General features: G+C 64.9%; 79 protein-coding genes and 1 tRNA gene. 53 read left to right on the forward strand and 27 right to left on the reverse strand.

Features of this window, described 5'->3' with window-relative positions; translation table 11 throughout:
• The coding region (locus LH475_RS10810; RefSeq protein ID WP_297413958.1) for an HNH endonuclease signature motif containing protein at positions 1 to 248 on the forward strand (248 nt) is incomplete at its 5' end.
• 51 nt (positions 249 to 299) lie between these two features.
• Here the strand turns inward: LH475_RS10810 and hutI are convergent.
• The 6 genes from hutI to LH475_RS10840 all read right to left on the reverse strand — a co-directional run bounded on the left by hutI (position 300) and on the right by LH475_RS10840 (position 6,152).
• Positions 300 to 1,481 (reverse strand): imidazolonepropionase, encoded by a 1,182-nt coding sequence (gene hutI / locus LH475_RS10815; protein ID WP_297413960.1) that lies wholly within the window; start codon positions 1,479 to 1,481, stop codon positions 300 to 302.
• Positions 1,478 to 2,881, reverse strand: a complete 1,404-nt coding sequence (locus LH475_RS10820) for a formimidoylglutamate deiminase (RefSeq protein WP_297413962.1) — start codon at positions 2,879 to 2,881, stop codon at positions 1,478 to 1,480. The genes hutI and LH475_RS10820 overlap by 4 nt, the downstream gene beginning before the upstream one ends.
• Positions 2,811 to 4,481: a urocanate hydratase gene (gene hutU, locus LH475_RS10825; RefSeq protein WP_297413964.1), complete on the reverse strand. Its 1,671-nt coding sequence runs from the start codon at positions 4,479 to 4,481 to the stop codon at positions 2,811 to 2,813. Before hutU ends, LH475_RS10820 begins: the two co-directional genes overlap by 71 nt.
• 24 nt (positions 4,482 to 4,505) lie before the next feature.
• A complete protein-coding gene (locus LH475_RS10830; RefSeq protein ID WP_196845102.1) occupies positions 4,506 to 5,156 on the reverse strand; it encodes an IclR family transcriptional regulator in 651 nt (216 codons plus the stop codon).
• A gap of 281 nt (positions 5,157 to 5,437) precedes the next feature.
• Entirely contained in the window at positions 5,438 to 5,905 is a 468-nt protein-coding gene (locus LH475_RS10835; RefSeq protein ID WP_196845103.1) for a hypothetical protein, read from the reverse strand.
• 115 nt (positions 5,906 to 6,020) lie between these two features.
• The gene (locus LH475_RS10840; protein WP_297413968.1) at positions 6,021 to 6,152 is read right to left on the reverse strand and encodes a hypothetical protein; all 132 of its coding nucleotides are present in this window, start codon (positions 6,150 to 6,152) and stop codon (positions 6,021 to 6,023) included.
• A gap of 131 nt (positions 6,153 to 6,283) precedes the next feature.
• Between LH475_RS10840 and LH475_RS10845 the strand changes: the two genes are divergently transcribed.
• The 4 genes from LH475_RS10845 to LH475_RS10860 all read left to right on the forward strand — a co-directional run bounded on the left by LH475_RS10845 (position 6,284) and on the right by LH475_RS10860 (position 11,995).
• Complete coding sequence (locus tag LH475_RS10845; RefSeq protein ID WP_297413993.1) at positions 6,284 to 8,836, forward strand: Ig-like domain-containing protein; 2,553 nt, start codon at positions 6,284 to 6,286, stop codon at positions 8,834 to 8,836.
• Positions 8,837 to 8,845: 9 nt separating this feature from the next.
• Entirely contained in the window at positions 8,846 to 10,018 is a 1,173-nt protein-coding gene (locus LH475_RS10850; RefSeq protein ID WP_297413995.1) for a threonine synthase, read from the forward strand.
• A 28-nt stretch (positions 10,019 to 10,046) separates the two neighbouring features.
• On the forward strand, positions 10,047 to 10,214 hold the full coding sequence (locus LH475_RS10855) for a hypothetical protein (protein WP_196845105.1): 168 nt from the start codon (positions 10,047 to 10,049) through the stop codon (positions 10,212 to 10,214).
• A gap of 149 nt (positions 10,215 to 10,363) precedes the next feature.
• Complete coding sequence (locus LH475_RS10860) at positions 10,364 to 11,995, forward strand: isocitrate lyase (RefSeq protein ID WP_297413996.1); 1,632 nt, start codon at positions 10,364 to 10,366, stop codon at positions 11,993 to 11,995.
• A gap of 246 nt (positions 11,996 to 12,241) precedes the next feature.
• Here the strand turns inward: LH475_RS10860 and LH475_RS10865 are convergent, their stop codons facing one another.
• A complete protein-coding gene (locus tag LH475_RS10865) occupies positions 12,242 to 13,264 on the reverse strand; it encodes an NYN domain-containing protein (RefSeq protein ID WP_196845107.1) in 1,023 nt (340 codons plus the stop codon).
• A gap of 156 nt (positions 13,265 to 13,420) precedes the next feature.
• Here LH475_RS10865 and LH475_RS10870 point away from each other — a divergent pair, with 156 nt between their 5' ends.
• From LH475_RS10870 to LH475_RS10880, 3 genes are all read left to right on the forward strand, one after another.
• A complete protein-coding gene (locus LH475_RS10870; protein WP_297413999.1) occupies positions 13,421 to 13,819 on the forward strand; it encodes a PPOX class F420-dependent oxidoreductase in 399 nt (132 codons plus the stop codon).
• Positions 13,820 to 14,185: 366 nt separating this feature from the next.
• Entirely contained in the window at positions 14,186 to 15,472 is a 1,287-nt protein-coding gene (locus tag LH475_RS10875; RefSeq protein WP_297414001.1) for an alpha/beta hydrolase-fold protein, read from the forward strand.
• 246 nt (positions 15,473 to 15,718) lie between these two features.
• Positions 15,719 to 17,551: a 5'-nucleotidase C-terminal domain-containing protein gene (locus LH475_RS10880; protein WP_297414003.1), complete on the forward strand. Its 1,833-nt coding sequence runs from the start codon at positions 15,719 to 15,721 to the stop codon at positions 17,549 to 17,551.
• Positions 17,552 to 17,891: 340 nt separating this feature from the next.
• Here LH475_RS10880 and LH475_RS10885 read toward each other — a convergent pair whose 3' ends face one another.
• The 5 genes from LH475_RS10885 to LH475_RS10905 all read right to left on the reverse strand — a co-directional run bounded on the left by LH475_RS10885 (position 17,892) and on the right by LH475_RS10905 (position 24,840).
• Positions 17,892 to 18,500 (reverse strand): hypothetical protein, encoded by a 609-nt coding sequence (locus LH475_RS10885; RefSeq protein WP_196845108.1) that lies wholly within the window; start codon positions 18,498 to 18,500, stop codon positions 17,892 to 17,894.
• Positions 18,487 to 19,053 (reverse strand): sigma-70 family RNA polymerase sigma factor, encoded by a 567-nt coding sequence (locus tag LH475_RS10890; RefSeq protein WP_297414006.1) that lies wholly within the window; start codon positions 19,051 to 19,053, stop codon positions 18,487 to 18,489. Before LH475_RS10890 ends, LH475_RS10885 begins: the two co-directional genes overlap by 14 nt.
• Before the next feature lie 764 nt (positions 19,054 to 19,817).
• On the reverse strand, positions 19,818 to 21,446 hold the full coding sequence (locus LH475_RS10895) for a GMC family oxidoreductase N-terminal domain-containing protein (protein ID WP_196845111.1): 1,629 nt from the start codon (positions 21,444 to 21,446) through the stop codon (positions 19,818 to 19,820).
• Complete coding sequence (locus LH475_RS10900; RefSeq protein ID WP_196845112.1) at positions 21,443 to 23,029, reverse strand: AMP-binding protein; 1,587 nt, start codon at positions 23,027 to 23,029, stop codon at positions 21,443 to 21,445. The genes LH475_RS10895 and LH475_RS10900 overlap by 4 nt, the downstream gene beginning before the upstream one ends.
• A gap of 59 nt (positions 23,030 to 23,088) precedes the next feature.
• The gene (locus LH475_RS10905; protein WP_196845113.1) at positions 23,089 to 24,840 is read right to left on the reverse strand and encodes an aldehyde dehydrogenase family protein; all 1,752 of its coding nucleotides are present in this window, start codon (positions 24,838 to 24,840) and stop codon (positions 23,089 to 23,091) included.
• Positions 24,841 to 25,008: 168 nt separating this feature from the next.
• Between LH475_RS10905 and LH475_RS10910 the strand changes: the two genes are divergently transcribed.
• The gene (locus LH475_RS10910) at positions 25,009 to 26,259 is read left to right on the forward strand and encodes a helix-turn-helix domain-containing protein (protein WP_196845114.1); all 1,251 of its coding nucleotides are present in this window, start codon (positions 25,009 to 25,011) and stop codon (positions 26,257 to 26,259) included.
• Between the two features lie 110 nt (positions 26,260 to 26,369).
• Here the strand turns inward: LH475_RS10910 and LH475_RS10915 are convergent.
• A tRNA-Arg gene (locus tag LH475_RS10915) sits at positions 26,370 to 26,441 on the reverse strand.
• Positions 26,442 to 26,499: 58 nt separating this feature from the next.
• Positions 26,500 to 27,171 carry an iron ABC transporter ATP-binding protein gene (locus LH475_RS10920; RefSeq protein WP_297414009.1) on the reverse strand — a complete coding sequence of 224 codons (672 nt, stop codon included), beginning with the start codon at positions 27,169 to 27,171 and terminating at the stop codon, positions 26,500 to 26,502.
• A gap of 42 nt (positions 27,172 to 27,213) precedes the next feature.
• Here LH475_RS10920 and argS point away from each other — a divergent pair, with 42 nt between their 5' ends.
• The 8 genes from argS to prfA all read left to right on the forward strand — a co-directional run bounded on the left by argS (position 27,214) and on the right by prfA (position 38,423).
• Positions 27,214 to 28,890 (forward strand): arginine--tRNA ligase, encoded by a 1,677-nt coding sequence (argS, locus tag LH475_RS10925; protein ID WP_297414011.1) that lies wholly within the window; start codon positions 27,214 to 27,216, stop codon positions 28,888 to 28,890.
• 2 nt (positions 28,891 to 28,892) lie between these two features.
• Positions 28,893 to 29,654, forward strand: a complete 762-nt coding sequence (locus tag LH475_RS10930) for a DUF2993 domain-containing protein (protein ID WP_196845117.1) — start codon at positions 28,893 to 28,895, stop codon at positions 29,652 to 29,654.
• 130 nt (positions 29,655 to 29,784) lie between these two features.
• Complete coding sequence (gene lysA, locus LH475_RS10935; RefSeq protein WP_297414013.1) at positions 29,785 to 31,218, forward strand: diaminopimelate decarboxylase; 1,434 nt, start codon at positions 29,785 to 29,787, stop codon at positions 31,216 to 31,218.
• Positions 31,215 to 32,552, forward strand: coding sequence for a homoserine dehydrogenase (locus LH475_RS10940; protein WP_297414014.1), 1,338 nt, complete (start codon positions 31,215 to 31,217; stop codon positions 32,550 to 32,552). Before lysA ends, LH475_RS10940 begins: the two co-directional genes overlap by 4 nt.
• Positions 32,552 to 33,679 (forward strand): threonine synthase, encoded by a 1,128-nt coding sequence (gene thrC, locus LH475_RS10945; protein ID WP_196845119.1) that lies wholly within the window; start codon positions 32,552 to 32,554, stop codon positions 33,677 to 33,679. Before LH475_RS10940 ends, thrC begins: the two co-directional genes overlap by 1 nt.
• The gene (thrB, locus tag LH475_RS10950; protein ID WP_196845120.1) at positions 33,676 to 34,623 is read left to right on the forward strand and encodes a homoserine kinase; all 948 of its coding nucleotides are present in this window, start codon (positions 33,676 to 33,678) and stop codon (positions 34,621 to 34,623) included. Before thrC ends, thrB begins: the two co-directional genes overlap by 4 nt.
• 273 nt (positions 34,624 to 34,896) lie before the next feature.
• The gene (gene rho, locus LH475_RS10955; RefSeq protein WP_196845121.1) at positions 34,897 to 37,344 is read left to right on the forward strand and encodes a transcription termination factor Rho; all 2,448 of its coding nucleotides are present in this window, start codon (positions 34,897 to 34,899) and stop codon (positions 37,342 to 37,344) included.
• Positions 37,344 to 38,423 (forward strand): peptide chain release factor 1, encoded by a 1,080-nt coding sequence (gene prfA / locus LH475_RS10960; RefSeq protein ID WP_196845122.1) that lies wholly within the window; start codon positions 37,344 to 37,346, stop codon positions 38,421 to 38,423. Before rho ends, prfA begins: the two co-directional genes overlap by 1 nt.
• A 13-nt stretch (positions 38,424 to 38,436) precedes the next feature.
• Here prfA and epsC read toward each other — a convergent pair whose 3' ends face one another.
• Together epsC and cysK are read right to left on the reverse strand one after the other, a co-directional pair.
• A complete protein-coding gene (epsC, locus tag LH475_RS10965) occupies positions 38,437 to 39,057 on the reverse strand; it encodes a serine O-acetyltransferase EpsC (RefSeq protein ID WP_327012198.1) in 621 nt (206 codons plus the stop codon).
• A 3-nt stretch (positions 39,058 to 39,060) separates the two neighbouring features.
• Complete coding sequence (gene cysK / locus LH475_RS10970; protein WP_196845124.1) at positions 39,061 to 39,996, reverse strand: cysteine synthase A; 936 nt, start codon at positions 39,994 to 39,996, stop codon at positions 39,061 to 39,063.
• A gap of 118 nt (positions 39,997 to 40,114) precedes the next feature.
• Here cysK and prmC point away from each other — a divergent pair, with 118 nt between their 5' ends.
• The 14 genes from prmC (at position 40,115) to LH475_RS11040 (ending at position 52,627) form a co-directional block, all read left to right on the forward strand.
• Positions 40,115 to 40,966 carry a peptide chain release factor N(5)-glutamine methyltransferase gene (gene prmC, locus LH475_RS10975; protein ID WP_297414065.1) on the forward strand — a complete coding sequence of 284 codons (852 nt, stop codon included), beginning with the start codon at positions 40,115 to 40,117 and terminating at the stop codon, positions 40,964 to 40,966.
• A 49-nt stretch (positions 40,967 to 41,015) separates the two neighbouring features.
• Entirely contained in the window at positions 41,016 to 41,828 is an 813-nt protein-coding gene (locus LH475_RS10980) for an L-threonylcarbamoyladenylate synthase (RefSeq protein ID WP_297414020.1), read from the forward strand.
• 3 nt (positions 41,829 to 41,831) lie between these two features.
• The gene (locus tag LH475_RS10985; protein ID WP_196845127.1) at positions 41,832 to 43,115 is read left to right on the forward strand and encodes an MraY family glycosyltransferase; all 1,284 of its coding nucleotides are present in this window, start codon (positions 41,832 to 41,834) and stop codon (positions 43,113 to 43,115) included.
• On the forward strand, positions 43,112 to 43,582 hold the full coding sequence (locus LH475_RS10990) for a hypothetical protein (RefSeq protein ID WP_196845128.1): 471 nt from the start codon (positions 43,112 to 43,114) through the stop codon (positions 43,580 to 43,582). The genes LH475_RS10985 and LH475_RS10990 overlap by 4 nt, the downstream gene beginning before the upstream one ends.
• A gap of 195 nt (positions 43,583 to 43,777) precedes the next feature.
• A complete protein-coding gene (gene atpB, locus LH475_RS10995) occupies positions 43,778 to 44,566 on the forward strand; it encodes a F0F1 ATP synthase subunit A (RefSeq protein WP_297414023.1) in 789 nt (262 codons plus the stop codon).
• A 53-nt stretch (positions 44,567 to 44,619) separates the two neighbouring features.
• Positions 44,620 to 44,856 carry an ATP synthase F0 subunit C gene (gene atpE, locus LH475_RS11000; protein ID WP_079728361.1) on the forward strand — a complete coding sequence of 79 codons (237 nt, stop codon included), beginning with the start codon at positions 44,620 to 44,622 and terminating at the stop codon, positions 44,854 to 44,856.
• A 29-nt stretch (positions 44,857 to 44,885) separates the two neighbouring features.
• A complete protein-coding gene (locus tag LH475_RS11005; RefSeq protein WP_196845151.1) occupies positions 44,886 to 45,464 on the forward strand; it encodes a F0F1 ATP synthase subunit B in 579 nt (192 codons plus the stop codon).
• A gap of 3 nt (positions 45,465 to 45,467) precedes the next feature.
• Positions 45,468 to 46,265, forward strand: coding sequence for a F0F1 ATP synthase subunit delta (locus tag LH475_RS11010; RefSeq protein WP_297414028.1), 798 nt, complete (start codon positions 45,468 to 45,470; stop codon positions 46,263 to 46,265).
• A gap of 102 nt (positions 46,266 to 46,367) precedes the next feature.
• Entirely contained in the window at positions 46,368 to 48,005 is a 1,638-nt protein-coding gene (gene atpA / locus LH475_RS11015; protein ID WP_196845152.1) for a F0F1 ATP synthase subunit alpha, read from the forward strand.
• A gap of 64 nt (positions 48,006 to 48,069) precedes the next feature.
• On the forward strand, positions 48,070 to 48,972 hold the full coding sequence (locus LH475_RS11020; protein ID WP_196845131.1) for a F0F1 ATP synthase subunit gamma: 903 nt from the start codon (positions 48,070 to 48,072) through the stop codon (positions 48,970 to 48,972).
• A gap of 33 nt (positions 48,973 to 49,005) precedes the next feature.
• On the forward strand, positions 49,006 to 50,469 hold the full coding sequence (gene atpD / locus LH475_RS11025) for a F0F1 ATP synthase subunit beta (RefSeq protein WP_196845132.1): 1,464 nt from the start codon (positions 49,006 to 49,008) through the stop codon (positions 50,467 to 50,469).
• A gap of 2 nt (positions 50,470 to 50,471) precedes the next feature.
• Positions 50,472 to 50,741 carry a F0F1 ATP synthase subunit epsilon gene (locus LH475_RS11030; protein WP_196845133.1) on the forward strand — a complete coding sequence of 90 codons (270 nt, stop codon included), beginning with the start codon at positions 50,472 to 50,474 and terminating at the stop codon, positions 50,739 to 50,741.
• A gap of 12 nt (positions 50,742 to 50,753) precedes the next feature.
• Entirely contained in the window at positions 50,754 to 51,578 is an 825-nt protein-coding gene (locus LH475_RS11035; protein ID WP_297414032.1) for a peroxide stress protein YaaA, read from the forward strand.
• A 44-nt stretch (positions 51,579 to 51,622) separates the two neighbouring features.
• The gene (locus LH475_RS11040; RefSeq protein ID WP_196845153.1) at positions 51,623 to 52,627 is read left to right on the forward strand and encodes a malate dehydrogenase; all 1,005 of its coding nucleotides are present in this window, start codon (positions 51,623 to 51,625) and stop codon (positions 52,625 to 52,627) included.
• 9 nt (positions 52,628 to 52,636) lie between these two features.
• Here LH475_RS11040 and LH475_RS11045 read toward each other — a convergent pair whose 3' ends face one another.
• A complete protein-coding gene (locus LH475_RS11045; RefSeq protein WP_196845135.1) occupies positions 52,637 to 53,164 on the reverse strand; it encodes a methylated-DNA--[protein]-cysteine S-methyltransferase in 528 nt (175 codons plus the stop codon).
• Positions 53,165 to 53,277: 113 nt separating this feature from the next.
• Here LH475_RS11045 and LH475_RS11050 point away from each other — a divergent pair, with 113 nt between their 5' ends.
• The 4 genes from LH475_RS11050 to LH475_RS11065 all read left to right on the forward strand — a co-directional run bounded on the left by LH475_RS11050 (position 53,278) and on the right by LH475_RS11065 (position 59,455).
• Positions 53,278 to 54,240: an aldo/keto reductase gene (locus tag LH475_RS11050; protein ID WP_196845136.1), complete on the forward strand. Its 963-nt coding sequence runs from the start codon at positions 53,278 to 53,280 to the stop codon at positions 54,238 to 54,240.
• A 157-nt stretch (positions 54,241 to 54,397) separates the two neighbouring features.
• A complete protein-coding gene (locus LH475_RS11055; RefSeq protein WP_196845137.1) occupies positions 54,398 to 56,131 on the forward strand; it encodes an ABC transporter ATP-binding protein in 1,734 nt (577 codons plus the stop codon).
• On the forward strand, positions 56,128 to 58,092 hold the full coding sequence (locus LH475_RS11060; protein WP_196845138.1) for an ABC transporter ATP-binding protein: 1,965 nt from the start codon (positions 56,128 to 56,130) through the stop codon (positions 58,090 to 58,092). The genes LH475_RS11055 and LH475_RS11060 overlap by 4 nt, the downstream gene beginning before the upstream one ends.
• A 94-nt stretch (positions 58,093 to 58,186) precedes the next feature.
• Positions 58,187 to 59,455 carry a DUF4192 domain-containing protein gene (locus tag LH475_RS11065; RefSeq protein WP_297414035.1) on the forward strand — a complete coding sequence of 423 codons (1,269 nt, stop codon included), beginning with the start codon at positions 58,187 to 58,189 and terminating at the stop codon, positions 59,453 to 59,455.
• 36 nt (positions 59,456 to 59,491) lie between these two features.
• On the opposite strand, the gene LH475_RS11070 is transcribed toward LH475_RS11065, so the two are convergent.
• Complete coding sequence (locus LH475_RS11070) at positions 59,492 to 60,922, reverse strand: aspartate aminotransferase family protein (protein ID WP_196845140.1); 1,431 nt, start codon at positions 60,920 to 60,922, stop codon at positions 59,492 to 59,494.
• Positions 60,923 to 60,927: 5 nt separating this feature from the next.
• On the reverse strand, positions 60,928 to 61,410 hold the full coding sequence (locus LH475_RS11075) for an Lrp/AsnC family transcriptional regulator (RefSeq protein WP_196845141.1): 483 nt from the start codon (positions 61,408 to 61,410) through the stop codon (positions 60,928 to 60,930).
• A 123-nt stretch (positions 61,411 to 61,533) separates the two neighbouring features.
• On the opposite strand from LH475_RS11075, the gene LH475_RS11080 reads away from it, so the two are divergent.
• The 5 genes from LH475_RS11080 (at position 61,534) to LH475_RS11100 (ending at position 68,012) form a co-directional block, all read left to right on the forward strand.
• Positions 61,534 to 62,970 (forward strand): gamma-aminobutyraldehyde dehydrogenase, encoded by a 1,437-nt coding sequence (locus LH475_RS11080; RefSeq protein WP_196845142.1) that lies wholly within the window; start codon positions 61,534 to 61,536, stop codon positions 62,968 to 62,970.
• Positions 62,971 to 63,075: 105 nt separating this feature from the next.
• Positions 63,076 to 63,879, forward strand: coding sequence for a protein phosphatase 2C domain-containing protein (locus LH475_RS11085; RefSeq protein ID WP_327012194.1), 804 nt, complete (start codon positions 63,076 to 63,078; stop codon positions 63,877 to 63,879).
• Between the two features lie 44 nt (positions 63,880 to 63,923).
• On the forward strand, positions 63,924 to 64,277 hold the full coding sequence (locus LH475_RS11090; RefSeq protein ID WP_196845143.1) for a zinc ribbon domain-containing protein YjdM: 354 nt from the start codon (positions 63,924 to 63,926) through the stop codon (positions 64,275 to 64,277).
• Between the two features lie 12 nt (positions 64,278 to 64,289).
• Complete coding sequence (locus tag LH475_RS11095; RefSeq protein ID WP_297414045.1) at positions 64,290 to 64,895, forward strand: FHA domain-containing protein; 606 nt, start codon at positions 64,290 to 64,292, stop codon at positions 64,893 to 64,895.
• Between the two features lie 108 nt (positions 64,896 to 65,003).
• On the forward strand, positions 65,004 to 68,012 hold the full coding sequence (locus LH475_RS11100; RefSeq protein ID WP_297414047.1) for an FtsK/SpoIIIE domain-containing protein: 3,009 nt from the start codon (positions 65,004 to 65,006) through the stop codon (positions 68,010 to 68,012).
• 19 nt (positions 68,013 to 68,031) lie between these two features.
• On the opposite strand, the gene ald is transcribed toward LH475_RS11100, so the two are convergent.
• Entirely contained in the window at positions 68,032 to 69,147 is a 1,116-nt protein-coding gene (gene ald, locus LH475_RS11105) for an alanine dehydrogenase (protein WP_196845541.1), read from the reverse strand.
• Between the two features lie 233 nt (positions 69,148 to 69,380).
• On the opposite strand from ald, the gene LH475_RS11110 reads away from it, so the two are divergent.
• The 4 genes from LH475_RS11110 to LH475_RS11125 are packed head-to-tail and all read left to right on the forward strand — an operon-like array spanning position 69,381 to position 73,520.
• Positions 69,381 to 70,598, forward strand: a complete 1,218-nt coding sequence (locus LH475_RS11110; protein WP_327012193.1) for a spermidine/putrescine ABC transporter substrate-binding protein — start codon at positions 69,381 to 69,383, stop codon at positions 70,596 to 70,598.
• Positions 70,598 to 71,797 carry an ABC transporter ATP-binding protein gene (locus LH475_RS11115; RefSeq protein ID WP_196845542.1) on the forward strand — a complete coding sequence of 400 codons (1,200 nt, stop codon included), beginning with the start codon at positions 70,598 to 70,600 and terminating at the stop codon, positions 71,795 to 71,797. Before LH475_RS11110 ends, LH475_RS11115 begins: the two co-directional genes overlap by 1 nt.
• A gap of 2 nt (positions 71,798 to 71,799) precedes the next feature.
• A complete protein-coding gene (locus LH475_RS11120) occupies positions 71,800 to 72,717 on the forward strand; it encodes an ABC transporter permease (RefSeq protein ID WP_196845543.1) in 918 nt (305 codons plus the stop codon).
• Positions 72,714 to 73,520, forward strand: a complete 807-nt coding sequence (locus LH475_RS11125; protein WP_297414051.1) for an ABC transporter permease — start codon at positions 72,714 to 72,716, stop codon at positions 73,518 to 73,520. The genes LH475_RS11120 and LH475_RS11125 overlap by 4 nt, the downstream gene beginning before the upstream one ends.
• Before the next feature lies 1 nt (position 73,521).
• Here LH475_RS11125 and LH475_RS11130 read toward each other — a convergent pair whose 3' ends face one another.
• Both LH475_RS11130 and gabT read right to left on the reverse strand, forming a co-directional pair.
• Positions 73,522 to 74,514, reverse strand: coding sequence for an asparaginase (locus LH475_RS11130; protein ID WP_196845544.1), 993 nt, complete (start codon positions 74,512 to 74,514; stop codon positions 73,522 to 73,524).
• Positions 74,515 to 74,518: 4 nt separating this feature from the next.
• The gene (gabT, locus tag LH475_RS11135; RefSeq protein ID WP_196845545.1) at positions 74,519 to 75,892 is read right to left on the reverse strand and encodes a 4-aminobutyrate--2-oxoglutarate transaminase; all 1,374 of its coding nucleotides are present in this window, start codon (positions 75,890 to 75,892) and stop codon (positions 74,519 to 74,521) included.
• Between the two features lie 138 nt (positions 75,893 to 76,030).
• Here gabT and LH475_RS11140 point away from each other — a divergent pair, with 138 nt between their 5' ends.
• The 3 genes from LH475_RS11140 (at position 76,031) to LH475_RS11150 (ending at position 78,083) form a co-directional block, all read left to right on the forward strand.
• On the forward strand, positions 76,031 to 76,513 hold the full coding sequence (locus tag LH475_RS11140) for an OsmC family protein (protein ID WP_196845546.1): 483 nt from the start codon (positions 76,031 to 76,033) through the stop codon (positions 76,511 to 76,513).
• 134 nt (positions 76,514 to 76,647) lie between these two features.
• Positions 76,648 to 77,007, forward strand: a complete 360-nt coding sequence (locus LH475_RS11145; RefSeq protein WP_196845547.1) for a PadR family transcriptional regulator — start codon at positions 76,648 to 76,650, stop codon at positions 77,005 to 77,007.
• Positions 77,004 to 78,083 (forward strand): hypothetical protein, encoded by a 1,080-nt coding sequence (locus LH475_RS11150; protein WP_297414055.1) that lies wholly within the window; start codon positions 77,004 to 77,006, stop codon positions 78,081 to 78,083. The genes LH475_RS11145 and LH475_RS11150 overlap by 4 nt, the downstream gene beginning before the upstream one ends.
• Before the next feature lie 98 nt (positions 78,084 to 78,181).
• On the opposite strand, the gene LH475_RS11155 is transcribed toward LH475_RS11150, so the two are convergent.
• Together LH475_RS11155 and LH475_RS11160 are read right to left on the reverse strand one after the other, a co-directional pair.
• Positions 78,182 to 79,528 carry an aminotransferase class III-fold pyridoxal phosphate-dependent enzyme gene (locus LH475_RS11155; RefSeq protein WP_196845549.1) on the reverse strand — a complete coding sequence of 449 codons (1,347 nt, stop codon included), beginning with the start codon at positions 79,526 to 79,528 and terminating at the stop codon, positions 78,182 to 78,184.
• A 54-nt stretch (positions 79,529 to 79,582) separates the two neighbouring features.
• Entirely contained in the window at positions 79,583 to 80,266 is a 684-nt protein-coding gene (locus LH475_RS11160; RefSeq protein WP_196845560.1) for a lysophospholipid acyltransferase family protein, read from the reverse strand.
• A 215-nt stretch (positions 80,267 to 80,481) separates the two neighbouring features.
• Here LH475_RS11160 and dxr point away from each other — a divergent pair, with 215 nt between their 5' ends.
• The gene (gene dxr, locus LH475_RS11165; protein WP_196845550.1) at positions 80,482 to 81,564 is read left to right on the forward strand and encodes a 1-deoxy-D-xylulose-5-phosphate reductoisomerase; all 1,083 of its coding nucleotides are present in this window, start codon (positions 80,482 to 80,484) and stop codon (positions 81,562 to 81,564) included.
• 6 nt (positions 81,565 to 81,570) lie between these two features.
• On the opposite strand, the gene LH475_RS11170 is transcribed toward dxr, so the two are convergent.
• Together LH475_RS11170 and LH475_RS11175 are read right to left on the reverse strand one after the other, a co-directional pair.
• Positions 81,571 to 82,053: a hypothetical protein gene (locus LH475_RS11170; RefSeq protein ID WP_196845551.1), complete on the reverse strand. Its 483-nt coding sequence runs from the start codon at positions 82,051 to 82,053 to the stop codon at positions 81,571 to 81,573.
• An 8-nt stretch (positions 82,054 to 82,061) separates the two neighbouring features.
• Positions 82,062 to 83,282 carry a serine/threonine-protein kinase gene (locus LH475_RS11175; protein ID WP_297414058.1) on the reverse strand — a complete coding sequence of 407 codons (1,221 nt, stop codon included), beginning with the start codon at positions 83,280 to 83,282 and terminating at the stop codon, positions 82,062 to 82,064.
• A 110-nt stretch (positions 83,283 to 83,392) separates the two neighbouring features.
• On the opposite strand from LH475_RS11175, the gene LH475_RS11180 reads away from it, so the two are divergent.
• From LH475_RS11180 to LH475_RS11190, 3 genes are all read left to right on the forward strand, one after another.
• Positions 83,393 to 84,772 carry a site-2 protease family protein gene (locus tag LH475_RS11180; protein WP_196845553.1) on the forward strand — a complete coding sequence of 460 codons (1,380 nt, stop codon included), beginning with the start codon at positions 83,393 to 83,395 and terminating at the stop codon, positions 84,770 to 84,772.
• Positions 84,773 to 85,059: 287 nt separating this feature from the next.
• On the forward strand, positions 85,060 to 86,382 hold the full coding sequence (locus LH475_RS11185; RefSeq protein WP_297414061.1) for a sensor histidine kinase: 1,323 nt from the start codon (positions 85,060 to 85,062) through the stop codon (positions 86,380 to 86,382).
• A complete protein-coding gene (locus LH475_RS11190; protein WP_196845555.1) occupies positions 86,379 to 87,035 on the forward strand; it encodes a response regulator transcription factor in 657 nt (218 codons plus the stop codon). The genes LH475_RS11185 and LH475_RS11190 overlap by 4 nt, the downstream gene beginning before the upstream one ends.
• A gap of 690 nt (positions 87,036 to 87,725) precedes the next feature.
• Here the strand turns inward: LH475_RS11190 and LH475_RS11195 are convergent.
• Complete coding sequence (locus LH475_RS11195) at positions 87,726 to 88,910, reverse strand: acetyl-CoA C-acetyltransferase (RefSeq protein ID WP_297414063.1); 1,185 nt, start codon at positions 88,908 to 88,910, stop codon at positions 87,726 to 87,728.
• A gap of 344 nt (positions 88,911 to 89,254) precedes the next feature.
• On the opposite strand from LH475_RS11195, the gene LH475_RS14585 reads away from it, so the two are divergent.
• Both LH475_RS14585 and ispG read left to right on the forward strand, forming a co-directional pair.
• Positions 89,255 to 91,351 (forward strand): alpha/beta hydrolase, encoded by a 2,097-nt coding sequence (locus LH475_RS14585; RefSeq protein WP_366145598.1) that lies wholly within the window; start codon positions 89,255 to 89,257, stop codon positions 91,349 to 91,351.
• Between the two features lie 70 nt (positions 91,352 to 91,421).
• Positions 91,422 to 92,576 carry a flavodoxin-dependent (E)-4-hydroxy-3-methylbut-2-enyl-diphosphate synthase gene (ispG, locus tag LH475_RS11210; RefSeq protein ID WP_196845557.1) on the forward strand — a complete coding sequence of 385 codons (1,155 nt, stop codon included), beginning with the start codon at positions 91,422 to 91,424 and terminating at the stop codon, positions 92,574 to 92,576.
• Positions 92,577 to 92,810 lie beyond the last annotated feature (234 nt).

Below are 92,810 nucleotides of genomic sequence, written 5' to 3' on the forward strand. Positions count from 1 at the left end.
CCGCCCGCTGGTGCGAAATCCACCACATCATCCCCTGGCAAAACAATGGGCCGACCAACATCGACAACGGCACCCTGCTCTGCTGGTACCACCACCACACCATCAACAGCAACGGCTGGAAAATCCGCACAACCAACGGCCGACCCCAACTCCTCGGCCCCCTCCTCTGGGACCCCACCCAAACCTGGCGACCCGCCCACAGCCACCGCGCGAATACGCCCAGCCCAAAACCCCACTGGCGCACCTAGGCCAAAGTTGCCTGGAGTGGGTGGGATCGAACGCAGGGGTGCATCATCCGCTTACGGCATGGGCGCGACGCGCACACCCTGTCGCCAGACGGCGCCGGTCAGCGGAACCCCGACTCGGTAGGCCAAGTGCGAAATCGACGGAGCGTTCAGAACCTGCAAGTCGGCGCGGCCGCCGACAAACAGGGAGCCGATGGCATCCGTTCCCCGGTCGCGGCCGAGCGACCGGGCCGCACCGCGCGTGGCGGCCCAGACGGCCTCGCCGACGGTCAGGCCCATTTGCAACACGGCGGTGGCCACACAGTATGGCATCGAGGTCGTGTACGAGGTGCCCGGATTGCAATTGGTCGCCAGGGCGATGGTCACACCGGCGTCGAGCAGCCGTCGGGCGGGAGGAAACGGTTGTCGGGTCGACAGATCGCAGGCCGGCAGCAGAGTGACGACCGTCGCCCCGGCGGCCAGCGCGTCGATGTCGGCCGGTTCCAGATAATTGCAGTGGTCAACACTGAGGGCGCCGAGCTCGGCGGCCAGCCGCACGCCACCGCTGAAACCGAGCTGATTACCGTGCACGCGCAACCCCAGGCCGGCGGCACGGCCGGCCAACAGCACCTCACGGGTTTCCTCCACGTCGAACGCGCCCCGCTCACAGAACGCGTCGATGAACTGCACATACGGCAGCACGGCCTGCAGCATCGGCCCGGTGACGAGGTCGAGGTAAGTGCGACGACCCATGCCGGCGGGCACAATGTGGGCACCAAGAAAGGTCACGACATCGGCGACACTCGCGGCAGCGCGTGCCGAACGTGCTTCGCTCGCCACGTCGAGACCGTACCCGGTCCTCGTTTCGAGAAAAGTGGTGCCCTGCCCTTCCGCCTCGTGGCGCAGCCGCTGAGCCGTGGCCACGAGCTGGTCTTCGGTGGCGGCGCGGGTGGCGGCGACGGTCGTGTTGATGCCGCCGGCGGCGTAGGCCTGGCCAGCCATGCGGGCTTCGAACTCCGCTGAACGGTCCCCGCCGAACACGAGATGGGTGTGCGTGTCAACCCAGCCGGGCAGAACCGCGCGCCCGTCGACATCCGTTCGATGATCGGCCGCGGGTGCCCGGGCGGCCGGGCCGATCCACAGAATGCGGCCGTCGCCGACCACAAGGGCTGCGTCGTGCAGCCGCTCGCGAGGCGACGTAGATTCGACCTGCGTGGTCAGTTCGCCGATGCCCGTGATCAGTTCGGTGCTATTCATGCGCCGAGCCTAGCCAGAGCCTCTGTCATCAGCGCCGCCGGGTGGGCGCCGCCGGCCAGATCACCGCACTCGGCCACGAGGCGTCCGCCGACGATAACGCGCAGCACGTCAGCTGCCGTCGCGGTCAACGGCAGCTGCCCGGGAACCGACCCGGCCGTGCGCACGCCCGTCGTGCTGATCTCGACGAGATCACAGGGGTCGCCGGGCTGCAGCCGATGTCGTCCGAGCCCGAGGGCGGCGTAGCCAGCAACAGTGGCGGCGCCCAGCAACGCGGCGGGGGCGAAACGTCCGCGCTTCAAGGACGCGAGCCGTTCACCCATTTCGAGACCGCGCATCTCCAGAAAAGGGTCGATGACCGCGTTCTGATCGGAGCCGAGAGCGATCGACGAGCCCGCCGCGGCCAGCGCGAGTGCCGGGCCGATGCCGTCGCCGAGGTCCGCCTCGGTGGTCGGACACATCACGACGCTCACTCCGGCGTCACCGAGCAGTTTTCGGTCATCGTCGCTCAGGTGCGTCGCGTGCACCACACTCAGCCGCGGTGCAAGAGCGCCCAGCGAATCGAGCAGGCCGGCCGGTGTCAGACCGTAAGCCGCCAGACAATCTGCGTTCTCCTGCGGCTGCTCCGACAGGTGAATGTGCAGGGGAATCTCCGGCGGCAGTCCGTCGAGCACCTCGCGCATCGCGTCGGGTGTCACAGCCCGAACCGAGTGCAGGGCCGCGCCGAGCGTCACGAGATCCTCGCCGGCGAGCTGCGAGCGCAGTGACTGCCACCGGGCCAGCCAACCGGCAGCACTCGAGTCGCCGAACGCGCGCTGCTCGGGCGCGAGCTCCCGCCCAATGCCGCCCTGCAAATACACCGTATCGAGCAGTACCAAACGGATGCCGACAGTTCGTGCCGCCGCGGCGAGAGCCAGTTCCATGGCATGCACAGGCTCATACGGCTCGCCATCACTGCGGTGGTGCAGGTAGTGGAACTCGCCGACGGCGGTGTAGCCGCTCACGAGCATTTCGGCGAATACCGCCGTCGCCAGTGACTGGTATGTCGAAGGGTCGAGCCGCGCGGCGACCCGGAACATGCGCTCGCGCCAGAGCCAGAAATCGCCGCCCTCCCCGTGCGTCTGGCCGCGCAACGCCCGGTGAAAAGCGTGCGAGTGCGCATTGCCAAAGCCCGGCATAACCGTTCCCAAACGGATGTCGGCGGCCTCGCACGCAGTTCGGGGCTGAACCCGCGCGATGTTCCCCGCCGCGTCCACCTCAAGCCGCACCCCCGCGACGGCGATCCCGTCAATCAGCAGTGATTCGCACCAGAACCCGGACGCCGCCGCCACCTCAGTCTTCCCACATGGGCACGCGCAGGCCGCGCTCGCGGGCCACCTCTTCGGCCCGCTCGTAGCCCGCATCGACGTGCCGCATGACTCCGGTGCCGGGGTCGTTGGTGAGCACGCGTTCGATCTTCTCGGCGGCCAACGCGGTGCCATCGGCGACGATGACCTGCCCGGCGTGGATGCTGCGGCCGATTCCAACGCCGCCGCCGTGGTGAATCGACACCCAGGTTGCGCCCGAGGCAGTATTCAGTAGGGCGTTCAGCAGTGGCCAGTCGGCGATGGCGTCGGAGCCGTCCAACATGTCCTCGGTCTCGCGGTAGGGCGAGGCGACCGAGCCGGAGTCGAGGTGGTCGCGGCCGATCACGATCGGCGCGCTGAGCTCGCCGGAGGCGACCATCTCGTTGAACTTGAGGCCGGCCAGATGACGTTCCTTGTAGCCCAGCCAGCAGATGCGGGCCGGTAGCCCTTCGAAGTGCACTTTCTCTTCGGCTTTGGTGATCCAGCGGTGCAACTGGGTGTCGTTTGGAAACAGCTCCAGTATGGCCTTGTCGGTGGCCAAAATGTCGGCCGGGTCACCAGAGAGGGCCACCCAACGGAACGGGCCTTTACCCTCGGCGAACAACGGGCGAATATAGGCCGGCACGAACCCGGGAAACTCGAAGGCTCGCTCGTAACCGCCGAGCTTCGCCTCGGCGCGAATGGAGTTGCCGTAGTCGAAAACCTCGGCTCCGGCATCCTGAAACTCGACCATGGCCTGCACCTGCTTGGCCATCGCGGCCCGAGCGCGCACGGTGAACTCTTCGGGGTTCTCGGCCGCGTAGGCGTGCCACTGCTCGATGGTGACGCCCTCCGGCAGATAGGAGAGCGGGTCGTGGGCGCTGGTCTGGTCGGTGACGATATCGATCGGCACCTCGCGAGCCAGCAACTCGCCGAACACGGTCGCGGCATTGCCGACCAGGCCCACCGACAGGGCCCGACGTTCGGTCTTCGCTGCGAGTACCCGGGCGATCGCATCGTCGATGTCGTGCGTCATCTCATCGAGATACCCGTGATCGACTCGGCGCTGCAGCCGTGCCGGGTCGACGTCGACGATGAGCACGACGCCGTCATTCATGGTCACGGCGAGCGGCTGTGCGCCGCCCATGCCTCCGGCGCCGCCGGTCAACGTCAGGGTGCCGGCGAGGGTGCCGTTGAACTTCTTGGTGGCGACGGCGCCGAAGGTTTCGTAGGTGCCCTGCAGAATGCCCTGGGTGCCGATATAGATCCATGATCCGGCGGTCATCTGCCCATACATGGTCAGTCCGAGATGCTCGAGGCGGCGAAACTCGGGCCAGGTGGCCCAGTCACCGACGAGGTTGGAGTTGGCGATGAGTACCCGCGGCGCCCACTCATGGGTGCGAAAGACGCCGACCGGTTTGCCCGATTGTACGAGGAGCGTTTCGTCTTTCTCCAGCGTTTCGAGGGTGCGCACGATCGCGTCGTAGCACTCCCAGTTGCGGGCGGCCTTGCCGGTGCCGCCGTAGACGACAAGATCGTCGGGTCGCTCGGCGACCTCGGGGTCGAGGTTGTTCATGAGCATGCGCAGCGGTCCCTCGGTCTGCCAGCTCTTCGCGGTCAGTTCGGTGCCGCGGGCGGCGCGAACGGGGCGTGCGGTGTGGGTCGCGGTGGTCGTCATGCGTATTCTCCTTCGAATGCGTTTCTAAACGGATGCTTCGTCGCGATACAGCGCGCGGCCTTCAGCGAGCAGAACCTGCGCCATCTGCTCGATGCTGTTCGGTGTGACTCGGTAGCTCGGAACGACCACGCTCAGGGCGCCGACCACGCGGTCTCCCACCCGGACCGGCACGGCGATGGCTGTGACGTCGTGCTCGACACCGTCGCTGACGACGCAGTATCCGCTCGCGTCGGTTGCGCCGTCGAGCACCCGGCCCGATGCACTGGACTCGGCGGGAAACCGGCGCCCGACCCAGTTGGCGTGCCGCACGGAATGGGTGCCTTCGACGATGGCAATATAGAGCCCTTGCCGACCGGGGGCCGGAACGCTCAGGTACGCGGATTCTCCGGTCTGCTCGACCACCCGGTTCATGGCTTCCTGGCACACGGCAACGAGCGATTCGTGGCTGAGTGCGAGCACGCCGAGCTGCACGATGGCCACCCCCGGCCGATATGCTCCCGCGCCGTCTCGACGCACGAACGACGTGGATTCGAGCGTGCGCAACAGCCGAAGGGCGGTGCTCGGTGACAGGTCGGTGGATTTGGCCGCGTCGCCGAGGGTGACAAAGCCGCGCTCGCAGACCACTCTGAGCAGGGTCAGGGCGCGCTCGGCCGTGCGGGTGGTGCTGTCGGCCATCCGCTCACCTCTTATCGTGCACCCAGTAAAACACTGATTTCACTAGATGGCAATGGATTCGCCCATCCGTACTGTTGAGTGCAGCTCCGCGCTCCGAATGATGCGAGTAGCAGACCGTGGCGGGCGAAGATCTCGTCCGTCTGCTGGGCGTGGCGCTGCCCTCCTGTTTCGGTGAGCAAGCATCCGCTGGGAGAGAGCCGCTGGGACGCGGCCGGGGCTATTCGTCGTTGAACGTCGAGGCCGCCGCCGCCATGCCGCCTGATGTGGTGCGCGCAGGTGCCCTAGGACTCGGCTGAGATACGGTGCCTCGCCGGGCGGCTTTGCCGCTCCGCGTAGTGCACCATGACCGCCGCCACGACGCCGGCCGCCACGCCGAAGAACGCGCCGAAGGTGATGGTCACGCCGGCATACAGGCCGTCGTCCAACATCGACAGCACGATGCCGATGACGCCTGATAAGAGCACCACACCGCCCATCGCGCCGACTGCGGCGAGGATCGTTCGCGCGCGCGACGATTTAGTGAGGTGTCGATCAAAACCGGCCACGGCGGCGAGGCCACCGAGCAGCGCGGTGACCGCTATGACCAGGCCAATCACGCCGTAGTTCGCCATCGAGCGTACAACAAACCAGAACCGAAATTCGGTTTCTCCGCTGCCGCCGTTGGTCATCACAACGGCCACGGCCGAAGCGAGGAGAAACCCCACGATCGGTGCGAACACCGCGATGCGCCAGTACCGCCGAATTACCATAGGTCAACCCTACGTGGCATCCACCCTCAGTCCGTGTCGGGGTCGCTTACGGCCACCCAGCCGATCGGCACGACCGCCCCGTTGTGCAGCCGACTCTTGATGTGCACGACACCATTCACCGCACCGCGGCGCGTTTGCCGATCACCGAACCGGGAAACAGCGCCACACCGGTCGCGATGAAGGTATTCGCTCCTCTGGTCGATCCGTTCACGCGGGCATGCCGTCCGATCGTGACAGAGCTGCCCACGAGAGACGGATTCCCCGAGCGATCATGGTTTGAGGATATTCATCGACGCTGATTCCAACTGCCCTTGTCGGTCTCGGCGAACCGCACTACCTTGATGTCTACATCGTGGCCCGCACCGAAAGGACACGAAGATGAATTTTGTTCGTGCTCCGCAGCCGTCCCGCACTATTGGTCGCACCCTCGCCGCGCTCGCGTTGGGCGCCATGATCGCCACGTCGTTTTCGCTGCTGCCGACCAACGTTGCCGACGCATCCACGACGAGCGTCGTGCAAACCGCCCCGGACCTCGCCATGATCTGCGCCCGGCTCAAGGTCACGCTCGCCAAGACGGCGGTGTGCAGCCACGGACCTGACCCCGTGGGCGCGTTCGGCGGTGCGGCCAAGCTGAATCAGACATCCGCTGCCGTGGAACAGGGCGTGGGCGCCGCACCGGCCTTGGAACTGACCGCACTGTGCGGCGTCGGCGGCGTCAGCGGTAAACGGATCGAGGTGATCTACGGGGTTCCGCAGGATCGCGCCAACCGGTACGCCAGCACCGTTGTCCCGCTGCGCGACACGATGCGGCAGGTCAACAACAATCTTGAGGCAGCGGATGCCGCCACCAGCCAGAATTACCGCTTTCTGTGCGAAAACGGCGCGGATGTCACCGTGCGCAACGTGACCCTGCTTCCGGTCGGCGCCGATGCCACCTTCACCTTTGATGACTATGTCGCCAGTCTGCAGAACCAGGTCACCTACGGTCTCGGGCCGGTCGACTACATCAGTAATGACCGTCTCTACATTGCCTATATCGATCAGGTGCAGGATTCCTATCCCTTCGGTGGCCAGGGTGAGCTGTCGATCGACGACCAACCGGATCCGGGTCTCAATGCCAATAATGACTCCCGCCCGCGCTACTCGATGTCGGCCTATCTGGACATGTCCGTGATCGCCCACGAGGTTGGGCACAACATCGGGGCGGTGCAATACACCGCGCCGCACTCGACCCAAGGTGGCCACTGCTACGACGATGCCGACCTCATGTGTTACCACGACGGAGGTCCGTACTTCGCCATGGGGGGCACGATGACCTTCACCTGCCCGGGCATTGACTGGGCCATCGACTGCCACGACGACGACTACTACTATCCGGGCGCCGCACCAGCGTCGAACTATCTGGCCACGCACTGGAATACCTCGAACAGCGGCTTCCTGACGCCCGTCGTGTCGACCGCCAAACCCGCCGCGCCGACCGCCGTCACGGCGATCGCGGGTGATGCCCGAGTATTCGTCTCGTGGGCTGGGCCCGCCGCAGGAACTCCGGTGGCAGACACCTACGTGGCGACGGTGAGCGTCGGCGGCACGGTCATGGCGTCGTCCACCGTCGACGGCGCGCTGCGCACCACCACGATTGACTCCCTGGCCAACGGAACCACCTATGTCGTCGCGGTCACGGCGGTCAACACCGCGGGGTCGAGCCCGGCAGCGAGCCCGGCAAACATCGTGACCCCGAGAGCTGCGACAATTCGCGAAACCTTCACCTCCTCGGCCGCGAACTTCACCGAAATCCGCGGCGGCACCTGGGCGGTGGCCTCTGGCCGGTATTCGCTCACCGCCCCGTCGACGGCGGCCCTGCCGAACGCCAACCTCGCCCTCCAGAAGACAGCCATGTCGGGGGACTTCTCTGTCATGGCCACCGGGGCGACCATTGCCACGTCGTCGCCCTGGAACGATTTCTCGATCGTCTTCGACTACCAAGACGCCTCCAACTACTACTTCGCGAACTTCAGCGAGGGTCAGGATGCTGTGAGCAACGGATTGTTCCGCGTTTCGAACGGCACCGCCTCACAGATCGCCGACATCGCCAGGACGATTGTGGCCGGCACCTACTACTCCATTCGCATCGAACGGCAGGGCTCGGTTATTCGCGTCTTTCGCGGGACCGCCCTTGTCGCCCAAGCCACCGACTCGACTCTCAACTTTGGCCGGGTCGGTTTTGGCAGTAAGAACGACGCGGCCAAGTTCGACGACCTCGTCGTCACTGGAACCGCCTCGGGCATCGATACGACCGCCCCCACGATCACGGCGAAGTCACCGGTGAGCCTCGCCACCCGGGTCACACAGACCGCCAACGCGACGGCAACGTTCAGTGAAGCCGTGCAGGGCGTGTCGACCGCCACGATGCGGCTGAAGAACCCGGCCGGCAGCGTTCTATCGGCCGCAGTCGCCTACGACACGACGACGCGGGTGGCAACACTGAACCCCGGTGCGAGCCTCGCGGCCGACACGAAATACAGCGTGAGCCTCACCGGGGGAGCCGCGGGTGTTCGCGATGCGGCGGGCAATCCGCTCGTGTCGACGGGGTGGAGCTTCACCACCGGACCGGCGCCCACCATCACCACCCGCGCCCCCGCGAGCGGGGTAACGGGCGCCAGTCGCACCGCGAGTGTCTCTGTCACCTTCAGTGAGGCGATGGCGGGGGTGGCGGCATCCACTTTCGGTCTGAAGAACACGGCAACCGGCGCCGCGATCGCCGCCGTCGTCTCGCGCAACGGCACCACCGATCAATGGATTCTGAACCCGGGCGGCACGCTCGCCGCGACCACCACCTTCACCGTCACCGTCACCGGCGGCACCACGGCCGTGCGTGACCTTGCCGGTAACCCCGTCGCAACGAGCACCTGGAAGTTCACCACCGGCAGCTAGTCTGAAACGATGAGTGATCTGCCCGATCTCGTCTGCTTCGAGTGCGACGCAATCTACCCGGTCGAGAGCCTGGTCTGGCGGTGCACCTGCGGCGGCGTTCTCGACGTCGCCGAGTTCGCTTTTAACGTGGATGCCGCGGCTCTGCCCGAGCGCACCCCGTCACTCTGGCGCTATGCCGAGGCGCTGCCGATCGAAGTCGACCCGACAATCACACTGGGGGAGGGACTGTCGCCGCTCGTACCGTCCCGCGCGCTCGCCCATGTACAGCTCAAACTCGACTTTCTGCTGCCGACGCTCTCGTTCAAAGACCGCGGAGCCGTGGTGCTCGCGACCCTCGCCAAACGGCTGGGCGTCACAAACGCCATGGTCGACAGCAGCGGAAATGCCGGAACGGCGATGGCCGCCTACTTCGGGCGGGCCGGCATCGGCTGCACGGTGTACGTTCCCGAATCCACGTCGCCCGGCAAGCTCGCGCAGATGCGCGCGCACCGTGCCACGGTTGAACTGGTGCCCGGCTCGCGAGCGGATACCTCCGCAGCGGCCCTTCAGGCGGCGGGGCAGGACGGCGTGCTGTACGCGAGCCACGTCTACCACCCGTACTTTCTGCACGGTGTGAAAACCTACGGCTACGAGATCTGGGAGCAGCGCGGGCGCTCGCTGCCAGAGACCGTCGTCGTTCCGGTCGGCAACGGCACGATGGTGCTCGGCTGTTACCTCGCCTTCAGCGAGCTGGTTGCCGCTGGGCTTGCTGAGCGGATGCCGCGAATCATCGCGGTGCAGGCTTCTGCTTGTTCACCGCTTGAACAGGCAATGGCGCTGGGACTCGACGCCCCTCTGGCCGTTGACGGCGGTGCCACGATCGCGGAGGGCATCGCCATTGCGGCGCCTTCCCGGGGAAAACAGATAGTACGGGCCGTGCGCGCCACCGGCGGCACCATCGTCTCCGTTACCGACCAACAGACCGCGGCCGCATGCCAGGAACTTGCCAACGAAGGACTCTTCGTGGAGCCGACCTCGGCGGTGTGTTTCGCCGCTGTGCGTGCCGCCGTCGACCAGGGCTTCGATGACGCCAGCCCCACCTGGGCGGTCGCCGCGAGCCTGCTCACGGCCCGATCGGTTGTCGTGCCCCTGTGCGGCGCCGGCCTGAAATCGCCCGGTGACACGAGCCGCATGCACGCATGAGTTTTCTGTGGCTCACCAAACTGGCCGGATGCTCGCCACCGACAATGCACTCACCTGCCCCGCGTGCGGCAGCGAGATGATCACGGACGGCGTCGATACCGCCGACGGCCTGGAATTCTGCCATCGGTGCCCGAAGTGCCGGCTGGTCATCGTGTGTCCGGCCGAAGGCCGGAATCGACCTATCTGCAGCGAATAACTTTCTAAAAACAGAAGAATCTATATTCTTCTGCACAGCTTCCCGGAGAAGACCGGTTGTTCTTGCGTCAATCTTGATTCAGCAGCCGATAGCGGCCCGTTGAGTCAGTAGTCCCGGCTCAGCCCACCACACACGTCGAAGGAAAGAACATGACTGTCTACCAGAAAGACATCGAGGCCATCGAAGCTCTCAAGCAGCAGGTTGGAAGCAGCTGGGACGCCATCAACCCCGAGTCCGTCGCGCGCATGCGTGCGCAGAACCGGTTCAAGACCGGCCTCGAGATCGCGCAGTACACCGCGGACATCATGCGTAAGGACATGGGGGAGTACGACGCTGATTCCTCCGTTTACACCCAGTCGCTGGGCGTCTGGCACGGTTTCATCGGCCAGCAGAAGATGATCTCGATCAAGAAGCACCTGAAGACGACCAACAAGCGCTACCTCTACCTCTCGGGTTGGATGGTTGCTGCACTTCGCAGCGCGTTCGGTCCGCTCCCCGACCAGTCCATGCACGAGAAGACGGCCGTCCCCGCACTGGTCGAGGAGCTGTACACCTTCCTTCGCCAGGCTGACGCCCGCGAACTCGACCTGCTGTTCACGGGCCTCGACAACGCACGCACCGTCGGCGACGACTTGACGGTCGCCGCGATCCAGACGCAGATCGACAACTTCGAGACCCACATTGTGCCGATCATCGCCGACATCGACGCTGGATTCGGTAACCCCGAGGCGACGTACCTGCTCGCCAAGAAAATGATCGAGGCCGGTGCCTGCGCCATCCAGATCGAGAACCAGGTCTCGGACGAGAAGCAGTGTGGTCACCAGGACGGCAAGGTCACGGTTCCTCACGAGGACTTCATCGCCAAGATCAACGCCGTTCGCTACGCTTTTCTCGAACTCGGCATTGAGAACGGCATCATCGTCTCGCGCACCGACTCGCTCGGTGCCGGCCTCACGCAGAAGCTCGCCGTGACCAACGAGCCCGGCGACCTGGGCGACCAGTACAACTCGTTCCTCGACGTTGATGAGATCACCGAGGCCGACCTCGGCAACGGCGATGTCGTCATCAAGCGGGACGGCAAGCTGCTGCGCCCGAAGCGCCTGGCCAGCAACCTGTTCCAGTTCCGTGCCGGAACCGGTGAGGCTCGCTGCGTGCTCGACAGCATCACGTCGCTGCAGAACGGTGCCGACCTGCTCTGGATCGAGACCGAGAAGCCGCATATCGGCCAGATCGCCGCGATGATGAACGAAGTTCGCAAAGAGATCCCGAACGCCAAGCTGGTCTACAACAACAGCCCGTCGTTCAACTGGACCCTCAACTTCCGTCAGCAGGCGTACGACGCACTCCTCGCCGAGGGCAGGGACGTGTCGGCTTACGACCGCGCCAAGCTCATGAGCGTCGACTATGACGAGACCGAACTGGCCCTGAACGCCGACGAGAAGATCCGCACCTTCCAGCGCGACAGCTCGGCCGAGGCCGGCATATTCCACCACCTCATCACCCTGCCGACGTACCACACGGCCGCACTCTCGACCGATGACCTGGCCAAGGGCTACTTCGCCGACCAGGGCATGCTCGCCTACGTCAAGGGCGTGCAGCGTCGCGAAATTCGTGAGGGAATTGCCACGGTCAAGCACCAGAACATGTCTGGATCTGACCTCGGTGACAACCACAAGGAGTACTTCGCCGGCGACGCCGCGCTCAAGGCTGGCGGCGTGAACAACACGAGCAACCAGTTCGACGAGCCGGCTCTCAGTAGCCACTCACAGCCAAGCCACTGACAGCCACGCCACTGACAGCCACGCCACTGACTCCAACGGAATGAGTTACAAAGAAGCCCCGGTCAACTGACCGGGGCTTCTTCGTTGATGTGCCGGCGACGCCGGAACCTGATCTTTGGCCGTGTTCTTCGAAGTAGCCGCGCCGGAGAGGAGATCCCGCCGTGACGCGTCGTGCCAATGCCGGATCGTCGGCGGGCGCGGGTCAGCTCCGGCCCAATTCTTCTGGTTCGGCATCCGTCCATGGCCTCAGCGTCGGCCGTCGGACTCCAGGCGCAGCCGAATCAGCCGGTGCGGGCCATCCTCTTGAAGCTCGGCCAGGTCGCTGCGCGAGGCGAGAAAGTCGGTGAAGGAGCGGTAGCCGAGCGGCTTCTCATTGAAGGCCGGGTCCATCCTGCGCATCTGGTTCTTGACCGTGCCCGTGTTGAGCCACTCGTCGGCGTCGCCCTTCGCGTGACCGATCTGCAGTGCGCGCACGAGGAGCTCGGTGGCGACCGTCTGCGGATCGGTGTCGTCAGCTGGTTCCGACTCGTCGAACTGCGAGTCCTCGGTGTGGGAGAACATCGGGTTCGTTGTGGGCTTGCGGGCGGTGCTGGGCGCTACCGTGACCTCGACATCAGCGGGTTCGACAGCCCTCTTGCCCGATCTGCGTCTCTCGGCTGGCGCGGGGGCCGGGGAGGCGGCTGCGGTGACCGTGCCGATTCCGGGGAGCGAGTCGTAATCTTCGAATTCGTCGCAGGCCGCTGCGAGCGACGTGCTCGTCGACCCGGCGACGCCGATGCCGACGACAAACCGGCCGAGTCGTTTGGACTTCTGGGCGAGGGCGATGTAGTCGGAGTCGCCAGCGACGATGATCACGTGGGTGAGGTCGGGCAGGCGAAAGAGATCTTCGACCACGTCGACGGCGAGACGGATGTCGGCACCGTTCTTCGTTCCCCGCGTCGTGGCGGTGAACAGCTGGGTGAGGTCAACCGCGCGAGACATGAGCTGACGTTGGTAGTTCGCGTTCACGGGGACTGACCAGTCGGCGTAGGCCCGGTTGACGACCAGGGCTCCGAAAGATGCGGCGAAATCGATGATGGCGTTGAAGTCGACGGTCGCGGCGGCCAGTCTCGCGGCGATCTCGGGGTCGGCATCCGGGCTCGTTTTGTCAAAATCGCGGATGCCGTCGCGCTGAAAAGCATTTCGCCCGTGCAGCTGCTGGTAGCGCGAGATGACGATGTTATCGAAGTCAATGTAGAGGCCAACGCGTGCATCGTTCGGTTCGGTCATGTGAGCTCCTTAGCCGACAGCGGAAGACTCAGTTGCGATCCGATACCCCTAGTCTGAGGCCAGCAACGCGGCGAGAGCAACTCGCGTGCCGAGAGCGCCCGCGAGCTGGCGAGAGCACCGGTGGACGTGAACGAAAGAGACCAACATACTTGCATCGTGACTCTCGATTCAGCACTGGACGCGTTAGGAGACGAGCGCTTCGTCTCACTCACGACTTTTCGCAAGTCAGGTGAAGGGGTATCGACCCCGGTTTGGATCGCCCGCGATGGTGATGCACTCGTCGTGACGACCCCGGAGGGCACAGGCAAGGTGAAGAGACTGCGCAATAGCGCTCGTGTCGAGCTTCGCCCCTGTGACCGGATGGGCAAGGTGAAAGAGGATGTGGCATCCGTCGCTGCACGGGCAGAGATCGTCACCGTGGCCGGCGTCACGGAACGCCTGAACGTCATCTTTCTCGGTAAGTACAAGCTTGAATATCGAATCATCATGCTGATCGAGCGTCTGGCCAAAAAAGGCAGGCGGGATCGCGTGATGCTCCGGATCACGTCGGCTTGACCAGGCTGATTCCCCCCATACATGAATGCCGAGACCCGGAACGCTGTCATTGTGTCGCTGTCGGGCGCTCCACATCTCGAAGGTGACGGGCATCGTGGCTGACTGGGGAGACAGAATGAGTGCGCACGATGTTGTTTCGGTCTGAGCCGGCCTTGCTGGGTGAGCGCTTCCCGCTCCCGACGTCGTCTGCTCCCGACCGTTGGGTCCGCTTCGGGACATGCGCAGAACTGGTGTCAGCGCCGAACACCTCGAATCGCTATACCGGGGGTCGCAGACTTCAGACCGGACGTCGTCAGCTGAGCAATCGTCGATGGGGCTAAGCTCTCATTCGACCAGTTAGGCGGGACACCCATTAACGATCTCGGTATGGCCGTGCTGCGCATCGACATCGTCAATGCCCCCCTGCTCTACATCGTTCTCGGACTTGCGACCATCGATCTCGGTTACCTGTTATCGCGGCCACCGACCAAGCGATGGATCGTGACGGTGCTGATCGCGGTAGTCGCCGGTCTCGGTGTCGCCGCGGCGGCGTGGTTCGTGGTGGTGACGGCTGTCGACCTGTTCGGTATGTCGCCCGGGCTGGTCTCCTTCTTGTGGCTTGTAGCAACGTGCGTGGCGATCGCTGTTGCCATCGCGAATCTCCTGCGGTCGCGCGTGCGCCGAAAGATCGCTGCCTCGGCATCCGTAGTGTTATTCCTCGTGGCGGGAACGCTGGCGATCAATGCGAGCTTCGGACTGAACCACACTGTCGGCTCGCTGTTCGGCGTCACAACGGAATCGGCGATCGCGCTCCCCTCTGCTGCAGGGTCGGGCGCAGGCGGCGCGCTATACCGAAGCTGGGTAGCTCCGGCCGACCAGCCCGCGAAAGGCACGACCGGGAGCCAGATCATTCCAAACACGGTATCGGGATTTACGTCGAGGCCGGCCGGAATCTATCTGCCGCCCGCAGCGCTGGTTGCGAAACCGCCAGCGTTGCCGCTGGTGATCCTTCTCATGGGGCAACCGGGAAACCCCGATCCGTCGTTCATCGCCGCGACGCTGGACCGCGATGCTGCCGCTCACGCCGGTCTGGCCCCAATCGTCATCGTCGCCGACCAACTCGGCGACCCTTCCGGTGACCCCCTGTGCCTGGACACTCCAAACTATGGCAACGCCGAGACCTTTATCACCACGGATGTCGTCAATTGGGCACGGGCGAACCTCAACATCATCAACGACCCACGCTACTGGACCATCGCCGGCTATTCCAATGGCGGACAGTGCGCCATTTCACTGGCCGCCAAGCACCCGGACCTGTTCTCGAACGTCGTAGACATCTCCGGTGAGGAGTTCGCTGGATCGGAGATCCAAGCGGCGACACTCGCCGATGTCTTCCACGGTGACCAGGCCGCGTATGACGCGGTGAAGCCCATCAACCTGCTGGCCGCCAAGAGATTTCCCAACACTGTCGCGGTGTTCACTGTCGGGTCGGACGATGTGGGTTTCATCCCGGGTCAGAAACGCATGGCGGATGCGGCAGCGGCCGCGGGCATGACCGTCACGTATTGGGAATCACCTAACGGGGGGCATGTTCTACCCGCTCTTACGGATGGGCTCGACGAGGCATTCGTCATCATGTATCCGCGGCTCGGGCTGGCGCCGCCAGCCGGTTGATTCGGACCTGGATAGCGTGCCCTCGACAACGTCGCTGAGCGCACTGCGCGCTGGAGTATGCAGCAGGGATCACTTCCCTGAGGAGATTGCACACGCGGACTGAATATTGCTCACCCGCTCACCACGCGACTCTGACGAGGCCCTGGACTGATTGACAGGCCATCTCGGACGGGTCTACCGTTATTGTTGGGGGTTGATCACTTGCCTCACGACGCCTCCATCCAGCGGCGCACCTAGGGAGTGAATTTGCCAATTCAACTGACTCGACGCACCGTGCTGGGTAGTTTCGCGGCGGTGAGCGTTCTGACCGCAGCCGGCATGACGCCGGCCCAGGCCGCAGAGCGTGGGGGGCGACATCGCCCAGGAGACTCGGTCTCGCTGACAATCATGGGCACGACCGACCTGCACGGCTGCGTCTTCAATTGGAACTACTTCCAGAACGCGCAATACGACGACTCCGGGAGGAACGACATCGGCCTGGCCAAGGTGGCCACGCTCGTCGAGGCGGTCCGTCTGCAGCGCGGGCGCGAGAACACGCTGATGATCGACGCCGGCGACACGATTCAGGGAACTCCACTGGCCTACTATTTTGCGCGCATCGCGCCGATCACCGGCGGTCACCTGCACCCGATGGCCGCGGCCATGAACTACATCGGCTACGACGCCGCAGCCCTCGGCAACCACGAGTTCAACTACGGCATCCCGCTGCTTCGAACCTTCGCCGATCAGCTCGACTTTCCGCTGCTCGGCGCGAACGCGCTGGACGCAGCGACCGGACTGCCTGCCTTCGCGCCGTACGTCATCAAGACGATCAAACCGGCCGGTGAGAAACCGATCAAGGTGGGCATCCTCGGCCTGACCAATCCCGGGATCGCTATCTGGGACAAGGCGAACGTCGAGGGTCAGCTGACGTTTCCCGGCCTGGTCGAGCAGGCCGGGGTCTGGGTGCCCCGCATGCGTGCCGCGGGGGCGGATGTCGTCGTCGTGGCCGCGCACTCCGGCGCCACGAACTCGTCGTCCTATGGCGACGCCCTCCCGTATCCCGAGAACGCGGCAACCCTGGTGGCCGAGCAGGTTCCCGGGATCGATGCGATCCTGGTCGGTCATGCCCACCAGGAAATCCCGGAGCGACGAGTCGTCAACTCACAGACCGGTCGCACCGTGATTCTGACCGAACCGCTCCGTTGGGGTATGCGTTTGTCTCTGATCGAGCTGTCGTTGGTCAAGCGCAACGGCCGATGGGCGGTCGAGAGCGTCGGATCCAGCGTGCTCAACAGCAACACCGTTCCCGAGGATCCTCAGGTAATCGACCTGCTCGGCGCCGACCACGACACGGTCATCGGTTACGTCAACTCAGTCATCGGCAGCTGCACCGAGGCGATGTCCTGCGCCACCGCGCGCTACGAGGACAGCGCGGCACTGGACTTCATCAACCTCGTGCAGGGTCAGGCGGTGCGCGCGGCGATTGCCGGGACACCACAGGCCGGCCTGCCGATCCTGTCAATCGCGGCCCCGTTCAATCGGGAGGCCGCGATCCCCGCCGGCGAGGTGACCGTTCGCGACGTCGCCGGGCTGTATATCTTCGACAACACCCTTCTCGGCATCACCCTCACCGGCGCAGAGGTCAAGGCCTACCTCGAGAAGTCTGCCCGGTACTTCACACAGGTCACCGGCACCGGGCCCTTCACGGCGGACCAGCTCACCAACGCGGTCACCGCCGTTGCGCCGACGGGCACGCCGGACTACAACTACGACGTGATGGGGGGACTCGACGCACCGCTCAGCTACAAGATCGACGTCGCCAGGGATCCCGGTTCAAGGATCATCGACCTCAACTACAACGGTGACCCAATCGACCCCACGGCGCAGTTCGTCGTCGCCATCAACAACTACAGGCAGTCCGGCGGCGGCGCTTTCCCCGGGGTCACGGCCGCGCCTGTGGTCCACAATGCCCAGCAGGAGATCCGCCAGCTCATCATCGACTGGGTCACCCGGGCCAAGGCGGTGGAGCCACCGTCGTTCGCACGCGTCGATTGGACACTCGTCTCAGGCGGTGCGCCGGTGCAGATCAGCGGTTAATGCCGGGGGAGCGGTCCGGGCTCTCCCGGGCGAGTCGCGGATGTGCGTCGGTCACGCCAGTTCGAGTCGGAGAGCGGCACCTCGATCACCCGGGACACGCCGTCGGTGGAGCCCCGTCCGGCGATGACCCGGTACGCCGCGGTCTTGACGTGCCGCGGTCTTGACGTCCGCGGTGATCGCCTCGAACTCGGCCTCGGAGAACTTCGCGCGCCCAGGCGTGACGGGAGAAATGTCATCTGCCGCCGATTCCTGTCGAGGAATCGCCAGCGACGGCGTTTCGCACGCTATGGATGGGACGATTCGATCCGCTGTTCCCGTCGGCCGCTCTCGCGGGCGTGGATCAGCCGGGAAATGCTGTGTCGTAGACGGCGCGGAGCTCGGCGCTGTCGGCCCCGGTGACGCCGCAGCCGGTAATCGTTCCGTCGAGTGCGCCGACGAGGTAGCTCTGGCCGACCGCGAAGGGCACGCCCGAGAAGTCGGAGGTCATCGCGTCGACCTGCGTCACCTCGACGCGGTCGGCGACGTCGCCGGTGAAGCGTTCCGTGACCTCCAGCACAACGGTGTCCCCCTGGATCTGCAGCACCGTCGCGGCGAACGCCTGCTCCTGCGCGGCGACGGTCGCCGGCTCGAGCGCGAGGCAGCTGCCGCTCGCGAGGCCTCCGCCCAGGGGCGGCTGCAGCGCCTCGACGGTGGGTTTCGGTCCGCCGAGGGTGAGGGGCACGACGATTGCGGCGGCGATGGCGAGGCCGACGGCGACGCCAACCACCGGCATCCACCGCCGGAAGAAGGGTCGCGGCGCCTCGGGGGTGACGGTCCCGGTGCTGGGGGTCTGGTCGGTCATGATCTGCTCCATTCTGTGGTCGAGCCACGTCGGCGAGGCAGGGGGCAGAGTGCGGGCCGGATCGGCGGCGCGCAGCTGATCTTGCAGCGCACGGTCATCGTCGTGCATTGGTGCTCCCTTCGTCATGGGATACATGTCCGGTCGGGCTATCAGATTTCAGTAGCTCCTGCTTGAGGCGCGCTTTCGCACGGTGCAGTCGGATCGCCGCGGCGTTCGCGCTGATACCGAGCACGAGGGCAATCTGCGGGCTCGTCAGCTCGTCCCACGCCCACAGGCACAGGATCTCGGCGTCGTGGCGACGCAGGCCGCCGAGGGCGGTGGTCACGCGGGCGTCGGCGGTGGTGCCGTCGACGGTGGATGCTGCGGTGCTGTCGTCCGCAGCGACCGGCGGTGGGTCGATGGCGATGATACGGCCGATGAGACGGGTGCGGCGACGCTCGGCCCGCCGTGCGTTGCTGAGGCACTGCCGAGCGACGACGATCGCCCAGGGGAGGGCGTCGTCGGGCACATCGTCGAGGCGGCGCCAGCACACCAGCAGGGTGTCGCCGAGCACGTCGTCGGCCGTCGCGGCGTCGGTGCGGCGGTGCAGGTAGCGGCGCACGGGGTCGGCGACGAGCACGACGAGGTTGCGCATCCGCTTCTCGCGCTCGGTGTCTGTCACAACTCTCATACTGAGGCATGTCCGGCACGGGCGCGGGGATTTCATGGCGCGGCGCGGCGGGGTGGTGTGGAGGCGTGGTCGAAGAGGTGGGTCCCGCCGGTTTTCTCAGGGACAGTTCTCGGGGGTGTGCAGGTCGAAGAGCGTGGCTCTGCGGACGAGTTAGGTCTTGTTCAGTTCCGCAACCGCCGCAAGCTGGGCGTGATGGATGCATATTCCGATCTGGGCATGCATCCTCGCGGCCACCGTGGGATTCTGCCCGGCTACGACCGCCTTTCGCTGACCTGCTTCCGCAACGCAGGCAAAGTTCTGGCGATACAGGGAGATTCCGAGAAGTTCGACTCGGTGTGCCGGCCCCAAAGCCAGGCCTCGAAGGATCGCTTTCGCCCTCGCCTTTTTGGAGCGCAAAAGATCTGCGCTCCGCGCGAATGGTCATGGCGCTTCGATCGAGCGGCCGCGACTTCGCGAGAGCCAGCGCAGCCTCAGTGCATTCTGAACCGCCACCTTTCGGGGTGAACGCCAAAACCCCACCCTGAAGCCGTTCGGCGCACTCCGTGACGAGGAGCTCATTCACCGCATCAAGCAGCACATCATCGGTCGGGAACAGGGCGCGGAATGCGTGCGGATGAAGCCCAATCTGCTCGCAGACACCGCTGATCAGCCGCTGGTTCACTCCACCACCGGTCGCGAGGGAGACTCTCGCCGCGACCGTGACCCTGCGCCTGGTGAATGAGCGCTACAGCGCGATCCTCGTCGCCGTACTCATATTAATGAACCGAAGCCGCTTCCTCTGCGATCGGCACCGATGCGCGCAGAAGATCAGCCGCCTTCTCGCCGATGATGATGGATGGAGCGTTCGTGTGCCCCCGGATGATCTCAGGCATGATAGACGCGTCGGCGATGCGAAGTCCCTGCACTCCGCGTACACGCAACTCCGGGTCGACCACCGATCCAGTATCCGATCCCATGCGAGCGGTGCTCGTCGGGTGGTAGAGGGTCTGCGAGAACTCATCGATAACCCTTGCATCTCGCTCGGCTGGCGCCTGTGCATCTGACCCGGCGGGTTGAATGAACTTGCCATCGCCCCGCGTGGACGCGAAGGCCGTGGCGGCAAGGATGCGCTCACACACGCCGAGGCCCGCGAGCAGTGTCGCGCGATCTTCCCCTTCCGGGTCTCCGAGATAGTTCGGATCGATCAGGGGCTTCGCGAGCGGATCGGCGGACGCGAGTCGCACGGTTCCGAGGCTCTTTGGCTGCAGCAGGATAGCGCCGACGCTGACGCCGTGCCTTGGGGCGGCCACAAGCCCCTCACCGATGTACGGCACGGCGGCGAAGAGCACCTCAATGTCAGGGAAGGCGAGGGACGGGTCGGTCTTGACGAACCCGTACGCCTCCGCAATGTTGGAGGTGAGCATACCGCGCTGCTGCGAGACGAAGTCGTTGAGCTGGTCTTCGGTCTCGGCGCCGAAGAGGGTGTCATCGTCGGTGTCGACAGCGAGTGCCGCGAACAGGTGATCGCGCATATTCGAACCGACCTCCGGTGCATCAACGAGAACGGTGATTCCGAGGGAGCAAAGGTGCGACGCATCGCCGATGCCCGACAGCATGAGAAGCTGCGGTGTGTTCACCGCCCCGCCGCTCAGCACGATCTCGCGGCGCGCGGAGACTGAGGTCGGGGTGCCCTCGCTGAGGTACTCGACACCGACCGCGCGGGTTCCCTCGAAGAGTACGCGAGTGACGTGGGCCCCGGTGCGAACAACCAGGTTGGAGCGCTCGGCTGCCGGCGCGAGGTAGGCGGCCGACGTGTTGTGGCGCATGCCGCCACGCTGGCTCACCATCGTCTGGCTGACCCCCTCAGGGTGTGCCGAATTCGGGGCGACGAGTGGCATGCCGGCCTCGACGGCAGCCTCGAGGAAGGTTGCGGTGTGCGACCGCGGACTGCGTTGGTGCGAAATCGAATTCGCTCCGTTCGTGCCCTGGTTGGGATCCGTGTTGCCCTCGACCGCCTCCGCCTTGAGGAAATACGGTAGGAGCGCCTCGTACGACCAGTCGGCACCGGCGAGCCTCGCCCAGTTGTCGTAATCGGCGGCGAATCCGCGCACCCACATCATGGCGTTGAGGGAGGATGAGCCGCCGAGCACCTTGCCACGTGGCCAGTAGACCGACCGCCCCTCGAGCTCGCCCTGCGGCTCGGTCTGGTAGTTCCAGTCGGCGTCGGACTTGAATAGCTTTGGGAATGCCGCCGGGATAGCGATCTCCTGCTTATCGTCGACACCGCCGGCTTCGAGCAACAAAACGGAGATGCTCGCATCTTCGGTGAGCCGAGCGGCGACAGCTGCTCCGGCCGATCCTGCGCCGACGACGACGTAGTCGAATTCTTCAGTGCTGCTACTCATACCAGCGCTCCTTTTGATCGCAGATCCTTGCGCAGGATCTTGCCCGACGCCGACTTCGGGATGAAGTCGATCATTTCCACCTGTCGAACCTTCTTATGCGGGGCCACTCGCTCGGCGACCCAAATCATGACGTCCTCCACCGTGATCGTTGCCTTCGGCTGCAGCCTCAGGAATGCTTTGGGCACCTCTTCACCATTGGCGTCGATCACGCCGATGACAGCGGCGTCGGCGATCTGGGGATGGCCCAGCAGCAACGCCTCGAGTTCCGCGGGTGCCACCTGGTACCCCTTGTACTTGATGAGCTCCTTCAGCCGGTCGACGACAGTCACGACCCCCTCGGCACTCACCGTCGCGATGTCGCCGGTGTGAAGGAATCCGTCGGCGTCGAGAGTCGCCCGGGTTGCCTCATCGTTGCCGAGGTAGCCCACCATGATGTTCGGGCCACGACACAGCAGTTCGCCGGGCTCACTCACACCCACCGTCGGGATCTCTATGTCGCCTCCGGTGAGCGGGTCGACGATGCGGCACTGCATGTTCGGCACCGTGAGACCGACCGAGTTCAGGGGGATGTCGGTTCGACCTCGAGGCATGGCGTGCGACACAGGGCTCATCTCGGTCATTCCGTAGCCCTGAAGAACCTCGCAGTTCAGTCGCTCGGCAACATCGCCACCGACGATGCCGTCCAGGGGCGCCGCCCCAGAGAACACCGTGCGAAGGCTCGACAGGTCAAATTCGGAGACCAGCGGATGCTTCGCCAGCGCGACCGCGATGGGAGGGGCGATGAAGACGTACGTGATGCGCTCGGACTGGATGAGGCCCAGGAAATCGGCCAGATCGAATCTCGCCATGGTCACCAGGGTCGTCCGTTGCGCGAGGGATATGTTGAGCAACACCGTCATGCCGTAGATGTGGAAGAACGGGAGCACAGCCAGAACGCGATCATCGGCCATCACCCCGACGAGGGGTGCCGACTGCGCGACATTCGCCACGAGGTTGCGGTGGGTGAGCATGACGCCCTTTGCTTTGCCCGTCGTTCCCGAACTGTAGGGCAGCACCGCCAAGTGCGTCGCCGGATCGAAACTGACATCGGGCGCGGGATGAGTCTCGCCGACCAGGTCGGCGAGACCCGTGCTCCCGTCGACCTCTCCGAGGCTGATGATGCTGTCAGCTGCCACACCGGCCAGTTTCCCGGCTTCCGCAGAGATGGGGAACAGGGTATCCGCTGCGATGATGGCCACCGCTTTCGAGTCGGTAAGCTGCGTCGCCATCTCGCCTGCCGTGGACAGCGCGTTGACCGTAGTCGCCGTCGCGCCAGCGCGAAGAATCCCGTGGAACGCCACGGCGAAAGCGGGTCGGTTCGGGGAATGCAACGCCACGACGCTGCCCACACCGATGCCACGAGCGGCGAGTGCTCCCGCTACGGCTTCGACCTGGCGCACCAGCGCGCCGTAGGTGGTGGTCTCACCGGTCGCCCCATCGGTGAGGGCGACGCGGTCGGCGGATGCGCGGTCGAGCGATCCGAAGAGGTAGTCAAATACGCTTAGATCTGGGATTTCGACGTCGGAAAAGGGACTGCTGAACACGGCGGCTCGCCTTCTTGCTCTGGATCATTGGTGGGAGAGCGTGCGGGATGACCTGGTGGTTAGGCCCGGAACGCCGCGAGGAAGATTGCGGGCATCTTCAGCCATGACGGCTTGGCCGCAAACCCGGCGAGACGACGTCCCGTAGTCGCGGCGGAACGCGCCTGCACGAACCATGGCGGCTTCGGGAAAAGAGTGAATTCTCCGTGCGCGAACGATCGCGGGAACGGCCGGAACGGGCCGCGGACGATCGTACGCTCGGGCCGATCGATGAGCAGGGCGTTGTGAACAGTTCCGATGCCGCTTTGCACATTGTCGATGGTGGCGCCGGGGAATGCACCCCACGATGCGGTTGCGGTGAGAAATCCGAGGCCGGTCCACGCGTTGATGGCGATCGTGCCGTAGCGCAGGCGTGCAATGGCGTCGAGGAACCCGGTCCCGAGCTGCCGGATGACCTTCGGTTCGACAATGAGGTTGGCGCCCAAGGTACCGACGAACTCGTCATTGGCGAGAGTGACAGCAGCGTCGAGGAAGGTCTGGCCTGTGCCAGGAACTTCGACAACACCCAGCACCGGGGAGAAATATTCCGTGGTGAGCACATTCGATGGGTCGTCTTCGGCTTGGACATCGATCAGCAGGCGGCAGCCGTCTTTACCCATGCGCTCGGCAGCCGGGTAGGCGGCTGATGCGGCGCTCATTCGACCATCGCTACCGGGATACCAGGCTGGGCGTTGAGCGGCCGCCGCAAATGCCCGTCGGAGTTCGGCGAGGAACGCTTTTTTCTGGGGCCAGTTGCTGCTGACCACAACCACCTGGCCGGCAATGCAGTTGTAACCACCATTGTGCAGGCGCTGGGTGACGACGTGCTCGGCCTGGTAGCGCAGATCACGCTTTGTCCATGCGCTCGGCACGATGATGATGGGCGACACTCCGCCGAGTTCGCTGGTGATGGGCTTCGCGAGCAACGGGCTGCCTGCTGCCTTGCGGCGCGCTGCATCCTCGCCCGTCCCCCAGACGATGGCATCGTGAGTTGCCGCACTCCCGGTGATGTGCACGTGAGCAATGCCATCGTGCTGCGTGAGATACGCCCCAACGTCTGCAGCGCCCTGTACGATGCGAAGCACCCCGAAGTCGATCAAGGGGGCGAGAGCCTTGTCGAAAACAGATTTCATTCCGGCCATGACCGGATTGAGCTTCAGCAGCACCGACCGGTTGTTTGCGACAATCTCGTAGATCACGTCGAGCGGCGGGATCGACGTGATGTTGCCGGCACCGAGAACGAGTCCCACTCCGCCCGACATCGTTGGCGTGAGCTCACCAAGTCCGGCGCTGGACCGCACCTCCCCGGCAGAGCGGCCCGGAGCCATCCAGACCTCAGCGCTGAATCCGTGCAGCAGCAACCACTCATGCCCGTTGGTAGGAAGCACCGGGATGGTGACGCGACCGCCGGGCGCCGTTCCGAACCGGCGTGTGGCGAGAGGGCTCGTCCCCGCAGCGAGTGCTGCGACGGAATGGGTGAGGGTACCTGCGCCCGAAAGGCACGCATAGGGGCCGGCGATCCATTCTTCCCCGACGAGCGGGGATGAAGGATCCAGTCCCTTGATAGCAGCGGCCGTCTCCGCCCATTCCTGGGCGGCCCCGGTCATTGCCGCGTGCACAGACCCAAGCAATCCGGCACGTTCGGAAAGTAAAGTCCTTGCCCAAAGCTTGGCACCCGAGGCCAACTCAATGATGGCCGCATCGAGAGCATCGCGCTGTTGCTGGTCGAGGGCCGGAATGGCCCGTGTCCTCGACGTCGGATCGGTGATGGTCATCAATCTCCCTTGATTGTTACCTGACAGCGCCTCGAATCCAGGGTTGCCGTGACCGCCCAGTCTGGACTCCGCTGTCGGCGATAGCGATAGGCCGCCGCCGCGACTTCGGCCGCCGGCGTTGTGCGGCTGCACAACCATTCGGCATAACCACCGGATTACACTGGGTGCATGAAAAGCAATGAAGCGCCGCAGAGTCTGCCGAGCCCGGATGCGATGGTGGAGGGCGCGCGGGAGATCTTCTCGGACATGATCGACTCGGTCGGCGAGTTGTCTGACAGCGTTGTTGCCCAGATTATCAACGGCGAGCACGATTACGCCGAGAGCGCCCTGGCCGCAGGTGTGCTCGAAGGTATTGTGCACGACAACCTTGAGGCGATCCTGCAATGCCTGCTCGGCATCAATGACTCGCTCGCCGCCCCACGGCACGCGGGCCGCGTGAAAGCCGAGCACGGTATCCCCATGGCGAGCCTGCTGCACGCATACCGGCTTGCCGGTCTGCACCTGTGGGACGCGATGATGGCGAAGGCGACGACACCCGAACACGCAACCGCGCTGCTCACCGCATCATCCGGAGTGTGGGGCATCATCGACCGGTACTCGAGCGCCGCCGCGGAGACGTACCGAGAGGTCGTCGACGAACGGGAGCGCAAAGACCAGCAGAGCAAGAACGTCATGCTGCTCACGATTCTGGAAGGCGAGTTCTCGGGCGACCCCGGTCGAGCGGTCCGCGCTCTTGGTCTTCCACACCAGGCAACCTTCGTCGTTCTTGCCGTCGAGATGCGGCACTCGGACGATGATCCGATTCCCGCTATCACCGACCGACTGCGAGGTATGGGCGTGAGCTCGGCATGGGCCCCATGGAAAGGTGAGTACCTGGGCCTGCTCGGAAGCGGGGCGGGTACGCACCCGTCCGCCGCAGCGCACGCACTTGCCGAATCCGTGAGTTCACGAATCGGGGTGAGCCTGCCGCTTGAATCTCTTCAGCACGCGCCTGCCGCGGTTCGGCAAGCGCTTCTCGCCATGCGCTGCATCGCCCCCGCCGCAGTGGGAGTGCATCTCTACGGCGCAGCCCCAATCGACACCATGCTCGTGTCTCAACCCGCATACGCTGCCGAACTCCGCGACGGCGTTCTCGGCGGACTGGCCGACCTTGAACCGGATGATGCCCGCGTGCTGCTCGACACGCTCGAAGGCTGGTTCGCCACCGACGGCTCGACCGCCGAGTGTGGCAAGCAACTTCATTGCCACCGAAATACAGTCCTGCACCGCTTGGGTCGGATAACCGAAATGACCGGCCGCTCCGTAGCGAAACCCGGCCAGGCCGCCGAACTCTTCATCGCACTTCGAGCGGTGCGACTGGCCGGCTTATGGGCAACCCCCGTGCGTGCGCCCCTGCGGGCAGCTCCGAGGAGCGCCTGAGGACGGCGACATTGGGTAGTCCCGAGAATACGGTTTAGTTCAGGTACGGTTTAGTTCAGGTGCCCTTAGATGGTTCCGCTTGTCCGAACTGGCGTGTCACGTGACAAGTGTGCCCCCAGGCAGATTCGAACTGCCGCCCCTGCCTCCGGAGGGCAGTGCTCTATCCCCTGAGCTATGGGGGCCAGGGTGTTTCAAGGTTAGCATCCTGGCCCGGCCGTCACGACCCACCGGCGGCATTCGCTACCCGAGGTGAGTGAGTACCGCCGACATGAGGCCTTCCGCGGCACCGGGCTCGTTGTAGAACGCCGGCGAACTCATGGTGACCCAGTACGTGCCGGTGAAGACCTGGGCCTGACCGCTGCCACCGGCGTAGGTGAAGAAACCGTCGACGGTCGGCGGGGTGCCGTAGGTCGGAACGGCTTGGCTGTCGGCATCCGCCTTCTGCTTGAGCGTGGTCATCAACACGTCGTTGGGTGCCACGACCGAGACCTCAATGAGTTCACCGCTCGACTGGTTCGACCAGCCGCAGGTCAGCCCGTTGTAGGTCTGTGCGGTCTCGGCCAGACCGCCGGCAGCTGGCGAGTAGTCGGGCGCGGTGCCGTAGTTCGGGTTGAAGTTGTAGACATCCTGCAGCGTGAGCAGCTGGTCACAGGTCTGCGCGATCGGCGCGCCGGTCGCTTCCGGCGTCGGCGACGGCGAGGGTGCAGCACTCTCGCTCGGGTCAGCGGATGCCCCGCTCGTCGCCGCTGCGGAATCCGACGGCGTTGGGGTGTCGCCACCACTGCACCCGGTCAACAGGAGGGCGAACAACGCGCCACCGGCGAGCACCAGGCCGGCTTGTCGGCGCGTGGTACGCGCGGCGGTACGCGCGGCGGTACGAACAAAAGAGGGGTAGACGCGTGTATCAGTCACGCGTTGACCTTACCAACAGGAGGGGGCCGGTACGATTGAGCAGTGACTCCTGCCGAACTCTCCCAGTCCCTTTTCGACCTCATCCGGGGCGTCAGCGAACGCCGACGCGAGGTTGACACGGTCGGGGTAGACCTCGGACTCACCCTCGCCGACGTCGCCGTCGAACGCCCGCGAAACCGCGACCACGGCGACTGGGCCTCGAGTATTGCGCTGAAGATCGCCAAACCCCTCGGTGCCAACCCGCGTGACATCGCGGCCGAACTGGCTGCTGGTCTCGAAGAGTTGACGGATGTCGCATCCGTTGAAATCGCCGGCCCCGGCTTCATCAATATTCGCCTCGAGGCGGCGGCGGCGGGCGCACTGGCCAAGACCATCGTCGACCAGGGCACAGTCTACGGCACCGGCCACCTGTATGACGGCCTCAACATTAACCTTGAATTCGTCTCGGCCAACCCCACCGGCCCGATTCACATGGGCGGCGTGCGCTGGGCCGCGGTCGGCGACAGCCTGGCCCGGGTGCTGCAGGCCGAGGGCGCCGATGTGACCCGCGAGTACTACTTCAACGACCACGGTTCGCAGATTGATCGTTTTGCCCGCAGCGTGCTCGCCAGCTACCTCGGTGACCCCACCCCCGAAGACGGTTACGGCGGAGGCTACATCGGCGATATCGCCGCCAACGTTCTCGCGACGTACGATGGCGACGTCGCCGCCCTCACGCGCGAGGAACAGCAAGAGGTGTTCCGTTCCATCGGCGTTGATCTCATGTTCACCGAGATCAAAGACAAGCTGCACGGCTTCGGCGTCGACTTCGACGTGTACTTTCACGAAGATTCCCTGCACGAATCCGGCGCCGTCGACCGCGCCATCGAGCGACTGCGCGAACAGGGCCACATCTTCGAAGCGGATGGCGCCATCTGGCTACGCACGACCACATTCGGTGATGATCGCGACCGGGTCATCATTCGCTCAAATGGTGAACCCGCTTACATCTCGGGCGACCTCGGTTACTACCTCGACAAGCGCGAGCGCGGATTCGACCAGTGCCTGATCATGCTCGGCGCCGACCACCATGGTTACGTCGGCCGCATGATGGCGATGGTTTCAGCCTTCGGCGATGAGCCCGGCGTGAACCTGCAGATTCTGATCGGCCAGATGGTCAACCTGCTCAAAGACGGCGAACCGGTGCGCATGTCCAAGCGGGCCGGCACCATTGTCACCCTCGATGACCTCGTCGACGCGGTCGGCGTCGACGCCGGCCGCTACGCCCTGGTGCGCTCGAACAGTGATTCGCAGCTCGACATCGACCTCGACCTGCTCGGCAAACGCACCAACGACAACCCCGTCTTCTACGTGCAGTACGCCCACGCCCGCACCTGCTCGGTTGCCCGCAACGCCGCCGCGAGCGGTGTCGAACGCACGGTCTTCGCCCCGGAATTGCTCGTGCACGACAGCGAATCCGCGCTCCTCGGCGTGCTGCAGGAGTTTCCCCGTGTCGTCGCCCAGGCTGCTGAACTACGCGAGCCGCACCGCGTGGCCCGCTACATCGAAGAGGTCGCCGGCTACTACCACCGCTGGTACGACAACTGTCGCGTCATTCCGCTCGGCGAGGAACCGGTCACCGACCTGCATCGCACCCGCCTGTGGCTCAACGACGCGACCGGCCAGGTGATCCGCAACGGCCTCGGCCTGCTCGGCGTCACTGCCCCGGAGCGCATGTAGCCATGGCGGGAACTAAACGTCGCGGCGTCGTTTCGCTGATCATCGTCGGCGTGATCGCAATTCTGCTCGTCGTCGCCTATTTTCTCGTCGACAACGGGGTGCGCGCGGTTGCGCAGGATCGCGCCGAAACCGAGATCAGCAACCGGATGCCCGCTTCCGTGACCGGCGACATCACCGTCACCATCGGCGGCACGTCCGTGATCGCACAGTTCATCGCCGGCAGCTTCGACCAGATCGAACTGACCGCGCCGAACCTGACGGTCGACGGCGTGCCGGCATCCGTTCACGTGATTGCCCACAACGTATCGACGAACACCGCAAAGGCCATCGGCTCACTCAACGCCACGCTCGACCTCGACCAGAACGCCCTCAACCAGCTCGTGCAGGCCTCTGGTACCGCCCCCGCTGACGCCGTAATGACCCTCGGAGACGGCACGGTGGCCTATACCGGCACGGTGCAGTTGTTCGATTTCAACGTCGGCTACAGCGCCACGGCCAGCGCCAGCGCCGCCGGCGATACGCTGAACTTCGCGCCCACCGAAGCCACCGTAACGAGCGGGGTCGGCGACATCGACGCAACCCCCCTCGTCGACCTGATCCTCCAGCGGGCGCCGATCGCAGTCTGCGTCGCGAGCTATCTTCCCAAGGGAGTTGAGCTGAGCGGCGTCGACATCTCGCCCACACGTGCACGCGTTAAGCTGGAGTCGAACAGTCTTATGCTCACCGCGCAGTCGCTGACCACCCTCGGCAGCTGCTCCCGCTAATTCGAACCTCGTGCGACAGTAGAATATGGCCAGGTACGCCCGGTCACCGGGTTGGCCTATTTTCCGGCTTCAGGGACCAATCCGGGTTCGCTCGCTGAGATTCCCCTTCGACTCTCGTGAGGTAGTTCCCGTGACACCTGATCCCCTTGAACGCACGCCCAATCCGCTGGCGCCCGCGTGGCTGCACCAGCCCGCCGACGCCAACGCGCTCGCGCCGGGTCTCTGGCCCACCTCGGCTGAGCGCACCAGCACCGGCGAACTCGTCTTCGGCGGGGTCAGCGCCGCGGCCCTCGCCGCCGAATTCGGCACGCCCCTCTATATTATCGACGAAGCGGATGCTCGCGCTCGGGCGGCAGAGCTGCTCGCCGAGTTCCAGGCCGAGTTCGCCCGCATCGGCACGAGCGCCAAGGTCTACTACGCCGGCAAGGCCTTTCTCTCGACCGAGGTCGTGCGCTGGATGATCGCCGCTGGCCTGAACATAGATGTGTGTAGCGGCGGAGAACTGGCCGTCGCGCTGGCCGGCGGCGCCGACCCGGCCCGGCTCGGTTTTCACGGCAACAACAAGTCCCTGGCCGAACTCGACCAGGCCACCCGGGTCGGTGTCGGCACGATCGTGATTGACAGCGAGGTCGAAATCGGCCGCGTCGCCGAAGCCGCTGCCCGCAACGGTCGGGTGCAGAACGTGCGCCTGCGCGTGAACAGCGGCGTGCACGCGCACACCCACGATTTTCTCGCCACCTCCCACGAAGACCAGAAATTCGGCATCGTACTCACGGACGCTCCGAGGCTGGTCGGGCTGATTCGCGCCGAAGCCGCACTCAACTTCGTCGGATTGCACTGCCACATTGGCTCGCAGATCTTCGGCGCCGAGGGATTCGCCGAGTCGGCCGCTCGGCTGTTGGACGTGCACGCCGAGCTGCTGGCCTCCGGCCCGGTACCCGAGCTGAACCTCGGCGGCGGCTTCGGCATCGCCTATACGAGTGCCGACGAGCCCACGCCGATACGCGAACTCGCCGTGGCCCTGGCAGACATCGTCGCCACCGAGTGCGCGCGACTGAACATTCCGCTGCCGGTCGTCGCGTTCGAACCCGGCCGCGTCATCATTGGTCCCGCCGGCGTGAGCCTGTACCGGGTCGGCACGACCAAGGCCGTCGACGTCTCGGGCGCCCCGCGGCTCTACGTCAGCGTCGATGGCGGAATGAGCGACAACGTGCGCCCGGCCCTCTACGGCGCCGACTATGCGGTGCGCCTCGCCGATCGCGCGTCGACCGCTCTTCCGGTGCTCGTGCGCATCGCCGGTAAACACTGTGAGAGCGGTGACATCGTCGTCGATTCCGACTACCTGCCCGGTGACGTGACTCCCGGCGATCTGCTCGCCGTACCCGCCACCGGCGCCTACTGCTGGGCGCTCTCCAACAACTACAACTATCAGGGCCGCGCGTCCGTCGTTGCCGTACTGAACGGATCAGCGCGCGTGCTCGTGCGCGGTGAAACGATCTTCGACCTGCTCGCGCGCGACACCGGGGCGGCGCCGTCTGGCCGCACCGACGTAGGAGAATCTTGAAGATCGAATACCGGAATCTGCGCGTCGCCCTCCTCGGTGGTGGATCCGTCGGTGCCCAGGTGGCCCGCCTACTACTGGAACAGGGCCCGGAGCTCGCCAACCGGGTCGGCGCCACCCTGGAACTGGTCGGCATCGCGGTTCGCGATGTGAACGCGGAACGCACCGTCGACCTGCCGCGCGAGCTGTTCACGACCGACGCCGCAGAACTCATTCTCGGCGCCGACATCGTCATTGAACTCATGGGAGGCATCGAGCCGGCCCGCAGCTACATTCTGCTCGCGATCAGTTCCGGAGCGGATGTCGTCACCGCGAACAAGGCGCTCCTGGCCCTGCACGGGCCTGAGCTGTTCGCGGCCGCCGACCAGGTCGGCGCTCAGCTCAACTACGAGGCCGCGGTTGCCGGGGCCATTCCCATCGTGCGCCCGCTGCGCGAAAGCTTCGCCGGCGACCAGATCAAGCGCATCCTGGGCATCGTCAACGGCACCACGAACTTCATCCTTGACCGCATGGATACGCAAGGGTCCAGTCTCGGCGACGCGTTGGCCGAGGCCACCGCGCTCGGTTACGCGGAGGCCGACCCAACCGCCGATATTGACGGCTATGACGCGGCGCAGAAGGCCGCCATTCTGGCCAGTCTGGCGTTTCACACGACGGTACCGCTGGCATCCGTTTATCGCGAGGGCATCACCTCTGTCACGCCGGCGCAGATCGAATCGGCCCGCAAGGCCGGCTACGTCGTGAAGCTGCTCGCGATCTGCGAACGCGTCACCGACGAGAACGGCGTCGACGGCGTCTCAGCGCGGGTCTACCCGGCGATGGTGCCGCGCAGTCATCCGCTCGCCGCCGTGCACGGCGCCAACAACGCCGTCTTCGTCGAGGCGGAATCCGCCGGCAGCCTCATGTTCTACGGAGCCGGAGCCGGAGGAGTCGAGACGGCCTCGGCCGTACTCGGCGACGTCGTCTCCATCGCGCGGCGTCACGTCGCCGGCGGGCCGGGAGTTGCTGCGTCCAGCCACGCCGCCCTGCCGGTCTTTGACATCGGCCGGGTCACCACCCGCTATGCGGTAACCCTCGAGGTCACCGACGAACCCGGCGTGCTCGCGACCATCGCGAGCGTGTTCGGCAAGCGCAAGGTGTCGCTCGCGCTCGTGGAACAGTCCATGACGCCGGCCGTGATCGGCACGGCGAGTCGTGCAGCCCGCTCGGCCACGGCTACCCTAGTGATCGGGACCCATGACGCAACGGAGGCCGCACTCGCCGCCACCGTGCAGGACCTGGCCACCAACAGTTTTGTCAGCGAAGTCGCATCCGTTTTGAGAGTTGAAGGAGTTTGATGTTTAGCCCAAGCGAGACCCGCACCAACCTGACCACGCCGGGCGCGATAGTCAGCCGCCAGTGGCGCGGGGTATTGAACGAATACTCCGACCGACTGAACATCTCGGCCGCGACCCCGATCATCACCCTCGGTGAGGGTGGAACGCCGCTCATTCCGGCCGCCGCACTCTCCGCGCGCACCGGCGCCAAGGTCTGGATCAAGTTCGAGGGTATGAATCCCACCGGGTCGTTCAAGGACCGCGGCATGACCATGGCCGTCTCCAAGGCCGTGGAAGACGGAGCGAAAGTCGTCATCTGCGCCTCAACCGGCAACACCAGCGCCTCCGCTGCCGCGTACGCCGCCCACGCCGGCATCACCGCCGCCGTGCTGGTGCCCGAGGGCAAGATTGCCATGGGCAAGCTCAGCCAGGCCGTCGCCCACAACGCGCAGCTGCTGCAGGTGCAGGGTAACTTTGATGACTGCCTCGACATCGCGCGCGAACTCGCCACCAATTACCCGGTGCACCTGGTCAACTCGGTCAACCCCGACCGCATCGAAGGCCAGAAGACCGCGGCATTTGAAGTCGTCGAAGTGCTCGGCGACGCCCCCGACTTTCAGTTCGTTCCGGTCGGCAATGCCGGCAACTACACCGCCTACTTTCGCGGCTACAGCGAAGAGGTCGCCCGCGGCGCCACCTCGAAGCTGCCGCGCATGTTCGGCTTTCAGGCCTCCGGCAGCGCCCCGATTGTTCTCGGCCACCGTGTCGACCACCCCGACACCATCGCCAGCGCCATCCGCATCGGCAATCCGGCGTCGTGGGACCTCGCGCTGAACGCACGTGAGCAGAGCGACGGCTACTTCGGTGCCATCACCGACGCGAAGATTCTTGAAGCCCATCGTATTCTCTCGGCCGAGGTCGGTATTTTCGTGGAACCGACATCCGCTATCGGAGTCGCCGGCCTGTTCGAGCGTGCCGAGGCCGGGTTTATTCCGAAGGGCTCGACCGTGGTCATCACGGTCACCGGTCACGGTCTGAAGGACCCGCAGTGGGCGCTGCGTACCGCCGACGGTTCCGACGTTGTGCCCACCATTGTTCCGGTCGACACCGCTGAAATCGCGAGCGTGCTTGGCCTGGCCAAGGCATGACCAGGCCCGTTTCGCTGATCGGCCGCGCGGTATCGGTGCAGGTGCCGGCCACGACGGCCAACCTCGGTCCCGGCTTCGACACTCTCGGTCTGGCGCTGGCCAAGTACGACAAGCTTGAGGTGACCGTGCGCAGCGAACCCGGCGTGTTCGTCGAGGTGCACGGCGTCGGTGCCGGTCTGGTACCCACCGACGAGAGCAACCTCGTCGTGCGGGCGATCATTCACACCTTCAAAGCCGTCGGTCAGCCCATGCCCGGGCTCAACATCGTCGCGTACAACGTCATTCCGCACGGGCGCGGCCTCGGCTCCTCCGGCGCAGCCATAGTGTCGGGCATCATGGCGGCGAAGGGACTGCTCGAGGGAATCGTTGACATCGACGCCGAAATGCTGCTCGTGCTCGCCACCGAGATGGAAGGTCACCCCGATAATGTCGCCCCGGCGCTGTTTGGCGGCCTGACCATTGCCTGGACCACCCCGGAGGGCCCGCGCCACAAAAAACTCATGGTGCATCGCGGTGTCAAGCCGCTCGTGGTCGTGCCCGCGCAGGAGATGTCCACCGCTCTCGCACGCAGTCTGCAGCCGGCCTCGGTGCCACATGAAGACGCCGTCTTCAACCTGTCGCGATCCGCGCTGCTGATCGCCGCGCTCATCCAGAGCCCGGAACTGCTGCTCGCCGCGACCGAAGACAAACTGCACCAGAGCTACCGCGCCGCCGCCATGCCGGAGACGAACAAACTCATCACCCTGCTGCGCGCCGCCGGCTTCGCGGCCGTCGTGTCCGGTGCCGGGCCATCGATTCTCGTGCTCGCGAGCGACCCTGGACAGCGCCTGGTCGCTGCCGAACTCGTCGCGAGCCAATCCGAGACCCCCTGGCGTGCCCTCATGCTCGCCGTTGATGTACAGGGTGCGACCGTGCATCCGCTCACCCAGGAGAACGCCGCGTAGCGAGCGTTCCGATCGAGCCAACGTGCCGCACGCACGTCGGCTCGACTGGCGGGGGAGTGCTAGGGTAAGGGTGCACCCGATAGCAACCGCCCACGGCGACACCCTCTCCGGTGCATTCCCTTTACCTCACTGCTATTGCGATTTCGTGCGTAGCTGTGCGTGTTTACACCAATCCCCTCCATTTGTCGGATTGGATCACCCGCAGCGCATTCGTCGCTGCACACATCTCTCCTGGCCTGAATTTTCGTTCGGCAGGGGAAAGGAACCCCCTTCGTGACTGATGTCAACCTCCGCGCCGCTGGCTCGGACCTTCCTCGCCTGAGTGCCCTTCGCGTGTCCGAGCTTCAGGCTCTGGCCCTTGAACTGGGAATCTCCGGCGCTTCCAAACTTCGTAAAGGAGAACTCGTGGACGCGATCACCACGGCTCGGTCCGGCACCGATCAGGCCAGTGCCGCTGCTCCGGTCGAGGCTGCTCCGGTCGAGGCTGCACCGGTCGAGGCTGCACCGGTCGAGGCTGCACCGATGGATAGCCTCGCCGAGGCGATCGATACCGCCCCGCGCAAGCGTGCACCGCGTCGTGCCAGCACCAACACCGCCGCTCCCGCCAAGTCCCACGTCAATGCCGACGCCAGCACCGGATTCGGCATCATCCTGCCCGACGCACCGGCCGCCGGCTCTCGTATCGCGCGCAACGCCCGCAATGTCGTGGCGGCACCAGTGGATGGCGCGGCATCCGCTTCAGAGAGCTCCGCACCCGATACCGACAAGCCGGTTCGCCAGGCGCGCAAGCGCGTGCAGGTCGCACCCGTGCACCTCGATGACGCCGCCGCAGTGGTTGCCGACTCCGCCGATGCTCCTGCTGAGACCCTCGCCGACTCACCGGCTCCGGACGCACCGGCCCCTCGCCGCGCGTCCCGTCGCGCTTCGTCGCAGCGCACCGCCGCTGTGACTCCCTCCGAGTCGCCCGCAGGGTTTGACGGAGTGGCTGTCGAGGTTGCAGCCACCGACGCGCTCGAGGTGTCGACCGACGCACCAGCTGATGCACAGGTCGAATCAACCGACGAGTCGATCGACACAGCGGCCCCCCGCCAGGGCCGCAGCCGCAGCCGCAGCCGCGGGGGCGCTGACCGCGCGCAGGCTGCTGACCGCAACCAGGGTGAGAACGCCCCGGCCACCGATCGCCAAAACAGCCAGAACAGCCAGAACAGTCAGAACAGTCAGAACAGCCAGAACAACCAGAACGACCGCGGTCAGAACGACCGTAACCAGAACGGCACCAACGACGAGGGCATGACGCGGGCGCAGAGCCAGCGTCAGGCTCGCAACGAGCGCAACCAGGAGCGCAATCAGGAGCGTGCCCAAGCGCAGGCCGACCGCAACCAGGGCCAGAACGACCGGGGCCAGGACCGGAACCAGGACCGTAATCAGGGTCAGAACGACCGTGGCCAGGACCGGAACCAGCTCGACGACGACCTGAACGGCCGCGGCAACCGCAACCGGTACCGTGACCGCAAGCGTCGCGGCCCGAACCAGGGCGATGACTTCGAACCCGAGGTCAACGACGACGACGTTCTCATTCCCGTCGCGGGCATCCTCGACGTGCTCGACAACTACGCCTTCGTCCGCACCTCCGGCTACTTGCCCGGTGCGAGCGACGTCTACGTCTCGCTGGGCCAGGTCAAGAAGTACAACCTGCGCAAGGGTGACGCCGTCGTCGGCTCCATTCGCCAGCCGCACGAGGGCGACCAGTCCGGGCGTCAGAAGTACAACGCCATCGTCAAGGTTGACTCGATCAACGGGCAGACCGTTGAGGAGGCCGCGACCCGCGTCGACTTCCACAAGCTCACGCCGTTGTACCCGACGGAACGCCTGCGCCTCGAAACCGAGCCCGGAAAGCTCACCCAGCGCATAATCGACCTTGTCGCCCCGATCGGCAAGGGGCAGCGCGGTCTGATCGTCGCACCCCCCAAGGCCGGCAAGACCATCGTCATGCAGCAGATCGCGAACGCCATCGCCACCAACAACCCCGAGGTGCACCTCATGGTCGTCCTGGTCGATGAGCGACCCGAAGAGGTCACCGACATGCAGCGCACGGTGAAGGGTGAGGTCATCGCCTCCACCTTCGACCGTCCAGCCGAAGACCACACCACGGTCGCCGAGCTCGCCATCGAGCGCGCCAAGCGTCTGGTCGAACTGGGCCACGACGTCGTCGTACTGCTCGACTCGATCACCCGCCTGGGCCGTGCCTACAACTTGGTGGCACCTGCCTCCGGTCGTATCCTCTCGGGCGGCGTCGACGCATCCGCTCTGTATCCGCCAAAGCGTTTCTTCGGTGCGGCTCGCAACATCGAGAACGGTGGCTCGCTCACCATCCTCGCCTCCGCGCTCGTGGAGACCGGCTCCAAAATGGACGAGGTCATCTTCGAGGAGTTCAAGGGCACCGGCAACATGGAACTGCGGCTGTCACGCCAGCTGGCCGACAAGCGCATCTTCCCCGCCGTTGACGTGAACGCATCGGGTACCCGGCGCGAAGAAATGCTGATGAGCGCCGATGAAGTCAAGGTCACCTGGAAGCTGCGTCGCGCCCTCGCCGGGCTTGAGCAGCAGCAGGCGCTCGAACTCATCCTCGGCCGTCTCAAGGAGACCTCCTCGAACGTAGAATTCCTCATGCAGGTTCAGAAGTCGATGCCGACCCTGAACGGGTCAGACAAGGACAAATAATGTTCGAATCCGTCCTCACGCTGCTGGCCGAGCACGACGACCTGCAGTCACAGTTGGCGGATCCGGAGCTGCACGCGAATCCGGCCCGTTCGAAGAAGGTCAACCGGCGCTACGCCGAGCTGAGCCGCATCATCGCGGCGTACCACGTGTGGAAAGAGGTCGACGATAATCTTGAAGCCGCTCGTGAACTCGCCGATGAAGATGCTGCCTTCGCCGAGGAGATCCCGGATCTCGTGGAACAGCAGGGCGTTGCGGCCGAGAAGCTGCGGCGCTTGCTGATTCCGCGCGACGAACTCGACGCCCGTGACGTCATCATGGAAATCAAGATGGGGGAGGGCGGTGCCGAATCGGCACTGTTCGCCGCTGATCTCCTGCGCATGTACCTGCACTACGCCGAGTCGAATCGCTGGAAGACCGAGATCATCGAGCAGACCTCGAGCGATCTCGGCGGAATCAAGGATATCCAGCTCGCGATCAAGGGATCGTCGAGCGACCCGGCCGAGGGCGTGTGGGCCCACCTGAAATACGAGGGCGGCGTGCACCGCGTACAGCGTGTTCCGGCGACCGAGTCGCAGGGACGCATTCACACCTCCGCAGCCGGCGTGCTCGTCTTCCCGGAGGTCGACGAACCCGAAGAGGTCGAGTTGCACCCGAACGACCTCAAAATCGATGTCTACCGGTCGAGCGGCCCGGGCGGCCAATCGGTCAACACGACCGACTCGGCTGTACGCATCACCCATCTTCCGACCGGAATCGTGGTCGCGATGCAGAACGAGAAGTCCCAGCTGCAGAACAAGGAAGCGGGCATGCGTGTGCTGCGTGCCCGGGTTCTGGCCCGCCAGCAGGAAGAGATCGACGCGGCGGCGAGCCTGGTGCGCAAGGGGCAGATCCGTACGATGGATCGCTCAGAACGCATCCGCACGTACAATTTTCCGGAGAACCGCATCGCCGATCACCGCACCGGCTACAAGGCGTACAACCTGGACGCCGTGATGAACGGAGCTCTCGGCCCCGTCATCGACTCCTGCATCCACGCCGATGAGGAAACCCGTCTGGCCGAGCTCGGCGACCCCGAGTAGCCGGCGAATTGGGTCAGAGGTAGTATTCGGGTTCGACGGTGCCTCCCCGGGCCGACTCCACCGTCGCGGGGGTTTGCGGGCGAATCGTCGCCGGTACGCCCACCAGCAGCGACCGCGGCGGGGCGTCCTTGGTCACGACCGCGTTCGAGCCGATCGTGCTCCACGCCCCGATCGTGATCGGGCCGAGCACCTTGGCTCCCGCACCCACCGTGACGCCATCGTCGAGAAACGGATGCCTCCGCACCCCACGCGCATGCCCGTGACGGCTCTTACCACCCAGCGTCACCCCGTGGTAGAGCATCACGTCCTTACCGAGCACGGCCGTTTCACCGATCACGACACCCATGCCGTGGTCGATGAACAGGCGGCGCCCGATCGTTGCGCCCGGATGAATCTCAATTCCGGTCAGAAACCGGGTCACCTGCGATACCAGGCGGGCTGGCAGGTGCTGCCCGGCCCGCCAGAGTCGATTCGCAACCCGATACGACCAGACTGCGTGCAGCCCGCTGTAGGCGAGAAAGACCTCGATGTTGCTCCGCGCAGCGGGGTCGTGGGCGCGCGCGGCCGCAATGTCTTCACGGATGCGTGAAAAAGGATTCATGTAGGCAGAGACAGCATTCTCGTAGTCCCGCAGGTCTTAGTCCAGCAGGTCTTCGTACAGCACGGTCGAAATGTACCGCTCGCCGAAGCCGGGAATGATGACGACGATGGTCTTGCCAGCGTTCTCGGGCAGTTTTGCCTGCTCGAGCGCGGCCCAGACGGCGGCGCCGCAGGAGATGCCGCCGAGGATGCCTTCCTCGGTGCCGAGTGCGCGTGCCGTGGCGAGGGAGTCGGCCAGCGTCACATCGGTGATCGAGTCGTAGACCTTGCGGTCCAGGACTTCCGGCACGAAGTTTGCGCCCAGACCCTGAATCTTGTGCGGACCGGGGGTACCGCCGGTCAGGATGGGGGAGTCGATGGGCTCAACACCGACGACCTTGAGGCCCGGCTTTTGCTCCTTGAGGTAGCCGCCGGCTCCGGAGATGGTGCCGCCGGTGCCGATGCCCGCGACAAGAATGTCAACGGCACCCTCGGTGTCATTCCAGATCTCCACGCCGGTAGTCGCGCGGTGGATGGCCGGGTTGGCCGGATTCGTGAACTGGCTGGCGAGTATGGCGCCCGGCGTGTTCGCGACGATCTCGGCGGCCTTTTCGACCGCGCCGCGCATGCCATCGGCTCCCGCGGTGAGCTCGATTTTGGCGCCGTAGGCGCGCATCATGACGCGGCGTTCCTTGCTCATGGTTTCGGGCATCGCCAGAATGACCGTGTAGCCGCGGGCGGCACCGACCATGGCGAGGGCGATGCCCGTGTTGCCGCTGGTCGCTTCGACGATGGTGCCGCCGGGCCCCAGCGAACCGTCCTTCTCGGCCGCATTGATCATCGCAACACCGATGCGGTCCTTCACGCTGCTGGAAGGATTATAGAACTCGAGCTTGGCGAGTACGGTCGCGCCGAGGCCTGTGGTCAAACGGTTCAGTTTGACGAGGGGGGTCCCACCAACGGCTTCGGTGATATCGGAATAGATCTTTGGCACGAGGGCAACTTTCGTTCGGTGGAAAAGGCCGAGTCCAGCCTATGTCCCCCGGCTGAATAGCGGTCGGTGAGTTACATTTCAGTACGTGCCTTCTTCAGATTCTGCCCTACCCCCCACCCTGCGCTCCTTACGAAACCGAGCGATCAGCCTGCTCACCGCGGCCGGCATCTCCGACCCCGAGGTCGATGCCGACCTGTTGATCGGCCACGTACTCGGGCAGAGCCGCGGCGAGGTGCAGGCCGGCAGCTTCCTGAATCGGACCATCAGCCACGCGGATGCCGCCACCATCGACACCCTGCTTGCCCGCCGCAGCACACGCGAACCCCTCCAGCACATCACCGGCCGCGCCCCGTTCCGCTCCCTCGCCCTGAACGTGGGGCCGGGGGTGTTCGTGCCGCGCCCCGAAACCGAGCAGGTCGCCCAGTTCGCCATCGACGCGCTGCGCTCCATGCCCGATCCAGAGCCGATCGGCGTCGACCTCGGCACCGGAAGCGGCGCAATCGCCCTGGTCCTGGCCACCGAGGTGCCGCACGCGCGCATTTTCGCGATTGAAAACTCGCCGGAGGCCTTCCCCTGGACCACTCGTAACTTCGAGGAGATCGGAGCGCGTAACGCCACCCTCGTCTTCGGCGACCTCGCCGACGCGTTCGTCGAACTCGACGGTACGGTCGCCGTCGTCATCTCGAATCCGCCCTACATTCCCGCGGATGCGATTCCCCGCGACCCCGAGGTGCGCCTGTTTGATCCCGCCCACGCCCTGTTCGGCGGTGTCGACGGCCTCGACGTGGTACGCAGCGTATCGGCAACCGGCCTGCGCCTGCTGCGCCCCGGCGGTGTGCTCGTGATCGAGCACGGCGAACTGCAGGGCGCCGCGATACGGGAGTTGCTCACGAACGATGGCTGGCGTGCACCAGCCACCCACCGCGATTACACCAGCCGCGACCGGGCCACCACCGCGCTGCGCCCTTAAACCGCCCGCATCCGCTCTTCACAACCGCGCTGAGTTAGAATTACCGGAAATGACACGTATCTACGATTGCACGAGCGACTCGGAAACGAGCGAGTCTGACTACGCGGCGCACATCACACTGGCGCGCGCGGCCATCGGCCGCGGGGCGCTCGTGGTCATCCCCACCGATACGGTTTACGGTGTGGCCGCTGACGCGTTCAACGCCGAGGCGGTGCAGCTGCTCCTCGATGCGAAGGGCCGCAGCCGTCAGTCGCCGCCGCCCGTTCTCATTCCCAGCATTCCCACCCTCGACGCTCTCGCCGTCGACGTGCCGCAGCCGGTGCGCGACCTGGTCGCGGCGTTCTGGCCGGGTGGATTGACGATCATCGTCAATGCCCAGCCCTCGCTGGTCTGGGATCTGGGTGAAACCCGCGGCACCGTGGCGCTGCGCATGCCGAGCAACCAAATCGCGCTCGACCTGCTCGCCGAAACCGGCCCGCTCGCCGTATCGAGCGCCAACCTCAGCGGAATGCCCGCAACCCGTGACGCGCAATCCGCCGAAGCGGCGCTCGGCGAGAGCATCGACGTCTACCTCGACGGCGGCACGGCCGGCGGCACCTATGAAAGCGCGTTCGGCCAATCGGGAGACGGCTCGTCGACGATTGTTGACGCCACCGGGTTCGAAACCAACGGCGGTTTCCTCCATATCGTACGCAGCGGCGTCATCTCCCGAGACGCACTCCTGGCCGTCGTGGGCGACGTGCTGGCGGCCGCACCGGCTATTCCCGGAACACCGGCAGAACCGGTTGATGCGGATGCGACACCCACCATCGCCGCACCGTCCCAAGACGAATCTCAGGGCGAAACGGATGCCAGCCGGTAGACCATGACCCTTTTCATTCTGCTCGCGTTCGTTTCGGCGATCGTCACGTTCGTGCTGTCGATCGTGGTCTACAAACTCAGCCACAAGTACCATCTGTACCCCAAGATTCGCGAACGTGACGTGCACACCCGCCCCACCCCGCGCCTCGGCGGCATCGCCATGTTCCTCGGCATCCTGGTTGCTTTCGGAATCGCCTATCTCCTCGCGGGGGCCTTTGCGCCGCTCCGACTCGTATTCGCCGATCCGCAGCAGATTCTCGCCATTCTCGGTGCGGCCCTGCTCATCGTGCTCGTCGGCGTCGCCGACGACATCTGGGACCTCGACTGGATGACGAAACTCGCCGGTCAGTTCATCGCCGCCGGGCTCGTCGCCTGGCAGGGCGTGCAAATCTACTCCCTGCCGATCGGGGGCTTGACGGTCGGTAGCGGCTGGATGTCGATTGTGTTCACGGTCGTCGCCATCGTTGTGGTCATGAACATGATCAACTTCATCGACGGCCTCGACGGCCTTGTCACCGGCGTGGCCCTCATTGCCAACGGTGTGTTCTTTCTCTACAGCTATCTGCTCGTGCGCGACACCTCGCCGACCAACTACTTCAACCTCGCGTCGCTCATCGCCGCCATTCTGGTCGGCGCCTGTGTGGGTTTCCTCCCATTGAACTGGCACCCGGCCAAACTGTTCATGGGCGATGCCGGAGCGCTTCTCGTCGGCCTGCTCATGGCCACGAGCGCCATCGCCATCACCGGGCAGATCGACCCGACCGCCATCAACCGCTCGCAACTCTTTCCCGCGTTCATCCCCATCCTGTTGCCGGTGGCGATCATGATCATTCCGCTGCTCGACTTCGGGCTGGCGGTGTTCCGGCGGGTGCGGGCCGGCAAATCGCCCTTCAGCGCCGACCGAAAACACCTGCACCACCGGCTGCTCGATATGGGGCACTCCCACCTGCATGCCGTACTGATCTTCTACGGGTGGACAGCCGCAGCCTCCGTTGGATGCCTGCTCTATTACATCCTGCCGGTCTACTTCGCCCTGCCGACCTGGTACGCGACCATCTTCCTGGTGACGTCGCTGCTCACCTGCACCATCGTCACGCTCGCCCCACTCGGCCGCCGCAAGACCGGTGAATGGGTCAGTCAGTCGGCACCCGCACAAATCGCTGTGCTCGACCAGTACGACCCGCTCGACGAGGCCGCCATGCCAACACGATCAGTTCCAGCACCGTCAGTCACCACAACGACACGAGCGACCGTACCCGCTGCGGCGCCTGCCGAGGAGAACGCATGACCAGCGCCACCCCACCAGCCCAGCCGACGTCGATCCCCGTGCTGCGTCGCATCCTCGTCTACGGGGCGTACGTCGCCCTCGCCATCGCCGTGGTCGGTTGCGTCGTCGGCTACCTCGTCGACGGCGGCACCGGTGTGCTCAGCGCCCTGATCGGAACGGTCATGTCCGTCGCCTTCATGGGCATCACGGCCGGCAGCATTCTGCTCGCCAATCGTATCGCCGGAAACGAGTCCGCCATTGGCGGCTTCTTCGGCATCATCATGGGTGGCTGGCTGCTCAAATTTGTTGTCTTCCTGGTGTTGCTCGTGGTGCTGCAGGATCGCTTGTGGATCCAGCCGATGGTGCTGTTCCTCTGCATTATTGCGGGCGTTGTGGGGTCCCTTGTCGTGGACGCTGTCGTCGTGATGAAGAGCCGAATGCCCTACGCCAGCGACGTCACGTTGCCCACAGCCCCAGTGGACGAGTAACCCTTCTACTCATCCGCCCACGGATCCCGGTCTCGATTCGGCTCAGCGCCTGATCTTTGCTAGAGTAAAAAACGATCCCACCCCGGTTTGCACATGCTTTACAGCGTCGTAAACCCGCCCATATTCGTCGTTGCGCGAGCAGAGCTCACCGCCCCGAAACAGGAGAAAGCGCTGCTAGAAATCGCCGTAAACCTGATGGTCCCGTCTGCCACCGGCGACGGTGAATTCAACGGTCCCTCCATCAATGAGTTCTTCCCCGATGTCATTTTCTTCGAGGGTACCAACTTCGAGATCAACCGCATTATTCTGATTCGCTTTCTTGCGGTCGCGGTCCTGATGCTCGTCTTCTGGCTCGGCACCCGTCGCATGAAGATCATTCCGACCCGCGGCCAGAGCCTGGCCGAAATGGGACTCGACTTCGTTCGCGTCAATATCGCCGAAGACCTGCTCGGCAAGAAAGATGGCAGGCGGTTTCTGCCGCTTCTGACGACCATCTTTTTCATGGTGCTGTTCATGAACATCACGGGAATCATCCCGTTCCTCAATATTGCCGGCACCTCGGTGATCGGGGTTCCGCTGCTACTCGGTGTTATTTCCTACGGAACCTTCATTTACGCCGGCGTGAAGAAGAGCCCGGTTAAATTCTTCCGCAACTCGCTCTTCCCTCCCGGAGTTCCGCCGTTCCTGTACATCATCGTCACGCCGATCGAATTCATCTCGACGTTCCTGGTGCGCCCGGTCACCCTCACGCTTCGACTCATGATGAACATGATCGTCGGGCACCTTCTGCTCGTGCTGTTCTTCAGCGCCACCCAGTTCTTCTTCTTCACTGCGGATGGCGGGTTCAAGCTCTTCGGCGCTGGCACCCTCGTCTTCGGCTTCGCCTTCACGCTCTTCGAAGTGCTGATTGCCGTTCTCCAGGCTTACATTTTTGCCCTACTCACCGCCGTCTACATCCAGCTCGCGCTGGCTGAGGAACACTAGACACTTTAGGAATCCGGCACTCGCCGCATTCACCATCACGGAAGGAAACATACGTGGACGCAACAACCGTTCTCGCGGAAATCAACGGAAACATCGCGACCGTCGGTTATGGCCTCGCAGCCATCGGCCCGGCAATCGGTGTGGGTATCGTCGTTGGCAAGACCATCGAAGGTGTCGCACGTCAGCCTGAGCTGGCCGGCCGCCTGCAGGTGCTGATGTACATCGGTATCGCCTTCACCGAGGCGCTCGCCTTCATCGGCATCGCCACCTACTTCATCTTCACGAACTAGTCCTCTTCACTACTCAGTTAGGAGGCATGATGCTTCACGCAGTAATTGCAGCCGCGACGGAAGAAGCGACGAAAAACCCGCTCATCCCAGAGGTTTACGACATCATCTGGTCGGCGGTCTGCTTTGTCGTGATTTTGTTCTTCTTCTGGAAGCTCGTGCTCCCCAGAATGCAGAAGCTCCTTGACGACCGTGCAGAAGCCATCGAGGGCAACATCGCCAAGGCCGACGAGGCCCAGCGCAAGGCCGAAGCTGCACTCGTGCAGTACACGGCCCAGCTCGCTGATGCTCGCGCTGAAGCCGGTCAGATTCGTGACCAGGCCCGCACCGACGGCCAGCGCATCGTCGCTGAGCACAAGGAGCAGGCTGCGGCCGAAGCCGGTCGCATCGCGGCCAGTGCCAAGACGCAGATCGAAGCCGAACGTCAGGCCGCCGTCGTGTCACTCCGGAGCGAAGTGGGCGCCCTCGCCATTGACCTCGCCTCGGGTGTCATCGGTGAAAGTCTGTCCGACGACGCGAAAGCCAGCGCCATTGTCGATCGTTTCCTGGCGGAACTCGAAGCCAGCGAAGTACCGTCTCACGCAGCAGCTCCATCAGCAGGAAAGATCTAACAAATGGGAAGCGCCACCAGAGAAGCACTCGCCACATCGAGGGCGGCACTGTCCGTACCCGGCGGTACGACTGATCTGGCGACCGGCGAAAGCCTCTTCGGCGCCGGTCGAGTGATCGGGTCGACGTCTCAGCTATTGTCGGCACTCGGCGATGCATCAGCGGAGTCGTCCGCCAAGGTCACCCTCGTTCGTGCCGTATTCGGCTCGAACGTGACGCCTCGGGCGCTTGACCTGCTCGCAGCCGCCGTGTCGGAACGCTGGTCCAGCCACGACGACCTGCTCGCCGGAATCGAAGAACTGGGCCTGCGGGCATCCGCTCTGTCGGCACCGGCCGGCACGTCGATTGAGGGCGAACTCTTCGCCTTCGGCAAGACGGTGTCCTCGGACGCTGAGCTGGAGCTGGCCCTGGCCAGCAAGCTCGGCAAGGTCGACGCCAAGGCAGCCCTCGTGCAGAAGCTTCTGGCCGGCAAAGTATCCGGTCAGACGCTGGCGATTGTTCGGCATCTGGTGCAGCAGCCTCGCGGCCGCCGCATCGGCGAACTGCTGCGGCACGCTGCATCCGTTGTCGCCGACCAATCGGGTACGTCGATTGCCACCATCACTTCGGCGAGCGTACTCACGCCCGCCCAGCTCGCCCGCTTGCAGACGACCCTCCAGGAACGCCACGGACGTGCACTCACCATCAACCAGGTCGTAGACCCGGCACTGGTCGGCGGAGTTCGCGTACAAATTGGCGATCTGGTCATCGACGGCAGCATCGCAACCCGCCTTGCAGATTTGAGACTCCAGCTCGCCAGCTGATTTCTTCGGCAGCACCACAAACCCCAGCAGTACCAGATGACTCAGGGCGGCAGCGTCCTCGAACAGACAGAACCTGTACAGCCGTACAGAAAAGGGAAGATGATGGCAGAACTAACGATCAGCCCCGATGAGATCCGTGGCGCTCTCCAGGACTTCGTGAAGTCCTACGAGCCGAACAAGACATCAACGACCGAGGTCGGCTACGTCACCACGGCCGGCGACGGTATCGCCCACGTTGAGGGCTTGCCCGGCGTGATGGCCAACGAACTCATCAAATTTGCCGACGGCACCCTGGGCCTCGCCCAGAACCTCGACGAAGACGAGATCGGCGTCGTTGTGCTCGGCGAGTTCGCCAGCATCGTTGAAGGCATGGAGGTGCACCGCACTGGCGAGGTCCTCTCCGTTCCCGTCGGCGACGGCTACCTCGGCCGCGTCGTTGACCCGCTCGGTGCTCCGATTGACGGACTGGGCGACATTGCGACCGAAGGTCGTCGTGCCCTCGAACTGCAGGCTCCCGGTGTTATGCACCGCAAGAGCGTGCACGAGCCGATGCAGACCGGCATCAAGGCCATTGACGCCATGATCCCGATCGGCCGTGGCCAGCGTCAACTCATCATTGGTGACCGCCAGACTGGCAAGACCGCGATCGCGATCGATACCATCATCAACCAGAAGGCGAACTGGGAGTCGGGCGACAGCAACAAGCAGGTTCGTTGCATCTACGTCGCTATCGGCCAAAAGGGCTCCACCATTGCTTCGGTCAAGGGAGCGCTCGAGGATGCCGGAGCGATGGAGTACACCACCATCGTCGCCGCTCCTGCCTCGGACCCCGCCGGCTTCAAATACCTCGCCCCGTACACGGGTTCGGCCATCGGCCAGCACTGGATGTACGCCGGCAAGCATGTTCTCATCGTCTTCGATGACCTCTCCAAGCAGGCTGAGGCCTACCGTGCAGTATCCCTGCTGCTTCGTCGCCCACCGGGACGCGAAGCGTACCCCGGAGACGTCTTCTACCTGCACTCCCGTCTGCTCGAGCGTTGTGCCAAGCTCTCGGACGAGCTCGGTGCCGGATCGATGACCGGCCTTCCGATCATCGAGACCAAGGCCAACGACGTTGCCGCCTACATTCCGACCAACGTGATCTCGATCACCGACGGCCAGATCTTTCTACAATCCGACCTGTTCAACGCCAACCAGCGTCCCGCTGTTGATGTGGGTATCTCGGTCTCCCGTGTCGGTGGCGATGCGCAGGTCAAGTCGATCAAGAAGGTCTCCGGCACGCTCAAGCTCGAGCTGGCCCAGTACCGTTCGCTCGAAGCCTTCGCGATGTTCGCCTCTGACCTCGACGCGGCCAGCCGTCGTCAGCTCGCCCGTGGCGCCCGCCTGACCGAGCTGCTGCGTCAGCCGCAGTACTCGCCGTACCCCGTTGAGGACCAGGTCGTATCGATCTGGTCCGGCATCAACGGCAAGCTCGACGAGGTTCCGGTTCCCGACGTATTGCGGTTCGAGCGCGAACTGCTCGACTTCCTCGGTCGCAACACCGAGATCCTGAAAAACCTGCGCGAGACCAACGTTCTCTCCGATGAGACCGTTGCCGCTCTGACCGCCGGAGTCGATAAGTTCAAGCTCGAATTCCAGACCGGTGAGGGCAAGCCGCTCGCCTCGGTTGGTAAGGAAAAGTTTGAGGCGATTGCCGCCGAAGACGTCAACCAGGAAAAGATCGTCAAGCACCGCCGCTAGTCCTCGCCGATTCTGACGACACAGTACGACCGACGACAACACTGAAAGACAAGGAAGCAGAAACATGGGAGCGCAACTTCGGGTCTACCGGCAGAAGATCAAGTCTGCCCAGACGACCAAGAAGATCACTCGGGCCATGGAGCTGATCTCCGCCTCGCGCATTCAGAAAGCTCAGGCGCGAGTCGCTGCGTCAACCCCGTATTCGCGCGCGGTGACGCGCGCCGTTTCAGCGGTGGCCACGTACTCAAACGTCGATCACGTGCTCACCACGGAGCCCGAGAAGATCGAGCGCGCAGCGGTCGTCATCTTCGCTTCCGACCGCGGCTTGGCTGGCGCGTTCAGCTCGCAGGTTCTGCGGGAGGCGGAGTCGCTCAGCGAGTTGCTCCGCGGCCAGGGCAAGGACATCGTCTACTTCCTGGTGGGCCGGAAGGCCATCGCCTACTTCAGTTTTCGTAACCGCACGTCGGAGCGAGTCTGGACCGGCGGAACCGATCAGCCGCAGTTTGAGACGGCCAAGGAGATCGGAGAGGCCCTGCTGGAGTCCTTCCTCACGGACTACTCCGATGGTGGCGTCGACGAGATCCACATCGTCTACAACCGCTTCGTCAGCATGGTCACCCAGGTGCCCGAGGTTGTTCGGCTGCTTCCCCTCGAGGTCGTTGAGGGTGTGGAAGAACCCGGCGATAACACGGTTCTCCCGCTCTACGAGTTCGAGCCCGACGTTGAAACGGTTCTGGACAGCCTCCTCCCGGTGTACATCGAGAGTCGTCTGTTCAACGCCATGCTGCAGTCGGCTGCGTCTGAGCATGCAAGCCGCCAGAAGGCAATGAAGTCGGCAAGCGATAATGCCGACAAGCTGATCACGGACTACACGCGCCTGTCGAACAACGCGCGTCAGTCTGAGATCACCCAGCAGATTTCCGAGATCGTGGGTGGAGCCGACGCGCTCTCATCCGCTAAGAAGTAGTTCACATGTCCCATGGGCAGAGAAGAGAGAGCAATGACTGACACCGCAATTGCGCCAGTCCGGGCGGAGGACACGGCCGGCTCTGTTGGCCGCATCGCGCGCGTCACGGGCCCCGTTGTCGACATCGAGTTTCCGCATGACTCGATCCCCGGCATCTACAACGCCCTGAAGACCACGATCACCATCGGTGACGACTCGAACGAGATCACGCTGGAGGTTGCACTGCACCTCGGTGACGACCTCGTTCGCGCCATCGCGCTCAACCCGACCGACGGACTCGTCCGCGGCCAGGAAGTGCGCGACACCGGCAGCCCCATCACGGTTCCGGTCGGAAACGTCACCAAGGGCAAGGTTTTCAACGTCATCGGTGATGTGCTCAACGCCAAGCCCGGTGAGAAGATTGAGATCACCGAGCGCTGGCCCATCCACCGCAAGCCGCCGGCCTTCGACCAGCTCGAGTCCAAGACCCAGCTGTTCGAAACTGGAATCAAGGTCATCGACCTTCTCACGCCGTATGTTCTCGGTGGAAAGATCGGCCTCTTCGGTGGTGCGGGAGTCGGTAAGACCGTCCTCATCCAGGAAATGATCCAGCGCGTTGCGCAGGACCACGGTGGAGTATCAGTGTTCGCCGGCGTCGGTGAGCGTACCCGTGAGGGCAACGACCTCATCGCCGAGATGGAGGAAGCCGGCGTCTTCGATAAGACCGCGCTAGTCTTCGGCCAGATGGACGAGCCGCCGGGAACTCGTCTGCGCGTCGCGCTCAGCGCCCTGACCATGGCTGAGTATTTCCGCGACGTCGAGAAGCAAGACGTCTTGCTCTTCATCGACAACATCTTCCGCTTCACCCAGGCCGGTTCGGAGGTGTCGACCCTGCTGGGCCGCATGCCTTCTGCGGTGGGCTACCAGCCCAACCTGGCCGACGAGATGGGAATCCTGCAGGAGCGCATCACGTCGACCCGTGGACACTCGATCACCTCCCTGCAGGCGATCTACGTGCCCGCCGACGACTACACCGACCCCGCACCGGCGACCACTTTCGCCCACCTGGACGCCACGACCGAGCTGTCGCGTGAAATCGCGTCCAAGGGCCTGTACCCGGCCGTTGATCCGCTCACCTCGACCAGCCGCATCCTCGACCCCCGCTACCTGGGTGCCGATCACTACAACACGGCTGTGCGCGTCAAGGCTATCCTGCAGAAGAACAAGGAACTCCAGGAGATCATCGCGATCCTGGGCGTTGACGAGCTCTCTGAAGAAGACAAGGTCACGGTGTCCCGTGCCCGCCGCATTCAGCAGTTCCTCTCCCAGAACACCTACATGGCGAAGAAGTTCACCGGTGTCGAAGGTTCCACTGTTCCGCTCAAGGACACCATCGAGTCGTTCACGGCAATCGCCAATGGTGACTTCGACCACGTGGCCGAGCAGGCCTTCTTCAACGTCGGTGGCATCAACGACGTCGAAGAGAAGTGGGCCCAGATCCAGAAGGAGAACGACTAAGTATGGCGAAGTCGCTTTCCGTCAGCGTTGTCTCGGCCGCGCGAGAGGTCTGGACCGGCGAGGTGACGATGGTTGTGGCCAAGACCGTCGAGGGCGAGATCGGTATTCTTGCCGGCCACGAGCCGATGTTGGCGATTCTGGCCGTGGGCGACGTTCGCCTCACCCTGGACGACGGGTCGAAGGTTGTTGCACGGGCCGAAGATGGTTTTCTTTCGGTCGATAACGACACGGTCACCATCGTGGCCCGCAAGGCTGAACTCGTTGGTTCATAACCCAGGTCACCCGTGTTGATACTGCTTCCGCCGTCGGAGACGAAACGTTCCGGCGGCGAAGCTGTACCCCTGGACTGGTCGACACTGTCCTATCCCAGTCTGACTGCGCAACGTCGCGCCCTGGCTCGGGCCCTCGTCAAACTCTCACGCAACGCGAAGACCGCGCAGGCGGCCCTGAAACTCGGGCGGACCCAACTGTGTGAAATCGACCGCAACCGTTTGTTGCTCACCTCGCCGACCATGCCGGTCATTGATCGCTACACCGGTGTGCTCTACGACGGACTGGATGCAGCATCCCTCTCTGAATCGGAGCGGGCATTCGCGCACACCCACGTCGCGGTGCACTCGGCGCTGTTGGGGCCGCTGCACGCTCTCGACCACATTCCCGCGTACCGTATGTCGCACGACTCTCGCATACCTGAGCTGGCATTGAAGAAGCATTGGGGAGCATCCGTCGCGGGCGTTCTGGCTCGGACCACCGGGCTGCTGCTCGATCTGCGTTCCGAGGCGTATGTTGCGCTCGGAGCCGCGCCCGTGCGCCCGGGCTCGGTGTACGTGCGCGTCGTCGCTGAGACCGTCGACGGCCGGAAGCGGGCACTCAACCATTTCAACAAGAAGTCCAAGGGTGAGTTCACCCGGGCGCTGGTGCAGAGTGGCGAGAACCTCGGGTCGGTTACCGAATTGATCGACTGGGCAACGGCGCAGGGCATTCGCCTCGCTGTGGGAGCTCCGGGGGAGATTGAGCTGCTCGCCGAGCAGCAGCTTGCCTCCCCGGGCGTTCCGGCCGCGTCGAGCATCTACACCACGAAGGAACGCGGGGATAGGCTGGGTGGGTGAACACCGGCGATACGACCTCAGACCTGAACTTGTCCGATGCAAACGTGCCGGTCCGGCGTCAGCCGGTCAACGTCACGGTCACCGGCGCCGGTGGTCAGATCGGCTATGCGCTGCTGTTTCGTATCGCCTCGGGCGCGCTCCTTGGCCCTACGACTCCGGTGAATCTGACCCTTCTCGAAATACCGCAGGGGATCAAGGCCGCCGAAGGATCCGCGCTCGAACTTGAGGACTGCGCTTTTGGGCTGCTGCGCACCGTGACCGTCACCGACGACCCGGCCGTCGCGTTCGACGGCGTCAACATTGCGCTGCTGGTCGGATCTCGTCCCCGGGGGCCCGGCATGGAACGGGCCGACCTGCTCGAAGCGAACGGTCGTATTTTCGGGCCGCAGGGCGCCGCAATAAATGCGGGTGCCGCCGACGATGTGCGCGTGCTCGTCGTGGGCAACCCTGCCAACACGAACGCCCTCATCGCCGCTGCGCACGCGCCCGACATTCCGCGGGAGCGTTTCACCGCCATGACCCGGCTTGACCACAACCGGGCCGTCGGGCAGCTCTCCAACCACCTCCAGGTACCCGTTGACGCGATTCACGGGCTGACGATTTGGGGAAACCACTCCTCCAGTCAGTATCCGGATGTTTTTCAGGCGACCGCAGAGGGCCGTGCGGTTCGCGAGCTCGTCGATGAGCAGTGGCTGGCGCAGACTTTCATTCCTCGAGTAGCCAAGCGCGGCTCGGAGATCATCGCTGTGCGAGGCGGCTCGTCGGTGGCTTCGGCGGCCAACGCCGCCATTGATCATATTTTTGACTGGGTGAACGGCCGCGGGGCCGACTGGACCAGCGCGGGCGTGGTCTCCGACGGCTCGTACGACGTTTCGCCGGGATTGATCTGTTCGTTTCCGGTGCGTTCCGTCGATGGGCAGTGGTGCATCGTGAATGGGCTCGAACTGAACGAGTTCTCGCGCAGCCGCATTCGGGCATCCGTGGCCGAACTGGTGGAAGAGCGTGACGCGGTGCGGGCGCTCGGCCTGCTACCGCTCGGTCGCCGGTGACCCCGCCAACTACCGGTGCGCGATGCCCTCATGGTCGAGCAGCCACACCTTGGTCGGGATGCCTTGGCCGGCGCTGTAGCCGGTGATCTGGCCGCTCGTCGCGAGCACGCGATGACAGCCGATGATGATCGGCACCGGGTTCGCGCCGACCGCCCCGCCGATGGCGCGGCCCGAACCGGACCGCCCGATCTCGCTGCCGAGCGCCCCGTACGAGATGACGTCGCCGAATGTGAGGGTCGCCAGCCGCGCCCAGACGCTGCGTTGAAACTCGGTACCGCGGGTCACATGCACGGGAAGATCAAAGGACTTGCGGGTGCCGACGAAGTACTCGTCGAGCTGTTCGGCCGCCCGCAGCAGCACGGGAGAGGGCGCCTCGGGGATGGCCTCGAGCGGCAGCTGGCCGTCGGTTTCGATGGACAGGGAGAGGATGCCCCTATCGTCGGCGGTAAGTTCCAGACGCCCGAGGGGGCTGGGAAGGCGAAGAAGCGCCTGCACCGAAAAGGAGCGCTGAGTGAGTGGTGTCGGGATGCTGTGCATGGTTCGACTGTAGCCGCCGCCTTCGCGGCGACCTCGCGGGTTTCGGACATCGGTGCAGAGCGATCGCGCAGCCGCGCCTGTGCAGGAGGCGGCTGCGCCCCTAGTCTGTAAGAATGGCTCAAATTGAATATCGCAGACTCGGCTCCTCCGGACTGACGGTGTCGACGATCGGACTCGGGTGCAATAATTTTGGTCGCACCGGAACCGCGTCGGAAAGTCAGGACGGCACGACGGCGGTGATTGACGCGGCTTTCGAGGCGGGGGTGACGCTGTTCGACACCGCCGACATTTACGGCGCCGAGCGCGGACTGAGCGAAACGCTCATGGGGCACTCCCTGCGCGGCAAGCGAGATCAGATCGTGCTCGCTTCCAAATTCGGCATGGACATGGGCGGGCTGAACGGTCCGGACTGGGGCGCGCGCGGTTCGCGCCGGTACATCCGCCTGGCCGTCGAGGCGTCCCTCAGACGGCTACAGACCGACTGGATCGACCTGTACCAGCTGCACGTTCCCGACCCGTCGACGCCGATCGAAGAAACCCTTGCCACACTTGACGACCTCATCACCGAGGGCAAGATTCGCTACATCGGTCACTCCAACCTGGCCGGGTGGCAGATCGCCGAGGCCGAGTTCACTGCCCGCATGAGCGGGCACCCCGCGTTCATCTCCAGCCAGAACGAATACAGCCTGCTCGCACGCGACGTCGAAGACGAGGTGTTGCCGGCCGTGAACGCTTACGGTCTGGGCTTTCTGCCGTTCTTCCCGCTCTACAACGGATTGTTCACCGGCAAATTCTCCCGCACCGGCGGACCGGCCGACAGCCGCATCATGATGATCCGGCGTCACCTCGCCGACGACGCCCCGTGGGACGTGATCGAGCAGTACCAGGAATGGTGCGACGCGCGCGGAGTGACCATGCTGGCGGCGACGTTCGCCTGGCTTCTGGCGCAACCGGGCCTGACCAGCGTCATCGCCGGGGCCACGAAGCCGGAGCAGATCATTCAAAACGCAGCGGCGGCGACATCGTGGCAGCCGTCCGCCGACGAGGTCGCCTACATTTCGAACCTCTTCGCCTGAACGCGCGATGTGAAGTTGATTTGAATACTCGGCGTTTCAGGTGCAGACCGCAACGTTTCGGTCGACGACGTCCCGCAAAGAGTGCACTATTACATCAGGGGTCTCTGCGCTAACCCTTCCGGTCGGGCAGGTCGCCGTTTCTTACTAGGAGAACTTCGTGCTGTGGTCCTTGCTCGTGCGTTACCTGCGTCCGTACCGGCAACTGCTTCTGGGGGTGATCGTCTTTCAACTGGCCCAATCGATCGCCTCACTTTTCCTGCCCACCCTCAACGCCGACATCATCGACGAGGGTGTCGCCACGGGCGACACCGGCTACATCCTGCGGGTCGGTGGCCTCATGCTGCTCATCACACTCGCCCAGATCATCTGCGCGATCGTGGCCGTCTACTTCGGTGCCAAGGTTGCCATGAAGGTCGGGCGTGACCTGCGGGGCGCCGTCTTCAGCCGGGTCGGCGAATTCTCCGAACAAGAAGTCACCCGGTTCGGGGCGCCGTCTCTGATAACCCGCTCCACCAACGACGTGCAACAGGTGCAGATGCTCGTGCTGACCACCTGCACCCTCCTGGTCTCGGCGCCCATCCTCAGCATCGGCGGCGTGATCATGGCGATTCGCCAAGACGTTCAACTCTCCTGGCTCATCGCGGTGAGTGTGCCGATCCTGCTCATCGCCGTCGGATTCATCATCGTGAAGATGGTGCCGCTCTTTCGCAAGATGCAGACCCGTATCGACACCGTCAACCGGGTACTGCGGGAACAGCTCACGGGCATCCGAGTGGTGCGCGCGTTCGTGCGCGAAGACGTCGAGATCGCCCGGTTCGCGAAGGCTAACCAGGACGTCACGGACGTTGCCCTGAGCTCGGGGCGCCTGATGGCGCTCATGTTCCCCATCGTCATGCTCGTGCTCAACGTCTCCAGCGTCGCCGTGATCTGGTTCGGCGCGTTCCGCATCGAAGACGGCTCGATGCAGGTGGGCACGCTCATCGCCTTCCTCAGCTATCTCATGCAGATTCTCATGGCCGTCATGATGGCCACATTCATGGCCGTCATGATTCCGCGCGCAGCCGTTTCGGCCGACCGTATCGGCGAGGTACTCGCCACCGAATCGAGCGTCGTGCCGCCGGCCAGCCCGGTGAACGTGACGGTCGGCCAGGGTGAACTCGAACTACTCGACGTCGGATTCGCCTATCCCGGCGCCGAACAGCCGGTGCTGCGCAACGTGAGCTTCATCGCCCGCCACGGCGAGACCACCGCGATCATCGGCAGTACCGGCAGCGGCAAGACCACCCTGGTCAACCTGCTGCCGCGCCTGTTCGACGCCACGAGCGGCTCCGTGCTCGTCGACGGCGTCAACGTGCGCGAGCTCAACCCCGACCTGCTCTGGGGCCATATCGGCCTCGTACCGCAAAAGCCCTACCTGTTCTCCGGCACCGTGCGTAGCAACCTGCTCTACGGCAAACCGGATGCGACCGAAAACGAACTCTGGCAGGCCCTCACGATCGCCCAGGCCCGAGACTTTGTCACGGAAATGGACGGCGGGCTCGACGCACCGATCACGCAGGGCGGCACTAACGTGTCGGGCGGCCAACGCCAGCGCCTCGCAATCGCCCGCGCCGTGGTGAAACGGCCAGAGCTGTATATCTTTGACGACTCGTTCTCGGCGCTTGACCTCGTCACGGACGCCCGACTGCGTCTCGCCCTCAAGCAAAGCACCGACGGCGCCACCATGATCATCATCGCCCAGCGGGTCTCGAGCATCATCGACGCCGACCAGATTCTGGTGCTCGAAAACGGCCGTATCGTCGGTCGGGGAACACACGGGTCCCTCCTCGAGTCGAACACCACCTACCAAGAAATTGTGTCATCCCAGCTCACCGCCGAGGAAGCAGCATGAGCGAGACCCACGCCGACGACAAGCCGGCGCCGCGCCCGCAGCGCGGCGGCGGGCCGTTCGGCGGCATGAACCTGCCGGCCGAGAAGTCGATGAACTTCACCGCCTCTGGAAAACGCCTGCTCGGCAAACTGCGCCCGGAACGCCTGTGGCTGGCTCTCGTACTCGCCCTCGCTGTGATCAGCGTGACGTTCTCGGTGCTCGGCCCACGCCTGCTCGGTGAAGGCACCAACCTGATCTTCTCCGGCGTCGTGTCCACAAGCCTGCCGAGCGGCAGCAGCCAGGCCGAGGTGATCGCGGGGCTGCGGGCAGCCGGCAACACCAACCAGGCCGACCTGCTCAGCGGTATGACGCTCACCCCGGGGGTCGGCATCGACTTCGCCATGCTCTCCACCGTGCTGTTCTGGGCGCTCGCCCTCTACGTGCTGTCGAGCGTGTTCAGCTGGCTGCAGGCCTATGTGCTCAACGGCGTCGTGCAGCGTACGGTGTACCGGCTACGGGAAGAGATCGAGGCGAAGATCAACCGCCTCCCGCTGAGCTACTTCGACAAGAAACCGCGCGGTGAGCTTCTCAGCCGCGTCACCAACGACGTCGACAACATCTCGCAGAGCCTGCAACAGTCGCTGAGCCAGGTGGTGACCAGCCTGCTCACGGTCATCGGTGTAATTGTGATGATGCTCATCCTCTCGCCGCTGCTGGCCCTGATCGCTCTCGTCACGGTGCCGCTGACCCTGGTGATAACGGCGCTCATCGCCAAACGTTCGCAGAAACTGTTCGTGGCGCAGTGGGCGAACACCGGCGAGCTGAACGGGCAGATCGAAGAAACCTTTACCGGTCACGCCCTGGTCAAGGTGTTCGGTCGGCAGAAAGAGGTCGACGCCCGGTTCAAGCAAAAGAACGACGAACTGTACGAGACGAGTTTCGGTGCCCAGTTCATCAGCGGCATGATCATGCCGGCCATGACCTTCGTCGGCAACCTCGTGTACGTTGCCATTGCGGTCGTCGGCGGCCTGCAGGTCGCTTCCGGCGCCATGCAACTCGGTGACGTGCAGGCCTTCATCCAATACTCCCGCCAGTTCACCCAGCCGCTTGCGCAGCTCGGGTCGATGGCGAATCTGCTGCAATCGGGTGTCGCATCCGCTGAACGCGTGTTCGACCTGCTCGACGCTGACGAACAGAGCGACGACCCCGATCCCGCCGAGACACCGATCGAGGTGCAGGGCCGGCTGGTCTTCGAGAACGTGTCGTTCCGGTACAGCGCCGACAAACCACTGATTGAGGAACTCAGCCTCGTGGCGGAGCCCGGGCAGACCATCGCCATCGTCGGTCCCACCGGCGCTGGCAAGACCACCCTGGTCAATCTCATGATGCGGTTCTATGAGATCGATTCCGGGCGCATCCTGCTCGATGGTATCAACGTCACCACCATGACCCGGCACGACCTGCGCCGACGCATGGGCATGGTGCTGCAGGACACCTGGCTGTTCGGCGGCACGATTCGCGACAACATCGCCTATGGCCGACCGGATGCCACGGAGGAGGATATTCTCGCCGCCGCCACCGCGACCTATGTGGACCGGTTCGTGCACTCGCTGCCTGACGGCTACGACACCGTGCTGGACGACCAGGGCAGCAACGTGAGCGCCGGCGAGATGCAGCTGCTCACCATTGCCCGCGCCTTCCTGGCACAGCCGAGCGTGCTCATTCTCGATGAGGCGACCAGTTCGGTCGACACCCGCACCGAGGTGCTGGTGCAGAAGGCGATGAGCGCCTTGCGCGCCGAACGCACGAGCTTTGTCATCGCCCACCGCCTGTCGACGATTCGCGACGCCGACCTGATCCTCGTGATGGAGTCGGGGCGCATCGTGGAGCAGGGCAACCATGTGCAGCTGCTCGCCGAGAACGGCGCCTATCAGGCGCTGTATGCCGCACAGTTCGCTGCGCCCGTCGCCGACGAGGTCTAGAGGCATCTCCTCCCCACCCGGTCGCCGGCCCGAATCAACCCCAGATTCGGGCGGGCGCGTATCCGGGGTGCGCTCGGGCGAGCACAGTGGCGGCATGCATCCCACCATTGTCAAAGCCCAGAAGGCCCAGGACTTTCTGGCACTCGTTCCCCAGCTGCTCGGATTTGTTGCCGAGACCAGCGCCGTTCTGGTCGCGTTTCGCGGCAACCGCACCTGCGGCGCGCTGCGTTTCAACCTGCCGGACGACGGCGCACCCCACAGGGTGTACAACCGCATTGCGACGACCCTCGCCGGGATGCTCTGCAAGATTCCCGGAGTCGACGCCGTCGTTCCCGTCATCTACACCAACGATTCCTTCACGGATGCCGCCGGAATCCCGCGTGAGCGGTTCGCCGAGATTCTGAACCGGCGATTGGAACTGAGCGGTTTTCTGCTGCGCGATTCCCTGTGCGTGGCAGCGGATGCCTGGGGCAGCTACCTCGACCCGCAGTGCCCGGCGGTCGGGCATCCGCTCAGCGACATCGCGGAGTCCCCGGTGAACGCGGCGTACGCGGCGCTCAAGGAGCATCCGCTTGGCACGCTGCAAAGCGGCGCGGAACCGATCGACGTTGATCTGGCGTCCAGGGAACGCCTGGCCCGGGTCTATCGGCGCTACCACCGTTTGATCGCGCGGGCCGAGAACGCTCCGGAGCGCTTTCCCACCCTCGGTTTTGTGCTCGACCCGGTGGCGATTGCTGAAGCGGCGCTGACCTGGCAGAATCCGCCCACGGAAGAGAACGCCGCGGCATTGCTCGTGCTCGTGCAGTCGCCGCCGAATCGGGACCAGATCATGGTGCAGTTTGCCTTCGGGCGTGATGAGGGCGTTCGCGCCCATGAAATCAACTGGCGGTATGCTCTGCTCCAGTACGAAACCGGGCGTAGCCGTGACGATCTCGTGACCGAGGAGATCAACACCGGCGACCCGACCGCCGAACACGCCGGCGACATCATGCTCGGCCTGCAGCGTGAACGACCCGACGTCGATCGGATCCGCACGGCGATCACCCTGCTGCGCACCGTCGTCGCCATGGCTCCGCGTTCGGCCAGACCGGCGCCGCTGTGCATGCTGGCCTGGCTGTCGTGGGCGCTCGGCAGTGGTTCCGTGGCCGGATTCTTCGTGGACCAGGCTCTCGCCATTGACTCGCAGTACAGCATGGCGACCCTGTTGAATTTGCTGCTCACGTCCGGGCACCTGCCGGAGTGGGCGTTCGCGGTGCCGCGCAATGAAGACGGCGAAGACAATGACCACCACGAGGAGGGCGACGGCTACGAACTTGACGAAGACTGGGGTGAAGACTTCGACGAGCGCGCAGCCGGCCGCTGACCCTGGCGTGTATGCAGCACACGCTGATGAAATCAACTACATGTACTTCGGTGCCTCCGAGAGTACGCCGCGCAGGATCTCGCCGATCTCGGCGAATTCTTTGGGCCCGATGGTCAGCGGGGGAGCGAGCTGGATGACCGGATCGCCACGGTCATCGGCACGGCAGTACAGGCCGGCCTTGAAGAGCGCCTTCGACAGGTAACCGCGCAGCAGACGCTCCGACTCCTCGTCGTTGAACGTTTCCTTGGTGCCTTTGTCCTTGACCAGCTCGATGCCGAAGAAGTATCCGGCACCGCGCACGTCGCCGACGATCGGCAACTCGAGCAGCTTCTCCAGCTCTTTGCGGAACAGCGGAGAATTGTCCCGCACGTTCTCATTGAGCTTTTCCTCGTCGAAGATGTCGAGGTTGGCCAGTGCCACGGCCGAGGAGACCGGGTGTCCGCCGAAGGTGTAGCCGTGGTAGAACGTCGTGTCGCCGTGCTTGAAGGGCTCGTAGATGCGGTCACTGACGATGGTGGCGCCGATCGGCGAGTATCCGCTCGTCATGCCCTTGGCGCACGTGATCATGTCGGGCTGGATGTCGTAGGTCGTCGAGGCGAACACGTTGCCGATGCGACCGAACGCTGTGATGACCTCGTCAGCGACCAGAAGAACGTCATACTTGTCGCAGATTTCCCGGACGCGTTTGAAGTAGCCGGGGGGCGGCGGGAAGCAGCCACCGGAGTTCTGCACGGGTTCCAAGAACACAGCGGCGACCGTCTCGGGCCCCTCGAACTGGATCATCTCTTCGATGCGGTTCGCGGCCCACTGGCCGAAAAACTCAAGGTTGTCACCGAGACCGAGGCCCGGACTCATCTCGTCGGCCCGATAGAAGTTCGTGTTGGGAACGCGGAAACCACCGGGGGTGACCGGCTCGAACATCTCCTTCATCGCGGGGATTCCGGTGATGGCCAGCGCGCCCTGCGGGGTGCCGTGGTAGGCGACATTGCGGGAGATCACCTTGTGCTTGGTCGGGCGCCCCATCAGCTTCCAGTAATACTTGGCCAGCTTGAACGCGGTCTCAACGGCTTCACCGCCGCCGGTGGAGTAGAACACGCGGTTGAGGTCGCCGGGAGCGTGGGAGGCGAGCCGGTCGGCGAGTTCGATCGCCTTGGGGTGGGCATACGACCAGATCGGGAAGAACGCGAGTTCCTCGGCCTGCTTCGCGGCGACCTCGGCGAGACGCTTGCGCCCGTGCCCGGCGTTGACCGTGAACAGGCCGCTCAGGCCGTCGATGTACTGCTTACCCGTGGAATCCCAGATGTGGTGACCCCGGCCCTTGACGATGATGGGTACTCCAGCGCCGGATTCCATCACCGACTGACGGGAGAAGTGCATCCAGAGGTGATCCTTTGCCTTCTGCTGCAGCTCGGCGTTGTGTGCGTCGCTGTAGGCGGTTGGTGAATAAACGGGTGTGGTGAGAGTCATTTTTTTTACCGTGTTCCCCAGTTATAGAACTGTTTGTGGAGTTTGAGATAAACGAACGTCTCGGTGGAGAAGACTCCCTCGAGATTGCGGATCTTGGCGTTGAGCAGTTCGAGAAGTTCGTCGTCGTCTTCGCAGACGACCTCCGCGAGAATGTCAAAGGTGCCGGCCGTGAGCACGACGTAATCCACGGCATCAATTTTCGCCAGCTCCTCGGCGAGCACGCGGGTGTCGGCCGAAGCACGAATGCCGATCATTGCCTGGCGAAAGAAGCCCAGCTGCATCGGATCCGTCACGGCGACGACCTGCATGACGCCGGATTCGGTGAGTTTCTGCACCCGTTGGCGCACGGCCGCCTCGCTGAGACCGACGGCTTTGCCGATCTCCGCGTACGAGCGACGCCCGTCGGCCTGCAGCTGTTCGATGATCTTTTTTGACACATCGTCGAGCTGGGCCGGCTTGGGCGAGTGACCGCGCCTTTGTCCATTCATGCATCGATTCTGTCAGTCCAAATATACTTCGGCAAGTGAATCCGTCGCACATTATGCAAATCACTGCGGATTTCATTTGTAAATCTGGGTGCACATCACATTGGAATAGGTACACTGGGCCGCATGAGCGCCCCCGAACTCCGCAACTTCATCAATGGCCAATACGTCGACTCCACATCTTTGGATCGATTCGACCTCGTCGACCCCGCGACCGAAACGGTCTACGGCAGTAGCCCGGTGTCGAATGCGACCGACGTGGACGCGGCCTATCGGGCCGCAGTAGCCGGTTATGAAATTTGGGGTGAAACGACGCCGGCGGTGCGTCAGCTCGCGCTCTTACGCATAGCGGATGCGATGGAGGCGCGTGCCGAGGAATTCGCCGACGCCGAGTCGCTCGACACCGGCAAGCCGCGCTCGACCCTCGTCGATGACGAAATTCTGCTCTCGGTCGACCAGATACGGTTCTTCGCCGGCGCCGCCCGTCATCTCGAAGGTCGCGCGGCCGGCGAGTATATGACCGACCACACCTCGTTTATTCGGCGGGAACCGATCGGAGTCGTCGGCCAGGTCACACCCTGGAACTACCCCTTGAACATGGCGGTCTGGAAGTTTGCACCCGCACTCGCCGCCGGTAACACCACGGTGCTCAAGCCGTCTGACACGACCCCGAGCGCAACCCTGCTGCTCGCCGAGATTGCGGCGGAGTTTCTGCCGAATGGCGTGCTCAACGTGATCACCGGCGACCGCACGACCGGGGCGGCGATGATCGATCACCCGACCCCGCAGCTCGTGTCGATCACCGGTTCGGTGCGAGCCGGCATGGCCGTCGCCGAGGCTGCATCACACGACCTCAAGCGGGTGCACCTCGAACTGGGCGGCAAGGCGCCGGTGATCGTGTTCGACGACGCCGATATCGAGCTCGCCGTCGCCGGGATCGTCGCCGCCGGCTTCTTCAACGCCGGCCAGGACTGCACCGCGGCCACCCGCCTGCTCGTACAGAGCGGAATTCACGACGAATTCGTCGCTGCGCTCGCCGCCCATGCCCGGGACAACGCCCGCACGGGAGCGCCCAGCGAACCGGGAATCCTATTCGGACCGGTCAACAACGCCAACCAGCTCGCCCAGGTGTCGGGCTTTGTCGACCGGCTGCCCGACCACGCCGTGCTCGAACTCGGCGGTCATCGTCTCCGCACGACCGGCTATTTTCACGAAGCGACCATCGTCAGCGGTCTGCGGCAGACCGACGAGGCGGTGCAGCAGGAGATCTTCGGTCCCATGATGACCGTGCAGCGCTTCACCGACGAGGCCGAGGCCCTGCGCTGGGCGAACGACGTGCAGTACGGCCTGGCCTCGTCGGTGTGGACCCGCGATCATGGTCGCGCGATGCGCTTCGCCAAGCACCTTGACTTCGGTTGCGTGTGGATCAACACGCATATTCCGATCGTTGCCGAGATGCCGCACGGCGGTTTCAAACACTCCGGTTACGGCAAAGACCTCTCGATGTATGGGTTCGAGGACTACACCCGCATCAAACACGTGATGTCGTACATCGGGCACTAGGCGGTGCGGTGGCCACGAGTGGTGACGTTATTATGGTCCAAGTCCTTCGGCGAACGTTGGAACGGCGGGGACGATTTCGTACCCCACACTCGGAAGGCACCACCCGTGACCCAGATTGGTCAAGGTTCGACCGAATTTCGCGTCGAACTGCCCAGCGTTGCCACGACGATCACGCTGGCGTGGGCCGCCCTGACCGATGTGGGTCATCGCCGTGACGTCAACGAAGACAGCCTGCTTGCCGCGCCGCCGCTGTTCGCTGTCGCCGACGGCATGGGCGGCCATTCGGCCGGCGACGTCGCCAGTGCTGCCGTCGTGACCAGGCTCGCTGAGCTCACCGGAACGCTCATCGTCGAGGCCGGTTCGATCGACCGGGCGCTCGCCCTCGCTGTTGAGGACATGGCGCAGGGGGTCGGGGTCACCGACCAGGGCACCGGAACCACGGTGACCGGCGTCGCGTTGGCCCTGGTTTCGGATGCCATTAGCTGGATCGTGTACAACATCGGTGACTCGCGGGTCTACCAGCTGACCGGCGGTGTTCTCGAGCAGATCACCAACGATCACTCGGTCGTGCAGGAACTCGTCGATGCCGGGCGCATCACCCGCGAAGAGGCTGACGTGCACCCGCACGGCAACATCATCACTCGCGCCGTCGGCTTTCACGAACCGCCGATTCCCGACTACCGAATCCTGCCGATTCAGGCCGGCATGCGCATCCTGGTCTGTTCCGACGGTCTCACCAAGGAACTCACCGCCTACGGTATCCGTCATTTTCTGCTCGAAAAAAAGCTCGCAGCGGATGCCGTCGCGGCTATGGTCGAGGCGGCCCTGGAAAACGGTGGTCGCGACAACGTCACCGCAATCGTGGTCGACGTGCTCGCGGTCGAACCGTACGAGGTACCCGAGGCGTGACCGCACGACTAGCCTCGGTCGCCGGCCCAAGGCCGTCGGGTATTATGGAACGAGTGAATGAGACCCTGCCTCCGTGCCCTGAATGCTTCAGCGACCTGACCTACGAGATGGGCGCGCTTCTGGTCTGCCCGCTGTGTGCCCACGAATGGTCGACCGAACCGGCCGAAGAAGAGCAGGAAGCCGTGGTCAAGGACGCCTTCGGATCCGTCCTGACCGACGGGGACACCGTCTCGATCATCAAGGACCTCAAGGTCAAGGGCCAGTCGTTGTCGATCAAGGTCGGCACCAAGGTTCGCAACATTCGCCTCGTCGATCCGGTCGACGGCCATGACATCGACTGCAAGGTCGATGGTTTCGGATTCATGCAGCTCAAGTCCAGCGTGGTCAAGAAGGTCTAGGTCGAGCCGATCGTGACGTGTCAGATTTGCGGTGCCTGGCTGCCGGGCGGGGCCATGTTCTGCGGCGAATGCGGCAGCTCCCGCACCGCCACCGTGGAGTCGCGCAAGCGCCCGGACCCCCGCCCGAACGACACGACGATCATTGCGCGCCTGCCGCGCCCGACCGTCGTCTCCGTACCGATTCCCGCGGTCGTGCCGCCGTCGACGTCGACGCCGGTGCAGGCCGTCGCTGTCGTGACCGAGGCGCCAGCCGCGATGCCGGCCGGCGCGCCGATCACTGCGCTGCCGAGTCGCGAGACCTTCGTGTTGAGCTTCAGTTCCGGCCAGCGCGTGTCGGTGCACGGTTCCGGCCTGATCGGCCGCAAGCCCCTGCCTCAACCCGACGAGAATTTCGACGACCTCATTCGGGTAGCGGATGCCGACCGCTCCGTCTCGAAGACTCACCTCGAATTCGGCCAGCACGACGGCGAGTTTTGGGTCAGCGACCGGGTCTCGGGTAACGGCACCGTGATTCGTCGACCCGGCGAAACGGCCCAGTCGCTCGAACCAGGACGACGGTACGTTCTGCCCCGCGGTACCCGGGTCGAGATCGCCGACCACTCCTTCAGCGTCGCCTGAGGAGCCTGGCCCAAGCAGGCGCTCCTCCACCGGCGACCAGAACGTTGATTGTGCACCGATAACCCAACCGTGGGCCCTCCTCGATTGACGATCTGGTCTGCTGGACGCGTGTCCACCGTCGATGAAACCCTCGCCCTGCCACCCGCACCGGCTGTCGTGCCGCACGCCGGGTTTCCGCTACTCGCGACGGTGGCGCCACTGGTCGCCGCTGGAGTGATCTGGATGGTCACCGGCTCGGCCTTTGCGCTGATCTTCGCCGTTCTCAGCCCGATCATCGCGGTGGCCAGCATGTTCGATTCGAAACGCTCGGGTCGCAAACGCCGCCGGGCCGAGACGGCCTCGCATACCGAGGCAGTTGCGCTGCTGCGGACGGTGATTACCGAGCGTCAGTCCCGCTGGCGCGACGAAGCCTGGCAGCACACACCATCGGCCCGGAATATTGTGCTCGGCCGTGCGGCGGCCGCGCGCTGGCGGCAAACAGATGCAACGCTGGTCGCGCTGGGCACGGGCCCTGCTCCGAGCGGCATCAGACTCGGCGGGGCGACGGCCCCGAACGATCACCGCGAACTTCGGGAGTGGGCCGCGACCGTCACCGGCGCCCCCATCGTCGTCGACCTGACCAACGGGCTTGGCATCGTTGGGCCGATACCGCTTGCGGCCGCCCTCGCCCGCGCCGTGTTCGTGCAGCTCTGCTTCGCCCTGCCGCCGACCGAGCTGGGCGTCTCCAGCGAAAGCCCCACCAGGTCTACCGACTGGGACTGGGTGGCCCAGCTTCCGCATGTCACGTCGACGCCGAGTCGCCTCACGCTGGTGCTGCGCGAGGCGGCGGAGGGAATGCAGATACGAACCGAGAGCACCTCGGAGCCGCGCAACTTCGAGCGCGGCACCGCAGAACCCAGGCGCGGGCGGCTGCTCCTGGCCCTGGCGACGCGGCTCGACGACCTGCCCCCGGGGTGCGGAACGGTCGTGCGCGTGGGTGGGCCGGTACGGGCTCAGATTATCCGTTCGCCGAATCGGGCACCGCCGCTCGATTTCTGCCCGGAACTGCTCGCCCGGGCCGAAGCCGTCGACTTCGCGGTGACGCTCGCCGGGCAGGCCAGGGCCGCGGGGCTCGTGACAACGAACGGGGTGCTCCCCACCACGGTCCCCGTGATGGAACTGCTCAAGCATGTCACCGATGCACCCGCGAGCGACCGGGCGACGGCCCCGCCGAGCCTCGAGTGCCCGATCGGCGTCGGCCGAGATGGGCCGGTGCGCCTTGACCTGGTGCAGTCCGGACCGCACGCCGTGGTCGGGGGAACCACCGGCAGCGGCAAGAGCGAGCTGCTCACCACCTGGGTTGCAGCGCTGGCCGCGATCTATTCGCCCAGCCAGGTGAACTTTCTGCTGGTCGATTTCAAGGGCGGCGCGGCCTTTCAACCGCTCGGTCGGCTGCCGCACTGCGTCGGTCTCATCACAGACCTCGACTCGAACACGGCCGCCCGGGCCCTGGCCAGTCTGGGGGCCGAACTTCGCTCCCGGGAGCTCTTGTTGAGCGCGGCCGGGGCGCGGGACGTGACCGACGTGAGGCTGGAGCATCCGCTGCCCCGGCTCATCATCGTCGTCGATGAATTCGCGACCATGCTCGGGGTGTTTCCCGAACTGCACGCCCTCTTCGTTGACATTGCCGCCCGAGGGCGGTCGCTCGGCGTGCACCTGATTCTGTGCACGCAACGGCCGGCCGGGGTGGTGCGTGACGCGCTGCTGGCCAACTGCAGCCTGCGCCTGTCGCTCCGGGTGAATAACCGCGCCGACAGTCAGGCGGTGATCGGCACGGATGCCGCGGCCGCGTTGGCACCGAATCAGCCCGGCCGGTGCATAGTCGCCACCGAATCGGGAGAACCGGTGCTCTGCCAGGTCGCGACGACCGGGGACCTCGACATTGCGAGCATCGCAGCCGCTGCGCTGTCGGCGCGCTCCCTGAGGGCTCCGCGGCGACCGTGGCTCGATGCGCTCCCGTCGATGGTCACCACTGCCGATCTACGGGCTGCCGATCTACACGCTGTCGACGCGGGAGGGGCCCCGGCGCTTGGTTATCCCCTCGGGTTGCTCGACGAACCTGAGCGCCAGCGGTACCGCGTGTTCGCCTATCATCCCGAAACCGACGGGCACCTGCTCGTCGTCGGCGGGGCCGGTTCGGGCAAATCCACGCTACTGCACACTCTCGCCCGGGTGGCCGAACATCGGATCGACGCCCAGCTGGTGACCGCCAACGTCGAATCAGCCTGGGACGCCCTCGCGAGCATCAGCGCACGGGTCGAAACCGGGCAGCAGACGCACGCGTCGCCCCGATTGGTGCTGTTGGATGACTTCGATTCCGTCTGCGCCCGCTGGCAGCCCGACCACCGGCTGGCTGCCGTTGACCTGCTCATCGGGCTGCTGCGAGACGGACCGGCCGCCGGTGTGCATGTCGTCGTTGCCGTGCAACGGCACACGAGCGTGGTTGCCGGGTTGGCTGCCCTGTGCCAGAGCACTCTCTTGCTCAAACTGCCGAGCGTGCAAGACCACCTCGCGGCCGGCGGGCAATCGGCCGGTTACAACGCCGGACTGCCGCCGGGCGGGGGAGTCTGGCGCACCCTGCGCGTGCAACTGCTGGCTCCCGCCTCACCCGCCCCGTCAATCCCGCCCCCAGCCATCGCGCCCCTGCCCGCCCACGGCCCGCTACTGATCGTGTCGTCGTCGCCGGCAGGCACCGCAACGCGCCTGCGCGGTGTCCTGGGCGTGCCGGTGATCGAGCTGGCGGGAACGAGCGGGCCGGCGGCATCCGCTCTGCTGGTTTCCGGTGAAGCGGGCCAAACGGATGCTGCTGGTCGGCTGGCTGCTGGTCAACTGATCGTTGTCGGTGACGCCGAAACCTGGCAGGTGCACTGGACGCTGCTGGCGCGACTGCGTGGCGCAACGGCGAGCGGCCACGCCAGCCTGGTGTTCGACCGGTGTAGCCTGTCGGACTTTCGGCTACTCAGCCACCGCCGGGAGCTGCCGCCGCCGCTGGCGCCCGGACGCGGGCGGGTCTGGGTCTTGCACCCCGACGGCGAGGTGACCCGGGCGATATGGCCGGAACCGGCCCTGAACCGGTGACGGCCCTGAACCGGTGACGCTAGACCAGAACCTCCGCCACGGGCTGGTGCGTCATCTCGTGGGCGAGTGCGACGGGAGCGCTGGTCAGTCGCCCCTCGAAGGTATTGAGCCCCTGGGACAGCGCGGTGTCAGCGCGCAGCGCGTTCACCCAGCCGAGCGTGGCAAGAGCCCGCACATAGGGCAGCGTCGCATTTGTCAGGGCATAGGTCGACGTGTGTGGCACAGCCCCGGGCATGTTCGCCACGCAGTAGAACAACGACCGGTGCACGGTGTACGTGGGGTCGGCGTGCGTGGTCGCATGGCTATCGGCAAAGCAACCGCCCTGGTCGACGGCGATGTCCACGAGCACGCTGCCCGGCTTCATGCGCGACACGAGCTCGTTACTGACCAGCTTGGGTGCCTTGGCGCCCGGAATAAGCACCGAGCCAATGACCATATCGGCCTCCGATACGGCCTTGTCGATCTCGAAGCTGTTCGAGGCGATGGTCTTGACGCGGCCGAAGTGCAGGGTGTCGATCTCGCGCAGCCGAAACAGGTTGGTATCGAGCACGGTCACCTCGGCACCGAGGCCGAGGGACACCTGCATCGCGGCGGTGCCGGCGACACCGCCACCGAGCACGACGATCTTCGCCGGATGGGTACCGGGAACGCCGGGCACCAACAGGCCAGGGCCGCCGTTCGGCTTGAGCATGGCATTGGCCCCGACGATCGGCGCGAGGCGGCCGGCGACCTCACTCATCGGTGCCAGCAACGGCAAGGCCCGGGAGGGCAACTGCACGGTTTCATAGGCGATCGCGGTGACACCGCCCGCGAGCAGGGCACGGGTCAACTCGGGTTCGGCGGCGAGATGCAGATAGGTGAACAGCACGAGGTCGGCGCGAAAATAGCCGTACTCGCTCGCGACGGGTTCCTTGACTTTGAGCAGCAGCTCGGCGGCCGCCCAGATGCTCGCGGCGTTCGGCAGAATCGTCGCACCGGCAGCGGAATACTGCTCATCACTGATCGAGGAACCCACGCCGGCACCGGCCTGCACGAGAACGTCGTGACCGTAGAGGACGAGATCATGCACTCCAGCCGGCGTGATCGCCACCCGAAACTCATTGTTCTTTATCTCGGTGGGAATTGCGATTCTCATTTCGCTCCTCTGCCGAAGCGTTCAGCGCCGCTCCTGCGCACCACCTTAGTCTCGACGAACCGACGATTCCGAGTGCGAATGTTGCGAGTTTGTGCTGATTTCGTGACAAATCGGTTGCAAGATCAATGATTTGAACTCTTTCAGGTGTTTCCACCGTCGATATGTGCAATTATCGACCAACTCGCAACGCCGCGAGCCCTGACCGTTTGCGTGCCCAGAATGCTAGGAGAACCATGATGAAGTCCAAGCCGCTGCCCGCCGATCCGATGATCCGCCAACTCATTCGCCAGGCGCAAAACGCACAGATGGGCCGCCGAACTCTGCTGGCCGGCGCCGGTGCCGGGGCGACAGCGCTCGCGCTCGCTGCGTGCTCCTCCGGAACCGCAGCCAAACCCACCGCCGCCGCCGACACCTCGGCCAACGACAAAACCATCCGTTGGGACAACTGGGCCCTGTACATTGACGTCGACGACGCCGGCAACTACCCCACCGTCGACGCGTTCAAGGCGCAGACCGGTCTCTCGGTCAAGTACACCGAGGCCGTCGATGACAACAATTCCTACTACGGCAAGGTGAAAGACCAGCTTGCCCTCGGCCAGGACATCGGCGCCGACGCCGTGTGCCTGACCGACTGGATGGTCAGCCGCATGATCCGGTTCGGGTACACCCAAAAACTCGACCACGCCAACATCCCGAACCTCGCCAACCTGCTCCCTTCGTTGCAGGACGTCGACTTCGATCCGGGGCGCGCCATGAGCGTGCCGTGGCAGGGCGGTTTCGCCGGCCTGGCCTGGAACAAGGAGAAGTATCCGCAGGGCCTCACCTCGGTCGAAGACCTCTGGGTACCTGAGCTGAAGGGGCGCGTCGGCGTGCTCTCCGAAATGCGCGACACCATGGGACTGATCATGCTCGACCAGGGCGTCGACATCTCCGGTAAATGGGGCGAAAAGGAGTTCACCGCCGCCATCGACGAGTTCAAGAAGCAGGTGTCCGACGGACAGATCCGCAACATCAAGGGCAACTCCTACAAGGAGGACCTCGCCAACGAAGACACCCTGGCCGCGATCGTCTGGTCCGGTGACATCGTGCAGCTCAACGCCGAAAACGGCGACAAATGGGGCTTCGTCGTTCCCGAAAAGGGCGGCACGCTCTGGAACGACAATTTCGTGGTTCCGATCGGCTCACCCGGCAAGAAAAACGTCGAAGAACTCATCAACTATTACTACGACCCGGCCGTCGCCGCCGAGGTCGCCGCCTACGTCAACTACATCACCCCGGTCGTCGGCGCCAAGGAAGCCATGATGGCCATCGACCCGACGCTGGCCGAAGATCCGCTGATCTTTCCCGACGACGCGACCCTCGCCAAGGCCCACGTCTTCCGAGGTCTCGACGGCACCGAGGAACAGACCTTCAACGCCCAGTTCCAGGCGATTCTGCTGGGTGCAGCCTGATGGCCGTTGGTGCGTTCGCCGATCGTGGCGCCGACCTGGAGCTGGTCGGCATCGAGAAACGTTTCCCCGGGTTCACCGCCATCGAAAACCTCCACCTCACCATTCCGGCGGGGTCATTCTTCGCACTACTCGGACCCTCGGGCTGCGGCAAGACGACCACCCTGCGGTTGGTCGCCGGCCTCGAAGAACCAACCAGCGGCCGCATCCTCATCGGGGGTGAGGATGTGACCGATCAGAAATCCTTCCAGCGTCCGGTCAATACCGTATTCCAGAGCTACGCCCTCTTTCCGCACATGACCGTGTTGGAGAACGTCGCATTCGGGCTGCGCCGCCGCAAGATCGGCGACCCGGTGGCCAAAGCGCACGAGGCGCTGCTCCTGGTTGAGCTCGATCATCTCGCGCACCGCAAGCCACAGCAGCTCTCCGGCGGCCAGCAACAGCGCGTCGCCCTGGCCCGTGCCATTGTCAACCGGCCGGCACTGCTCCTGCTCGACGAGCCCCTCGGGGCCCTCGACCTCAAGCTGCGACGTCAAATGCAGCTCGAGTTGAAGACCATCCAGGAAGAGGTCGGCCTCACCTTTCTGCACGTGACCCACGACCAGGAGGAAGCCATGACCATGGCCGACACCATCGCGGTCATGAACAAGGGCCGCATCGAACAAATGGGCGAACCACAGCAGCTCTACGAACTGCCCAAAACCGCGTTCGTCGCCAACTTTCTCGGCCAGTCCAACCTGTTCACCGGCCCGGTCGTCTCCACCACCAGTTCCGCCATCGCGGTCGACGTGTTCGGGCAGCAGATCGTTGTGCCACTCAAGCGTGCGCATCGGGTGTCGGGCGAGGTCACCATCGGTGTGCGACCCGAGAAACTCACCCTGCACGCCGACGCGCCCACCCATGATTCCAGCCGCAACGTGATGGGCCCGGGCAAGGTCATCGACGTGTCGTTCAGCGGGGTCAGCACGCAGTACCTCGTAGCCGTGCATGGAGTCGGCACCCTGGTCGTGTTCGCCCAGAACGTGGCTTTCGGCCCGGCCGCGCAGGTCGGCGCCGAGGTCTGGCTCAGCTGGAACGTAGATCACGGCTTCGGCCTCGACGACGATCCGGCACAAGCCCCCCGGTTCGAGGCAGACCTTGACACCAGAACCATCGCCCAACAGCGACGCTCATCGCTGATCACGGAGCTTGAGGAGGCCTAGCGATGGCCTTCGCCGCATTCTCGTCGACGACCGCGCCGTCGACCGATCCGGTCGCTCGGCGTCGAAGCCCCGTGGCCTTGTTCTTGCTGCTGCCGGGCATCCTCTATCTGGTGCTGTTCTTTCTCACCCCCTTGGTGTCGCTGCTGCTGACGTCGTTCCAGGCGCCGCGGGAGTTCGGCGATATCGGCCAGTACGACTACGCCTTCCGCTGGCAGAACTATGTCGAGGTCGTCACGACCTACTGGCCGCACATCGTGCGTTCGTTCAGCTATGCGCTGGCGGCGACGTTCTTTGCGTTGCTGATCAGTTACCCGCTGGCGTATTTCATCGGAGTGAAGGCCCGCAAATGGCCGCTGCTGCAGAGCCTCATGCTCGTGCTCGTAATCGCGCCGTTCTTCATCAGCTTTCTGCTGCGAACCCTGGCGTGGAAGCAGCTGTTCGCGGACGAGTCCTTCGTCGTGCAGTCGCTGAAGGCGCTGTCGCTGCTGGGGCCGGAAGCCCACGTGACCGGTACCGCTTTCTCGGTGATCTTCGGCCTGACCTACAACTTCATACCGTTCATGACCCTGCCCCTCTACACGACGCTGGAACGGCTCGACGTGCGCTACCTCGAAGCGGGCAGCGACCTCTATGCGAGCCCGTTCCAGGTGTTCCAGAAGGTCACCATTCCGCTGTCGATGCCCGGCATCGTGGCGGGTACCCTGCTCACCTTCATTCCAGCGGCCGGGGACTATATCAACGCCGGCCGGGACTTTCTTGGTGGCACCGGCACTCAGATGATGGGAAACGTGATCGAGGCGAACTTTCTCGTGCTGCAGAACTATCCCTCGGCGGCGGCCCTGTCGATCATTCTGATGACCGTGATTCTCGTGATCGTCAGTATTTACGTCAAACGATCCGGAACGGAGGAGCTGCTGTGAAACTCTCCCTCGGCAAGTGGCTGCTACCCGTGTACAGCTCTCTGGCGCTTTTGTTTCTGATGATTCCCATCGGCTACACCTTCATCTACTCGTTCAACGACTCGCTCAAATCGAACATCACGTGGCGCGGTTTCACCTTCGACAAGTGGCTCAACGTCTGCAACGTGCAAAACGGCGCCGTCTGTCAGGCCTTTGGCAACAGCCTGATCATCGGGGCCATTGCCACCGTCGTGGCGACCACCCTCGGCACCATGATCGCGATCGCCATTGTGCGTTACCGGTTCAAGTTTCGGTCGCAGACCAGCCTGTTCCTGTTCTTGCCGATGGCCACCCCGGAGGTCGTTCTCGGCGCCGGCCTGGCGGCCCAGTTTCTGTCGCTCGGTGTGCCGAAAGACATGCTGACGATTATTCTCGCGCACACCATGTTCTGCATCAGCTTCGTCGTGGTCACGGTCAAGGCGCGTGTTGCGAGTCTCGACCCGGCGCTGGAAGAGGCCGGCCGTGACCTGTACGGTTCCGCCTGGCAGGTGTTCGCGCGCATAACGTTTCCGCTGCTGCTGCCGGGCATTCTGGCGGCCGCGCTGTTGTCGTTCGCGCTGTCGTTTGACGACTTCATCATCACGAACTTCAACTCCGGAGCGGTGACGACGTTCCCCAAGTACATCTACATCTCGGCGGCGCGCGGCATTCCGGCCGAGGCCAACGTGCTCGCCTCGGCCGTGTTCATTCTCGCGCTGGTTGTGGTCGTGACGGTGCAGGTGTCGGGGGCGGCGAGGGCACGGCGGCTGGCCAAGATGAGCTGAGCTAGACGTAGCTGGCGCGAATCTCCCCGACGGGCAGGCCGCCGCCGGTGACGGTGAGGCCGAGCTCGGGGAGAAGCTCGGCTACATCCGTGCGCTGGAGCGCACCGGCGTCGGCGAGCAGGCTCAGCGCGACCGCCGCAGCGGCGCGCAGATTGCCGTCGAGAATCTTCAGCGCCACGGTCGTACCGTTCTCAGCGGCAGCGACCATGATGCCCTCGGCGCCTCCCTTCACGAACAGCCCGAGCCGGTCGATCACGATGCTGTCGGAGTGGCCGGGGCCGGCCACGACCCAGCCATTGGCGCGCACCGCTTCGGCCAAAAACCCGGCCTCGCGGTAGATCGCAAACGGTGAGTTGGACTTGCTCGTGGCGATGCGCGCGATTCCACGGGCCAGTCCGGTGAGTGAGATCGCGTGCACGGGCGCACCGCAACCGTCGACGCCCGAGGTCAGAGGTCGTTCGCCGGTGAAACGTTCGAGCACGTCGAGAATGCGTTTTTGCAACGGATGCGCCGGCTCCAGATAGCCCTCCAGCGGCCACGCGTTCTGCTGGCACGCCACGAGCATCGCTGAATGCTTACCCGAGCACTCCATGTAAACGGGAGCCTGGCCGGCGCCGAGGCGCACAAGGGCATCGCGGGCAGCGGAGTCGATCGGCCAGGCCGCCGGGCAGGCGAGCGCCGTCTCGGGCACTCCGGCCCGGGTGAGCAGCCCGCGCACGAGGTCGATATGTGCGGCGGTGCCGCTGTGACTTGCGGTGGCGATGGCAGCATCCGCTCCCCGCAGGGCAACCCCGCTCGCCATGACCGCGACGGCCTGGAAGGGTTTCAGCGCCGAGCGCGGAAAGACCGGGCTGGTCACGTCGCCGAGCGCCCGCAACACCTCACCGTTGGTGCCGAGCACGATCGCCGATCCGGCGTGTCGGGACTCGACGAAGCCGCTGCGCTCGACGACGGCGAGTTCAACGGAATCGTCGACCGTAAAGGTTTCCGTCACGAGATTAGAGTGCGGCCATGGCGTCGTCGATCACCGAGAGGGCATCGACGATGAGCGTATCGGACAGCGCGAGGCTCGGCAGAAAGCGCAGCACGTTGCCGTAGGTGCCAGCGGTGAGCAGCAGAACGCCGTGCTGGCCGGCGTAGGTGGAGATGGCGCTCACCGCGGCGGCGTTGGGTGCCTTCGTGGTGTCGCCGGTGCCGGGCTGTACGAGCTCGATGGCCATCATGGCGCCGCGACCGCGAATCTCGCCGATGATGTCGTACTTGTTCTTCAACGCCGTCAGGCCCGCGGTGAGGGACTTCTCGATGCGCTGGGCCTCCCCGAGCAGGTTGTTGGCCTCGATCGCGTCGAAGACGGCGATCGCTGCGGCGCAGGAGACCGGGTTGCCACCGAAGGTGCCGCCGAGGCCGCCGGGCTGCGAGGCATCCATAATCTGGGCGCGGCCGGTGACGGCGGCGAGCGGGAAGCCGCCGGCGATACCCTTGGCACTGAGCACGAGGTCGGGGATCCAGCCGAAGTGCTCACTCGCGTAGTACTTGCCGGAGCGGGCCATGCCGCTCTGAATCTCATCGGCGATCATGACGACACCGTTTGCGGTGCACCATTCCTGCAGCAGTGGCAGGTAACCGTCGGCCGGAACCATGAAGCCGCCCTCGCCCTGGATGGGCTCGACAACGAGGCAGGCCAGGTCGCTCGCGCCGATGACCTTCTCGAGGTAGGCGATCGTGCGGGCGGCAGCATCCGCTCCGTTCAAACCGTCGTGATACGGGTAGGAGCTGGGGGCGTGGTAGACGTCGCTGGCGAGGGGGCCGAACCCGGTGGCATAGGGCATGGCCTTGTAGTTCATTGCCATGGTCAGCACGGTGCGACCGTGGTACGCGTGGTCGAGCACCGCGACGGCGCGGCGGCCGGTGTACTTGCGGGCGATCTTCACGCCGTTTTCGACGGCTTCGGCGCCGGAGTTGATGAGCACGCTCTTCTTCGGGAAATTACCAGGCGTGTGCTCGGCGAGTAGCTCGGCGACGCGCACATACTCTTCGTACGGCGTGACGGTGAAGAGGGTGTGGATAAAATCCTGAGACTGTTCGACGGCAGCGGCGACGACGCTGGTCTCGGTGTGGCCGATGGTGGTCACGCCGATTCCGGCGCCGAGGTCAATGAACTGGTTGCCGTCAACATCGACGACGATTGCGCCGTTGGCCTTGGCGATGTATACCGGGAGCATTGAGCTGACGCCGTCGGAGACGACCGCCCGGCGTCGCTGATGCAACGCGGCCGAGATCGGACCGGGAATAGCGGTCACGATCTTTCGTTCTTGGGCTACCGGGTAGGTAGCGATGGCAACGGCGGCGGAGTTTGTGAGGGTGTCAGTCATGGTGCTTCAACTGTACCTATCCTTACTGTGTCGATCCATTCCTTACTGTGTCGATCCATTCCTAACTGTGTCGATCCATCGTGGCGCGTGGGTTGGGGTGCGAGAATCTTGAGGACACCACAGATTCAAGGGGGAGCCATGATCGGCGAACACAATTACGCGGTGCAGATCGAATGGACCGGCAATCGCGGAACCGGAACGAGCAACTATCGCGAGTACGGCCGGGAGCACACGATCACGCCGACCGGGAGGGGTGCAGCTGAGAAAGCAGTCATCCAAGCCTCGGCCGACCCGACTTTTCACGGCAACGCCGAACGGTGGAATCCCGAGGAGCTGCTGCTGGCCGCCCTCAGTCAGTGCCACATGCTGTCCTACCTGCACGTCGCCGTGCGCCATGGCATCGTCGTCACGGCCTATGCGGATGCCGCGGCTGGCGTCATGAAACAACATTCGGGCGGCGGTGGCCGCTTCGTCTCGGTTACCATGCACCCCCGGGTCACCATCTCCGACCCGAACCAGGTGGAGCTCGCGCAGTCACTGCACGCCGAGGCAGCTCGTGAGTGTTTCATCGGAGCGTCGATGAACTTTCCGGTCGGACACGAACCGGTCACCACCATCTAACGGCGTAACGCTCCCCAACTCACGGCTCGGCGAGGACTGACCCCGTTACGCTTGACGTGGTAGTGCGGTTTACATAGTAGTGTGGGATCCGTTGAAGGCGCACGTGGACGCCCAGACCGATCGAAGGGGATGCGATGGATACCACCCAGTTACTCAAGGGGGTGCTCGATATGGCCGTCCTGGCCGTGATCGTCGACGACGACGGCTATGGCTATGACATTGTGCGCCGCTTGCGCGCCGCCGGGCTCGATCAGGTCGGGGATGCCTCGGTCTACGGCACCCTGCGTCGGTTGTACAGCGCCGGGGCGCTGTCGAGCTACGTCGTCCCCTCGGACGGCGGACCGCACCGCAAGTACTACGGAATGAACCCGCACGGCCGAGCCATGCTCGCCGAACAGCGCGCGAACTGGACCCACTTCGCCGACACCCTCACTCTGCTGCTCGAGAAGCCGCTACCCACCGTTCACCTACGCACGATCGGCGACAACTCATGAGCGACACCGCCACCACCACCCGGTCCATTCGTGACTTCGCTTTGGCCGTGCGAGCAGCCCTGAACGATCTACCGATCGACGATGTCGACGACCTCACCGACGGCCTCGAGGCCGACCTGACGGAGCAGGCCGCCGATTTCTATGCTGCCGACGCCGCTGCGTCCGACTGCGAGCTGGGCGATCCTGTCGTCTACGCCGACGAGTTACGCACTGCCGCCGGGCTTCCCGTGCGGGGAGTGGCGCCCACAGTTCGGGTGTCGCGGCTGCGACGGCTGCGCACCCGGACCGGTGCGATGCGAGCCGGTGCCACCCGGCGCATCCGCTCGAGTGCGGCCGGCAGCCAACTGCTCGACTTTCTGGTCGTGTTGCGCCCGTTGTGGTGGGTCGTGCGCGGCTGGGTCGTCTATGTGGTCGCGGAGATTTTTTTGGGAGGCGCGATCAGCACAGTGCCATCCGATCCGGTGCGCTGGCTCGTGCTCGTGGCCTTCGTGATTCTGAGCGTGCAATGGGGTCGCGGCCGGTGGCTGCCCTGGCGCTGGCTTTCCGGATTTCGCACCGTGGCCAGTGTGTGCACGGTCTTCGCGCTGCCGTTGGTGCTGATTGTCACGGCGCATCAAGCCAGCGCGCAGAACAGCGCGGTCGAGGACCACAACCCGTACATCGCACCGGGACTCATGCAGAACGGCCAGGAGGTGACCAACGTATTCGCCTATGACGCCGACGGTCAGCCGCTCACCGACGTGCAGCTGTTCGACCAGAACGGGCGTGCGCTCAACGTGGTCAACGACCCGGCCGACACGCACTATCTGCCCCAGTTTGATGCGGCCGGCGAGCAGGACATGGTCGTGCCGAGCCAAATGGTGCCGGGCGGCAGCGGCTGGAACGTGTTCCCGCTGCGCCGGGTGTCGTCAACGGACATCGACTACACCTTCGATTCTCTTGGACAGGTCTACCAAGCGGATGCCGTACCAGCGCCGTTTCCGTTCGCCCAGGTGCAGCCGCTCGTCGAGGTGCCCGAGGCGGGGGAGCCGGCACCCGGGCCGACAGCATCCACCGCGCCGGCGGCGGGACAATGATGCGCGAGTCCGCCGGTGCGCTGGTCGTCATCAGTCCGTCGGCCATTGCCCTGCCGACCCAGTCGGTCGACATCACCGACGGGATCGTGGCGGGGTGACTACGCGGGGTAGGCGGCGACGAGGGCGGTGAGGGCCTCTTCGAGCACTGTCGCGGCGTCGTCGATGAGTTCGTCGGAGATCACGAGGGACGGCATGATGCGCAGCACGGAATCCCAGCTGCCGGCATCCAGCGCGATGACACCGTTCGTGGTCGCGTGCTTGATGACGGCGGTGAGCGCCTCCGGGTAGGGCTTCTTGGTGCCGGGGTGCACGAGTTCGACGCCGAACATCGCACCCTTGCCGCGCACCTCGCCGACGATGGAGAACTTCTCGGCCCAGTCGCCGATGCGTGCCCACAGTGCAGCCTCGACCCGCTGCGCTTCGCCGAGCAGGTTGTCGCGCTCGATCAGGTTGAACACCGCGAGGGCGGCTGCGGTCGAGACCGGGTTGCCACCGAAGGTGCCGCCGATGCCGCCGGGCTGCACCGAATCCATGATATCGGCGCGGCCGGTGACGGCGGCGAGCGGAAAGCCGCCGGCAATACCCTTGGCCGTGGTGACGAGGTCGGGCACGACGTCGTGGTGCTCGATCGAGCACCAGACACCGGTGCGGGCGATGCCGGCCTGAACCTCATCGGCAACGAAGAGGATGCCGTTCTCCGTGCAGAATTCTCGAATGCGCGTGAAGTAGCCGGGTGCGGGGATGACGATGCCGCCGTCGCCCTGAATCGGCTCGACGAAGAACGCCGCGATCTCGGTCGCCCCGATGTGGGTGTTGATGTAGTCGATGGTCTTCTCGGCCGCTTCGAGACCGCTCAAACCATCGCGGAACGGGTAGCTCGTCGGCACGCTGTAGATTTCGCCGGGGAACGGGCCCATTCCGGCGCGTTCCGGCCAAGGCCGGTACGTCATCGTCATGGTCAGGTTGGTACGGCCGTGAAAGGCATGGTCGAGGGCCACGATTGCCCGGCGCCCGGTGAACTTGCGGGCGATTTTCACCGCGTTCTCCACCGCTTCCGCGCCGGTGTTGACGAGAACCGAGTGCTTTTCAAAGTCGCCGGGGGTGATCTCGGCCAGTTTCTCGGCAACGGCAACGTAGTTCTCGTAGGGAGTGACGGTGAACAGGGTGTGGGTCAGCTTCGCTGCCTGAGCGGATGCTGCCGCCGCGACCTCCGGATGCGCGTGACCGATCGTGGTCACCCCAATGCCGCAGCCGAGGTCAATGATCTGGTTGCCGTCAACGTCGACCAGGATGGCTCCCGCGCCGCGGTCCATATAGATGTTGGCGAGGGTTCCGGCGCCGCGGGCCACCGTCTTCTCCCGCCTGGCCTGCAGCTCAACCGACTTGGGGCCGGGAAGAGCCGTCACGAGCTTGCGTTGCTGGGGCACCGAATACGTTGCAGTCATTGATCCAGCCTATGACTGTTGGCTGGGCCCGCCGACCGTAGCAGATCCTTGTCGCTACAGGCGTTCGCGCGGAAAGACCCGATGGGCGAGGCGATTAAGGGTGCCGACCGGCGGGGATTCGTTGTAGGCATGGGCTAATTCCTGGCCGGACAGGCCGTGAATGGCCGCCATGATCTCATCCGTTGCCTGGCGGCGGGCCTTGCCCGACGTTGCCTGGCCGTGGTGGCTGAGGTCGAGCGGTTCGCCGAAGCTCACGGTGACCTTGCGAATGCGGGGCACCTTGGTGCCCACCGGCTGAATTTCCTGCGTGCCGATAAGTCCGACCGGAACGACCACGGCACCCGTGGTGAGGGCGAGCCAGGCGACACCGGTTCGGCCCTTGTAGAGGCGGCCGTCCAGTGAGCGGGTACCCTCCGGGTAGATCGCGAAGGCACCCTCGGCGTCGAGCACTGCGCGGCCCTCATCGAGGGCCGCCTGCGCGGCCTGCCCGGCGCCGCGTTCCACGCCGATCGCGCCGATCGCGGTGAAGAAGGTGCGCGAGACCCAGCCGGTGAAGCCGGTCCCGGTGAAGTAGGTCGACTTGGCCAGAAACTGCACCCGCCGGGTGGCGACGAGCGGAATGACGATGCTGTCGATGAAGGAAAGGTGATTGCTCGCCAGAATCACGCGGCCGGTGGCCGGGATATTCTCGCGGCCGAGGATGCGTGGGCGAAACACAATGCGGGCGACGGGCGCCATGATGCCGTAGCCGAGAAAGTAGACGAAACCGGGCCGCTTCACGCGCTCCCGATCGTCGGGTAGGTCTGCGGAGGAGGCGTCGGCAGCGCCGTCGGCAAAGACGGCTGCGGAATCGCTGTCTCTGGTGACGGTTGCATCATTGTCGTCGGGTTCTGCTCTGGCACCGGTCACTCGTTGACACTACGCCACTCGTGGCGTGCACGTAGCATGGAGAGGTGCAGAGAGTAATCATCCTCGGGTCTACGGGCTCGATCGGAACCCAGGCCCTCGACGTCATCCGTGCAAACCCCGAACGGTTCGAGGTGGTCGGTCTGGCGGCCGGCAGCAACCGCGAACTTCTCGATGCGCAGGCGCTTGACTTTCAGGTCGAGTACACCGCCTTGGGAGCGGATGCTGCCGAGCAGCTCGTGCGGGACGTCGACGCCGACGTCGTGCTCAACGGCATCACCGGGTCGGTCGGCCTTGGACCGACGCTCGCTGCGCTGAAAGCCGGACGTACCCTGGCCCTGGCCAATAAGGAGTCGCTCATTGTCGGTGGCGACCTGGTCAAATCGCTCGCTGCGCCCGGGCAGATTGTGCCCGTCGACTCCGAACACTCCGCCATCGCCCAGGCCTTGCTCGCGGGAACCCAGCATGAGGTGCGTCGACTCGTGCTGACGGCATCCGGTGGGCCGTTTCGCGGTTTCACCCGGGAGCAGCTCGCCCGGGTGACCCCCGCTCAGGCCCTCGCCCACCCGACCTGGAACATGGGACTCGTGGTGACCACCAACTCTGCCACCCTCGTGAACAAGGGCCTGGAGATCATTGAGGCACACCTGCTGTTCGACGTGGAATACGACCGTATCGACGCCGTCGTGCACCCGCAATCCGTGGTGCACTCGATGGTTGAATTCGTCGACGGGTCGACCATCGCGCAGGCCAGCCCGCCCGACATGCGGCTGCCGATCTCGCTCGGGTTGGACTGGCCGAATCGGGTTGCCGCGGTCGGCACCCCGATCGACTGGACCGTGCCGCACAGCTGGACCTTCGAACCGCTCGACGACGCGGCCTTTCCCGCGGTCGAACTGGCCAAGAAGGTCGGCCGCAGGGGCGGCACCTATCCGGCGGTGTTCAACGCAGCCAACGAGCAGGCCGTTGCGGCTTTCCACGCCGGGAGCATCGGCTTTCTGGACATCGTCGACACGGTGTTGCACGTGGTCGAATCCCACGAACACGACGGTGCGCTCACCCGGGAGTCGCTCGCTGAGGCCGAGCGCTGGGCTCGGGCCGCCGCCGATCGGCTCATACGCGCAGGCTGACGCACCCTAGTTGCATTCGCCGACTCTGTCCTTGTCCTTGCGGCACTCCTCGCGGGCATCGCGCGCCTTCTGGGCGGCCTCTTCGGCCGCGTCTTTGGCATCATCGGCGCGGTCCTCGGCGTTCTGTTCCTTGGCGAGGGCCGCCGCGTCGGCGACCTCCTGAGCAGCGGCTGCGGCGGCCACCGCGGCTGCGTCGATCTCCACCGTCAGATCGGCACTGACCAGGTTGATGGCGGACTGGATCGACGCCGACCGTTCGGCGCTCACCTGGCCAGCTGCGGCCGCGGTGCGCAGGTTGGCCTGCATGTGGGTCAGGAGCGACTGGGCGTCGCCGAAGTCGCCGGCCGCGGCCGCCTCGGTGATGTCGAGCATCGCGGCCTGCAGATTCTTGGCCGTGGAAGCGTGCAGGTCGACCGGCTCGGCAGCGCAGCCGGCCAGCGGCAGCAGCAGGAGTAGTCCGGAGACGGTCACGGTCAGGCGATTGCGCATACGTCGATTCACGGGTTCACGCTTTTCTGTAGCTGTTCGAGATGCGTTCCGAGGGTGCCGTCGACCGCCGGATAGTTCGGCGGAACCACTGCCGGCTCGTCGCCGCCGCGCAGGAGCAGCGCACCGAGAACGATCGCCGTGACAACGAGGGCGGCCGCTACGATCCAGAAGATGGCCGCGCGGTTGCGTGCTGCCGGTACGGGCTTGGTCCCGGTCTGCTTCCAGGAGATAGCCGCCGTTGCTGGCTTGGGCTGCGGTGCCGGTTCCTTCGTCAGAATTTCAGTCGGTGCGGCGTCGCTGAGGGCACTCGTCGGCAACAGCAGGGTGGGTGCGTCGGTCTCCGGGTTGCCGGTGGCCAGCGCGCGCAGCTGCAGAGCTGCCTCGGCGGCGGTCGGCCGGTCGGCGGCGTCGCGGGCGGTCATCGAGCGCAGTATCGCAGCCCAGTCCCGGTCGAGCTCGCTCGGGATCTCGGGCTGTCGCTGCAGCCGAGCCATCGCCGATTCCACGGCTGTTCCCGGGTACGCGCGCAGCCCGGTAAGGCACTCGAGCAGAACGAGGCCGAGCGAATAGACATCCGTTGGCGCACCGATGGCACCACCGAGGGCCTGTTCCGGGCTGAGATAGCTCGCCGTGCCGAGAAGAGACCCGGTCGCCGTGAGCCGGGTCTCATCGAGCAACCGGGCAATGCCGAAATCGGCGAGCTTGGCGTGCACGCTGCGGCCCGGAAAGCCGGAGGGCGCGAGCAGAACGTTGGCCGGCTTGACGTCACGGTGAATGATGCCCTGCTCGTGCACGTAGTGCAGCGCCTCGGCAAGATCGGCGCCCATCTCGGCCACATCAAGGCTTGGCAGCAGCGGGCCTTCTGCGATGCGCGTACGCAAGTCGGGGCCGTCGACGAGTTCCATCACGATGAACGTGCGCGGGGCGCCAGCATCACTGGTGGTACCGGCGTCGAACAGGGTGACCAGCGCGAAATGGTTCAGGCTCGCGAGCAGGGCGATCTCACCGCTCTGACGTTCGGGCTCGGAGGCGCCACCGTCGGCGCGAAACAGTTTGACGGCCACGGTGCGGCCGAGCGCGGTGTCCGTCGCGCGGTAAACGGATGCCATCCCCCCGGTGCCGATCAGGCTCTCGACCAGAAAACGGTCGGCTAACAGGCTGCCGACCGGGCCGAGTGGCTGTGGCGATAGCGCGGGCAGCTGCTGCGTGGGAACAGGTTCGTAAGTCAAGGGCACCTCCAGGTGCGTCCGCTCTCTAGCAAACCACATGCGCTTCCTAATCGGGGGGATCGGCCCGCACGGCCAGCCGCTTTGCAGCTTGATGCGGTTACTCTACGACTGTGGAAACCGTACTGCTGTTCATTCTGGGCGTCGCGATTATGGTCGTGGGGCTGGCCGTGTCGATCGGCCTGCACGAAATCGGCCACCTCGTGCCCGCAAAACTGTTCGGCGTCAAGGTAACCCAGTACATGATCGGCTTCGGGCCCACGATCTGGTCGCGCACGAAGGGCGAGACGGAGTACGGCGTCAAGGCCCTTCCTCTGGGCGGCTACATTGCCATGATCGGTATGTTTCCACCCTCCAAGAAGGGCGGAGCTCCCCGCAGCACCACCACCGGTTTCTTCGATCAGATGGTGCAGGAGGGTGCGCCGGAGAAGAAAACGAGCGCCCTGTCGACCATGGTCGACGACGCCCGCCGGGCCAGTGCGGAGACGATCGGCGAGGGCGAAGACCACCGCGCGTTCTACCAATTGCCCGTCTACAAGCGCGTGGTCATCATGCTCGGCGGGCCGACCATGAACCTGCTCATCGCGATCGTGATGTTCGCCATTTTGCTCATGGGGTTCGGCACGGCGCAGATCAGCACGACTGTCGGCAGCGTGAGCGAGTGCGTGCTGCCCGCATCGAGCGACCGACAGGCCTGCGCCGCCACCGATGAAGCCTCGCCCGGTGCTGCCGCGGGACTGCAGCCCGGCGATCGACTGGTCAGCATCGGCGGAACAGCCATCACGAGCTGGAAGCAGTCGACCGACATCATCCGAACGTCGCCCGGGCAGACCCTCGCGGTGGTCGTGGAACGTGCCGGGGCGAACGTGAATCTCACCCTCACCCCCAAACTCACCCAACGTAACGCGTACACCGACGCCAACAAGATCAAAACGGATGCCTCCGGCGCTTTGGTCACCGAGGAGGTTGGTTTCGTCGGTATTGGAGCGGCGGGCGAACTCGTGCCGCAGCCGGCGACCGCCGTGTTGCCCCTGGTCGGCGACAACATAGTCAACGTCGTGCACATGATCCTCAACCTGCCCGACCGGCTCGTGGCCGTGGCCAATGCGGCGTTCGGGCCGGGGGAGCGCGACCTGAACGGTCCGATCAGCGTGGTCGGTGTCGGTCGCGTCGCCGGCGAAATCGCGAGCATCGACACGATCCCGGTCGCGACCAAGGTCGCGAGCATGCTCGGCATTCTCGGCTCGCTCAATATTGCCCTGTTCGTGTTCAACCTCGTACCCCTACTGCCACTCGACGGCGGTCACGTTGCCGGGGCGCTGTGGGAAGGCATCCGTCGATTCTTCGCGAAGCTGTTGAAACGGCCAGACCCGGGGCCGGTCGACATGGCCAAGCTCATGCCGTTGACCTTCGCGGTCGTGATTTTGCTCGGCGGTATGAGTCTGTTGCTCATCTACGCTGACATTGTCAAGCCGATCAATTTCTTCGGGTAGTTCCCCGGCAAAAGCGGCCAATATGCCGGGATTCATTGTGCGGGCCCGGGCAGGGCGGCTCGCGTAACGAAATTCTATGAGTTGTGTTCATGCCGACGTCGTTGGCTCGAAGATTTTCGCTCGTGGGGGCCGCCGCGGGGCCGAGTACGCGTATTCTCCGCCGTGCGCCCTTGCCTGTCCTTGGTGCACGCCCGGCCCAACCCCACTACTCCCACCGGCGTACTCCGCCTGCCCGACCCCAGCTGGGGGCGGATGTCGGCGGTATGTTTCGCAAGTAGCATCGAGTCATGCCACCACACTGGGATTCCGATGCAGCGTGGTACGACCCCGACCGGCCCAGACCGGATGCTGGTGGTCGGGCCGGCTCCGGCGGCCACGGCTCCGGCATTCCGCGGCGGGCCCGGCTCTGGCTGCCCGTCGTCATCTCGTTCCTCGTGCAGGTACCTGCCGTCGCGATTCTCGCCTGGCCAGGGCGGCGCGGCCCCGGTTTCGGCTCTGGCGACACCGGTGGCGACATGCTGGGCGGCTTCGACGGCCACCACAGGCCGTTTGAGTTCTTCGGTGACCGCCCCGGCCTGGCCCTGGCTGGCTGGTTTCTCGCCGTTGCACTCGCCCTGATCGGTCCCCTCGCCCTCGTTGTCGCCCGCCGGTTTCCCGGCCCGGTCACCCTGGTCATTGCCGCTGCGGCCGGCGCGCTCGTGCTCGTGCGGCCCGACATCGGCGTGCCCTCCATCGCACTTGTCTTCGCGATTGTGCTCGGAATCGTGCGCGGCGCCCGGGTCTGGGTCTACAGCTCGGTCGGCTCGGTCTGGGTCGTGACGATTCTCACCGCGAGCCTCGTCAGCCCCAGCCTGCACCCGATGCGGGTGGCGTTCACCACGCTCGCGCTCGCGGTGATCATGGGCGCCGGGGAGGGCCTCCGCTCTCGAACCGAGCGTTTTGCCGAGGTGCGTCGAACAGTGGATGCCCGAAGGCAGTCCGCTGAGCAGCGCGAGCGGGTGCGCATCGCCCGGGAATTGCACGACGTGCTCGCGCACAGCCTGTCGCAGATCAACGTGCAGGCCGGGGTCGGGCTGCACCTGATCGATAGCCAGCCCGAGAAGGCGGCCGAGGCGCTTGCGAGCATCAAGAGCACGAGTAAGAATGCCCTCGACGAGGTGCGCACGGTGCTCGGGATTCTTCGGACCGGTGCCGATGAGGGCCAGGCGCCGCTCTCGCCGGAGCCCGACCTGGCCGGGCTGCCCGCGCTGATAGATTCGTTCCGTGCGCAGCACCTCACGGTCGATTTTGTTGACGCCCTCGATGCGCCCCAGGCGGCTCCCGCCGCGACCCAGCTTGCCCTGTACCGAATCTGCCAGGAGGCACTGACCAACGTGCTGCGGCATGCGAACGCGAGCAAGGCATCCGTTTATCTCGGCCCTGAGCAGGGCAGCTATTTGATCACGGTGACCGATGACGGCCGGGCGCCGGATGGCCCGATCGTGCCGGGCGGCGGACTGCTCGGCATGCGCGAGCGCGCCGAGCTCAACGGCGGCAGCCTGTGGGTCACTCGCGGTGGCGCCGGCGGCGTGCGCATCGAGGCCCGCATTCCGTTTTGGAGTTCCCGATGATTCGGGTGGTGATCGCCGACGACCAGCAGCTGATTCGGGCGGGGTTTGCCGCGTTGCTTGAGTCGGAGGCCGACATTGCGGTCGTCGGCCAGGCCGGCACCGGCCGTGAAGCGGTCGACCAGGTCACCCGGCATCGCCCCGACGTCGTGCTGATGGACATCCGCATGCCGAACGGTGACGGCTTGTGGGCGACCGAGCAGATCGCCGGTGACCCACTGAACGCCGCAACCCACATTGTGATCGTGACGACGTTCGAGCTTGACGAGTATGTCGCCCCGGCCATTCGGGCCGGGGCGAGCGGGTTTCTCGTGAAAGACACCGAACCGACCGAGCTGATTCGAGCGGTGCGGGTCGTTGCCGCGGGCGATGGACTGCTCTCGCCCGGCGTGACCCGGCGGCTTCTCGAACGCATGGCTGTTGGCCTGCGCGTGGCAGCGGATGCCTCGCTGCTGTCGAGCCTGACTGATCGCGAACGCGAGGTGCTCGCCCTGGTCGGCCGTGGCCTGACCAACGCCGAGATCGGTGCACGGCTGTTTCTCAGCCCGCTCACCGCCAAGACGCACGTGTCGCGCATCATGAGCAAACTCGCGGCCCGCGACCGGGTACAACTCGTGATCGTCGCCGATGAGGCCGGGCTGGTCAGCACCGGCTGAGGACGATGCCCCCTTCGGCCGCCGCTGGCGTCGCGGAATACGCAGCGGTGACGGCCATCCCGGCTGGCCCGGGGGAGCGGAGGCCGTCGGCAGCGCCGAAAAGATCCTTGCCGAGCGATTCGCCCAGGGCGACATCGGCGAGATCGAATATCGCGCTCGCCTCGACGTACTCCGCCCCAACCGCCCGGGCCCGCAGGCGCCGTCCAGCTGAGCCGCGGGGAGTACCTGTGGCGTGCGGATCTTCCGGACGGATTGATGGCGCGGCGCGCCGGGAAAAGCGTGCTCCCGGAAATAGCTTGGGCGAAACGGCTCGAGTGAACAGCTCGAGTTCGAAGGAACGTGTTCCATGCCAGCCCCGCACCATCACCCGATCGAGTCGACGTCCCCGTCGAGGTTGATCAGCGTCTGGGCGGTCTGCGCGCAGCTCTCGACGAGGTTGTTCCACCGAATACCGCGTCAAATCTGTTGATCAAGACCTAGAATCTGCGGGCCTGTCGTTACCTCACGCCCAGATGGCAGGCGACACCAGCCGATTCGCAGAAACGGGATTGGTTCGCCGCCGACCGTGTTTGACAACGATATGAGCCGGCACTTCTACGACCAGATCGCCTGGTTCTCTTACGCGTCGGGTGCGCCGTTGCTGTGATCACTGACCTATGCCCAACGGGCCCGGTCATTCGACGTCGATCCCTAGCGCGAGAGCAGCAGTGCTTCGCCCTGGCCGCCCCCGCCACACAGGGCGACCGCGGCTTTTCCGCTGCCGCGGCGCGCGAGTTCGAGCGCTGCGTGCAGCGCAACGCGACCGCCGCTAGAGCCGATCGGGTGACCGATGGCGATGCCGCCACCGTGGATGTTGACCACGTCACTGGTCACGCCGAGATCCTTCGACGACTGTGCGACGACTGCCGCAAAGGCCTCGTTGATCTCGATCAGGTCGAGGTCACTGGCCGACCAGCCCTGACGTGCGAGGGCGTGAGCGATGGCATTCGACGGCTGCGAGTGCAGGGAATTGTCTGGCCCGGCGACCTGGCCGGAGGCTTCGATCACGGCGAGCCAGCTGAGCCCGTGCTTCTCGGCCCAGGCGCGGCTGGTGACCACGACGGCGCTTGCGCCGTCGCTGAGCGGGGCAGCGTTGCCGGCCGTGATCGCGCCGGCGGGGTCGAACGCCGGCCGCAGCTTGCCCAGCGTCGCCGAGGTACTGTCGGGGCGCACGCCCTCGTCGGTTGAGATGAGCAGCGGCTCGCCTCGACGCTGCTGCCCGCTCAGCGGGGTGATCTCGTCCTCGAACACGCCGGCAGCCTCGGCAGCCGCGGCCCGCTGGTGGGACGCGGCCGCGATCTCGTCCTGCTCGAGGCGGCTGAGCCCGAGCGAGGCGATCGACTTCTCGGTCGAGAGCCCCATCGAGAGGCCATCGAAGGCATCTGACAAACCGTCATGCGCGGCGTGGTCGAGCGCCGACACGGTGCCGTAGGCCCAGCCCTGGCGGGAACCGGGCAGCAGGTGCGGCGCCCGCGACATGGACTCCTGCCCACCGGCGACAACGACATCCGCTTCACCGAGGCGCACCAGGCGGGCGGCGTCGATGACCGCGGCGAGACCCGAGAGGCAGACCTTGTTGAGGGTCATTGCCGGTACGTTCCACGGGATGCCTGCGGCCACGCCGGCCTGCCGGGCCGGGTTCTGCCCGCAACCGGCCTGCAAGACCTGCCCCATCAGAACGAAGTCGACCTGTTCGGGCGCGACGTGGGCCCGCGCGAGCGCCCCGGCGATAGCTGCCGCCCCGAGCTCAACGGCGGTGAGGCTCGCGAGCTGTCCGTTCACGCGACCCTGCGGGGTGCGTGAACCGGCCAAGATTACGACGTCGATTTCGGTCATCGGGACTCCTTTGTCAATTTTTTGAGCCGGCGTTCACCGAGAACGCGCCCTGAACCAGCTTGTCACTGCTGGCTGTGTTTTTTTCATCGGGGGCGGCTACCCCTTGACAGTACCGACAAAACCAAAGAGATTTCCTATACCTGAAATCAGGCCCACGTTTCTGTTCACTGGTTCGGCAGCAGCCCAGCTCCTCGTTCACGAGGGGTAGATGCCGGGCCGCGAGTGGCGGGGCAGGCCGGCGACTTCAGCTGGCTCATCTCGCCGGGGCATCATCGTCGCTCGGGTGTGCAGGCGGCGGCATTCGCTGTGGTGGTGGTGGGCGGGACGATGAGAAACGCGGGGCAATGACTTATCGGATTACGACCGGCAGCAGCCGAGGCGGCACTAACGACTACCGTGCGTTTCAGGCGCCGATCTCGGGCGGCAGCCTGCATGGTGGGCAGTGGCGTGCCGGCGAAACCATTGGCACGCCCGTACTGGCCGTTCACGGCATCACCGCCTCGCACCTGACCTGGCCGTGGCTGGCCGAGCAGCTGCCCGGCACCCGGGTGATCGCGCCCGATCTGCGCGGGCGCGCCCGCAGCAACCACCTGCCGGGGCCGTACGGTCTGCGCCAGCATGCCGATGACCTGGCGGCAGTGCTGGACTTTCTTGAGGTTGATCGGGCCATCGTGGTCGGGCATTCGATGGGCGCGTTCGTCGCCGTGTGGCTCGCCCACCTGCACCCCGATCGGGTTCAGTCCCTCGTGCTCGTCGACGGGGGCCTGCCGATTCTGCGTGAAGACGGCATTGACCCGCTTCTCATGCTCGGCCCGGCCGCCGAGCGTCTGTCCCGAACGTTTGCGAGCCGCGATGCCTATGCCGAGTTCTGGCGGGCGCACCCGGCTTTTGCGACGGACTGGTCTGAGCGTGTCGGCACGTTCGCGAACTACGACCTCGACGGCACGGCGCCGAATCTGCACCCCTCCGCCCGGCTGGAGGCCGTCGCCGAGAACGTCACGCAGCTGAACGGGTCTGACGGGTATGCGGAGGCCCTGGCGGAACTGTGTCTGCCGATGGATTTTCTGCGTGCACCGCGGGGTCTGCTGAACGAGTCGACCGCCCTCTACGACCGGGCCGCTGTCGATGCCGCAATCGAGCGGATGCCAGCCCTCCGCCGGCACGAGGTCGACGGCGTCAACCACTACACGATCGTGATGAGCGACCGTGGAGCCGGGCACGTCGCATCCGTCATCACTGACCAGCTCGACCAACGAACAACGACCAGCTCGACCAACGAACAACGACCAGCTCGACCAACGATAAATCCCGAGAAGTCAGAGAGGACTTCGCTCATGATGAACACCGTTTTCGACGGAATCACCCAGCACACAATCAGCACCGCTCGGCTCCAGGCCGGCGTGCTCGAACGACCGGCCACCAACCCGTCCGACACGGTCGTGTTCATTCACGGCAACGTGTCGTCGTCGTTGTTCTGGCAGCCGCTGATGCTGGCCCTGCCGCGCACCATACGCGCCCTGGCGATCGACCTGCGCGGCTTCGGAACGAGCGAGACGCTGCCGGTCGATGCCAGACGCGGCCTCGGTGACTTCGCCGACGATGTCGCATCGGTGCTGACCGAGCTCGGTATTGACCGGGCACATTTCGTTGGCTGGAGCATGGGCGGGGGAGTGCTGATGCAGTTTCTGCTCGACCACCCGGCACAGGTTTCAACCGTGACCCTCGTGGCACCGGTCTCGCCGTACGGTTTCGGTGGCACCCGCGGAGCCGAGGGTGTGCGGCTCACCCCCGACGATGCCGGGGCCGGCGCCGGTGGCGCCAACCCGGACTTCATTGCCCGGCTCGCCTCGGGCGACCGCACGGCCGACGCGCAGACCTGCCCGCGCACCGTTTACCAGACCGCCTACGTCAAGCCGCCGTTCAGTTCAGAGTTCGACGACGTGTGGGTTGAATCGATGCTCACCACCGCGACCGGCCCCGGAAGCTACCCGGGCGATGCATCCGCTTCGGCAAACTGGCCCGGTTTCGCCCCGGGCACGAACGGCGTGCTCAACACAATGGTGCCGCGTTACTTCAACACCAGTGCCATCGTCGACCTCGCTGACAAGCCACCCATTCTGTGGGTGCATGGCAGCGACGATGTGATCGTGTCTGACACGTCGTTGTTCGACCTGAACTTCCTCGGGCAGCTCGGCGTGATTCCGGGCTGGCCCGGGCTCGACGCGGCACCGCCGCAGCCGATGATCCAGCAGACTCGGGCCGTGCTGGCCGCCTACGAGCAGGGCGGCGGCGATACGACCGAGCTTGAACTGGTCGACTGTGGACACTCGCCGCACCTGGAGCACCCGGCCGCATTCCTGGAGGCCCTCCTCGCCCAATTCGACCGTGCAGTCGAGCAGTCGGCGACGCAGCCGATCTCGCCCGACCAGATCACGCTGTAGTTCAGGAGCGCTGTGAGGCATGGGCGGGGCCGCGCAGCTGCGGCCCCAGCTCGGCGCGTAAGCTAGGTGTGTGGCTGCTATCAACTTGGGGATGCCTAAAGTACCTGAGGTACTCGCTCCCAGACGTAAATCCCGTCAGATCAAGGTCGGAAAGGTCCTGGTCGGTGGCGATGCTCAGGTGAGCGTGCAATCGATGACGACTACTCCGACGACAAACATCAACGCGACGCTTCAGCAGATCGCCGAACTCACGGCGACCGGCTGCGACATCGTGCGCGTGGCGGTGCCCACGCGTGACGACGCTGAGGCCCTGTCGATCATTGCCAAGAAGAGTCAGATTCCGGTCATCGCGGACATCCACTTCCAGCCGAACTATGTGTTCGCGGCGATCGACGCCGGCTGCGCCGCCGTGCGTGTGAACCCCGGCAACATTCGTAAGTTTGACGACCAGGTTGGCAAGATCGCCGCTGCGGCGAAGGCCGCTGGCGTGAGTCTGCGCATCGGCGTGAATGCCGGTTCGCTCGAGCCGAGCCTCATGCAGAAATATGGCAAGGCCACCCCCGAAGCGCTCGTCGAGAGCGCCGTCTGGGAGGCGAGCCTGTTCGAAGAGCACGATTTTCACGACTTCAAGATCTCGGTCAAGCACAACGACCCGGTGATTATGGTCAAGGCCTACCGTCTGCTCGCCGAACGCGGTGACTGGCCGTTGCACCTCGGTGTGACCGAGGCCGGACCGAGCTTTCAGGGCACTATCAAGAGCGCGACCGCGTTCGGCATTCTGCTCGGTGAGGGCATCGGTGACACCATTCGGGTGTCACTGAGCGCCCCGCCGGTCGAGGAGATCAAGGTGGGCCTGCAGATTCTGCAGTCGCTCAACCTGCGCGAACGCAAGCTTGAGATCGTCTCGTGCCCGAGCTGCGGCCGGGCCCAAGTGGATGTCTACAAGCTCGCCAATGATGTCACCGACGGGCTCGCGGGTATGACCGTGCCGTTGCGCGTCGCCGTCATGGGCTGCGTCGTCAACGGACCGGGCGAGGCCCGTGAGGCCGACCTCGGTGTCGCGAGCGGCAACGGCAGGGGCCAGATCTTCGTGCGCGGCGAGGTCATCAAGACCGTGCCCGAGTCCGAGATCGTGGCCACCCTCATCGAAGAGGCCAACCGCCTCGCGGCCGAGATGCCAGCCGCAGCCCTCGGTAGCCCCACGGTCTCTGTCGGCGCGAAGTAGCCGATCGACGTCGCCCGGCTCGATGGGGCACACGTCTGTTAGGTGCGCCAGGCTGTTAGGTGCGCCAGTGGGGTTTTGGGCTGGGGGTGTTGGCGCTGGGGGTGTTGGCGCGGTGGCTGTGGGCGGGTCGCCAGGTTTGGGTGGGGTCCCAGAGGAGGGGGCCGAGGAGTTGGGGTCTTCCGTTGGTTATGCGGATTTTCCAGCCGTTGCTGTTGATGGTGTGGTGGTGGTACC

This window comes from Cryobacterium sp. (genome assembly GCF_026786305.1).
Classification (GTDB): Bacteria; Actinomycetota; Actinomycetes; order Actinomycetales; family Microbacteriaceae; genus Cryobacterium.

Bases quoted from the DNA above. Each gene is read 5' to 3' on its own strand.
- LH475_RS10850 (WP_297413995.1), top strand. From the start codon at position 8,846: ATGAGTGATCTGCCCGATCTCGTCTGCTTCGAGTGCGACGCAATCTAC.
- LH475_RS11065 (WP_297414035.1), top strand. From the start codon at position 58,187: ATGCATCCCACCATTGTCAAAGCCCAGAAGGCCCAGGACTTTCTGGCA.
- LH475_RS11045 (WP_196845135.1), bottom strand. From the start codon at position 53,164: ATGCACAGCATCCCGACACCACTCACTCAGCGCTCCTTTTCGGTGCAG.
- atpD (WP_196845132.1), top strand. From the start codon at position 49,006: ATGACTGACACCGCAATTGCGCCAGTCCGGGCGGAGGACACGGCCGGC.
- thrB (WP_196845120.1), top strand. From the start codon at position 33,676: ATGACCAGGCCCGTTTCGCTGATCGGCCGCGCGGTATCGGTGCAGGTG.
- LH475_RS11080 (WP_196845142.1), top strand. From the start codon at position 61,534: ATGAGCGCCCCCGAACTCCGCAACTTCATCAATGGCCAATACGTCGAC.
- LH475_RS10820 (WP_297413962.1), bottom strand. From the start codon at position 2,881: ATGCGGGCTACGAGCGGGCCGAAGAGGTGGCCCGCGAGCGCGGCCTGC.
- LH475_RS11155 (WP_196845549.1), bottom strand. From the start codon at position 79,528: ATGACTGCAACGTATTCGGTGCCCCAGCAACGCAAGCTCGTGACGGCT.
- ald (WP_196845541.1), bottom strand. From the start codon at position 69,147: ATGAGAATCGCAATTCCCACCGAGATAAAGAACAATGAGTTTCGGGTG.
- LH475_RS11090 (WP_196845143.1), top strand. From the start codon at position 63,924: ATGGAACGAGTGAATGAGACCCTGCCTCCGTGCCCTGAATGCTTCAGC.
- LH475_RS10845 (WP_297413993.1), top strand. From the start codon at position 6,284: ATGAATTTTGTTCGTGCTCCGCAGCCGTCCCGCACTATTGGTCGCACC.
- LH475_RS11115 (WP_196845542.1), top strand. From the start codon at position 70,598: ATGGCCGTTGGTGCGTTCGCCGATCGTGGCGCCGACCTGGAGCTGGTC.
- LH475_RS10895 (WP_196845111.1), bottom strand. From the start codon at position 21,446: ATGAGTAGCAGCACTGAAGAATTCGACTACGTCGTCGTCGGCGCAGGA.
- LH475_RS11060 (WP_196845138.1), top strand. From the start codon at position 56,128: ATGAGCGAGACCCACGCCGACGACAAGCCGGCGCCGCGCCCGCAGCGC.
- thrC (WP_196845119.1), top strand. From the start codon at position 32,552: ATGTTTAGCCCAAGCGAGACCCGCACCAACCTGACCACGCCGGGCGCG.
- gabT (WP_196845545.1), bottom strand. From the start codon at position 75,892: ATGACTGACACCCTCACAAACTCCGCCGCCGTTGCCATCGCTACCTAC.
- LH475_RS10885 (WP_196845108.1), bottom strand. From the start codon at position 18,500: ATGCACGACGATGACCGTGCGCTGCAAGATCAGCTGCGCGCCGCCGAT.
- LH475_RS10875 (WP_297414001.1), top strand. From the start codon at position 14,186: ATGGCCGTGCTGCGCATCGACATCGTCAATGCCCCCCTGCTCTACATC.
- LH475_RS14585 (WP_366145598.1), top strand. From the start codon at position 89,255: ATGACTTATCGGATTACGACCGGCAGCAGCCGAGGCGGCACTAACGAC.
- LH475_RS10855 (WP_196845105.1), top strand. From the start codon at position 10,047: ATGCTCGCCACCGACAATGCACTCACCTGCCCCGCGTGCGGCAGCGAG.
- hutU (WP_297413964.1), bottom strand. From the start codon at position 4,481: ATGACGACCACCGCGACCCACACCGCACGCCCCGTTCGCGCCGCCCGC.
- LH475_RS10860 (WP_297413996.1), top strand. From the start codon at position 10,364: ATGACTGTCTACCAGAAAGACATCGAGGCCATCGAAGCTCTCAAGCAG.
- LH475_RS10910 (WP_196845114.1), top strand. From the start codon at position 25,009: ATGAAAAGCAATGAAGCGCCGCAGAGTCTGCCGAGCCCGGATGCGATG.
- LH475_RS10980 (WP_297414020.1), top strand. From the start codon at position 41,016: ATGACACGTATCTACGATTGCACGAGCGACTCGGAAACGAGCGAGTCT.
- LH475_RS11170 (WP_196845551.1), bottom strand. From the start codon at position 82,053: ATGCGCAATCGCCTGACCGTGACCGTCTCCGGACTACTCCTGCTGCTG.
- hutI (WP_297413960.1), bottom strand. From the start codon at position 1,481: ATGAATAGCACCGAACTGATCACGGGCATCGGCGAACTGACCACGCAG.
- LH475_RS11005 (WP_196845151.1), top strand. From the start codon at position 44,886: ATGCTTCACGCAGTAATTGCAGCCGCGACGGAAGAAGCGACGAAAAAC.
- atpA (WP_196845152.1), top strand. From the start codon at position 46,368: ATGGCAGAACTAACGATCAGCCCCGATGAGATCCGTGGCGCTCTCCAG.
- LH475_RS10930 (WP_196845117.1), top strand. From the start codon at position 28,893: ATGGCGGGAACTAAACGTCGCGGCGTCGTTTCGCTGATCATCGTCGGC.
- LH475_RS11010 (WP_297414028.1), top strand. From the start codon at position 45,468: ATGGGAAGCGCCACCAGAGAAGCACTCGCCACATCGAGGGCGGCACTG.
- LH475_RS11075 (WP_196845141.1), bottom strand. From the start codon at position 61,410: ATGAATGGACAAAGGCGCGGTCACTCGCCCAAGCCGGCCCAGCTCGAC.
- LH475_RS11070 (WP_196845140.1), bottom strand. From the start codon at position 60,922: ATGACTCTCACCACACCCGTTTATTCACCAACCGCCTACAGCGACGCA.
- LH475_RS10865 (WP_196845107.1), bottom strand. From the start codon at position 13,264: ATGACCGAACCGAACGATGCACGCGTTGGCCTCTACATTGACTTCGAT.
- LH475_RS11145 (WP_196845547.1), top strand. From the start codon at position 76,648: ATGGATACCACCCAGTTACTCAAGGGGGTGCTCGATATGGCCGTCCTG.
- LH475_RS11030 (WP_196845133.1), top strand. From the start codon at position 50,472: ATGGCGAAGTCGCTTTCCGTCAGCGTTGTCTCGGCCGCGCGAGAGGTC.
- LH475_RS10830 (WP_196845102.1), bottom strand. From the start codon at position 5,156: ATGGCCGACAGCACCACCCGCACGGCCGAGCGCGCCCTGACCCTGCTC.
- LH475_RS11185 (WP_297414061.1), top strand. From the start codon at position 85,060: ATGCCACCACACTGGGATTCCGATGCAGCGTGGTACGACCCCGACCGG.
- LH475_RS11140 (WP_196845546.1), top strand. From the start codon at position 76,031: ATGATCGGCGAACACAATTACGCGGTGCAGATCGAATGGACCGGCAAT.
- LH475_RS11050 (WP_196845136.1), top strand. From the start codon at position 53,278: ATGGCTCAAATTGAATATCGCAGACTCGGCTCCTCCGGACTGACGGTG.
- atpB (WP_297414023.1), top strand. From the start codon at position 43,778: ATGGTCCCGTCTGCCACCGGCGACGGTGAATTCAACGGTCCCTCCATC.
- LH475_RS10990 (WP_196845128.1), top strand. From the start codon at position 43,112: ATGACCAGCGCCACCCCACCAGCCCAGCCGACGTCGATCCCCGTGCTG.
- prfA (WP_196845122.1), top strand. From the start codon at position 37,344: ATGTTCGAATCCGTCCTCACGCTGCTGGCCGAGCACGACGACCTGCAG.
- LH475_RS10985 (WP_196845127.1), top strand. From the start codon at position 41,832: ATGACCCTTTTCATTCTGCTCGCGTTCGTTTCGGCGATCGTCACGTTC.
- LH475_RS11120 (WP_196845543.1), top strand. From the start codon at position 71,800: ATGGCCTTCGCCGCATTCTCGTCGACGACCGCGCCGTCGACCGATCCG.
- LH475_RS11020 (WP_196845131.1), top strand. From the start codon at position 48,070: ATGGGAGCGCAACTTCGGGTCTACCGGCAGAAGATCAAGTCTGCCCAG.
- LH475_RS11110 (WP_327012193.1), top strand. From the start codon at position 69,381: ATGATGAAGTCCAAGCCGCTGCCCGCCGATCCGATGATCCGCCAACTC.
- LH475_RS11150 (WP_297414055.1), top strand. From the start codon at position 77,004: ATGAGCGACACCGCCACCACCACCCGGTCCATTCGTGACTTCGCTTTG.
- LH475_RS11195 (WP_297414063.1), bottom strand. From the start codon at position 88,910: ATGACCGAAATCGACGTCGTAATCTTGGCCGGTTCACGCACCCCGCAG.
- LH475_RS10835 (WP_196845103.1), bottom strand. From the start codon at position 5,905: ATGGTAATTCGGCGGTACTGGCGCATCGCGGTGTTCGCACCGATCGTG.
- LH475_RS11190 (WP_196845555.1), top strand. From the start codon at position 86,379: ATGATTCGGGTGGTGATCGCCGACGACCAGCAGCTGATTCGGGCGGGG.
- LH475_RS10905 (WP_196845113.1), bottom strand. From the start codon at position 24,840: ATGACCATCACCGATCCGACGTCGAGGACACGGGCCATTCCGGCCCTC.
- LH475_RS11160 (WP_196845560.1), bottom strand. From the start codon at position 80,266: ATGGCGCCCGTCGCCCGCATTGTGTTTCGCCCACGCATCCTCGGCCGC.